This is a genomic window from Pseudaeromonas paramecii, from assembly GCF_039540575.1.
Classification (GTDB): domain Bacteria; phylum Pseudomonadota; class Gammaproteobacteria; order Enterobacterales; family Aeromonadaceae; genus Pseudaeromonas; species Pseudaeromonas paramecii.
The window spans coordinates 55,156-170,498 of record NZ_BAABFC010000003.1; the positions used below are offsets into that span (position 1 = coordinate 55,156).

Below are 115,343 nucleotides of genomic sequence, written 5' to 3' on the forward strand. Positions count from 1 at the left end.
TATGACCCCAGAACGCCTCGCCCGTATCCGTCAGATGCTGGCCATGCGCCAGCCCGATCTCACCGTCTGCCTGGAAGAGGTGCACAAGCCCCACAACCTGGCGGCCATCGTCCGCACCGCCGATGCGGTGGGGGTGCACCAGGTGCATGCGGTCTGGCCCCGCACCCGCATCGCCAAGCGCAAGGGCACGGCCCGGGGCAGTCAGAACTGGGTCGGCGTCAACCTGCATCCGGATATCGAGACGGCGGTGGGCGAGCTCAAGGCCCAGGGCATGCAGATCCTGGCCACCCACCTGTCCGACACGGCGGTGGATTTTCGCCGCATCGACTACACCCGCCCCACCGCCATCCTGCTGGGGCAGGAGAAACAGGGCATCACTCCCCAGGCCCTGGCCCTGGCGGATCAGCACATCATCATCCCCATGGTGGGCATGGTGCAGTCGTTGAACGTCTCGGTGGCCGCCGCCGCCATACTGTATGAGGCCCAGCGCCAACGGGAGCTGGCCGGTCTGTATGGCCGTGGCTGCCTGCTGAGTGCCGAAGAGCAGAACCGCATCCTGTTCGAGGGCGGTCATCCCATCTTCGCCAAGATCTGTCAGCGCAAGGGGCTGCCCTATCCCCAGCTGGGGGCGGATGGCGAGATACTGGCGGACGAAGAGTGGTGGCAGAAGGTACAGATGAGCAAGGACGCCTGGAGCCACCTGGACGATGAGGATGATGGGCTGCTGTAAAGCGGCACCATCTCACTGACGGACGGCCTGGATGACCCTATAATGTGGGTCTCTTTGACTCCTTGCGTGGCCGATCATGACCTCCAGAATCCTACTGGGCCTGCTGGCCCTGTGCTTCAGCCTGAGACTCTTTGCCGTGGACAATCCCTACCAGCTCACCACAGAGGCGCAGCTCCCCGCGTTGGCGCCGCAACTGGCCAGCTTCTGGCAACAGCATGCCCAGACCGGCCACCTCACCGGGGTGGACGGGGTGCAGCTGGCCTACGCCGTGCTGCGCCACCCCGACAGCAAGGGCAGCATACTGGTGGTGAACGGCCGCACCGAGAGCCTGATGAAGTACCAGGCCACCGCTTACGATCTCTACCAACAGGGCTACAGCGTCTACCTGTACGACCATCGCGGCCAGGGCCTCTCGGACCGCCTGCTGCAGGATCACGACAAGGGGCATGTGAACCGGTTCGATGACTATGTCCAGGACATGCGCACCCTGATGGAACAGCTGGTCTTGGCGGACAAGCCGGCTCACCTCAAGCTGCTGGCCCACTCCATGGGCGGCGCCATCTCCCTGCGCTACCTGGACCGCTGGCCGAACGACTTCGAGGCGGTGGCCCTGGTCTCCCCCATGCTGGGCATCCGCCTGGCCCCCCTGCCCGATTGGCTGGCCAACCTGCTGACCCGGTTGCTGGACTGGCTGTACGGCCTGTTCGGCGCCGAATCCCCCTACGCGCCGGGCACCGGCCCCTACACCCGGGTGCCCTTCCCCGGCAACGAGCTGAGCCAAAGCCCACTGCGCTACGGCCTGTTCCGCGATCTATATGATGCCCAGCCCCAGCTGCGGATCGGCGGGCCTACGGTGCGCTGGATTTACCAGTCCCTGGCCGCCGCCGAGCTGGCCACCGACAGCGGCAGTCGCTCCCAGGTGCCCCTGCTGCTGATCCAGGCCGGCGGCGACAGCGTGGTCACCCCGGCGCCGCAAGATCGCTTCTGCGCCCTGCGGCAAGCGGCCGGGCACCCCTGCGAAGGCGGACAGCCCCTGGTGATCCCCGGCGCCTGGCACGATCTGTTCAACGAGGCAGACACCTACCGGCTGCCCGCCCTCACCGCCGTACTGAATTTCTTTTCGAAATAAATTTCACTTTCGAACGAAGGCCGCGCTTCTCCAGCGCGGCCTTTTTGGTTATTATTTGCCCGCCGTCACATTTTCCGAGGTCTGAATGTTCAAAGTCGTTGTTTCCGATCTGGATGGAACCCTCCTCAACAAGCAGCACCAAGTCTCTGCCCGGACCCGCGAGACGCTGCACACCCTGGTCAAGCGTGGCATCAAGTTCATGGTGGCCACCGGCCGTCACCATGTGGATGTCCAAGGCATCCGCGATACCCTGGGACTGGATATATTCCTCATCACCGCCAATGGCGCCGTGGTGCATGACAAGCAGGACAACTGCATCTACAACCAGAGCCTGCCGGTGGCGCTGGCCCAACAGGTGGTGGAGCTGTCGCGTCACGAAGACATCCGCATCAACATCTATCAGGGTGACCGCTGGCTGGTGGCCCAGGAGAGCCCGGAGCTGCTGGTCTTCCATCAGGAGTCCGGCTTCGGCTACCAGGTGGTGGATCCCCTCACGGTGGACAAGCAGAACATCAACAAGATCTTCTTCACCGCCGAGAGCCACGAGGCCCTGCTGCCGCTGGAAGCCAGCCTGTTGCAGCGGTTCGGCGATGAGCTGGCCATCACCTTCGCCTCCGCCGACAGCCTGGAAGTGATGCCCAAGGGCGTCAACAAGGGCAATGCGGTGCAAGCCGTGCTGGCCCAGAACGGGTTTAGCCTGGACGAGACCATCGCCTTCGGCGACGGCATGAACGATCTGGAGATGCTGAGCCTGGTGGGCCGCGGCGTGGTGATGGGCAACGCCCATGACCGCCTGATGAAGGCATTGCCGGACCACGATCGCACCCATAGCTCGGATGAAGACGGGGTCGCCCGCTATCTGGAACGGCTGTTTGGCTGATTTTGCCGACTGAGGCCTGTCAATTGGTCTCAATCCAGTCTTAAACTAATGGGCAACTATGCAAATCAAGGAGTTGCCCATGCGTTTCCTGCCCCTGACCGGTTGTCTGGCCCTGCTGCTGGCCGCCTGCAGCCACCAAGCGACCGTCACGGCCCCCAGCCAGGCCAGCGAGTCTCGCGCTCCCGCCAACCCAGCCAGTGCCGCCCCAGGCGTGGCCCTGCTGCGTGGCACCCTCAGTGCACAAGGTGGCGAGGCCCGCTTCTCCCCCTGTGGCAGTCAGCAGACCTGGCAGTTGCAGCCCGACGGCAGCCTGACCCAGGCCTGGCAGGCCTTGGGCCAGCCAGCGACGGCCTATGTGGAGCTGTACGGTAATCTGACCCTGGGCGAGAGCCGCGACAGCCCCCTGCGCCTGACCAGCAAACGCCTCAACCGGCTCAGCGCAACCCATATCCAGCAGGCCTGCAGCGAAACGGCCGCGGATAGCCGCCTGCTGCTGGCGGGCGAAGAGCCCGCCCCTTGGGCCTTTCAACTCACCGGCAACCGCGGCGTCTTCACCACAGATGGCCTCAGCCGCACCCTGCAGCTGCAGGATCAGCAGGGCCAGACCTCGGGGGCCCAGCAGATGGAGCTGATGGCCGCCGACGGCCGGCAGGCCAAGCTGAGCCTCACCCCTGGCCTGTGCACCACGGACGGCGGCCAGCAGGCCTGGGGCTGGCAAGCCAGCCTGGCCATGGGCGGTGGTGAGCCGGCCTATCAGGGCTGTGCCCGCCAGGGCCACCTGCTGGCCGAATTGCAGCCCCCCCTGCAATGGCGCGGTCACTGGGATCTGATGCAGGCGGATTTGGCCCTGACCCTGGCGCCCAACTACCAGAGCACCCTGCTGCTGGTGCGCCAACAGGGTCCCGAGGTGCTGTATGAAGGAGCCTGGCAGCCCACCGCCGATGGTCTGACGGTGCTGTTCAACCGGCGCAACGGCATGGGTGTGCGGGAGGCCATTCCCTTCCGTCTGCAGAGCAATCGCCTCACCGCCGACTACCGGCTGCTCAACGGCGGCCAGGTGGACTTCGACAGCCCGTTAAGCCTGGTGCCCGGTACCCTGGGCAGCCGCCAGGCCGCCCAGCCCGTGCCGGACACACCGCCGGCGGCTGTGCTGCCGGTCAGCCTGAGCGCCGCCAGTACGGCAGATCCCCAGGTGGAACAGGCCCTGCGGGATTACTTCGTCATGAGCCGCAGCGATCCGCACCAGGCCAGCTACCGCTATGGTCTGCTGGATCTCAATGGCGATGGCCGCCCCGAGGCCCTGGTGCAGATGAACTGGTGCAGCGGCGGCCAGTGTGTCTGGCTCATCTTCCAGGGACAGGCCCAGGGTTACCGGTTTGCCGCCCGCATCGAGGCGCTGGCCGAGCCCTTCTACGTGGCCAGCCACACCCAGCGGGGCTGGCATGATCTGCTGGCCCCCGGCATGGCCGGTGCCTGGGTGCAGTTGAGTCATGACGGTATCAGCTACCCGGTACGCACCAACGGCGCGCCCCTGGCCTCCGCCAGCCTGTTGGAGGGGGCCACCAAGGTGGCCTTCGGGCAGGGGACCTGGCGCCACCTGCCCTGAGCCGGGTTAGTTACCGACGGCGTCCACCCGGATCTTGAGATCGGACTGGGGGGCGCCCCGGGTCAGCACCGCCACCCGCTCGGTATTGATGAAGCGCAGCTGGTTGCCGTCCTCGATGCGGGCCTGCAGGGCATAACTCATGCGTTCATCGATCCGCGCCGGATCATAGTGCAGCTCGAAGGCCAGGGGCGGCTGGTGCTCGGCGCTGAGGGTCTGGCTAGCCAGCAGGGTGGCCGGCGCATCGGCGCGGGACACATCCACCAGTTGCACCGTCACCACGGCACTGGGGGGGAGGGCGATGCGCTGCCGGTACCAGACCTCGCCACGGATCACCCCGGACAGGGTCGCCAGCGCCTCGGCGGGCTTGGCCTCCGGCGCCTGTGTCTCGGTGGCAGAGGAAGCTGCCGCCGGCGCGGCGGGTGCGGCAGACGGCGTCGCCGGTGTCTTACCATCTGGCTGGCAACCCAGCAGGCTCAGCAGGCAAACGGCCAACAGCACAGGGGAACGGGTCATGGTGTCTCCTTTAGTCGGGGGTCTCGAATCACTCACCACCATAGCACGAACAAACCGGCGCCACATGACGCCAAGCTGAACCACGCCATCATGGGGCCGTCACGGAACTGACAAGACAGCGTCACACCCAGAGGGCAGCCTGAATGCCGATCCTCGGCATATCTTGGAGCCTCACCATGATCAGCGTCGATTCCCTGCTGCACCAGTACCTGCCGGCGCAATCTCACTGGCAGTGGCTGCGGGCCCTGCTGCGCCGCCTGCTGTACGAAAATGACTTCCAGCAATTTGGCCGGGACTATCCCCACCTCAAGGGGCTGGATTTCATCGAACAGGTGCTCACCTACTTCGACTTCGGCTGCGACGTGTCGGAGAGCGAGCTGGAACATATCCCCAGCCAGGGCCCCCTGGTGCTGGTGGCCAATCACCCCATCGGCACCCTGGACGGCATGGCACTGCTCAAGGTGGTGGCCCGGGTGCGGCCGGATGTGAAGATCATGGCCAATCAGATGCTCAGCCACGTGGAGCCCATGACCTCCCTGCTGTTCCCGGTGGATGTGCTGGGCAGCGGCAGCAACCGCCAGCAGATCCTGGCGATGCAGGCGCACCTGGCGGCCGGCAAGGCACTGATCGTCTTCCCCGCCGGTGAGGTCTCCCGCCTGCGCCCCCATGGGGTACGGGATGGCCGCTGGCGCACCGGCTTCCTGCGCCTGGCAGACAAGGCCAAGGCCCCCATAGTGCCGCTGTTTATCCGGGGGCGGAACTCGCCGCTGTTTTATGTCAGCTCCATGGTGTTCAAGCCCCTCTCCACCCTGCTGCTAATCCGCGAGATGTTCGCCCACCGCTGCGGCCGCATCCGCCTGCGTATCGGCCCCTGCATCCCCTACGGCGCCTGGCAGCAAGACGCGCTGCCGCTGCCCAAGCTGGCGGGGCGCTTCCGCCAGCACCTCTACCGGTTGGGCAAGGGCAAGCCAGGGCTATTCCGCACCGAGGCCCCCATCGCCCTGGCCGAAGACCGTCAGCGGCTCAAGCAGGCCCTGGCCGCGTGCGAGCGCCTGGGCCAGACCCATGACGGCAAGCAGATCCTGCTCTACCGCCGCCAGGGGGAGGCCCATGCCCCCATACTGCGGGAGCTGGGTCGGCTGCGGGAGATCGCCTTTCGCGCCGTGGGGGAAGGCAGCGGTCGCCGCCGGGACCTGGATCAGTACGATGATGACTATTTCCACCTGGTGCTCTGGGATCCCGAGGCGCTGGAGATCGCCGGTGCCTACCGCTTCATTCCCACGGCCGGACAACTGGCCGGCAAGGGGGTGGGCGGCCTCTACAGCCACAGCCTGTTCGACTTCACGCCGGCCATGACCCAGGTGTTGGCCCAGGGTATCGAGCTGGGGCGCAGCTTCATTCAACCCGCCTACTGGGGCCGTCGCAGCCTGGATTACCTGTGGCAGGGCATAGGTGCCTTCCTGGCCCGTCACCCGGAATACCGCTACCTGTTCGGCCCTGTGTCGCTCTCCGCCAGCCTGCCGGAGCCGGCCCGCCAGCTGCTGCTGGCCTTCTACCGTCGCCACTTCCCGGCCCACAGGCCCATGGCCTACTCCCGCCGCCCCTGTCCGCCCTGCCCCGCCGCCCTGATGGCGCTGTTTAGCGGTGACTATCAGGCGGATCTGGCCCAGCTCAAGGCCCGGCTGGAGGAGATGGACTGCGCCATCCCCACCCTCTACAAGCAGTACTCCGAGCTGTGCCATCCAGGCGGGGTGCAATTCCTGGACTTTGGCGAGGATCCGGCCTTCGGCCACTGCATCGACGGCCTGGTGCTGGTGGACTTGGACGCCCTCAAGCCCAACAAGCAGCAGCGCTACATCGGCATGCACCTGAGCAAGCCGGCGGCCGCCTGATTAGGCGCTGGGGTAGTGGATGAGGTTGTGAAAGCGCGCCGGCATGGCGCTCATGTTGCGGTAGCCGTGGGGCTGATCGGCGGCAAAGCGTAGCGCCGTGCCGGGCGCCACCGGCTGCCAGGCACCCGCCAGCCAGACCTCCACCCCGGCACTCAGGGGCAGTATGTCCTCCACCACCCCGGCCAGGTGCGGCACCGAGCGGTACTCGCAGCCCACCGGCAACTCCACCAGCAGACACTCGCACCCCAGGGGACCGTCAAACGGCAGCAGGGTGGTGACCGCCACCCCCTCGCCCAGCCGCCGCACCTCGCCCGGCCCCGCCGGCTCGGGCAGATCCCCCAGCAGGCTGGAGAAGGAGCAGGCCAGCCCGGCGGCGATCTTCCACAGGGTGACGACTGTGGGGCTGGACTCCCCCCGCTCTATCTGCCCCAGCATGGCCTTGCTGACCCCGCAGGCGGCCGAGAGCCGATCCAGACTCCAGCCCTGGGCGGTGCGCAGCTGGCGCAGGCGATCGCCGATGCGCTGATTGAGTTCGGGCAGGGCAGCTTCGCTCATGGCGTCTCCTAAAAAACACATTGTGCGTAAAAAACACATTGCGCGTAAAAAACACATTGTGCGCTATAGCGCACAGTCGAGGTTTGCGCCTATTATGCGCTATAACGCACAACTGGCCCAAGCCCGGAGGCCGCCATGTTTTCCCTGTTACGTTCCTTGCGCCTGCATCATGTCAGCAGCGGCCTGGTGGCCGTGCTGGTGGGCTACACCAGCTCCGCCGCCCTCATCTTCCAGGCCGCCCAGCAGGCGGGCGCCAGCCCGGCCCAGCTGGGCTCCTGGCTCGGCGCCCTGGGACTGGGCACCGGCCTCACCACCCTGGGGCTGTCGCTGCGCTACCGCACCCCCATACTCACCGCCTGGTCCACCCCGGGGGCGGCCCTGCTCATCAGCAGCCTGGCGGGCCTCTCCCTGGCCGAGGCGGTGGGGGCCTTCATCGTCAGCTCCGCCCTCATCACCCTGGTGGGATTCAGCGGCCTGTTTGCCCGCCTGATGCATAGGCTGCCCCAGTCCCTGGCGGCGGCCATGCTGGGGGGGGTGCTGCTGGGCTTCTGTCTGGAGCTGTTCCGCGCCCTGCCCCAGGCCCCTTGGCTGGTGGGCAGCATGCTGCTGGGCTACTGGCTGCTCAAACCCCGCCTGCCACGCTACGCCATCGGCCTGGTGCTGCTCATCGGTCTGGCGGTGGCCCTGGGCCAGGGGGATCTGGCCGGCGCCCAGCTGACGCTGGGCGGCCTGCACCTGGAATGGGTCAGCCCGGCCTTCAGCTGGCACGCCTGCCTGGGGGTGGCCCTGCCGCTGTTTCTGGTGACCATGAGCTCGCAGAACCTGCCGGGGCTGGCCACCCTGCACGCCCACGGCTACCGGCCGCCGGTGTCGCCACTCATCGGCTGGACCGGGCTGGCGGGCCTGCTGCTGGCGCCCTTCGGCGGCTTCGCCCTCAACCTGGCGGCCATTACCGCCGCTTTGTGTATGGGCAAGGAGGCCGACCCCGAGCCGCACCGCCGCTATCTGGCCGCCTGCTGCGCCGGGGTCTTCTACCTGCTCACCGCCCTGCTGGGCAGCACTGTGGCCAGCCTGTTTGCCCTGCTGCCACGAGAGCTGATTGTGGCCATCGCCGGTCTGGCCCTGCTGGGCACGCTGGGGGGCAGCCTCAAGCAGGCGCTGGAGGTAGAATCCGAGCGTGAGGCAGCCCTCATCACCTTGCTGGTGACCGCCGCCGGGGTCAGTTTCTTTGGCATAGGCGCCCCCTTCTGGGGGCTGCTGGCCGGGGTGCTGACCGGCCTGTGCGCTCGTCGGGGCTGGCTGCCGTGGGGCCGCAAAGCGTTGCGGATGCCTGTGATGCCGAGCGCGGAATCCTGATGAGAAAGAAACAATACTGACGACACGGGAGGCACCCACCACAGATTAAGAGCATCGGCACCACCTTGCGCCCAACCACACAACGATAAAAACGAACAACGCAAGTGATAAGGTTTTGGCATGGAACGATGGAAACACTACAAATGGCTGTTGACGTTGGGCACCGCCCTGCTGGGCATAGGCCTGTCTCTTTACGTCTACCAGATGCAACTGGCCCGTGAACGGACAGAAACCCTGGCCCATTGGCAGCGGGATGCCAACGAACAGCATCTGCGGGCCGCCCTGCTGTTTAGCCGCGCCCCCCCAGTATTACGCGCCTTTGCGGCGCTGTTCGAAGTCTCAGACTCGGTGACCCGGGCCGAATTTCGCCAGTATGCCGATCGCCTGCTGCGGCAAGAGCCGGATATCGCCGCCATCCTCTGGACGCCCTATGTCCAGCCACCACAGCGCGCCGCCCTGGAACAGCAGTATCGATCCCTCAACGCCGCGCCATTCGGCCTGTTCGATGTGGATCCGCAAGAGAAGCGGCCCGTTCGCGCCCCCCTTCGCCCCTTTTATCTGCCCATACTGTTCGCCTACCCCGAGACAAATGTCACCCAACTGTTAGGACTGGATGTGCAGGGCCGGCCGCAAAATGCGGCCCTGCGTATGGGCCTGATGCAGACAGGCCAGATGGCCACCACCCCTGTGTTCCCGGATATCCTGATGCCGTCGGGCGCCCGCTCGGTGGCGGTCTACCACGCCATCCGCCACCAGACCGACCAAGGGGAGCAGGGGGACTTCATGGGCTTCCTCATCATGCTGCTGACACCGGAGACCCTGCTGCGCACCAAATTTGGCAGCCCGGCCCAGAGCCGTTTCTTTGTTCGCCTGCTGGATCAGGACGATGACCTGCGTCAGTTGGCCATCAACCGCCCCGATGAGGATCTGGGCCGCCCCGTCACCGCTTTGTTTCGCTACCCCCTGGCCATGCCCGGCAGAAACTGGCAGATGGAGATCTACAGCCGCGCCCCCCTGCCGGTCAGTCGGTCCAGCCTGCTGACCCTGGCCTGCATGCTGTTGCTGAGTGGCCTGGCCAGCTTCTATGTAGAAAGAGGATTGGCCCGCCAGATCCGCCTCAAGGCGCGAACCCTGACCCTGGAGGCCCAGCGGCAGGAACTCAGACGCATGGCCCATGTGGACAGCCTGACCGGGCTGCTCAACCGGCGGCGGCTGCACGACGAGCTGGTATTGCGGCTGGCCCAGGCGATACCGGGACGGGAACTGGCCCTCTGCATGCTGGATATCGACAACTTCAAGCAGGTCAACGACATCATGGGACATGCCTGCGGCGACCAGCTGCTGATCGCTATCGCCCAGCAGCTACGCCCGCTGATCCGGCCACAAGATCTCCTGGCGCGGCTGGGCGGCGATGAGTTTGTGATTGTCTTTCCCATCCGGCAGGCGCCGGATGAGATACTGCCGGTGGTGCATCAGATCCTGCGGCTCATCCCGAGGGTCGGTCAGCAGATCACCCAGGGCCAGGTGGCCATCAGCGGCAGCCTAGGCCTCAGCCTGTCCAGCCCGGATAACCGCGACTATGGCCGCCTGTTGCATCAGGCGGATCTGGCCATGTATCAGGCCAAGAAGCGGGGCAAAAACACCTATTGCCTCTATCAGGAAGGCGTCGACGAGCAACGAACGGATGAGGCCGATCCCCCCACGCAGGCGAACTGACCCTTGAGGGGCGTTACCGACGTAAATGCAAAGGGCGCACGGCGGATAACACCGCGCTGCCGGGCTGCACTATCGATCTCACCGGATACCGCAGGCCGTCGGCTCTTTTCATGCAAGGGGGCGCCCCGGCTCAGTCCGACGCGTCAGGCGCCTGCCGGCGGGCCAGGCGGGCCAGCGCCTCGGCCTCCACGGACTGGATCTCGTCCAGTACGGCGGCTAAGTCCACCGCCTGGGTGGGCTCGGCAAACTGGCCGGTCAACCGCACCTGTTCGGTGAGATCCCCTGCCTCATAGTGGGCCCAGATCTCCTGGGCGTAACGGCTGCCCCGTAACTCGGGAGCGAACTGGCCGTAAAATTGACTCAGGTTGTCCACATCCCGCACCAGCATGTCCTTGGCGTGGTTGTTGGCGGCGGCGTGCACCACCTGAGGCAGATCGATGATCACCGGGCCCACGGCATCCCGCAACACATTGAATTCCGACAGATCGCCATGCACCAGACCGGCACAGAGCATCCGCACCACGTAGTTCATCAGGGTGGCATGATCCTGACGGGCCTGCTCCGCCTCGAAGCTGAGATCGCTCAACCGGGGCGCGACCTGGCCGGCACCGTCGGTGATCAGCTCCATCAGCAGCACGCCGTCAAAGCAGCCGTAGGGCTGGGGCACCCGCACCCCCGCCGCCGCCAGCCGGTAGAGGGCATCCACCTCGGCGTGTTGCCAGTGGGATTCCTGCTGCTGCCGCCCAAACTTGGAGCCCTTCTCCATGGCCCGGGCGCTGCGACTGTTGCGCACCTTGCGCCCCTCCCGGTAATGCACCGCCTGCTTGAAACTGCGGGTGGTCACATCCTTGTAGACCTTGGCACAGCGCAGCTGCTCACCGCAGCGCACCACGTAAACGTCGGCCTCTTTGCCGCTCTTGAGGCGGCGCACCACCTCGTCCACCAAACCGTCGTCCATCAGGGGTTGTAGGGGTAAGGGTGTTTTCATGCCGCCCGATCACCTCGTCGTTGGCTATTAAAATCCGCTGAAGACCAAGTCACTTGGTTCATACAAACTGCCCTGCCACCCAGCCAGAGCTCCAGCACCACTGGAAGTTGAAGCCGCCCAGCCAGCCGGTGACGTCCATCACCTCACCGATGAAGTAGAGGCCGGGCACCGCCTTGGCCTCCATGGTCTTGGAGGAGAGGGCGTCGGTATCCACCCCGCCCAGGGTCACCTCGGCGGTACGATAACCTTCGGTGCCGTTGGGCAGCAGGCGCCAGTTGGTGAGCAGCTGCACCAGGCTGGCCAGCTCACCATGGCCATATTGCCGCATGGGCTTGTTGGCAAACCCGCTGCGCTCCAGCAGCTTCTCCACCAGCCGCTTGGGCAGCAGACGGCCCAGGCAGGTCTTGAGCTCGGCGGCGCCGTGCTGCAGTTGCCAGTTCACCAGCAGGGCGGGCACGTCCTGCCCCGGCAACCAGTTGATCCGCACCGCTTGCCCCGCCTGCCAGTAGGAGGAGATCTGCAGCACCGCCGGCCCGGAGATGCCGCGGTGGGTAAACAGCAGCGCCTCGGAGAACGTCTGGCCATCTTCGGCGGTGAGGGTCACCGGCAGGCTGATGCCCGACAGTTCGGCGAAGTCGTCCTTATCCTGGGTGTGCAGGGTGAAGGGCACCAGGCCCGCCCGGGTGGGCCGCACCGGCAGGCCGAACTGCTCCGCCAGCCGGTAGCCAAAGGGGGTGGCTCCCAGCTTGGGCAGCGACAGGCCGCCGGTGGCCACCACCAGCGACTGGCAGGCCAGCTCACCCCGGCTGGTGTGCAGCACGAACCGCTCCTCGTCCCCCGCCCCCTGGGCCACCGACAAGATCTCGGTGCGCAGCTGAAGGGTGACGCCGGCCCAATCGCACTCGGTCTGCAGCACCCGCACTATCTCCTTGGCGGAGTCGGTGCAGAACAGCTGGCCGTGATCCCGCTCCTCGTACTCCACGCCATGGCGCTCCACCAACTCGATGAAGTCCTGAGCCCGGTAGCGGGCCAGCGCGGACTTGGTGAAATGCGGATTGGCACACAGGTAGGCGTGGGGCCCGGCCAAGCGGTTGGTGAAGTTGCAGCGGCCACCACCGCTGATGAGGATCTTGCGGCCCGGCTGCTTGGCGTTATCCAGCACCAGCACCCGCCGGCCACGGTAGCCGGCCTGGGCCGCGCACATGAGGCCGGCCGCCCCCGCCCCGATAATGATCACATCCCACCGCATAGCCGCTCCTGCCGTATAAAAGGGCGCCATTGTACTGGCCCAGGCCGGCGGGATCACCCCGCGCGCAGACAAAACAAAGGGGAGCGGCTAGAGCGGCTCCCCAAAGGTGTTTAGCAAAGATGCTTTTTGAAATGGTGGGCGTCCTTGCAACACCCGAGACCAGCCTACCCAGAGCCGCAGCGGCAGACAACCCCTGGCGAGAAAAAAACCAATTTGGCCGGACCGCCAGCCTGACACCTGAGTCACAAGTCTGTCAGCGTACCCTGCTATAGTGGAGCAGATGTGACTCAACGGAGAACGACCATGTCTGACCTCTATCAACACATTCTTGTTGCCCTGGATCTGGATGAAGAACACACCCGCGTGCTGGACAAGGCCGTCGCCCTGGCCCGCTGTCACCATGCCAAGCTGTCGGTGATCCATGTCGACATCAAGCTGCAGGATCTCTATACCGAGATGATCGCCCTGGACATCGACAGCATGCAGGACAAGGTGCTGGCGGATGCCAACGAGCGGCTGGACCAGGTGCTCAAGGCTACCGACTACCCCATCGAGAAGCGGCTGGTGATCTGCGGTGACCTGTGCAGCAAAGTCAACGAGGCGGTGAGCGAATACGGCATCGATCTGCTGGTCTGTGGCCATCATCAGACCTTCTGGAGCCTGCTCACCTCCTCCGCCCGTCAGCTGATGAACAGCGTCTCCTGCGATCTGCTGGTGATGCCGTTGCCGGAGTAATCTCCCTGGCGAAAATGCCACCACCACTGGCTTGATCTGCCCACCATCTTGGGCTTAATTAGGAGCAGCCCACAGACGCAACAAGGAGATGCCGATGACAGGGTTCAACGCAGGTACGGACGACGAGGATTGGGACGAGGACGAGCTCGAAGAGCAAGAGGGCCTCGAGGATTGGGATGACGACGACGAGGACGACGACGACTTCTGGGAAGAGGACGAAGAGTTCGGCGGTGGTCTCGATTACGACGACGATGATGACGACGACGATGAGAACTGAGGTCGTCCCCATGGCGGGCATGCCCAACCGGCATGCCCGTTTTATTGGCTCATGACCCGCGCCAGCGACTTCTATGCCGGACTGGCCTGCGATCATGCCGGCCGCAGTCTGGCCTTTATCCTGGCCCAGAGCGACGCCTGGCTAGAGAGCCAGCACGACTACATTCAGTGGCTGTTTCCCCTGCCTGAGCCCAGCCCGGTCAACCCCCAGGCCCCCTTACTCGACCCGCAGGAGGCCGCCCGGTTTTGCGCCGACCACCAATTGCAGGCGCGGCTGCTCACCGCCCTGGATCGCATGCTGCACTGCTACGGCCTGCAGCGCCAGCACGACGGCCTGGTGGCGGATCCCCTGCACCTCGGGCTCATTCAACCCTGGTGTCACTGGCAGGATCATAATCAGCTGCGCCTGACCCGCATGCTGCGTTGCCTGCAAGCCTGCGGCCTCGTCCAGCCAGCCCACCAGCTGCAAGACTTCCTGCTGCGCGAGGGCACCGGCCGGGTCAACCCCACCACCCTGACCTACTGGCGACAGGCCCTCACCGCCTGAAAACCCTCTCAGGCCGAACACGGGATCCCCCCTCGGGGTATGAAAACGAATTCATTTTAAAATCAACCGTTTTCAGAAAAATAATGCTTGATCCACCTCACACTCTGGCTAATATCGAACGTGACAGAGGTCACATAAACCAACGAGGTGCATCATGAAAAATCTGTATAAGAACCTGAGCAGTCTGCTGGCCCGCAAGGAAGAAAACGCCCGTCTGGCCCCCGCCACCCGCGACTACTTCTTCAGCTACCAGCGCTAACTCCCCACCTCATCCGTCAGGATGCCAAGGGGATCTCCACCCCGCCCTGCCTTCGGGCAGACCCCAATCCCAGACCGGCCCCGGTAACGGGGCCCACTCTCCCGGCCCAACCCATGGTATAAGGGACGCCTGTCCCACCGTCCTGGTTCATTCCATGTCCACTGCCGATCGCCGCATTCCGGTCAGTCTCATCAGCGGCTTCCTGGGCGCAGGTAAGTCCACCCTGCTCAACCACTGGCTGCAACAGCCGCAGCTGGCGAAAGCCGCCGTGCTGATCAACGAATACGGCCCGGTGGGGGTGGATCATCACCTGGTGCGCCAGCTGGACCATCAGCCGGTGCTGTTGGCCTCCGGCTGCATCTGCTGCACCTTGCAGGGCTCCCTGGTGGACAGCCTGCAATCCCTGTTTTTGCAGGCGCTGCGCCGCCAGGTCCCGCCCTTTGACCGCCTCATCATAGAAACCACCGGCCTGGCGGATCCCGCCGGTGTCATGTTCACCCTGCGTCAATCGCCGTTTCTGGCTGAGCGCTACCGCTATGCCGGTCTGCTGACGGTGGTGGACGGCCAATATGGCCTGGCGCAGCTGGAGACAGAGCCCGAGGCCCTCAAGCAGGCGGCTCTGGCGGATGCCCTGCTGATCAGCAAGCCGGATCTGTGCACCGAGGATCAGTTGCAGGCACTGCAGCAACGGCTGGTCCAGATCAACCCGGGCGCAACCTGTCAGACCGTCGCCCATGGTCAGGCGGAGGTGGCGCTGTTGGCGCAGCTGTGCCCGGATCCCGCCAGCTCGCCCCGGCGCCTCAAACGCTGGCTGCAGCCTGCCACCACCATAGGTCTACACGGCGATGGGGCCCCCGCCCATGGCGTCACCAGCTTTTGCCTGACTCTGCCGCCTCAATGGGGCCTGGCGGATCTGCTGGCCGCTCTGGAGCGGGTGCAAAACCGGCATGGCGCAGCCTTGCTGCGCCTCAAGGGCCTGGTGCGTTTTCCCGGCGACACGGCCCCCCTGGTGCTGCAGGCGGTGCATGGCACCCTCTATCCCCTGGCCAGGCTGGCGGAGTACCCGCCTGAGCTGACGGACAACCAGCTGGTATTTCTGACTCGTAACCTCACCCAGGCGCAGCTGGCGGAGAGCTTCTTCGAATGCTGACACAGGTCTCTTTCGAGGCCATTTGCCACGGCGAGCCAGACACCAGCTGCTATATACAAGGGACGACTTGATCTAACCTGGCGCCGGATAGCCATGCCTGCGGTCAAAAACAAGAATCAATCGACACCCAATCGCGTCTGGTCAGGGCTCTTGCCCTGGCTATTACCCCTGGGTGCCGCACTGTTTGGCCTCGAATGGCTCATTGATCGCCTGGTGACCGACCCAATCTGGCACCTGTCATTGGTGACAGGTAAGGATCTTTTTCTCCTGCTGTTGTGCGCCCGCCTGCTGTTGCGCACCACGGCCAACCGAACAACCCCGCCATCCGGACCACTGGCCTGGTGGCTGCTGGCCGGCCTGTTGCTCTCCCTCTCCTTGCTGCTACCCCCCTGGCTCGCCGAACAGCAGGCTCGCCCCTTGCAACAGGCCGCCCGTCAACAGGCCGTCCGCGTTCAGGACTGGCTGACCGCACAGTGGCAGGCCGGTCGCCAGTTGAGTGAGGATCCGGCACTGCTGCGCCTGCTGTCGGCCTCGCCTAAGCCGCCGGTGCGCCGCTGGCAAGAACGGCTGGCCAGCCTGATCCGAGCCAGCGAACTTCACGGGGCCTGGCTGCTGGATCGGACAGGGAACCCCCTGCCACAACAAGCGGCACCTGGGCCCGGGCCCCTGCCCAGCCCGGCCTGGTTGGTCAGACAGCCAGTCAGTCCCCTGCTAGCCCCACCGGGGACACAGACACAATTTCTGGATTTGCTGTTACCCCTGGGCCCGCCGGACTCGCCGCAGGGCTGGCTGTTGCTGCGCCAGGATGTGGGGCGTCAGCTGCTGCCGAACCTCAATCGCGCCGACCAGCCGTGGCGCACGGATCTGCTACGCCTGCAGGCCGATGGCCTAGTGCCGCTGTCCCCCGACGCTGACTGGCTCGCGCCAAACGCCGCCGGGCAACTGCTGCAGGCGGTGCAACACAATCAGCGGACCCAGACCCAGCTACCCTGGCTGGCCTGGCAGCCCCTGGCCGTGCCCAGCTGGCTGCTGGTGGTGCATGCCGATCCCCTGACACTGAACGAGCGCCTCTGGCGCTGGCTCGGCCTGCTGCTGGCAAGTCTCGTCCTGCTGGGCGCGCTGGCCCGTCGTCTCTGGCCTCTGGGCCCGGCAGCCCACGGCCTCGGTCATCCCTCGCGCCACCCACCTGACGACGAGTCCCTGCTGGCCCACTTCTTCGACATGCCCTTCGTCGGTCTGGGGATAGGCACCCCCCAACGCCAGCATTGGGACAGATACAACCAGAAGCTGTGCGACATGCTGGGCTATGATGGCCCCAGCCTGGCCCGCCTCAGTTGGGGACAGGTCAGCCAGCCCGATGACTGGGCGCGGGAGGCCCCGCTACTGCAGCAGGTGTTGGAGGCGGGACTGGACAGTTACCGGCTGGAGAAGCGGCTGCTGCACAAGGACGGCCACCTGATCCACACCAGCTACGAGGTGCGTCCCATCCGGGATGAAAATGGTCAGGTCACCCACCTGATGACCCTGGTGGACGACATCAGTCAGCGGCGGCAAACCGAACAGGCGCTGTTGCGACAGAAGGGCCTCTACAACACCCTGTCCCACACCAGCCAGATCATAGTGCGCACCACCCGGCGGCAGGATCTGTTTGAGCAGATCTGCCGCATCCTGGTGGAACAGGGGGGCCTGCGTTTTGCCTGGATCGGGCTGTTCGGCCGTCCGGCTCAAGGCGTGCAGATCAGCGCCTGCCACGGACAAGGGCGCAGTTTTCTGGAAGAGCAGCCCTGCCTGCAATGCGAGCAGGGGCCGGTGCAACGGGTCCGCCAGAGTGGTCACCACTATCTGTGCAATGACTACCAGCAGGATCCCCTCACCCAGCGCTGCCATGAGCGGGCCCTGATGGCCCAATTCCGGGCGGCCGCCCTGTTGCCCATCTTCGAGGACAAACACCTGATCGGCGTCATCAGCCTGTATGCCGATCAAGTGGGCTTCTTCACCCATGAGATGATGCAGACCCTGGATCAGATGGCCAACGATGTCTCGTTCGCCCTGGACAACCTGCTGCGGGAGGCCGAACGCATGGAGGCCATCAGTGCCTTGCGCAGTGCCAACCGGGTGGTGGAGGCCAGTCAGGTGGTACTGCTCAGTCGCCGCGCCGAACCCCAGCTGCCCATCAGCTATGTCTCCGGCAACGTGCAGCGCTGGGGTTTCAGTCCACAGCAACTGCTGAGCCACAGCCTGGAATTCGAACACCTGATCCACCCGGACGACCGGCTGCGAGTCCGGGCCCAGCTGGCCCAGATACTGCGCACCCAGCCCAGCCACTTCCGTCTGGAATACCGGGTGCTGACCCGGGAGCAGGAGGTGCGCTGGGTGGAGGATCAGGGCCGGCTGCAGCAGGATGGTCTGGGCCGCCCCCTGGCCTACGAGAGCGTGCTGGGGGATATCACGGAGCGCAAGCACACAGAGCTGGCGCTGCAGGAGAGCGAGCGGCTGTTCCATACCCTGGCCACCATGGCTCCCGTGGGTATCTTCCGCAGCAATGCCCGCGGACGGCTGACCTATCTCAACGACCGGGCTGCCAGCCTGATCGGCCTGTCCACGCAGCAGATACTGAACAACCACTACTGGTCGGCGGTGCACCGGGATGACAAGCTGCGGGTGCTGCGCCACTGGCGGCGGGCCACCCACCATGCGGTGCCGGCCCACCAGGACTTTCGCTTCGTCCATCCCGATGGCCGGGTGCTGTGGGTCAGCGTGGCCACCGAACCGGAATTTGACGAACAACATCGGCTACAGGGCTTCATCGGCACCCTGACCAACATCACGGCCCTCAAGGAAAACGAGCTGCGCCTGAGCCAGGCCAACGTGGTGTTCGACAACAGTCACGAAGGCATCATGATCACCGATGCCCACGGCCGCATCCTGGCGGTCAACCCGGCCCTCACCGACCATCTGGGTTTCCCGGCCACCGAGCTGCTGGGCCGCACCCCCACCCTGTTTGGCGTACAGGGCCAGGGCCCGCAGTTTTTCGAACTGGTGGATCAGGCCAGAGTCAATCAGAACCACTGGCGTGGCGAAGTGTGGAGCCGCCGCAAGGATGGTGAGCTCAGGCCCCAGTTGCTGAGCATCACGCTGATCCGGGATGAACAGCAGCAGCTGATACAGAGCGTCTGCGTCTATACCGACATCTCCCAGCTCAAGGCCTCCGAGGCCAAGCTGGAATTCCTGGCGCACCATGATCCCCTCACCGGCCTGCCCAACCGCATCCTGATGCAGGATCGGCTGGAACAGGCACTCAAGCGCGCCCGGCGGGAGCAGGAGCGTTTCGCCCTGCTGATGCTGGACTTGGATCGCTTCAAGAACGTCAACGACAGCTATGGCCATCCCATGGGGGATGCCCTGCTCAAGGAAGTCGCCCTGCGGCTGAGCAGCCGCTTACGACAGAGTGATGTCATCTCCCGCCAGGGTGGCGATGAGTTTACCGTGCTGCTGGAGTCCAATCCCAGTCTCAATGAGGTCTCACGCATCGCCGAACAACTCATCGAACTGCTGCAGCAGCCGGTGCGCCTGCCCAACGACCAGGAGGTGGTGGTGGGCGCCAGCATCGGCATCAGTCTGTTCCCGGAATTTGGTCAGCATGCCGACGAGCTGCTGCGCCAGGCCGACAGCGCCCTGTACCGGGCCAAGGCCGAAGGCAAAGGCTGTTTCTGCTTCTTCTCCACCGAGCTGACCCAGGTGGCTCAGGAGCGGTTGGCCCTGGAGATGCGCCTGCGACGGGCCATAGAGCAAGAAGAGTTCTGCCTCTACTACCAACCCCAGCTGGAGATCCGCAGCCACCGGCTGGTGGGGGTCGAAGCCCTGATCCGCTGGCAGGATCCCCAAGGGGGTCTGATCTCACCGGCCCAGTTCATTCCCTTGGCCGAAGAGACGGGCCTCATCAACCGCATTGGCGAATGGGCCTTGTGGGAAGCCTGTCGCCAGGGCCAGCGCTGGCGTGAGGCGGGCCTTCCGCCCTTGACCATGGCGGTCAACCTGTCGGCACGCCAGTTGCGCCAACCCGGCCTGGGGGACAACATTCGCCACATACTGGCGGAGACCGGCTTCCCACCCCAGCAGCTGGAGCTGGAGCTGACCGAAAGCGCCCTGATCGAGCGAGAGAGCGAGTGCATCCAGCTGCTCAACGAGCTGCAGGCCCTGGGCATCCAACTGGCCATTGACGATTTCGGCACCGGCTACTCCTCCCTGGCCTATCTCAAGCGCCTGCCGCTAAACATGCTCAAGATCGACAAACAGTTTGTGGATGAGCTGCCCCATCAGCGGGACGACACCGAGATCGCCAGCGCCATTGTCGCCATGGGCCACGCCCTGGGGCTGAGGGTGCTGGCCGAAGGGGTGGAGACCCCGGAACAGCTGGCCTTCTTGCGCCAGCTGGGCTGTGACCGGCTGCAAGGTTATCTGCTCAGCCCCCCCCTGCCCCCCTGCGCCTTCGAAGAAAAAATGCGAAGCTGGATCCTGACCCCGGATACGGAACAGCTTTTGCGAGTGTAACCACATGCGATCCCCTTCCCTGCTCACCCTGGCCCTGGTGAGCACCCTGGCCCAGGCCGCCCCCGATATGGCCCATTGGCAGACCGCCTTCGGCCTCACCGCGAAACAGATCCAGCAGGGCCAATGGGCCGACCAAGCCAGACAGGCCTATGACGCCGCCCAGACGGCCAGTGGCCAAGCCCGGGGAACCCTGCTGCGCCAAGCCAGCGGCCTGAGCCTGCTGGCCGCCCACCCCAACCGCCGCACCCCGACCGACAATCAGCACTACGCCAATGCCGCGGCCTATTATCTGGCGGCCGCCCAGGCGCTGGGCTGGAAAACCAGCCTGCTGCCGTTGGTGGTGCAAGGTAAACGGGTTGAGGCACTGTTGCATCTGCCACCCCAGGCCCCCACCGCCTGGCTGCTACTGCTGGGCGACGAAGATCTGAGCGGGCTGGAGGCGGAGTCCTGGCGCCAGGCGGCACAGGCGGAAGGCTGGGGTCTGCTGAGTCTGGATCTGCCGGGCAATGGCGCGGCCAAGGAGCTGGATCTGGATGGTCAGCCGGATCTGGTGCTGGCCGCCAGCCAGGCGCTGCGCGAACAGGATAGCAAACTCCCCCAGCTGCTGGTGGCGCGGGGCTGGAGCCAGCCGTTGGCCCTCAATGCCCTGCTGGCCCAGGATGCGTTTGCCGCCACCCTGCTGTTGTGCCCGGCGGACTTTTCGCACCCTTCAGCATTGCTGCGCCTGCGCTTGGGCGCCCGCACCGGCCAGGCGGACGCCCTGAGCCAGCTGCAGCAGGCCATCAGCCTGGGCGAGCCCATCAGTACCCATCCCCTGCTGCTGGTGGCCGCACCCAAGCACCCGGCCATTCATCGGCTGATGCCCCTGAGCGAAGAGGCCGAGCTGCTGCCGCAAGCGCCCTGCCAACGGGATGACCCGCAGCACTGGCTCGACTGGCTGCGTCGGCAGCTGGCGCGCCCCGATCGTCCTTGAGGCGGTTGTGCCAGGAAACGGACTCCACCGACTCAAAAAATCGCTGCCAGCAAGGGAACAGGCCCATTGGCGCAGGGGCGTCTGTGACGAGATCGGTGGGACAAGAGTAATGCAGAAAACAAAAACCCCCGCCATAAGGCAGGGGTTTATAAATGGTCGGTGATAGAGGATTCGAACCTCTGACCCTCTGGTCCCAAACCAGATGCGCTACCGGACTGCGCTAATCACCGGGGGTTTGAGCAAGAGAGTGGTGCGAGAGGAGGGACTTGAACCCTCACGTCCGTGGGACACTAACACCTGAAGCTAGCGCGTCTACCAATTCCGCCACCCTCGCACGGGTGATATCTCTTTGAACTTGTTGACTTCGGCCAGAACGACCGCCGTCTGAATTTGGGGTGGCTGATGGGGCTCGAACCCACGACAACAGGAATCACAATCCTGGACTCTACCAACTGAGCTACAGCCACCATTGCTGTCTGATTGCCCGAAACTCACTGACCATTCATGGTCTCGCCAAAAATGGCGCGCCCGACAGGATTCGAACCTGTGGCCTCTGCCTCCGGAGGGCAGCGCTCTATCCAGCTGAGCTACGGGCGCTCGTCGTCGGACGGGGGCAGATACTAAGGGCCGACCTCTGCCTTGTCTAGTCTTTTTAGCAAAAAAACCACCGACTGGACAAATTTGTCACAGATGGGCGGCAAACTGTTCAAGCCGATGTGAAACCGTCACCAATCTGGGTACAGCTACGCTTGGAACCGCAGAGCAAGATGACTAGAATTGCACCACTATGTAAGGCAAGGTAAAGGCTAATCCTGTGCCACGATTAGGATTTGGTTAGGCTTTTGCTCCCTATGATGCAGCAGGGAAAATGGCCGAAGCCACTCCTGGTTTATCCCACCTCACCTGGTTGGGCAGGGTACCTTGACACAGAGACAGACGTCTCGAGCATGGAATTAGGCACCCCATTACCCTTGAGAACGACAGAGACAGGCTCGGGATACATACGAACACCAGATGCCCTGCCCGCCAGGGCTCTGAACAGTCACCGCGTTCGGCCGGCTTTTTTTCCTGGATGACGCTGATTTGCCGGCACCGGCCGCCAATAAACCGCAGCGGACGCCATGCACACTGGCGCGACACGCTAGCTCAAAACAATCTATATCGGGAGACAGTAATGAAAAAATGGATGGCCATCATGCTGGTGATCGCCCTGCTGATCTTTGGCAGCGTCATCGGCTACAACATCATCAACATCAAGGGCAAGATGGACGAAATGGCCAACCAGCCGGCGCCCACCTTCCCGGTCACCGCCCTGCAGGTCAAGGCATCCGAATGGCACCCCATCATCGATGCCATCGGCTTTATCGAGCCGAATCAGGGGGTGACCCTGAGCAACCAATCCGATGGCAAGGTGGTGGGCATCCGCTTCGAATCCGGCCAACAGGTGAAGGCGGGTCAGAAGCTGATCGAGCTGGATACCGCCGTCGAGAAGGCCAACCTGAAGGCTGCTCAGGGCCGCATGCCGGCCACCAAGGCCAATCTGGAGCGGATGCGCAGCCTCTATGCCAAGGGCTCGGTGGCCAAGGGCAACCTGGATGACGCCGAGGCCGAATACCTGGCACTGGCCGGCCAGATCGAATCGCTGCAAGCCACCATAGACAGACTGACCATCTCGGCCCCCTTCGCCGGTCAGGTAGGGATCCGGAACGTCTATCTGGGGGAATACCTCAAGTCCGGTACCGACATAGTGCGGCTGGAAGATACCAGCCTGATGAAGATCCGTTTCACCATTCCCCAGACCGACATCTCCAAGGTGAGTGTGGGCCAGTCCCTCAACATCTTCGTGGACGCCTACCCCAACCAGCCCTTCAAGGGCCAAATCAGCGCCATCGAGCCGGCGGTCAACGCCCAGTCCGGTGTGGTGGAGGTACAGGCCGCCATCCCCAATACCCACAACCTGCTGCGCTCCGGCATGTTCGCCAAGGTACAGGTGCTGCTGCCGGTGCTGACGGATCAGGTGGTGCTGCCGCAAAACGCCATCAACTTCACCCTGTACGGTGAAACCGTGTTTGTGCTGGAAGACGGCAAGACAGCCCAAGGCGAGCCGGTGAAGATCGCCAAGCAGGTGGTGGTCAAGGTGGGCGAGCGGGCCGGCAACGACGCCCATGTCATCAGCGGGCTCAAGCCTGGCGATCTGGTGGTCACCAGCGGCCAGATCCGACTGTCCAACGGCAGTCAGGCCAAGTTGGTGGAGGACAAGACCCTGGACGTTCCCGCCACTACCCCCATGCTGTAAGCGGAGCCGGCCATGAAATTTACCGATACCTTCATACGCCGCCCCATCCTGGCCATCTCCATCAGTCTGCTGATCGTACTGCTCGGTCTGCAGGCGCTGAAGGGGATGCAGGTGCGGGAATATCCCAAGATCACCAATACGGTGATCACGGTGACCACCAGCTATTACGGCGCCAGTGCCAACCTGATCCAGGGCTTCATCACCCAGCCCCTGGAGCAGGCCATCGCCCAGGCGGACAACATCGACTACATGACCTCCAGCAGCCAGTTGGGCCGCTCCACCATCACGGTGAACATGAAGCTCAACACCGACCCGAACGGCGCCCTGTCCGACATACTGGCCAAGGTGAATTCGGTGCGCTCCCAGCTGCCCCAGGAGGCGGAGGACCCGAGTCTGGACATGTCCACCGGCTCCAGCACCTCCATCATGTATATCTCCTTCTCCAGTGAGGAATTGAACGGCTCCCAGATCACCGACTACCTGGAGCGGGTGGTGAAGCCCCAGCTGTTCACCGTGCCCGGGGTGGCCAAGGTCAACCTGTATGGCGGTACCGAGTTTGCCCTGCGCATCTGGCTGGATCCGGATCGCATGGCGGCCTATAACCTCACCGCCTCCGAGGTGATCTCGGTGCTCAAGGCCAACAACTTCCAGTCTGCCCCAGGTCAGGCCACCGGCTACTTCATGCTGTACAACGCCGACGCCAAGACCCAGGTGGACAACGTGGCCGATCTGGAAAGCCTGGTGGTGGCCAGCCGTGACGGCGCCGTGATCCGCCTGCGGGACATCGCCAAGGTCAGCCTGGAGAAGAACCACGACACTTACCGCGCCATGGCCGACGGCAAGGATGCGGTGGTCATCGGCCTGGATCCCTCCCCCTCCGCCAACCCGCTGGACATCGCAGCCCTGGTGCGGGACATGATGCCGGAGCTGCAGCGCAACCTGCCCTCCACCATCAAGATGGAACTCTTGTATGACTCCACCGATGCCATCAACGAGTCCATCGATGAGGTGGTGAAGACCATAGTCGAAGCCGGCCTCATCGTGCTGGTGGTGATCACCCTGTTCCTCGGCTCCCTGCGGGCCGTGGTGATCCCCGTCATCACCATACCGCTGTCCCTCATCGGGGTGGTGATGTTGATGCAGCTGTTCGGCTTCACCATCAACCTGATGACCCTGCTGGCCATGGTACTGGCCATCGGCCTGGTGGTGGATGACGCCATCGTGGTGGTGGAAAACGTGGATCGACACATCAAGGCCGGGGAGGACCCCTTCCGCGCCGCCATCATAGGCACCCGGGAGATTGCGCTGCCGGTCATCTCCATGACCATCACGCTGGCGGCGGTCTACGCCCCCATCGCCTTGATGGGCGGGGTGACCGGCTCGCTGTTCAAGGAGTTCGCCCTGACCCTGGCGGGGTCGGTGTTCGTCTCCGGGGTGGTGGCCCTGACCCTGTCGCCCATGATGTGCTCCAAGATGCTCAAGGCCCACAGCAACCCCAACGCCTTCGAGCGTGGGGTGGAGAATACCCTGGGCCGGCTGACCGAGGCCTACCGCAACGCCCTGGACAAGGTGATGACCCGCCGCCCGGTGTTCATCGTGTTCGGCATCATCGTCTTCTTGTCCCTGCCGGTGCTGTTCAAGCTGATCCCCTCCGAGCTGGCGCCGTCTGAAGACAAGGGCGCCTACATGATGATGGCCCGGGCCCCCAACACCGCCAACCTGGACTACATCCAGAACAACATGCGTGAGATTGGGGATAAGCTGAAGCAGGATCCGGCCATGGCCACCAGCCTGGCGTTTGCCGGTGTCCCCAACTCCAACCAGGGCATGGGCATCGCCGTGCTCAAACCCTGGAGCGAGCGGGAAGACATCAAGACGGTGCTCCACCGCACCAATGCCAGCATGCAGGACATGCCGGCGGTGACCGTCAGTACCTTCCAGTTCCCCGAGTTGCCCGGTGCCGGCGGCGGTCTGCCGCTGCAGTTTGTCATCACCACCCCCAACAACTTCGAAAGCCTGTTCCAGGTGGCCATGGATGTGATGGAGAAGGTGAAGGCCCATCCGGCGTTCGTCTATTCGGAGCTGGATCTGACCTTCGACTCCGCCACCATGCGTATCCGGGTCAATCGGGACAAGGCCGGCGCCTACGGCATCACCATGCAGGATATCGGCGTGGCCATGGGCACCATGATGAGTGACGGCTACGTCAACCGGGTGGATCTGGATGGTCGCAGCTACGAGGTGATCCCCCAGGTGGAGCGCAAGTACCGCCTGAACCCAGAATCCATCAAACGCTACTATGTGCGGGCGGCGGACGGTCGCAGCGTGCCGCTGGCCAACCTGGTGGATATCGATCTGGTCACCGAGTTGCGGGCCCTGCCCAAGCTCAACCAGCAGAACGCCGCCACCATCGCCATCATGGCCATCGAGCCCATGGGCTCGGCGGTGAAATTCTTTGAAGACGAGGTGGTGCCCAGTCTGCCGGCGGGTTACCAGCATGACTACCTGGGGGAATCACGGCAGTTCGTCACCGAAGGCAACGCCCTGTTTGCCACCTTCGCCCTGGCGCTGTTCGTCATCTTCCTGGTGCTGGCTTCCCAATTTGAAAGCATCCGGGATCCCCTGGTGATCCTGGTGTCTGTGCCACTGGCCATCTGTGGCGCCCTGATCGCCATGGCCTGGGGCCTAGCCACCATGAACATCTACACCCAGGTGGGTCTCATCACCCTGGTCGGCTTGATTACCAAGCACGGCATCCTGATCTGTGAGGTGGCCAAGGAGGAGCAGCTCAAGCAGGGCCTGGATCGCATGGAAGCGGTGAAGCTGGCGGCCACCGTCCGTCTGCGCCCCATCCTGATGACCACGGCCGCCATGGTGGCAGGTCTGATCCCCCTGATGGGCGCCCAGGGTGCCGGGGCCATCAGCCGTTTCGGCATCGGTCTCGTCATCGTTGCCGGGCTGTCCATCGGTACCCTGTTCACCCTGTTCGTGCTGCCGGTGATCTACACCTATCTGGCGGAGCGCCACCAGCCCCTGGAGGTATTCGACGAAACCATACCGCCCAAGGCCGGCGGCCACCATTGATGACACACCGGCCAGCTCGTCTGGCCGGTTTCTTTTCTGTCATCATGCAATGCTCGCTATGTGACCGCGCTCTCATGCATAATTCGGCTGGCATACCTATCTACCCAACTGGAACCAGCCATGTCCGACATCCTCAATAGCGTCATCCTCGGCATCGTCGAGGGCATCACGGAATTCCTGCCCGTCTCCAGTACAGGGCACCTGATCGTCACCCAGGAACTGCTGCAGTTTAAGGGCAGTGACACCTTCGAGATCGTCATCCAGCTGGGTGGCGTGCTGGCGGTGCTCTGGTTCTACTTCCAGACCCTGTGGCAACAGGCGCGCCAGGTAAAAGACGATGCCGAGGTGCGTCGCTTCTGGATGGGGGTCATCCTCGCCTTCCTGCCCGCCGCCTTCGTCGGTCTGGCGCTGCACAGCTACATCACCCACTACCTGTTCAATGCCGTGACGGTGGCGGTGAGCCTGATCGTCGGCGGCATGGTGATGTGGTGGATCGAAGGCCGTCCCCAGCCGGCGGTGGCCACCACCAAGCTGGAGCACGTCACCCCCAAGCAGGCTCTGACCATAGGCCTGGCCCAGCTGTTCGCCCTGATCCCCGGCGTCAGCCGCAGCGCCTCCACCATCATGGGCGGCATGCTCACCGGCCTGGATCGACCCACGGCCACCGGCTTCAGCTTCTTCCTCTCCATCCCCACCCTGGGGGCGGCCAGCCTCTACTCCCTGATGAAGGATCTGGATGGGGTCAGTGACCATGGCCTGCTGAATATCAGCATCGGCCTGTTCACCTCCTTCATCGTCAGCCTGCTGGCCATCGGCTGGCTGCTGCGCTACGTCAGCAAGCACAGCTTCCGCGGCTTTGCCGTCTACCGCATCCTGGTGGGCATCGCCATCCTGGCGCTGAGCACCACCGGCATGCTGCAACTGGGCGCAGCCTAAGCGCCTGCGGCCCGGCAACGCCGGGCCCTCCTGACGAGGTGGCCGCACCAAGCGGCAACCTCGGGTGTATCTCCGACATCAGGTCGGCTTGCGATGGCCGCTATGCCTTGGCAGAAGCGGCTACACTAGAGGCAAGACACCCGAAGGAAGGTTCCATGGTTGCCACATCCTGGCTGTCCCCCGCCAACCAACATGCCTTCGGGCAATTGATCCGTCAGCTGCAGCAGGCACCCCTGCCGGATTTGGCGCACCCTGACCGGTTGGACGCCCTGCGTGACGCCATGGCACAGCTGTGTGATCTGCAGCGCTTCGGCATCCTCTACGGTGAGGGCAGCCACCTGCAGCTGTTCTCCCCCCTGGGCTGGCCTCCCCCCTGGCAGGATGGCGAGGTGGCCGACGAGCTGGGTCTGACCCGGCATCTGGCCCAGATGAGCCACACCTCCGGCTGGTGCCAGGTGGAAGTGGGTCAGGGCGAGATACGCCGCATCCTGGCCCTCACCCAACCCCAGCAACAACCCCTGCTGCAGCTGCTGCTGGAGAGCCTGGCCCTCAACTTCTCCCACCAGCAGGCCAGCCGTCGGCTGGAGCTGTGCCGCTCCCCCTTGCTGCACCGGGTGCCCCAGTGGCAAGAGAAGATGGAGAGCTTCATCCGCCTGATGCGCCTGGCCCAGAGCCTGCCGCCGACCCAACTGTGCGCACAATTCGAGTCCAGCCTGCGTTACTGGATGGGCACCCAGAGCCTGCAGGTGCTGCAGCGGGACAATCACCAGTTTCGGCTGCTCTATCCCAGCCAACCGGCCTTGCCCCTGGAGCAGCTGCAGACCTGGGCCAGCAAGTCGGGCTTCGCCGAATACGAGTTGGGCCTGCACCATTGGTATGGGCTGCCGCTGTTTGTCCACCGCAGCCATGCCGCCACCCTGTTGCTGTGCAACCAGCGCCCCCTGACCCAGGAAGACAAGCTACTGCTCACCCTGGTGACCGAGCAGCTGGGCGGCCTGCTGGAGCTGATGCAGCTGCGCCAGCGGCTGGATCGCAGCCGCCGCCTGATGGAGGGCCAGGATCCCCAGCAACAGCTGCGCCGGCACAACCATCTGCTGCTCAAGCAGCTGCGCCAGCGGGATGAGCTGGAGCGCCAGCTGCTGGAGGATGCCCAGCGGGATCCCCTCACCGGCCTGGGCAACCGCAGCCTGTTCCTGCATCACCTGCAGCAGGCGTTGCACCACTACCATCGCTACCCGGATGACGGCTTTGCCGTGCTGCTGCTGGATCTGGTCTCCCTGCGCCAGGTGAATCAGGAGTACGGCGAGGGCATGGGGGATCTTCTGCTCAAGACCATGGCCCGCCTGCTGCAAGAGTCGGTGCGGCAGAACGATCTGGTGGCGCGGCTCAGTGGCGACGAGTTCGTGCTGCTGCTGGATTACGCCTTCCACACCGAGACCATCACCCCGGTGATCAGCCGCATCCTGGACCGGTTGCAGGATCCGCTGCTGCTCAACGAGACCCCGCTGCAGATCCGCGCCAACATGGGAGTGGCCACCGTCTCGCCGGAGATCAAGGATGCTGGCCAGATGCTGCACCAGGCGGACATGGCGCTGTTTCAGGCCAAGCGCAGCAATCAGGGCCATGCGGTCTTCTATTCGGAGTTGTGTGACGTCACCGAGCGCCCCTCGCCGGAACAGGCCCTGGTGCAGGCACTGCAGGATCAGCGCATCCTGCCCTACTTTCAGCCCATCCATTACCTGGCCGACGGCGAGGTCCACAGCGTGGAGGTGCTGGCCCGCTGGTTGACCCAGGAGGGGGAGCTCAAGGACGCGGTGGAGTTTGTGCCCCTGGCGGAGCAGAGCGGCCTGATCCTGGAGATCGACCGCTTGATACTGCGCCATGTCTGCGGCCTGCTGCACGGCTGGCTGGCCCGCCTGCCCGAGCGTCACGGCCTGCGGCTGGCGGTGAACCTCTCCGGCAAGCACCTGCTGGCGCGGGAACGCATCGAGGCCCTGCTGGCCATCATCAACGACCAGCAGGTGTCGGCGCGGCGGCTGATCTTCGAATTCCGCGAACGGGATCTGGTGCGGCTAGACAGCCGCACCCTGGGGCTGCTGCACGAGCTGCGGGCCAAGGGCATCGAGATCGCGGTGGATGACTTCGGCACCGGCTACAGCTCCCTCAACGCCCTGTTTCATTACCCGGTGGACTACATCAAGGTGGATGACAGCTTCACCCACCGGCTCGACAAGTCGCCGCGGGATCGCACCCTGATCCGCACCATACGGGATCTGGGCCGCGACCTGGGCATGGGGGTGATCATCGAAGGGGTGGAGACCCCCCAGCAGCAGGCGATGCTGCTGGAGCTGGGCTGCGAGCTGGGTCAGGGCTACAAGCTCTCTCTGCCCATGCCCGCCGATGCCGTGCTGGCCCTGCTGATGCCGGGCCCCCGCGGCCTCTAGTTACTTGTCCTTGTTGAACATGGCGCGCAGGTTGGCGATGCCCTGCTGGCCCTTGTGCTGGCGCTCCTCGGCGGTCACCTTGCGCTCCGTGCCCTCCCAGTGCAGATCATGCTGCGGCAGCTCCAGCAGGAAGCGGCTGGGCTCGGGCCGCACCGACTCGCCGAACTGACGGCGCTCCTTGCACAGGATGAAGGTCAGCTCGGTCTGGGCCCGGGTGATGCCCACATAGGCCAGCCGCCGTTCCTCGTCCACATTGTCCTCGTCGATGCTGCTCTGGTGGGGCAGCAGCCCCTCCTCCATGCCGATGAGAAACACATAGGGAAACTCCAGCCCCTTGGAGGCGTGCAGCGTCATCAGCTGCACCTGATCCAGCTCGCCCTCTTCCTCGTTGCGCTCCAGCATGTCCCGCAGGGTCAGGCGACCCACCACCTCCGGCAGCGTCATGGGGGGCTCGTCGGCCTTGGCGTCCCCCTCCAGCATGTCGCCGATCCAGCGGTACAGGGTAGAGACGTTCTGCATGCGCATCTCCGCCGCCCGCGGGCTGGGCGAAGTCTCGTACAGCCACTCCTCGTAGTGGATGTCGCGGATCAGATCCCGCACCGCCTCTAGGGCATTGCCCCGGCTGGCATTGTCCCCCAGCCGCACCAGCCAGTCACAGAAGTGGCGCAGTGCCGTCAGGCCGCGGCCGGACAGGTGCTGCTCCAGCCCCAGCTCGAAGCTGGCGGCAAACAGGCTCTTGGCCCGCTCGTTGGCGTAGTGGCCCAGCTTCTCCAGGGTGGTGGGGCCTATCTCCCGCTTGGGCAGGTTCACCACCCGCAGGAAGGCGTTGTCGTCGTCCGGATTCACCAAGAGCCGCAGGTAGGCCATGATGTCCTTGATCTCGCTGCGGGCGAAGAAGGAGGTGCCGCCGCTGATGCGGTACGGGATGCGGTTTTGCATCAGCACCTTTTCCAGCAGCCGCGACTGGTGATTGCCGCGATAGAGGATGGCGTAATCCCCCCAGCGGGTGCGGTTCATAAAGCGGTGGCCCATGATCTCCGCCGCCACCCGTTCCGCCTCGTGCTCCTCGTTCTTGGCATACAGCACCCGCACCGGCTCGCCGTAGTCCAGCTCGGAGAACAGCTGCTTGTCGAACACATGGGGGTTGTTGGCGATGAGGATGTTGGCGCACTTCAGGATGCGGCCCTTGGAACGGTAGTTCTGCTCCAGCTTGATCACCCGCAGGCTGGGGAAGTCCTGCTGCAGCAGCACCAGGTTCTGCGGCCGGGCCCCGCGCCAGGAGTAGATGGACTGGTCGTCATCCCCCACCACGGTGAAGCGTGAACGCTCCCCCACCAGCAGCTTCACCAGCTCGTACTGACTGGTGTTGGTGTCCTGATACTCGTCCACCAGCAGGTAGCGGATCTTGCTCTGCCAGCGCAGCCGCACCGCCTCGTTGGTGCGCAGCAGCAGGGTGGGCATCAGGATGAGGTCGTCAAAGTCCAGGGCGTTGTAGGCGGTCATCTGCCGCTGGTAGCGCTCGTAGAGCAGCGCCAGCTTCTGTTCCTCGGCATCCCGGGCGCGTGCCAGGGCCGCCCCCGGCAGCACCAGATCGTTCTTCCAGTTGGAGATGGCACCGAGCAGCTGGTTCAGCTGCTCCTTGTCCCCCTGCAGCTCCGTCTCGGTCAGCTCCTTGAGCAGGGCCATCTGATCCTGATCGTCGAACAGGGTGAAGTTGGCCTTGAGCTTGAGGGTCTGATGCTCCTTGCGGATGATATCCAGCCCCAGGGAGTGAAAGGTGGAGACCATGAGGCCGCGCAGCAGCTTGCGATCCAGGGTCTGGCCCACCCGCTCCTTCATCTCCTTGGCCGCCTTGTTGGTGAAGGTCACGGCGCAGATGTGGCGGGCCTGGTAGCCGCATTGCTTGATCAAGTAGGCAATCTTGGTGGTGATGACCCGGGTCTTGCCCGACCCGGCCCCCGCCAGCACCAGACAGGGCCCGGAGACATATTCCACCGCCTCCATCTGCCGAGGATTTAATTTCATCCGACGTCGCTCCACACCAAAGATTCAGGCGGGGGATTGTAGCAAAAAACCGGCGTCGCACCGCCGCGTTAGCCGGCGTAAAGCCGGGAAAAGCTGGGTAAAACGACTCCGCGCTGGATAAAAAACTACCCATGATGGTGCCATGCCAGCCTCGGGAGTCCATCCATGTTGCGCCTCGACACCGCCAGTCTCTATGCCAACAGCGCCACCGCCAGCAGCACGGCCAGCGTGCCGACATCGGCCAACGATGACAGCCTGATCACGCCGACTGCCGACGACAGCCTGCCGCCACCGCCCCCCGGGGCCGATACCGTCACCCTCTCCGAGGAGGGACTGGCGCGGCTGCGGGATGATCCGCCGCCACCGCCGCCGCCCCGCCACGACAAGGAGGAGCTGCAGCAGACCGTCTCCTCCCTGGAGGCAGAACTGGACGAGGTACAGCAGCAGCTCAACGCCCTGGAGCAGGACGAAGATCCCCAGGCCCAGCAGGAGCAAGCCAGCCTGCAGCAGAAATTGGGTGAGCTGAACAGTGCCCTGGACGATGCCCAGCAGAAGCTGGATCAGCCACCGGAGGAGCCGCCGGGACGCAAGCCCCGTCACGGCCCCATCGCCGCCTATCTGGCCCACCAACCGGCACCTCACTCCTTCCAGGCCGTCCCGGCCTGACCGATCTGGCGCGGATTTGCCTTCCTGTGTCCTTTTGCCGATCATAACGGCCTGCACAGGAGAGACCCATGTCCGCCCATTTCGATGTACCGGCCCTGCGGGCGCAGTTCCCCGCCCTGCACCAGAGCGTTAATGGCCGCCCCCTGATCTACCTGGACAATGCCGCCACCAGTCATAAGCCGCTGGCGGTGCTGACGGCCATGGACGCCTTCTACCGCCGGGACAACGCCAACGTCCACCGCGCCGCCCATACCCTGAGCGCCCGGGCCACCGAAGCCTTCGAGGCGGCCCGCGGCACGGTGGCGCGTTTTGTGAATGCCGCCCGGCCCGAGGAGATCATCTGGACCCGGGGCACCACTGAGGCCATCAACCTGGTGGCCAACAGCTGGGGCGCCAGCCTGGGGCCCGGCGACGAAATCCTGCTCTCCACCCTGGAGCACCACGCCAACATAGTGCCCTGGCAGCTGCTGGCCCAGCGGCAGGGAGTGCAGATCAAGGTCATCCCCCTCACAACGACCGGCGAGCTGGACCTGGCGGCCGCCCTGGCCCTGCTGAGCCCACGCACCCGATTGCTGGCCGTCAGCCAGGTCTCCAACGTGCTGGGCACCGTCACCCCCTTGGCCCGGCTGATCGCCGCCGCCAAATCGGAGGGCGCCCTGACCCTGGTGGACGGCGCCCAGGCGGCGGGCCACCTGCCGGTGGATGTGCAGGCCCTGGGCTGCGACTTCTATGCTTTTTCGGGCCACAAGCTCTACGGCCCCACCGGCATCGGCGTGCTCTATGGCCGTCATGATCTACTGGAGCAGATGCCGCCCTGGCAGGGCGGCGGCGAGATGATCCGCAAGGTGAGCTTTGCCGGCACCCGCTTCAACGCGCCGCCATTTCGCTTCGAGGCCGGCACCCCGCCCATCGCCGAGGCCATCGGCCTGGCGGCGGCGCTGGACTTTCTGACCAATCTGCCCGACGGCTGGCGCCAACACGAGGCGGATCTGCTCGCCCAGCTGTGTGATGGCCTGGATGCCCTGCCCTTCGTGCGCCGGATCGGCCGCCCAAGTGAGCAGGTGGGGGTGGTGTCGGTCACCTTCGACGACTGGCATCCCCAGGATGCCGGCGAGCTGCTGGATCAGATGGGCATCGCCTGCCGGGTGGGGCACCACTGTGCCATGCCGCTGATGGAGGCCCTGGGGCTGGACGGCACCCTGCGCTTCGCCCCCGCCCTGTACAACACCCGCGAGGAGATCGCCGCCACCCTGGCGGCCCTGGCCCGCTTACCGGAGTTTTTCTGATGGATGCTGCGCAGATTAGTTTTCTCACCCGGCATCCCCTGGGGGACGGCGGCCTGGATGCAGCGACGGTGATCGCCGCCCTGGGGCAAGGGGCCTGGGAGGAGCGCTACCGCGCCCTGATCCAGCTGGGCAAACAGTTGCCGGCTGTGCCGCCGGAATGGCGCGGTGAGGAGCAGGAACTGCCCGGCTGCGAGAGCCAGGTCTGGCTGCTGAGCCATCAGGATGAGGCTGGGGTCTGGCACTTCGCCGCCGACAGCCAGGCCCGCATCGTGCGCGGCCTGCTGGCGGTGGTGCTGGCGGCCCTCAATCACCAGCGCACCGAGGCCATTCTGGCCACCGACATGGCCGGCTACTTCGAGACGCTGCAGCTGGCCAAGCACCTGAGCCCCTCCCGGGGCAATGGCCTGCGGGCCATGGTGGAGGCCATCCGCAACCAGGTGGCCTAAACCGGAAAGTGGGGCAAACCTAGGCAGGCTGCCGCAGGGCCCGGGCACCGCGCTCGGCGATCTTGGTGAGCACCCGGGAGGCGGCCACCAGGCCGAAGGTGCCGGTGACCACGGAGACGGCGCCAAAGCCCGAGGCACAGTCCATCTTGAGGTTGCCGTCGCTGGCGGCCTTGGCATGGCAGACACCGCCGGCGCCGTCGGGGTAGCGCAGCTGCTCGGTGGAGTAGACGCACTCCACGCCGAACTTGCGGTTGGGCTCCCGGGTGAAGCCGTGCAGCCGGCGCAGATCCGCCCGCACCTTGGATGCCAGGGGATCCATGGTGGTGCGGGCCAGGTCCGCCACCTGCACCAGGGTGGGATCCAGCTGACCGCCGGCCCCGCCGGCCACTATGATGGGCAGCTTGCGCCGCTTGCAGTAGGCGACGAGCGCCACCTTGGCCTTGAGGCTGTCGATGGCGTCCACCACATAGTCAAAGCCGTCGTGAATGTACTCGGCCAGGTTATCGGCGGTGACGAAGTCATCCACAATCGTCACCCGGCAGTCCGGGTTGATCTCGCGCACCCGCGCCGCCATCACCTCCACCTTCAGCTCGCCCACCGTGGACTGCAGGGCATGCAGCTGACGGTTGCTGTTGGTGATGCAGACATCATCCAGATCGATGAGGGTGAGGGCCCCGATGCCGGAACGGGCCAGGGCTTCCACCGCCCAGGAGCCCACGCCGCCGATGCCCACCACACAGACGTGGGCGGCAGCGAACTGGCTGAGGGCCGGCTGGCCATAGAGGCGGGCGATGCCGCCGAAGCGTTGCAGGTAGTCGGGGGTCATGATGGCTTGATGAGAACGCAAAAGGGGTCACATTATAGCAGCCGTCCCCAGGCCGCCAAGCCGATCCCGCTCCCGGCCATTTTTGCCTTGGTGCATTACACTCAACTCAGATAGGTGAGAAGGAACCATCTGGTAACCATGATGCATCTCGGGCTGCCTGCCATCCTCAACAAAACGGAGCTGCGCTTCATCGCCCAGCCCATCCTCGACCAACAGGGCGGCCTGTTCGGTCACGAGATCTTGCTGCGCTTCAAGCACTTCGAATCCCCCGCCGCCCTGCTGAAAATCGTCCGCCACCTGGACTTGCGTCCCGACCTGGATCTGGATGTCTGTCAGCAGGCCGCCGAGCTCATCCCCTTCCACAACCTGGAGGGGTGCTGGAATCTCAACCTGTTTGCCAACTCCCTGCTGCTGGACGAGGTGCGTCACCAGCTCATCGCCATGGCGGATCAGCTGGGCCCCCACCAGCTGCTGCTGGATCTGCTGGAGCTGGACAAGACCACCGACATGCCGCACCTGCGCAAGGCCATGGCCCTGCTGCACGATGCCGGCATCCAGTTCGCCCTGGATGTGGAGGACATGGAAAACCCCTGCAGCCAGCTGTTGCCCTTCCAGCTGCTGCGCATGGATGTGAGACGCACACCGCGCGCCCTATGGGAACACTGGCTGGAGGAGGCCCACACCCGGGATCTGCCGCTGCTGGCCTATCGGGTGGAGAGTGAACAGCAGCTGCTGACCCTCACCGAGCTGGGGGCCGACTACCTGCAAGGCTATGCGGTGCGCGAGTCAGTGCCGCTGGAGCCCGAGCTCTCCCGTTTTTAGGTCCGCTGACCGAATCATGCCCCAGAATTTACAGCGACCGCCGCCATCAGGCACAATAAGCGCCTGTTTTGCCTCAGGCACCTCTAGGAATCCCATCATGCACCCTACGGCCCAGGCTACTGCCCCCACCGTGTCCATCGTCATACCCGCCAAGAACGAAGTCGATAACCTCAGACCCCTGATCGAGGAGATCCGCGCCGCCATGACGGAGCGCTACGACTACGAGCTCATCTACGTGGACGATGGCAGCACGGACGACACCTTCACCACCCTGCAGGCCATCCATGCCGAAGGGCAGGTGCCCCTCAAGGTGATCCGCCACGCCCAGAGCGTGGGCCAGAGCCTGGCCATCCTGAGCGGGGCCTGGCAGGCCAGCGGTCAATGGCTGGTGGTGCTGGACGCCGATGGCCAGAACGATCCCGCCGACATCCCCGGCATGCTGGCCGCCGTGATGCAGGCCCATGACCAGGACGCCAAGGTATGGGGCGTCATCGGCCATCGGGTCAACCGGCGGGATGACTGGGTCAAGCGCCTCTCTTCCAAGCTGGCCAACGGTTTTCGTGATTTCATGCTCAAGGACGGCATCCCGGATACCGGTTGCGGCCTGAAGGCGGTGTTGCTGGCCCGCTACCTGCGGCTGCCGGCCTTCAATCACATGCACAGATACATCCCCACCCTGCTGCAAGCTCAGGGCGGCATCATGCTGGTGCACCCGGTCAATCACAGACCCCGTCTGGCGGGCAAGTCCAACTACGGGGTGTGGAACCGCCTCTGGGTGGGCCTGGTGGATGTGCTGGGGGTCTGGTGGCTCAAGCGCCGGGCCAAGGTGATCCTGGTGCAGGAGCAACTCTAAATGGAGTGGCTCAACGCCCCCATCGCGGCCCTGGATTGGACCGGCATCCACATCACCGGCTGGAAACTCATCGGCTACACCGGCGCCATCATGTTCGGCGGCCGCTGGCTGGTGCAGTTTGTCGCCGCCAAGCGCGCCGGCAAGCCCGTGATCCCGCGGGTCTTCTGGTACATGAGCGTCTGCGGCAGCCTGATGACCCTCAGCTACTTCGTCTTCTCCCCCAAGCAGGACTCGGTGGGCGTGCTGCAGAACCTGTTCCCCGCCTTCACCGCCCTGTACAACCTCTATCTGGATATCCGCCACCGCGGCTGGCGGCGCGACAAGGCCAGCCACTGACCTCGAGGTAAGCATGCTCACCGACACCCTGCTGCTGCACGGTTCCCGTTCCGCCCGCCAGGATCTGTTCTGGCTGCTGTTGCTGGCCCTGGTGGTGCTGGGTGCCGGCCTGGGGCTGCGGGATCCCTGGCCCGCCGATGAACCCCGCTTCGCCCTGGTGGCCAAGCAGATGGTGGAGTCGGGCCAATGGCTGTTCCCCATGCGCGGCGGCGAGCTCTACCCCGACAAGCCGCCCATGCTAATGTGGCTCATCGCCTTCTTCTACAGCCTGACCGGCAGCCTCAAGCTGAGCTTCCTGCTGCCCTCCCTGCTGGCCGGGCTGGGGTGCGTGGCGCTGGTGTATGACGCCGCCCGCCGCCTGTGGGATAACGCCACCGGCCTGCGGGCCGGCCTGCTGCTGCTGTTCACCGTGCAGTTCACCGTGCAGGCACACCTGGCGCAGATCGACGCCCTGCTCACCTTCTTCGTCACACTGGGGCTCTACGGCTTCCTGCGCTTCTTAGTCTGTCAGGACGGCTGGCGCTGGTACTACCTGGGCTGGTTTGCCGCTGGGCTGGGCATCATCACCAAGGGGGTGGGCATCATAGCCGCCCTGGTGCTGCTGCCGGCGCTGTGGACCCACTGGCAAGCCATCCGTCAGGCCAGCCTGCGCCAATGGCTCAAGGCCATGGCCGGCCCCCTGGTGATGCTGCTGGCCATCAGCCTCTGGCTGGTACCCATGGTGCTGGCCGTGGCCCACAGCGGTGATCCCCTGCACCTGGCCTATCGGGACAATATCCTGTTCCGCCAGACGGTGACTCGCTACGCCAACGCCTGGCATCACGTCAAACCCTTCTGGTACTACCTGACCAACGTGATCCCGCCCTTCTGGCTGCCCCTCTCCCTCCTGCTGCCCTGGCTCATCTGGCAGGGCGCCAAGGCGGTAAAGACCGGCAACCGGGCCGCCCTGCTGCTGATGGGCTACCTGCTGGCCGCCCTGCTGTTCTTCTCCTGCTCGCCGGGCAAGCGCGGCGTCTACATGACGCCCCTGACCCCGGCCCTGGCCCTGCTGGCCGCCCCCTGGCTGTCGCTGCTGCTGGCCCGCCGCTGGCCCGCCCGTCTGTTCACCGGCCTGGCCTGGCTGCTGCCTAGCCTGTTCCTGCTGCTGGTGCCCGCCCTGCTGCTGAGCCACCAGCTGGACAAGCTCACCGCCGAACTCTCCGGACCGGCCTGGCCCCTGGCCCTGAGCCTGGGTGTCACCGGCCTGCTGGCCAAGCTCTGGCTGCGCCGCCAACCCCTCACCGGCCTGCTGGCGGTGCTGACCCTGCTCTGGTTGCACTATGGGCTGTGGGCCTATCCGCTGCTTAACCCGGTACGCACCCCGGCGGACATCATGGCCCAGGTGGATGCGCGGGTGCCGGCCCAGGACGAGGTGCTGATCGTGGATTTTCGTGAGCAGCTGTTGCTGTTTGCCGGCCACCCGGTGCTGCATTACCCCTATGCCATGAACGACAAGCAGCAGGCGCCCAATGCCGCCGTCTGGCTCAAGGCCGCCCCCGGCCGCTGGGTGCTGGGGCAACAAGCCCGTCTGGCCGGCTGTTTCGATCCGGCCAAGGGTGAAGCCCTGGGTAACCGGCATGGCGATGAATGGCTACTGGTGCGCAGCGATGCCATCCTGGCCGACTGCCCGGCGCCGGAGGAGCAGGTCGCCCCCTATCGCTATACCCCAACACGCCATTACTAGCAGCGCGGGCCAATCCCCCGGCAAGGAGTCACCATGAAGTACCTGGTCACCGGCGCCGCCGGTTTTATCGGCTTTCATGTCAGCCAGCGGCTGCTGGCCGCCGGCCACCAGGTGGTGGGGCTGGACAACCTCAACGACTACTACGACGTGCGGTTAAAAGAGGCCCGCCTGGCCCTGCTGGCGCCGGAGGCGGGCTTTAGTTTCATCAAGGGGGAGCTGGCTGACCGGCCCGCCATGGCGGATCTGTTCGCCCAACAGCGCTTTGATCGGGTGGTGCATCTGGGCGCCCAGGCCGGGGTGCGCTACTCCCTGGACAACCCCCACGCCTATGCCGACGCCAACCTGGTGGGGCACCTGAACATCTTGGAGGGCTGCCGCCAGACCCAGGTCGGCCACCTGCTCTACGCCTCATCGAGCTCGGTCTACGGCCTCAACCGCAAGACGCCGTTTGCCACCAGCGACAGCGTGGATCACCCCGTCTCCTTGTACGCCGCCACCAAGAAGGCCAACGAGCTGATGAGCCACAGCTATGCCCATCTCTACGGCCTGCCCACCACAGGGCTGCGCTTCTTCACCGTCTATGGCCCCTGGGGCCGGCCGGACATGGCGCTGTTCAAGTTCACCAAGGCGATTCTGGCAGGGCAAGCCATCGACGTGTACAACCAGGGCGACATGCGCCGGGACTTCACCTACATAGACGACATCGCCGAGGCAGTGGTGCGGTTGACCGACGTCATCCCCCAGCCCAACCCGGCCTGGACGGTGGAGACCGGCTCAGCGGCGGACAGCTCGGCGCCCTATCGGGTGTACAACATAGGCAACAGCCAGCCGGTGGCCCTGACCCACTTCATCGGCGAGCTGGAGCGGGCCCTGGGGGTGAAGGCGCAGATGAACCTGCTGCCCATGCAGCCCGGCGACGTACTGGAAACCAGCGCCGACACCTCGGCCCTGGAAGCCGCCATCGGCTTCAAACCCCACACCGCACTGGCCGACGGCCTGGCGCGGTTTGTGGCCTGGTATAAGGATTTTTATCGGGTCTGATGGAATGAGCGTCGTCTCCTACACGGCGACGCTGAACACCTGGCCGGGGCGGGTGGCGGCTTCGCCGTAGCGGCTGGCCAGGGTATGGCGGGGGGTCGGTGCCGGGGTGTCGCCGGTGGCATCATCCAGCCAGTTATTCAGCTGGCGCTGCACCCGCGCCTCGCGATACCAGTCGTACAGATCCGGCCCCTGATTGTCATGCCGAGCCTGATCGCTGCCATCCAGATAGGCGTCGAACACCGCCTGCTGCTGATGGTGTTTGGCCCCGGCCACCAGCCACTGGCGCGTCTGGTCCCGGGTCTGCGGATCCTGGGTCTGCGCCTCTTGGTTGACCCGGGTCACCGGGGCCAGGGTACGGGTGTCGGACACTCCCTTGTCCATGGTGTAGGTGGCCGGCCAATCCTGCCGGGCCACGCTGGCGATACCATGGAACATGTCGATTCTCCTCAGCTTGGAGAACCAGGGTACAAGATTTGAGCAATGCCGGTTGACCTTTAGCCGGGTTGGTTAAGGCCGCATTAACCCTGCAGCGCCGATCCCTCGGCAATGGGACTCACAAGAACCTTTTTTTCCCAGCGCCGGCTCTTCCAACGCCAGTACATGGCCAGGCCCCGGGTCCATTCGTCGGCGGCAAACGCCAGCCAGATCCCAACCAGACCCCAGCCCAGATGCAGCCCCAGGAACCAGGCCAGCGGAATGGCCAGCCCCCACATGGAGAGGATGGCCATCATCAGCGGGAAGCGGGCATCGCCGGTGGCCCGCAGCGAGTTGATCACCACGATATTGAAGGTGCGCCCGGGTTCCAGGATCAGGCTGATGAAGAACAGCTGGGTGGCCATGGCCACGATTTCCTGATCATCCGTAAACAGGCTCATGAAGAAGTGGCCACCGCCGAAGGCCGCCGGCACCACCACGGCGGCGGTCACCAGCAGCCCCAGCTTGAGACTGCGCAGCAGCTGGTGATAGGCCTGCTCGAACTTGCCCGCCCCCACCAGATGGCCGATGAGGATCTCGGTGCCCAGGCCGATGGACAGGCCGAACAGCAGGATGAACAGGCAGATCTGGAAGAAGAACGACTGGGTAGCCAAGGCCTTGTCCCCCAGCAGGGCGACGAAGGAGGTCACCACCATGAACTGCAGCATCCAGGAGAGGTTCTCCCCGGCGGCCGGCAGACCGATATGCATGATCTTGCCCAGCACGGCCCGCGGCCAGTGGAAGAAGCGCAACGGATAGAGGCGGATGCCGGTGCGGGCCTGCAGCAGGTAGACCAGCAGGGCCACCGCCACCAGCCGGCCCACCACGGTACTCCAGGCCACCCCGGCCACCCCCAGCTGGGGCAGGCCGAACCAGCCGAACAGCAGCAGGGCATTGCCGACGAAGGTGATGAGGTTGGCCACCAGGGTCACGTACATGGCCTCCCGGGTGTGGCCATGGGCCCGCAGGGTGGCCGCCAGGCAGAGACTGGCCGCCTCCGGTACCAGCAAGAGGCCTATGATGGTCAGGTAGCTATGCCCATCCTGCATCAGGTTGTCCGGCATGTTCATCAGGTGCAGCAGGCCATCGGCGCCCAGCAGCACCACCAGCATGGCCACCAGGCCCACCAGCAGGTTGAAGCCGATGGCGGTGTGCACCACCTGGCGGGCCATGCGCCGGTTGCCGGATCCCAAATACTGGGCGATCACCACGCTGCAGCCGATGCCGATGAAGTTGAACAGGGTGATGCACAGATCCAGGATCTGGTTGCCCACCGCCAGGGCGGCCACCGCCTGGTAGGAGACGTGGCCCACCATGAAGGTGTTGAGGGCGCCGGTGAGAAAGTGAAACGCCAGATCGATGAACAGCGGCCAGGTCAGCTGAAACAGCGACCCGGGATTGTGTGAGGTAGAGGCCATGGATAAAAAACCTGAGCAGGCGGATAGAAAACGGCAGCAGGGATTAGACGCCAGAGTGTGATCCAGCGCAATCCCTACCTTGGGTGGAGACGGGGGGTGGAAGGCGCCATTTAGGCGCCACTTGGGTCGCTCACGAAGGCCAGCTTGGTGAGGCCGTGGCGGGAGGCCTGGGCCATCAGCTTGGCCACCTGCTCGTAGGGCACCTGCTTGTCCACCTTGAGCTGCAGCTCGGGTTGCGGCTGCTTGTCCGCCAGCTGGCCCATCTTGTCGTCCAGACAGGCACTGTCGCAGGGCTCGCCGTTCCAGAAGCTCTGCCCCTGGGCATCCAGCGCCAGGCTGATGTCATCCGGCTTGGGCTGATTCTCGGCACTGCTGGCCTCCGGCAGCTCCAGCTTCACCGCGTTGGTCAGCAGGGGCGCGGTGATCATGAAGACAATCAGCAGCACCAGCATCACATCGATCATGGGGATCATGTTGATGTCCGCCATCGGCTGCTCCTCCCCCTCCTCTCCCCCCAGGCGTCCGAAGGCCATCAGCGCACCTCCTGGCTCTGCCGGCCGCCCGTGGTGAGCAGGGCGTGCAAGTCATGGGCGAAGCCTTCCAGCGAGGCCATCTTCAGGCGGTTGAGCCGCACGAACAGGTTGTAGATCAGCACCGCCGGCAGGGCCACCGCCAGGCCGAAGCCCGTCATCACCAGGGCCTCGCCCACCGGGCCCGCCACCTTGTCCAGGCTGCTCTGGCCGCTGGCACCTATGGCCAGCAGGGCGTGATAGATGCCCCAGACGGTGCCGAACAGGCCGACAAAGGGGGCTGCCGAGCCCACCGAGGCCAGGAAGGTCAGCCCCGCCTCCAGCCGCAACCGCTCCCGGCTGATGGCGTGGCGCAGGGCCCGCAGCACAAACTCCTCGCCCGAGCCCAACAGCAGGCGCCCCTCCGCCTGCTGGGCCTGGCGGGCAGCCCCCAGGGCGGCGGCACACAGGCGGCCATAGGCTTCGTTGGCGCCGCTGGCCAGCTGGCCGGCCACCGCCTCCAGATCCGGGCACTGCCAGAAGCCCTTGAGGTAGGCGCGGCTGCGGCGCTTCTCCTGCCAGGCCACCCAGCACTTGAACAGCAGGTAATAGAGGGTACCCATGGACATCAGGATCAAGAGCACCAGGGGCACCAGCCCCAGGCCCGAGTTCTGGGTCAACAGCTGGGCCATGCCCATGGCGCCAGGCTCGACGTTTGGATTCATCCGATTAACTCCTCAATTGAAAAACGATGGGGACGCGCACCCAGGCTGCCACCTTCTGTTCGCCACGCCGCGCCGGCACGAAGCGCCAGCTCAGCACCGTCTTGCGGGCCGCCTCGTCCAGCCGCGGATGACCGCTGCCCTGGGCCAGCTCCACCGCCAGGGGCTGACCGTCGGCGGAGACTCTGACCCGTAGCATCACCTTGCCCTCCTCGCGAAACCGCCGGGACAGGGGCGGATAGGCGGGGGCCGGGTTGTTCAGGTAGGCGGCGTTGAATTGGGGGGACGACTGGCTGGGCCCAGGCTGCCCCTGCTTCTGTGTCTGCTGGGCCGGCGCACTGGCCACCGGCGCCGGCGCGGCCGCCTGAGGGGCGGCAGGCGACGCCTGGGGTGCCGGCGGCACCGGCTTGGCCCGTGCCACGGGCTTGGGTTTAGCCGTCGGCTTGGGCTTCGCCACAGGTGTTGGCTTGGGCTCAGGCTTGGGTTCCGGCTTGGGCGGTGGCGGCTGGACTGCCTGGGGGGCCGGCGGCGTCTGCGGAGCCGCCACCACAGGCGCCGGTGCCGCGACCCAGCGCACCGCCACCACGCCGGGCGGCGTAACCGGCACCTCAATGGCGGGCTGATGCCACAGGGCCCAGGCGGCGCCCAGGTGGGTCAGCAGCACCAGCAGGCCGCACACCAGCCGGCTACGCTGACCACCCAGAGGGCAGCTGCGCGGTGCCGCCACCTGGGGCAGCGGCCGGGCCGACGCCGGCCGCACTGGCCTGGGCCCTTGCCTGGCCCGGCGACTGTCTTGCCAAGCCAGTTGGCGATCTTGGCAAGCCAGCTGGCGCTCATTCCACGCCAGTTGGCTATGCAGGGCGGCAGTGGTCATAGAACTCCTCCTCTACGCGGCTTGCCGGCGTCATCAGGTGCGACGCCACAGACAACACAGGAAATAGAGACCGCCCAACAGGGAGGCCATCAGGCCGGCGGGCACCTGATCCGGAAACAGCCACAGCCGCCCCAACCAGTCCGCCAGCAGCATCACCAAGGCCCCCAGCAGGCTGGCACCCAGCAGCTGCTCCCGGGCACGGCACAGGCCCAACTGGCGGGCCAGATGGGGCGCCAGCAGACCGACGAAGCTGATGGGGCCCACCAGCAGGGTGGCGGCCGTGGTCAGCAGCGCCGCCAGGGCCAGCAATCCCAGGCGGCTGCGCTGCGGGCCGACGCCAAAGGCGCTGGCACTGGCGGTTCCCAGGGGCAGCAGCTCCAGCCAGCGACACAGGGGCCACAGCAGCAGGCCAGCGACCAGCGCCAGGGCCAGCAGCCCCAGGGCCAGGGGGCCGGTGACGTAGTAGGTGGAGCCCGACATCCAGCTCAGCAGCTGCAGGCCGCGGGGATCGCCGCTGCCCAGCACCAGGCTCTGGGCCGCCCCGTACAAGGTGGTGAGGGTCATGCCGCACAACAGCAACTTAAGCGGCGAGAAGTGGGAACGCCGGCTCCACCACAGCAGCAGGGCCAACAGGCCGAAGGCACTGCCCGCCCCCACCAGCAGCTGCAGGCCGCGACCGGCTTCCGGCAGCAAGAGCCCCAGCAGGATCAGCCCCAGACCGCAGCTGCTGCTGATCCCCAGCACTTCCGGGCTGGCCAGGGGATTGCCCGCCAGCCGCTGGACTATCACCCCCGCCTGGGCCAGCAACAGGCCGGCGGCCAGGGCCCCCAGCAAGCGCGGCAGACGCCACTCCAGCAGCAGATCCGCCTCGCCGCCCCACTGCCAGCCCGATGGACCCCGGGCCAGCATCAGCCCCAGCAGACCGGCCACCAGGCTCAACCCCAGCAAGCCACCCAGCAGCCGGGCCGGCTTGCCATGGCGGGCCGGACCGGCGGCCGCCGAGGCCGGCGCCTCCGGCAGACTCAGCCTGAGCACCAGGGCCCCCAGCAGGGGCGCCCCCAGCAGGGCAACCAGGCTGCCGGTGGGGGCATCCCCCTGCAGCGGCAGATAGCGCACCAGGGCGTCGGCCAACAGCAGCAGGGCGGCACCGAACAGGCTGGCGGCCAGCAGACGGGGCCCCAGGCGACGGGCGCCGCTGAGGCGGGCCAGCAGGGGGGCGGCCAGGGCCACCAGGCTCACCACCCCCACCTGACTCACCACCTGGGCACTCAGAAAGATGGCCAGTCCCAGGGCCAGCAGCCGCAGGCGACCCGGCGAGGCCCCCAGGCTGCGCACCCCCTGATCCGCCATGGCCAGCAGCCCCAGGGGTCGCACCAGCAAAGCCGCCAGGGCCGCGGCCACCGCCAGGGCCGGTGCCAGCTGCCGCACCGGCTGCCAGCCATCCTGGGCCAGGGAGCCGGCCAGGTGGCTGTGCAGCGCCAGCAGAGCGATGTCGTGTCGCAGCATCAGCAGGGTCAGCAGGGCGCTGCAGATCAGGCTCACCAGCAGACCCGCCAGCAGCAGGGCCAGGGGTGAATAGTGGCGGCGCGCCGCCAGTCCCAGCACCAGGGCCGCCGCCAGGGCGCCGCCCCCCATGGCCAGCCACTGGCCGCCCTGTTGCAGCCAGTGGGGCTGATAGAGGGTGCCCAGGGCCAGAGCCAGCAAAGCGCCACCCTGGATCCCCAGGGTCTCCGGCGCCGCCAGCGGGTTGCCCAGCCCCTGTTGCAACAAGGCGCCGGACAGGCCCAGGGCGCCACCGGCCAGCAGGCAGACCACCAGCCGTGGCAGCTGGGCGTAGCGCCACTCTAGGGCCGGCCAGCTCAGCTGGGCCGGGTCGGCGTGCCAGGCGCTGGCCCACTGGGCTAGGGGCCACAGCTGCTGCAACTGCCACAGGGCCAGGGTCAGGGCGGCCAGCAGGGCCAATCCCGCCCAGCCCAGGGCGCGGGAGGCCAGGGGCAGACGGTGGGGTAAGGTCAGGGTCTGGCTGCTCATCCGGCCTCCTGGGGATTGGGCCAGCGCTCGGCCAGCAGCTGGCTGAAGCGCAGCACGCTGGGCAGACCGTTACCCAGCCAGACCGCCGGCAGCCCCAGTACCCGACCGGCCTGCACCGCCGGCAACTGGCGCCACAACTGGTTGTCATCCAGCACCGACAGATCGGCAAACGGCAGGGGGTCGATGTAAAGGATCTGCGCCTCGGGCACCTTGGCCAAGTCGGTCAGGGGCAGGTTGCTGAAGCCCCAGGTGTTGGTGGCCTCCTGCATGGCCAGGGGCACCCCGGCCGCCGCCAGGGCGCCGCCGAACAGGCTCTGACGCCCCAGCACCCAGGCATGCCGCCGGTCGGCGAAGCGCAAAAGGTAAAGGGGCGGCGCACCGTGCAACTGCCGGCCCAGGCTGGCCAGGGCCGCGTCGCTTTGGGCAATTAGCGCCTCGGCCGCCGCGCTGCGACCCAGCCGGACCGCCAGCTCCCGGGTGGCCAGCTTGGCCTGCAGATAGCCATCGGGCTGCTGGGCGTCGTTGAAGGTCACCACCTGCACCGGGGCGATGCGGGCCAGTTGGGGCCTCAGGGTGGCCTGCAACGGAGCGATCAGGATGAGGTCCGGTCGCAGGGCGCGGATCAGCTCCAGATTGGGCTCCATGCGCAGGCCCACATCCACCACGGCGGCCGGCATGGGCATGTCGCCGCTCCAGATGCGGTAATCGGGGATCTGGGCAAAGCCCACCGGCACCACCCCCAGGGCCAGCGCCGTCTCGCCGGATGCCCAGTCCAGGGCCACCACCCTGGGGGTAGCGAACGCGGGGACGGCGATCAGGGCCAGCAGCAGACAGAGCCAGCGCATCAGAGCACCACGCTCACCGGCTGACCGGATACCGGGTGCGGCAGCACCGTCATGGGCAGGCCATAGATGTCCGCCAGGGCGGCGCCATTCATCAGCTGAGCCGGGGTGCCGCGGCACAATAGGCGACCCTCGCGCAGGGCCACCAGATGGTCGCAGTAGCGGGCGGCCATGTTGATGTCGTGCAGCACCATGATGACCCCCAGGTTCAGCTGATGGCTGAGCCGCCGGATCAGATCCAGCACCTCCACCTGATGGGCCACATCCAGCGCCGAGGTGGGTTCATCCAGCAGCAAAAATCGGGTCTGCTGAGCGATCAGGGTGGCGAGCCAGGCCCGCTGCCGCTCACCACCGGAGAGGGTGTCCACCAGGCGATGCCGGTAGGGCTGCATGCCGGTCAGGCTCAGGGCCTCCTCCACCGCCTGGCGGTCAGCCTCGCCAAAGCGGCCCAGCAAGCCATGCCAGGGCTGACGGCCAAAGCGCACCAGCTCCCCCACGGTCAACTGATCCGTGGCCGGCGGATGTTGCGGCAGGTAGGCCACCTGACGGGCGAACTCCCGGGTGGCGAAATCGGCCAAGGGAAGACCGTCCAGGGTCAACCGCCCCTGGCTGCAGGCCTGCTGGCGAGCCAGCAGCTTGAGCAGGGTGGACTTGCCAGAGCCGTTATGGCCGATGAGCCCCACCACTTCCCCCTGCACCAGGGTCAGATCCAGGGGGGCCAGCAAAAACCGTTCGCCGAGGGTGAACGCGGCCCCTTGCAGTTCAAACATGGCTCTCCTCCAAACCAGGCAGGGCCTGGGGGCAGCTGGGGCAGAGCCCCAGACCCGGCAGGCGATGGCGCTGACAGCAGATGCGACGCATGGGCTCGCTCACCCCGCCCCGGCAGCGCAGGCGCACCGGCTGGTAGAGGGGGTTGCGGCCGATAAGCCGGCTCACGGGATCGGCGGCGGCCACCGCGGGCCACTCCCGGGCCAGCACATAGGCCTGGGCGGCCTGGCGACGACACTCGGCCGGCTCCCGCTGGGCGGGAGTCAGCTCCGCCAGCGCCTGCGCCAGGGGCTCGGCCGACAGATACCAGTGCCAGTAGCAGGCGGCGTTGGACCAGAGCACCCGGGGCCGGCAGGCCGCCACCCGGCTCAGGGCGGCAAACCAGGGCCAGAGCCCGCAGGCCAGCAGGGGCCAGGGATCCGCACTCTGGCCAGTGGGCCCGCGGGTCTGAACGAGGGTGGCCCGCAAGGTCTCATCCAGTGCCAGATGCCAGTCACCCTGGTGGTGACCAGTCAGGATCCAGCCGTTGAGCTGACCCAGCAGCACCTGGAAACACAGGCCCCGAGACCACTCGGAGGCCAGGGCCTCCTGTTGCTCCTCCGGCCAGGCCGCAAGATCCGTCACCGCCGGCAGATCGGCAAAGTGGTGCCGACCATAGGCCAGCAGCACAGCCGCCAGGCGTGTATCCGCCTCGGATGCCAACCAGGGGTTGGCCGCCACTCCCATCAGGGGAGCGGCGGTCCGGGTCGGGCTAGGGGTGAAGCTCAGCCGCGCCACCTGGCTCACCTTAGAAGGTCAGGCCGGCGGTCAGGGCCAGGCTGCGGGGTGCCCCGTAGTAGCCCTGTTCCCAATACAGGCTGTTGATGTACTTCTCGTCGGTGACGTTGTTGATGTTCAGCGCCAGGTAGGCGTTGGGGGTGAACTGGTAACGGGCCATCAGATCCAGCAGGGCATACTGCTTCTGCCGGATTTCGGTGTTGATGCTGCTGGTGCGATAGATGTCACCCTGCCACTTGAGGGCCGCCCCCAGCTTGAGGTCGCGGATCTGGTAGCTGGTGGCCAGCTTGACCAGCTGACGGGGCACATAGGTCAGGGCCTTGTTGCCATCGGCATCTTCGATGGACAGCTGGGTGAAGCCGCCGGCCAGCTGCCAGTTGGGCAGCAGTTCGCCGCTAGCCTCCAGTTCGTAGCCCTGACTGGTCACGCCATCCACACCGCGGTAGTAGGTGTCGGAGGTGCCCGGCCGGGTACCGGCGGCCTCGGCCACGTTATCTTGCTGGGAGCGGAATACGGAGACTGTGGTGTTCAGGCGCCCCTGGTAGAACTCACCCTTGACGCCCCCCTCGTAGCTGGCGCCTTCCATGGGATCCAGGGGGTCACCGTTCTGGTCGGCATCGGTCTGCGGGGTGAAGATGGTGGCATAGCTGGCATAGAGTGACAGCTGCTCGGTCAGGTCATACACCAGGCCGGTGTAGGGCAGGAACTTGCCGCTGGTCTTGCTGGCGCGCGCCGCACCGTAGCTGACGCCTGTGCTCTCGTAACGAGCCAGGCGGCCACCCAGGGTCCAGTACAGGGCATCGGTCAGGCTGAAGCGACCGGCCAGGTAGGCGCTCATCTGCTCCCGATCCCAGTCGCTGGAGAGGGAGTAGGCATCGAAGTCCGGCTTGCTGTAGCTGCCGTCCCAGCTGTCGAGATCGGCGATCTCGGTGCCGATGTCACTGCCGTACCAGGAGAGCTCCTGCACCCGATCCCGGGCGTATTGCAGGCCCGCCACCAGCTGGTGCTCGCGACCGGCCAGTTGCAGCGGGCCGCTGGCATAGAGATCCACCACGTGCTGCTGGTAGTCCTGGCCGTACTGGCTGGGGTAGCTGTAGAGGCCGCTGCCGTTGCTGCTGTCCTGGTTGGGGGTGCCGTAGACGTAGAACAACTGGCTGTCTTGCTGGGTGGAGAAGAAGTTGTAGGCCAGCTTGCCCTGCCAGCCGTGGGCCAGGGCCTGGGTCAGCTCGATGAAGTAGTTCTGCTTCTCCACGTCCCAGTAGGCCCAGTCGGTGCTGGTGCTGGTGCTGCGGTCATAGTTAGTGGCGGAGCCGTCGCTGTAGTAGAGCGGCAGGGCCCCCCACAGCGGGCTGTCGGCATTGTTCTGCTGATAGTGGGCCCCCAGGGTCAGCAGGGTGCCGTCCGCCAGATCCGCCTCGACGATGCCATACAGGGTGGCCTTGTCCTTGGCGTAGCGATCCAGGTAGGACTCGCTGTCTTCCTTCACCAGCACCACGCGGCCACGCACCGTCTCGGAGGCGACCAGGGAGCCGGAGAGATCGGTCTCCACCCGACGCTGGTCCCAGGAGCCGCCGGTGAAGCTCATGGCCGCCTGGGTGTCGTGGGTCGGGCGCTTGCGCACCAGGTTGACGGTGGCGGAGGGGTTGCCGGCGCCGCTCATCAGGCCGTTGGCGCCGCGCAGTACCTCCACCCGATCGTAGATGGCAGTATCCAGATCCCCGTTGAGGTTGCCGTTGATCAGGGGCAGGCCCACCCCGTCCACCTGGAAGTTGGTGATGTCGAAGCCGCGGGAGGTGTAATAGGAACGGTCTGTCTCGATGCGCTCCACTGTCACGCCGGGCACGGCGTCCAGCACCCGGTTGATGTCGTGCTGGGCGAAGTCATCCATCTTGTCCCGGGTCACCACGGTCACCGCCTGGGGCGTCTGCCGCTGGGTCAGGGGCAGCTTGGTGGCCGTGCTGCTGGTGCCGCCGCTATAGGAACCGGCGCCCTGGGTCACGCCGTCATCACCCTGGCCGCTCACCACCACGGCGGGCAGCTGGGCCGCCTCTTCGGCCTGCAGGGGCGCCGCCAGCAGCAGACTCGGGGTCCACCAGAGGGCGCGCAGAATTCGGGTCAGGGGGGCAATGCGCAGGCGGTTGGCCGCCACAGCAAACTCAGACATACACCTTTCCTTGTCAATTTTTTGAGGGTTGGGCTCGCGGCCCTTTTATTGGAAGGCGTAGTATAGAAACAAATGGGAATTGTTATCAATGAAGATGATAACGATTATTAACAAGATTATCGTGCCTGTGCTGTGAGCTGGCGCCAACTGTCTCCGTTTGTGCCGCCCAGGCAGAAAAAAACCGCCTGGATAAGGCGGTTAATGGGACCCTTTTGGGGTGCTTTACGGGGCCCGCAGGCCCCTGAGGGAAAAATCGGTTGGCTTAGCCGCCGACGGCGATGCGCTTCATGTCCTTCATGTAGCCACGCAGTACCTTGCCCACCTGCTCGATGGGGTGGTTGCGGATGGTATCGTTGACCTGTACCAGCACCACGTTGTCCACGCCGTTGTCCTTGGTGGCCAGGCCCTTGCCGATCACATCCAGACCCACCTTGGGCATGATGTGCTCGCGCAGCAGGGGCACGGCAGCGTTGGCGAACAGGTAGTTACCGTATTCGGCGGTGTCGGAGATGACCACGTTCATCTCGTACAGGCGCTTACGGGCGATGGTGTTGGCGATCAGCGGCAGCTCGTGCAGCGACTCGTAGTAGGCAGACTCTTCGATGATGCCGGCGGCTACCATGGTTTCGAAGGCCAGTTCCACACCCGCCTTGACCATGGCCACCATCAGGATGCCGTGGTCGAAGTATTCCTGCTCGGCGATCTGGCCGGAGAAAGCCGGGGCGTTCTCGAAGGCACTCTTGCCGGTCTCTTCACGCCAGCCCAGCAGCTTGGCATCGTCGTTGGCCCAGTCGGCCATCATGCCGGAGGAGAAGGCGCCGCCGATGATGTCGTCCATGTGCTTCTCGAACAGCGGACGCAGCAGATCCTTCATGGCCTCGGCCAGTTCGAAGGCCTTCAGCTTGGCGGGGTTGGACAGGCGATCCATCATGGTGGTGATGCCGCCCTGCTTCAGGGCCTCGGTGACGGTTTCCCAGCCGAACTGCAGCAGCTTGCCGGCATAGCCCGGCTCGATGCCTTCGGCCACCATCTTCTCGTAGCAGACGATGGAACCGGCTTGCAGCATGCCGCACAGGATGGTCTGTTCGCCCATCAGGTCAGACTTCACTTCGGCGACGAAGGAGGACTCCAGCACGCCGGCGCGGTGACCACCGGTGGCGGCGGCCCAGGCCTTGGCGATGGCCATGCCTTCGCCCTTGGGATCGTTCTCCGGGTGCACGGCGATCAGGGTCGGTACGCCGAAGCCACGCTTGTACTCTTCACGCACCTCGGTGCCGGGGCACTTGGGCGCTACCATGACCACGGTCAGGTCCTTACGCACCTGGGTGCCTTCTTCCACGATGTTGAAACCGTGGGAGTAGCCCAGGGCGGCGCCTTCCTTCATCAGGGGCATAACGGCCTTGACCACGCTGGTGTGCTGCTTGTCCGGGGTCAGGTTCACCACCAGGTCGGCGGTGGGGATCAGCTCTTCATAGGTACCCACCTTGAAGCCGTTGGCGGAGGCCTGCTGGAAGGACTTGCGCTTCTCGGCGATGGCTTCGGCGCGCAGGGCGTAGGCGACGTCCAGGCCGGAGTCACGCATGTTCAGGCCCTGGTTCAGACCTTGAGCGCCGCAACCGACGATGACGACCTTCTTGCCCTTGAGGAATTCACACTCGTTGGCGAATTCGTCACGGCTCATGAAACGGCACTTGCCCAGTTGGGCCAGTTGTTGACGCAGGTTCAGGGTATTGAAGTAGTTGGCGCCCATGTCGGCAGCTCCCTCTGGCAATAAGTTGGAATTTTCGTGCCGGGGGTCTCCCGACAACAACCGCTACACTATAGCCCAGGCAAAACATTGCTTGAAATGATATATTCGGAACGGAATGTTGCATTTTAAGGAACGTGAGCCGCCATGGATCTGCGCAACCTCGAACTCTTCATGCACCTGGCCCACAGCCTGCACTTTGCCCGCACCGCCGACGCCATGGCGGTCAGCCCCTCCACCCTGAGCCGCGCCATCCAGCGCCTGGAGCAGGAGACCGGCTGCACCCTGCTGGAGCGGGACAACCGCAGCGTCGCCCTCACCCCGGCGGGCCGCCGTCTGCTGAGCTTCGCCGAACAGCTGAGCCACGACTGGGAGCAGCTGCGCCAGGATCTGCGCCATGGCGACGAACCCCTGCAGGGCCAGCTGCGGGTGTTCTGTTCGGTGACCGCCAGCTACTTCCTGCTGCCGGACATCCTCAGCCGCTTTCGCAGCCGCTATCCCCAGCTGGAAATCCGCCTGGAGACCGGCGACCCGGCGCTGGCCATGGAGAAGGTGCTGAACGAGGAGACGGATCTGGCCATCGCCGCCCGCCCCGACGCCCTGCCGGGCAAGCTGCACTTCACCAGCCTGGCCAAGATCCCATTGGTGTTCATCGCCCCCCGCGGCCCCAGCCCGGTGAGCCGCTTCCTGCCGGAGGGCGAGCCGGACTGGGAGCGGCTGCCGCTGATCCTGTCCAGCCAGGGTCTGGGGCGTAAGCGCTCCGAGCAGTGGTTTCGCAACAAGGGCATCAGCCCCAACCTGTACGCCGAGGTGGCGGGCAACGAGGCCATCGTCAGCATGGTGGCCCTGGGCTGCGGCGTCGGCCTGGTGCCCGAGGCGGTGCTGGATCACAGCCTGCTGGGGGACAAGGTCCGGGTGCTGCCGGTCTCCCCGGCCCTCAAGCCGTTCGACGTGGGGCTGTGTGTGCAGAAGCGCCGGCTGGACGAGCCCCTGATCCGCGCCTTCTGGGAGACGGCCCACCAGCAGGCGGAGAAATAAAGCCGATAAACAAGAAGCCTGACAAAGTTGTTAATCCTTGGTTAATCTTGGCAGTGCAGACTCACTTAGTCATCCCATCCCAAGGAGCCCTCATGAAGAAGACACTGCCCGCCCTGTGTGCCAGCCTGCTGCTGGCCGCCGGTTTGTTCAGCACCCCCGTCCTGGCCGATTCACCGGTGGAGATGGACATGCAAGCCATGGCCAAGGCGTTCAAGGCCGCCAACAACGCCGATGACGCCGCCCAGCTGCAAACCAGCCTGGAGCAGCTCAAGGCCGCCGCCACCCATGCCAAGGGCGAAGTGCCGAAGAAGTTCAAGGACGAGGCCGCCGACGGCCCCAACCGCCAGGCCTACCAGCAGGGGCTGGATGAGCTGATCGGCCAGGTGGACCAGGCCCTGGGCCTGCTCAAGGACGGCAAGCTGGACGAGGCCAAGGCCCTGCTGGAGGAGATCAACAGCACCAAGCGCACCTATCACAAGAAGCTGGACGCCTAAGGGCGTTGGCATAATCCACCGATGAAGACAGGCCCCCATGGGGCCTGTCTTGTTTTTGTCCCTCCCGCCGTCGCGGGGCCCTAGGAATGGCTCGGCACCCCATGCCACTCATCGGCGGCGGGCACCGCCTTGCGACCCAGGCCAGCCAGCAGCACCAGCAGGGCCGATCCCAGCAGCAGACAGTGACCCAGGGCGCTCGGGCTGTTGACCCCCAGGCTGACGAGCCAGGCGGTGCCCAGGGAGGCCACCAGCATCTGGCCGGCGCCGGCCAATGCGGTGGCGGTGCCGGCGGTCTTCTTGAAGGGAGCCAGCAGGCTGGAGAGGGCCGATGGGAAGGCCATGCCGTTGGCAAAGGCAAACAGTGCCTGACACCCCATCAGGCCCCAGGCCGACAGGGGCAGACCCACTAGCCCCAGCCCGGCGATGCCCTGCAGCAGGCAGGCCAGCAGCAGCTGCTGGGACTGGCTTAAGCGGTGGCGGCTCTTGCTGGCCGCCAAGCCCCCGGCAATCAACGCCAGGGCCGGCAGCAGGGTCCAGTGACCGTAGTCCGCCGCATCCATCCCCACGCCACGCTGCATCAAGAACGGCATCACACAGACGCACAGCACGTTGAGGCCGTACTGCACCCAGACGATGCCGGCGAAGCAGAGAAAGTGGCGGTTGTGCAGCAGATCCAGGTACTGCCAGGCCACATCCCGGATCCGCAGGCCCTGGGCCAGCGGCGGGTGACACTCGTCGAAGTAGCAGACGATCACCACCCACAGCAGCAGCAGGTAGCCGGCCATGCTGACAAACACGCTGAGCCAGCCGAACTGCTGGGCCAGCAGGCCGCCGAACAGGGGCGCTATGGTGGGCACGAAGGCCATGGTGGTGGCGAAGTAGGACATGGCCTGACGCAGGAAGGGGCCCTCGAAGCGATCCCGCAGCGACACCCGGGCGATGACGGAGGCACAGCCGGCACCCATGCCCTGCAGCAGGCGGCCCACCAGCAGGGCCGTCAGGCTGCCGTGGCCGGCCAGGGCCAGCAGTATGCCCGCCAGGGCCAGGCTCAGGCCGGCCAGCAGCACGGGGCGCCGACCATAGCGGTCGGACAGGGGGCCGAACAGCAGCTGGCTGGGGCCGAAGCCCAGCAGGTAGCCGGAAACCAGCCACTGGGCCTGCTGGGCCGACAGGCCCAGTTCATCCTGCAGCCCGGGCAGGGCCGGCAGCAGCAGTCCCATCCCGGATTGCCCCACGGCAATCATCAGACAGGCGAAGATCACCGGGAGCCAGCTCACATTGCTGACATTTTGTTCGATCTGGGCAGGCGCAGGCACGCGCCCGCCCTGGCTGGGGGCACCACTCATGGAATAAACACTCTTGCTCGACGATTTATTAGGGAATGACGCTGGATAGGAGGGAAAACACCGACGAAATAAACTGCCTTGTCGCCACTATCCGGTGTGTGTGAACATTATCCGGATGGGGCCGGATGCCTGTCTAACGACTAATTTGCATGGCCCGTGATAGGAAAAAGTATTCACTCGCTGGCCTGAAATTTGCTTGGCCTGCACCGCCCCCGGCCGGGGCTTGGAGCACCGCATGAACATCCGTTTTCTGGAGACCTTCTTATGGGTCGCCCGCCTCAAGAGCTTCCGTCTCACCGCCGAGAAGCTGTTCACCACCCAGGCGTCCATCTCCCACCGCATCGCCGGGCTGGAGGAGGAGCTGGGGGTCAAGCTGTTCGTGCGGGAGAGCCGCGGCGTGGTGCTGACCCCGGACGGCCAGCGGGTGCGGGAGTATGCCGAACGCATCGTCAGTCAGAGCCATGCCCTGCGTCAGGCCATGGGGGCGGCGCGGGACGGCCGCGGCAAGGTGCGGGTGGGGGTGATCGACTCGGTGATCTACACCTGGTTCACCCAGCTCATCGCCCGCATCTCGGAGCAGTTTCCGGATCTGGAGGTGGAGGTCACCGCCGACAGCGGTCGCAACCTGTGCAACCAGCTGCAAAAGGGCTACCTGGACATCGCCTTTCAGGTGGACCCCATCCGGCTGGAGTCGGTGAACAACCTGGAGCTGGTGCGCTATCCCCTGCAGTGGATCGTGGCCAGCGGCTCGCCGCTGCACCGCCACTACGACAATCTGGCCAGCCTGGCCCAGCACCGCATCATCACCTTCGTCGCCCACTCCCGGCCCCATCAGGACATCGTCAGCCTGCTGAACCTGCACGGCATAGACGCTCCGCGCATCAGCTGCGTCAACTCCTTCGCCGCCATGATCCGCATGATCGAGGAGGGCTTCGGCGTCGGCGTCATACCCCCGGCCCTGGTGACCGAGCAGCTGACCGCCGGCAAGCTGACCCTGCTTCAAATCCCGGATCTGACCGACAACTGCCTCTCCATGATCTCCCAGGTGGCCAGCTGGCGAACCGGCCCCGGCCTGGAGTGCTGCGCGACCATAGCCCAGCTGGCCCACCAGGTGGTGCAGGATTTTTGCCGCAAGATGGGGCCCGATTACGCCCAGCCGGCACGGCATTAGGCCACCGCGAGCGTCGTCATCCCGCGCCATTCGCGTTAGCATGAGGCGGTTTATCGTGCCCGGAGTCAGTCATGGAGTTCTTTCGCGCCCTCGGTCCCATCGCCGCCCTCAGTTTCGATCTGGATGACACCCTGTATGACAACGGGCCCGTCATCGAGCAGGCGGAGGCCTGGATGGTGGCCCACATGCGCGATGCCTACCTGCAGACCGCCATGTGCGATCGGGCCTGGTGGCAGGCCCAGAAACAGCAGTTGTGGCGCGAGCAACCGGCCCTCAAACACGACGTCTCCCTGTGCCGGCGACGCCTGCTGGCCCGCGGCCTGGAATGGGGCGGCATGGCTGCCGCCGAAGCGGCCCACGAGGCGGACAAGGTGTTCACCCAATTTCTGGAGATCCGCTCCCGGGTCGAAGTGCCCGACGCCACCCGCCAGGTGCTCGCCGCCCTGGCCGAGCGCTTCCCGCTGGTGGTGATCACCAACGGCAACGTGCTGCTGGAGCGGCTGGGGCTGGACCACCACTTCCAGCATGTGCTCAAGGCTGGCGGCGGCTTTGCCATGAAGCCGGCGCCGGATCTGTTTGCCCAGATGGCCGACCGGCTGGGCCTGCCGCCGGCCCGGATACTCCACGTGGGGGACGACGTCACCACAGACGTACTGGGCGCCCTGCACAACGGCTACCGCAGCGCCTGGCTCAACGACCGCGGCCGCTCCTTGCAGGCGTTGCGCCGCCTGCCGGATCTGATGCTCAACCGGCTGGACGAGCTGCTCAACCTGATCTAACCCAACCCCGTCTGCGCGCCCGAACGACATGGCCCTCCCCCGAGGTCGGTCGTCCCCCGCCCCGCCAATCCGTGTATAATCCCCACCACTGTACAAAATATCAGGAGTGGCGATGGAGATTGAAACCCTGCTGGACGGCCTCAACGACAAGCAGCGGGAGGCGGTGGCCGCCCCGCTGGAGAACCTGCTGGTGCTGGCCGGCGCCGGCTCGGGCAAGACCCGGGTGCTGGTGCACCGCATCGCCTGGCTGCTGGGGGTCGAGCGTGCCTCCCCTTACTCCATCCTGGCGGTGACCTTCACCAACAAGGCGGCGGCCGAGATGCGCGGGCGGATCGAAGCCCTGCTGGGCAGCGACCCAGGCAGCAACCACCGCGGCCTCTGGATGGGCACCTTCCACGGCATCGCCCACCGCCTGCTGCGCGCCCACCACCTGGACGCCAACCTGCCCGCCGATTTTCAGATCCTCGACAGCGACGATCAGCTGCGGCTCATCAAGCGGGTGATCCGCGGCCAGAACCTGGACGAGAAGCAGTGGCTGCCCCGCTCGGTGGCGGGCTTCATCAACGGCAAGAAGGACGACGGCCTGCGCCCCCGGGACATAGACCCATTGGGGGATCCGGTGGCCAAGACCTACCTGCGGCTCTACCAGATCTACCAGGAGACCTGCGATCGCGCCGGCCTCGTCGACTTCGCCGAGCTGCTGCTGCGGGCCCACGAGCTGTGGCTGCACAAGCCGCATATCCTGCAGCACTACCAGCAGCGCTTCGCCCATATCCTGGTGGACGAGTTCCAGGATACCAACGCCATCCAGTACGCCTGGATCCGCCTGCTGGCCGGCGATCGCAACCACGTGATGATCGTCGGCGACGACGACCAGTCCATCTACGGCTGGCGCGGCGCCAAGGTGGAGAACATCAGCCGCTTCCTGAGCGACTTTAAGGGCGCCCGCACCATCCGCCTGGAGCAGAACTACCGCAGCACCGCCACCATCTTGAGCGCCGCCAACCTGCTCATCGCCAACAACGCCGAGCGCCTGGGCAAGGAGCTGTGGACCGACGGCGCCGAGGGCGAGCCCATCTCGGTCTATGCCGCCTTCAACGAGCTGGACGAGGCCCGCTTCGTGGTGGGCCGCCTCAAGGCCTGGAAGGACGAGGGCGGCACCCTGGACGAGTGCGCCATCTTGTATCGCAACAACGCCCAGTCCCGGGTGCTGGAGGAGGCCCTGATGCAGGAGCGGCTGGCCTACCGCATCTACGGCGGCCTGCGCTTCTTCGAGCGCCAGGAGATCAAGGACGCCATGGCCTACCTGCGCCTGCTGGGCAACCGGGGGGACGACGCCTCCTTCGAGCGGGTGGTGAACACCCCGACCCGGGGCATAGGCGAGCGCACCGTCGGCCTCATCCGCGAGGCGGCCCGGGATCAGGGCCTCAACCTCTGGCAGGCCGCCATCGCACTGTGTGAGCGCAAGGTGCTGGCCGGCCGCGCCGCCAGCGCGGTGAGCCAGTTCATCAACCTGATCAACCTGCTGGAGCGGGATACCGACGAGCTGCCGCTGCACGTGCAGATCGACCGGGTGGTACGCCAGTCCGGCCTGTGGGGCCTGTACGAGGCGGAGAAGAGCGAGAAGGGCCAGTCGCGCATCGAGAACCTCGAAGAATTGGTCAACGCCGCCCGCACCTTCAGCCCAGACGAGGCCATGGCGGACTTGCCGCCCCTGACCGCCTTCGTCGCCCATGCCGCCCTGGAGGCGGGGGAATCCCAGGCCGACGAGTTTGAACCGGCGGTGCAGCTGATGACGCTGCACAGCGCCAAGGGGCTGGAGTTCCCCCTGGTGTTCATGGTGGGGGTGGAGGAGGGCATGTTCCCCAGCCAGATCTCCGCCGAAGAGAGCGGCCGGCTGGAGGAGGAGCGGCGCCTGTGTTACGTGGGCATGACCCGCGCCATGCGCAAGCTCTACATGACCCACGCCGAGAGCCGCCGCCTGTACGGCAAGGAGATGTACCACAGACCCAGCCGCTTCTTAAAAGAATTGCCCAGCGAGTGCCTGGAGGAGGTGCGGCTGCGCACCCAGGTGAGCTGGGCCCAGCCGGTGGCGGAGCAGAGCCGCTTCAACCCCCGGCTGACCCAGGAGAGCTTCAACGACACCGGCCTGCGCCTGGGGCAGCGGGTGCGCCATGCCAAGTTCGGCGAAGGGGTGGTGCTCAACTACGAAGGCAGCGGCCCCCAGTGCCGGGTGCAGGTGAATTTCGATGAGGCGGGGAGCAAGTGGTTGGTGGCCAGCTATGCGAGGTTGGAGGCGCTGTAGGCAGCGCGGCACCTGTGATGCCCGGAGCGGGCTGGTCCGCTTGACGGCTTCCCTCCCCTTGGCAAGGGGAGGGTCAGAGTGAGATGGCTTGGTGGCATTAGTGCCTTATTGGCCCGTTGCGCCCTAATCGGCATCCAGCCTTTCCAGCTTCCCGCTTGGCGGGGGCGCGGCAAGGGGGCTGGTGCCGCCCCCTTGGCGAACCCGGCACTCCCCAACTGTCTGGGCCTGCGGCTTTCCTCGTCGTCCTCGCCGGGCTTGGGGCTCGTCATCAACACGCCTCCATGCGTGATGATGACTGGCTCGGCCTCCCTGCCTCGCCGCCCCGCCCACCGCGAACTCCTCGGCCAGACAGAGGGGAGCCGGATCCAATTAGCCAGTCGGTGGGGATTGGTTGTTGAAGTGAGTTGTTTCTAATGCGAGCCATTGCTCCCTGCGGGCGTTTTTAATCATCCAGATAAGAAGACAAGCCATGCTACCTATCACCACATCGCGGTTGGTTATCCGGCCATATCAGGCGGACGACATTGCCGGGCAGGCGGAGGCCGTTGTTGAGTCGGTCGACACGGTCGGTCAGTGGCTGCATTGGTGCACTCCGGACTATTCGCTCACCGATGCGGTTGAATGGTTTGTGCTGTGTGAGAAAAGCCTTACGTTTTCTCGCTCCTACGATCTGGGGGTGTTCGATAAGCACTCGAATGCCCTGATCGGCAGCGTGTCCATCAACGAGGTGGATAAGCAAAACCGGCGGGGCAATATCGGCTATTGGATCCGGCAGTCCCAGCAGAATAAGGGCTATGCCACGGAGGCCGTCAGAGCCATGGTCCCCTTCGGCTTTCAGGTGTTGGATCTGCTCCGGTTGGAGTTGTTCGCCGCGGTCGAGAACGTGGCCAGCAGCACGGTGGCGGCAAAAGCCGGTGCCCGCTTTGAGGGGGTCGCGAAGAACCGGATTGTGCTGCGCGGCGTGGTGCATGACGCCAATGTGTATTCGTTTATTCCCGATATGAGGGTTGCGTAGCGGGCGGGGCAGCTTATGGAATTTTGTTTGTCCGTTGCGCCTTACTCGGCGCCCAGCCTTTACAGCTTCCCGCTTGGCGGAGGCGCGCAAAGGGGGATTGTGCCATCCCCCGTTACGACGTCATCCCTGACTAACGACCCGCTCCGGGCTCCTGCCTCTCTGCCCCGCCCATCGCCTCCTCCTTAGCCAGACAGAGGGGAGCCTGATCCCGTTAGCCGTCTCAATGCCGTCTGCCGCCAGATCGGTTTATCCGGCCTGATTTTGAAGGGCAAATGTGAACAACCTAGGTGCCATACGGGATAAAGGCAGATAGGATAGGACGCAGATCGAGTACAGTAGTTCGGGTTATTTATACGTGCGATTACGCTATCGCTAGTCGCACCTACGCGGGCTGCCTATTTATTCAAGGCGCGTTAATATACGCGCTAGCCGATGTTGCTTGTGTGATCGTTGGCCGGTTAAGTGCAGGGTGAAAACCGTCTTGCGTTTAAGTCAATGTCGGTATTCGCCACCTCTGTGTTCCGATCATGAACAGCACATGTGTCACTGATAAAATAACTAGACACATATTTCAGATAACTCTGGATTAAGGATAGGAAAGAAAATGAAAAAACGCTCATCATGGATATTTGCCTTTATTGCGGCATTTGCACTTTGGTGTCTATTTGGGGCAGTTCCATTCGTGATTGAACTTGTACACGTTGTTAACTCAGATGATGTTCAGAGAGTAGCTCCATTTAGTGGTATATTTGGTGCGGCTGAGGCCTTTTTCTCCGGTTTTGCCCTGATAGCTGTGATTATTAGCATTCAGCAGCAAAGAGAATCTTTACTTATGCAATCAGAGGAATTGAAGTTATCGAGGCAAGAGATGCAGGCTTCAACAGAGGCTCAACAAGATATGGCTGAACAGCAGAAAAAGGCAATCTGCCTTGAGATAATTATGCCGTTCATGTCAGAAATTTCCTCTTCGGAAATGAGGAAAGCACTAATTGTCATCTCAAAGTTTGGCAGGGAATTTGATTTTCAAGAAAAATATGCAGCACTAATTACAAAGAGAGACAATGATTTATTGTCAGATCAAGAATCGGAACAGTTTGAGTTGATAGATAACTCTAGGAGACAATTTGTCGGAATCTTTCACAAAATGTTCCGTCTCTATAAGACGGGGGTTGTGGACGATGACATCGTAAGAGTGGTTATCGGTCCTGATCATTGCCATATGCTGCTTAAAACAGTGGAGCCTCTTGAAGCCAAAATAAGGACTAACTATTCTAGAGATATTTTTGATTTCGCTAGGAAACTCTATTCTGATGCCACACTTGAAGAGCAAGGCTCACATAAGAGAGCTAGTTTAAATAAACAGATATAGGTGAAACCTCCTTGCCTGCTAAAAATCGCGCATCGTACGGAGTAATGGATAGTTGTCATTGTTGTACGTACGAGCGCGATATCTGTCACTTTTATTTCGAATGATCATCTTGATTAATTTAACTCCGTGATATGGGGGGTGTGATAATCAAGAATTAGCTCGCGTTGGTGTGATTAGCGTTGGCGTAATCGCACGAATAGCAAACAACTCTCCCAGCGACACAAACCTGCGAACTGGCTAATTGGCTCCGTCTCCCCTCCGTCTCCCCTCTGTCTGGCCGAGGAGGAGTCGGGGAACAGGCGACGAGGCAGGAGGCCGAGTCAGGCATCGCCGCGTCGGGAACGCGTCGATGGCGGGCCGTTGTGATCCGAGGACGACGAGGGTAGCCGCAGGCCCAGACAGCGGGGAGTGCCGGGGATTGCAAAGGGGGATGGCACAATCCCCCTTTGCGCGCCTCCGCCAAGCGGCAGGCTGGAAAGGAGCGATGCTGGTCAGGGCGCAACGGACCAGCAAACCCCGATACTTAACTCCACGGTTACCGCCCCGAGCGGAACGATCCAACCGTAACGAACAAAACCAGGCTAACCGCATCGCCAACGCCGGATGGGACAGCGGCTGATAATGCGCCTCCGCCAAGCGGCCGGGTTCCCCCAGGGGCGGCAAGCCCCTGTCCCCTACTGACGGGTCTGCAGATGGAAGTATTGTCGCCGGATCCCCAGCCCTTGGGGGCCGGCCAGCACCCGTTGCATGGCGAGGGTCAGTCGCTGGGCCCGCTCGGCATCAAAGGTGACCCGCGACCAGGCCATGAAGGAGGGCGAGCCGCGCAGGTGAAAGGGCGACTTGAGCAGCGGCAGTTGCAGCGAGTGGATCAACCAGTCGGCCTGGGCCTCGGGGAGAATCACCACGTCGCTGCGATCCCGCAGCAGGCGCTGCAGGCCTTGCTCATAGGTCTTGAGTTCGTGCTTATCCAGACTGCTGGCCCGGTCGATGTCCGGGTGATAGACGGCACCGGCCAGCACGTCGAGCCGCTTGTGTTGCAGGTCCGCCAGGTTGCGGATCAGATTGCCGGCATGGGCGACCACAAACACCTTGTCCTCGGCCGGAAAGGGCGCCTCCTGCAAAAACACCAGAAACGCCTCCCGCTCTGGCGTCCGGTTGGGACCCAGCAGCAGGTCCGCCTCCCCCAGCGCCAGCATCTGAAAGGCGCGCTTGAGCGGCACGCTGATAAATTCGACCTCCAGCCCGGCCTCGGCCGCCGCCAGTTTCAGCAGATCTATGTAGTAACCGGAAAAGTAAGGCGGCTCGACGATGCGGTAGGGCGGCGCGTGATTGACCACCACCCGCAACGGCGCGGCCTGGCAGACGGCACTCCAGCCCAGTAACAAACAGCACAACAGTATTACCGCGCGTAGCGCTCGCATCGACGCCCCCGAGGATAGGTGTTCCATGAACGGAGCATTTAGGTATCTTGGTAGCATATCACCAGACGGGCAAGGGCTCGCCCTCCCGGCACCAGGAGGCTATCATGCCGACACAAACAGTTCCGAACGAGCCGCAACCTGCCACTGACCGGAGTTCCCCCATGACGATTCAGATAGACCCGCTGCAGGATCAGGCCGTCGTTGACCTGCTTCGAGACCACCTGGCGGACATGCATGCCAACTCGCCGCCGGAGAGTGTCCATGCCCTGGATGTGGCGGCCCTGCGGGCGCCCAACATCACCTTCTGGAGCGCCCGGCAGGGCGGCGAGATCCAAGGCTGCATCGCCCTCAAGCAGCTGGATGCCCACAGCGGCGAGATCAAGTCCATGCGCACTCGGGCCCAGAGCCGGGGCCGCGGCATCGCCTCGGCCCTGCTGCAGACCCTGTTGGCCGAGGCCCGCCGACGCGGCTACCACCGCCTGTACCTGGAAACCGGCAGCCAGGCCTTCTTCGCCCCGGCCCACGGCCTGTACCGCAGGTTCGGCTTCGTGGCCTGCGGCCCGTTTGCCGACTACGGCCCCGATCCCCACAGCTGCTTTATGCGGTTGCCGCTACAGCCCGAACTCGTCCCGACGCAGGAGTCATGATGATCAGAGCCGTTACCCCGGACGATGCCGCCGCCATCATCCACATCTATAACCACTATGTGACCACGACCGCCATCAGCTTCGAGACAGCCCCCGTCAGCGAAGCAGAAATGCGCCAGCGGATCCTGAGTTACAGCGCCCAGTTTCCCTGGCTGGTGTACGAGGAGGCGGGCCAGGTGCTCGGCTATTGCTATGCCACCCCCTGGAAGGCGCGGGCCGCCTACGCCCACTCGGTGGAGTCCTCCGTGTATGTCGACAAGGCGTGCCATGCCAGAGGCATAGGCGCGGCACTCTATCGGGCTCTGCTCGCCGCCCTGGCGAGCCACCCCGTGCATCTGGTGGTCGCCGGCATCACGCTGCCCAACGAGAAGAGCCAGCGGTTGCACGAGAAGCTGGGGTTCCAGCAGGTGGCTCATTTTGCCGAGATAGGACGCAAACAGGATCAATGGCAGGATGTGGGCTACTGGGCATTACGCCTGCCCACGCCATGATCCCTTGCCGGCGGGGTTGTGGTGACCACCAGGTTTAACTTCCCTTTACACACCATGACTTGCCAGCTTACACCCGGATTTTTATAAAGGTCGAAACCGGAATGCCCGACGGGCATCCCTCCTGAGTTTCAGCCGTCTTGGGTGGTAAATGGGGTTATCTCGCCTGCTGGGCATCCGCTTGTGCCTGCTCTTGAGCCTGGTGGCGTCGGCCGTCCACGCGGATGAGACCGACTGCAAGACCAGTTTTATCCGCTGGATGCTGGTACAGCATGTACGCTTTGCCGACCGCAGCGCCAGCGTCCAGTCCCGCCGCCAGGCCGAGCGCAGCATAGACAAGGTCCGCGCCGCCTACGCCCAGGAGAACAGCTTCTGCGGCGCCATGGCGGTGGCCGCCCGCCAGCCCCCCGGCACGGGGGATCTCAGCGCCCGGCAAGGCGAGATTCAGGCCTTCAGCCAGGCCTTTCGTCGTTAGCTCCCTCGCCAAAAGCGTCGTGCCGCAGGGCCTGCCAACTATTTTTCATTGCCGGCCAGTGGTTTGACCACGACTAACAATTCGTCACTTGCACCACCTCCGCTGCTGCCGTATAACCGCGGCCGGCGCCGGTACCCGCTGTTCCAGTCGCCCTCACTTTTGCCTGCATTGCGATCCCGGACATGACTACCAGAGCCTTGTTATTGCTACTCCTCCTCGGCACCCAGCCCGGCCCTCTACTGGCGGCACATCAGCAGGACGAAGGAGGCTGCCGGCAGCAGTTTGTACAGTGGATGCTAGCCCAGCAGGCCAGCTTCTCCGATACCAGTGCCAATGCCCTGATTCGCCGAGAAGCCGAGCGACGCATCGATCAGGCCCGTCTGGCCTACGCGCGCCATGCCAGCTTCTGTGCCGCCATGGCCGTCGCCAGCCAGGCCGACGGCCAAACCACCACCCTGGCTGCCCGCTTTGGCGAGGTGCAATCCTTCGACCGGCCGCGCAAGGCGCATCACACCAGCAACGCCAGCCCCAGGGCGCGCCGCACCCGGGCCACCAGCTCTCCCGTCACGACCCGCGCCCTGTCGGTGCCCTGTTGCAGCACCCGGACCAGCTCGCCCTTGTCCGCCAGATAGGCCGCACGCCGCGCCCGGATCGGTGCCAATAACGTCTGCAGCTCGTCATTGAGCAGGCGTTTGAGCACCACATCCCCCAGGCCGCCGCGCTGGTAGTGGGCCTTGAGTTCGCTCACCCGCGCCTCGTCGGCACAGAAGGCATCCAGGTAGCTGAACACCACGTTGCCCGCCACCTGCCCCGGGTCCTTGACCCGCAAATGGTTGGGATCCGTGTACATCTTCATCACCGCCGCCTGCACCTCGTCCGCCGAGGCCCCCAGCGTGATGCCGTTGCCCAGTGACTTGGACATCTTGGCCTGGCCGTCGATGCCCGGCAGCCGGCTCACCTTGCCCAGCAGGGCCTGGCATTCGGTCAGTACCGGTGCGCCGACGATGCGGTTGAAGGCCCGCACTATCTCGTTGGTCTGCTCTATCATGGGCAGCTGGTCATCCCCCACCGGCACCAGGGTGGCGCTGAAGGCGGTGATGTCCGCCGCCTGGCTCACCGGGTAGGTGAGAAAGCCCGCCGGCAGCGAACGCTCGAAGCCCTTCTGGGCGATCTCGTTCTTCACCGTGGGGTTGCGCTCCAGGCGGGAGACGGTCACCAGGTTGAGGTAGTACAGGGTCAGCTCGGAGAGGGCCGGCAGGGCCGACTGCAGGCAGAGGGTGGTCTTGGCCGGATCGATACCCACCGCCAGGTAGTCCGCCACCACGTTGAGTATGTTCTCGCTGATCTTGGCCGGGTTGTGGCCGTTGTCGGTGAGGCCCTGCAGATCCGCCACCAGCACCGTCTGGTCGTGCAGCTCCTGCAGTTCGACCCGCTGGCGCAATGAGCCGACGTAGTGACCCAGATGCAGGGGGCCGGTGGGGCGATCCCCGGTGAGAATGGTCTGACGCATGACTGTCTCCTTGACAGTAACGGCGCCAATCCGAGCCCAAAAAAATGCCGCCCGGATTGGCGGCATGTGAGGAAAATCGGATGTGGTTTCTCCTGGCCGCCGCTAGAAGCGGCGCCACCACGCACAGGATGAGGAGAAACCCGGTTGCATTTGCATGGGCCCACGCTACACCCGCAACCTGCGCGGGATCAAGAAAGAATCCCGCCGAGGGTGAGCGGGGCCGCAGCATTGCGGATCCGGCGATAAAAACGTGTAAACTATCGCCGGTTTTCGCCCCGGGCGGGCCCGTGCCCGGGACAGCAGGTTTTAACCCTCGACTCTTAGGAACTTAAACCGATGAAAAACATCAATCCGACCCAGACCAAGGCCTGGAAAGCGCTGGAAGCGCACTTCGCCGCCAACCAGGATCGCCAGCTCAAGGATCTGTTCGCAGCCGATCCGGCCCGTTTCGACAAGTTCTCCACCACCTTCGGCTCCGACATCCTGGTGGACTACTCCAAGAACCTGATCAGCGAAGAGACCCTGGGTCTGCTCATCGATCTGGCCAAGGAAACCGATCTGGCCGCCGCCATCGACGCCATGTTCAACGGCGAGAAGATCAACAAAACCGAAGATCGTGCCGTGCTGCACGTGGCCCTGCGTAACCGCGCCGACCGGGAAATCCTGGTCGATGGCAAGGACGTGATGCCGGAAGTGAAGGCCGTGCTGGAAAAGATGAAGGGCTTCTGCGCCAAGATCATCTCCGGCGAGTGGAAGGGTTACACCGGCAAGACCATTCAGCACGTGGTCAACATCGGCATCGGCGGTTCCGACCTGGGCCCCGTGATGATCACCGAGGCCCTGCGCCCCTACAAGAACCACCTGGAGATGCACTTCGTCTCCAACGTGGACGGCACCCACATCGCCGAAACCCTGAAGAAGATCGATCCAGAAACCACCCTGTTCCTGGTGGCCTCCAAGACCTTCACCACCCAGGAGACCATGACCAACGCCCTGACCGCCCGGGATTGGTTCATCAAGACCGCCGGTGACAAGGCTCACGTGGCCAAGCACTTCGCCGCCCTGTCCACCAACGGCAAGGCCGTGGCCGAGTTCGGCATCGACACCGACAACATGTTCGAATTCTGGGACTGGGTGGGCGGTCGCTACTCCTCCTGGTCTGCCATCGGCATGCCCATCGCCCTGTCCGTCGGGTTCGACAACTTCGAAGCCCTGCTGCAAGGCGCCTTCGAGATGGACATGCACTTCGCCACCGCCGACTTCGCCCAGAACGTGCCGGTGCTGCTGGCCCTGATCGGCCTGTGGTACAACAACTTCTACGGCGCCGAGTCCGAAGCCATCCTGCCCTACGACCAGTACATGCACCGGTTCCCCGCCTACTTCCAGCAGGGCAACATGGAGTCCAACGGCAAGTACGTGGATCGCAACGGCAATCCGGTGGACTACCAGACCGGCCCCATCATCTGGGGTGAGCCGGGCACCAACGGCCAACACGCCTTCTACCAGCTGATCCACCAGGGCACCAAGCTGATCCCCTGTGACTTCCTGGCCCCGGCCGTGAGCCACAACCCGATTGGCGATCACCATCCCAAGCTGCTGGCCAACTTCTTCGCCCAGACCGAGGCCCTGGCCTTCGGCAAGAGCAAGGAACAGGTGGAAGCCGAGTTCATCGCCGCCGGCAAGACGCTCGAGCAGGTCAAGGATCTGGTGCCCTTCAAGGTGTTTGAGGGCAACCGTCCGACCAACTCAATCCTCTTCAAGAGCCTGACCCCCAAGGTGCTGGGTGCCCTGATCGCCATGTACGAACACAAGATCTTCGTACAAGGCGCCATCTGGAACATCTTCTCCTTCGACCAGTGGGGCGTGGAGCTGGGCAAGCAACTGGCCAACAAGATACTGCCGGAGCTGAACACCAGCGAGGCCGTCAGCAGCCACGACAGCTCCACCAACGGCCTGATCAACACCTGGAAGGCCTGGAAGTAAGCCGGACGACGCGCGGCCCGCGCCGCGCCCACAGTCCAACAACGGAGCCCTCGGGCTCCGTTTTTTTTCTGCCCGCCGTCGGCCAAACGCGCCGAATTGGATCCCACCCGGCTCTCGTGGTGCACCAAATTAGTTCAAGCTAAAGCTGCCCCAATTGAGTGCAGTTCACGGCCCTGCCTGTGACCATGGGGGTTTGGCGAAGCTGGCACAGCCCTTGTATGGCATCTCTCCTGAACGCCGGATTTCACCGGCCATCACGGAGGATACGCCATGACCCCAGCTCGTTGCCCGTCTGTTGTTCGCCCGTTGTTTACCCTGATCGCCGCCGCCTGCGCCGCCGGCCCCGCCTTCGCCCTGGACATGAGCAAGGGGGAAGGGGTGCTGGATATCATCGCCTGGCCCGGCTACATAGAGCGCGGCGAGACAGACAAGGCCTACGACTGGGTCACCGGCTTCGAACAGGCCACCGGCTGTGAGGTGCGGGTCAAGACCGCCGCCACCTCCGACGAGATGGTCTCCCTGATGGCCAAGGGTGGCTACGATCTGGTCACCGCCTCCGGCGACGCCTCCTTGCGCCTCATCTACGGCAAGCGGGTGCAGCCCATTGACCCTAGCCTGATCCCCAACTGGGACAAGGTGGATCCGCGCCTCAAGGACGCCCCCTGGCACACGGTGGCCGGCCAGCACTACGGCACCCCCTACCAGTGGGGCCCCAACGTGCTGATGTACAGCACAGCCGTGTTCAAGGAGGCCCCCACCAGCTGGGCCGTGCTGTTCGAGCCCCAGACCCTGCCGGACGGCAAGCCCAACCAGGGCCGGGTGCAGGCCTATGACGGCGCCATCTACCTGGCGGACGCCGCCCTCTACCTCAAGCACGCCAAGCCCGAGCTGGGAATCCAGGATCCCTACGAGCTGACCGAGCCCCAATACCAGGCGGTACTGGATCTGGTGCGCAAACAGCATCCGCTCATTCACCGCTACTGGCACGACTACAACGTGCAGATGAGCGACTTCAAGAATGAAGGGGTGGTGGCCTCCGGCTCCTGGCCCTTCCAGGTAAACACCCTGCTGGCCGAGAACCAGGCCATCGCCTCCACCATTCCGGTGGAAGGGGCCACCGGCTGGGCCGACACCACCATGCTGCATGCCGAGGCGGCCCACCCGGTGTGCGCCTACAAGTGGCTGAACTGGTCACTGGAGCCCAAGGTGCAGGGTGACGTGGCCGCCTGGTTCGGCTCTGTGCCCTCGGTGCCCGCCGCCTGCACGGCGTCGAGCCTGCTGGGCGAAGGGGGTTGTCAGACCAACGGTTACGACAACTTCGACAAGATCGCCTTCTGGAAGACGCCCCAGGCCAAGTGTGAACAGGGAACCTGCGTGCCCTACAGCCGCTGGGTGCAGGACTACATCGCCATCATGGGTGGTCGCTAAGCGCGAGGGGGTACCCATGACATGGGCCGTCGAGTTTTCCGCCGTTAGCCGGCACTACGGCAAGGTCAAGGCCGTGGACAAGGTGAGCCTGCAGATCGAGCAGGGAGAGTTCTTCTCCATGCTGGGGCCTTCCGGCTCCGGCAAGACCACCTGCCTGCGGCTGATGGCCGGCTTCGAGCAACCGGATCTGGGGGCGGTTAGGCTGTCCGGCATCAATGCCGTGGGCCTGCCACCCTACCAGCGGGACGTGAATACGGTATTTCAGGACTATGCCCTGTTCCCCCACCTCAAGGTGTGGGAGAACGTGGCCTACGGCCTGAAGATCCGCGGCATGGGCCGGGGGGATCGCATGGCCCGGGCCGAGGAGGCGCTGGCCATGGTGGCGCTGGACGGCTATGGCGATCGCAAGCCTGCCGCCCTGTCCGGCGGTCAGCGGCAACGGGTCGCCCTGGCCCGCGCCCTGGTGAACCGCCCCAAGGTGCTGCTGCTGGATGAGCCCCTGGGGGCCCTGGACCTCAAGCTGCGGGAGCAGATGCAGTCCGAGCTCAAGCGGCTGCATCGCCAGCTGGGCATCACCTTCGTCTACGTCACCCATGATCAGGGGGAGGCCCTCTCCATGTCCGATCGGGTGGCGGTGTTCAACCGCGGGCGTATCGAGCAGCTGGACACCCCCCAGCAGCTCTACACCCAGCCCCAGACCCCCTTCGTGGCCCGCTTCGTCGGCGGCGCCAACGTCATAGCGGCGCCGCTGGCCGAACGGCTGACCGGCGAGGCGCGCCCCTTCGCCCTGCGGCCGGAGCACGTCCACCTGGTGCATGACTGGCAGAGCCAGCCGCTGCAGGTGGAAGGCGTGTTGCGCCAGGTGCACTACCACGGCGCCTACAGCCGGCTGGAGCTGGACCTGGGCAAGGAGCAGACCCTGGCGGTGCAGTTGCCCCACGGCGAGGGCGAGACCGTCACCCTGCCGGAGCCCGGCACCCGCTTGACCTGCGGCTGGTCCCGCCAGGCCATGGTGCCCCTGCGGGAGGACGGGCAGGAGGATGGACAAGGGGGTGCGCCATGAGCGCCGCCCCCCTCGCCCCGGCCCCAACTGGCCTGACGGCCTGGCAGCGGCTGGGCCGCTGGCTCTACCTGCACCCCACCGCCCTGCTCTGGCTCTGCCTCATACTGCCACTGCTGTGGTTTGCCGGCCTCTACCTGGGTTCCCTGTTGAGCCTGCTGTGGCAGAGCGTCTTCACCTTCGACGACTTCACCATGACGGTGCTGCCGGATCTGACCCTGGACAACTACCGCCAGCTGTTCACCCCGGGCAACCTGGACATCGTCATCCGCACCGTCACCATGGCCCTGGTGGTGAGCGTCGCGGACGCCCTGCTGGCCTTCCCCATCGCCCTCTACATGGCGCTGTACGCCAGCCCGCGCATCAAGGCCTGCTTCTACATCGGCGTCATGCTGCCCATGTGGGCCAGCTACATCGTCAAGGCCTACGCCTGGACCGCCATCCTGGCCAAGGACGGTCTGCTGCAGTGGATCCTGAGCCACCTGGGGCTCGAACCTGCCCTGCTGTGGCTGCTGCAGACCCCCATCGGCGGCAACACGCTAGCCACCTCGCACCTGGGCCGCTTCCTGGTGTTCAGCTACATCTGGCTGCCCTTCATGATACTGCCCATCCAGGCGGCGCTGGAGCGCATCCCGCCCAGCCTGCTGCAGGCGGCCAGCGATCTGGGAGCCAAGCCCCGCCAGGTGCTGACCACAGTGCTGCTGCCCCTGGCCCTGCCCGGGGTGATGGCCGGCTCCATCTTCACCTTCTGCCTCACCCTGGGGGATTACATCATCCCCACCCTGGTGGGGCCGTCCGGGCTGTTTATCGGCACCATGGTCTACACCCAGCAGGGCGCGGTGGGCAACATGCCGCTGGCCGCCGCCTTCACCCTGGTGCCCCTGCTGCTGATTGCCATCTACCTGTGGTTTGCCAAACGACTGGGGGCCTTCGATGCACTCTGACCGCACCGCCTCTCCCCTGCTCAAGGTGCTGGCCTGGGGAGGCCTGATACTGCTGCACCTGCCCCTGGTGGTGATCGCCCTGTACGCCTTCAACACCGAGAGCGCCGCCTTCAGCTTCCCGCTGCAGGGCTTCACCCTCCAGTGGTTCGGCAAGGCCCTCTCCCGGCCGGATGTACTGGAGGCGGTCTGGCTGTCGGTGAAGCTGGCGGCCATGGCCACCGTGCTGGCCCTGGTGCTGGGCACGCTAGCGGCCCTGGCCATGTGGCGGCACCAGTTTGTCGGCAAGGATGCCTTCAACATGCTGCTGGTGCTGCCCATCGCCCTGCCCGGCATCATCACGGGTCTGGCGCTGCTCAGCAGCTTCAAGGCATTGGGCATCAGCCCCGGCATGCTGACCCTGGTGGTGAGCCACGCCACCTTCTGCGTGGTCATCGTCTTCAACAACGTGCTGGCACGCTTTCGCCGTACCAGCCAGAGCCTGATCGAGGCCTCCATGGACCTGGGGGCCGACGGCTGGCAGACCTTCCGCTACGTGGTGCTGCCCAACCTGGCCACCGCCCTGCTGGCGGGCGGCCTGTTGGCCTTTGCACTATCGTTTGACGAGATCATCGTCACCACCTTCACCGCCGGGCACGAGAAGACACTGCCCATCTGGCTGCTGGGGCAACTGACCCGGCCGCGGGACGTGCCGGTGACCAATGTGGTGGCGCTCCTGGTGATGTTGGCCACGGTCGTGCCCATCCTCGCCGCTTACTATCTAACCAAAGACACAGAGACGGTGGCCGGCAGCAGCAAGTAGCCGCCACCCCCCATTCATGTTCAGGGAGAACCTTTATGCAGATCCAACTGCTCATCAACGGTCAAGTCGTCGCCGGTCAAGGCCCGGCCCTGCCGGTGTTCAACCCCTCCACCGGGGAGGCCATCGTCTCCATCCCCGAAGCGGAGCCGGCACAGGTGCTGGCCGCGGTGGCCGCCGCTGACGCCGCCTTCCCCGCCTGGGCCGCCCTGCCGCCCCGGGAGCGTTCCACCCGCCTGCTGGCCATCGCCGACGCCATCGAGCGCAACGGCGCCGAACTGGCGCGCCTGGAATCCCTCAACTGCGGCAAGCCCTACCACGCCATGCTCAACGACGAGATCCCGGCGGTGGTGGACTGCTTCCGCTTCTTCGCCGGCGCCGCCCGCTGCCTGAACGGCTCCTCCGCCGGGGAGTACATCCCGGGTTTCACCTCCATGATCCGCCGCGACCCCATCGGCGTGGTGGCCAGTATCGCCCCCTGGAACTACCCGCTGCAGATGGCCGCCTGGAAGCTGGCCCCGGCCCTGGCCGCCGGTAACACCGTCATCATCAAGCCCTCCGAGGTGACCCCGCTGACCACGCTGGCCCTGGTGCCCATCCTGGCCGAATGCCTGCCGGCCGGCGTGGTGAACGTGGTACACGGCCGCGGTGCCGAGGTCGGTGCGCCCCTGGTGAGCCATCCCAAGGTGCGCATGGTCTCCCTGACCGGTTCCATCCCCACCGGCAAGCGACTGGTAGAAAGCGCCGCACAGACCCTCAAACGCACCCATATGGAGCTGGGTGGCAAGGCGCCGGTGATAGTGCTGGATGACGCCAACCTGGCCGAGGTGGTGGACGGCATCCGCGCCTTCGGTTTCTACAACGCCGGCCAGGACTGCACCGCCGCCTGCCGCATCTATGCCCAGAAGGGCATCTACGACAAGCTGGTCGCGGATCTGGGCAGTGCCATCGGCTCCCTGAAGATGGGCCTGCAGGATGACCCCAGCACAGAGCTGGGCCCGCTCATCTACGCCGCCCACCGTGACCGTGTGGTGGGCTTCGTGGATCGCGCCCGCGAACAGAAGCACATCGAGATCGTCACCGGCGGCGCCAAGGGCGAGGGCCCGGGCTACTTCTACCAGCCGACTCTGGTGGCCGGCGCCCTGCAGACCGACGAAATCGTGCAGAAGGAGGTGTTCGGTCCCGTGGTCTCCGTCACCGCCATCGACGATCTGGATCAGGGGATCGCCTTCGCCAACGACTCCGAGTACGGCCTGGCCTCCTCGGTGTGGACCCAGGACGTGGGCAAGGCCATGTCCGCCGCCGCCGTGCTGCAGTACGGCTGCACCTGGATCAACACCCACTTCATGATCACCAACGAGATGCCCCACGGCGGTCTCAAGCAATCCGGCTACGGCAAGGACATGTCCATGTACGCCCTGGAGGAGTACACCTGTGCCCGCCATGTGATGGTGAAGTGGTAACCCTGCCCCTGAGCGGCTCTTGGTATGAGAGGCCAGACGCAACGACGCCCCGGCTCTTGTAACCTCCCTTCCGTCTGGCCGAGCCGCAAACAAAGGCCGGGGGGCGAGGCTAGGACGCCGAGCCAGTTATCGTCGTGCCGGGAGCACGTCGATAACGCCCCCAGTGCCCGAGTGAGTGGCGAGGGAACCCGCAGGGCCTGACGGCAGGGAGTGCCAGGGATTGCCAAGGGGGACGGCATGGTCCCCCTTGGCTCGCCCCCGCCCAGCGGCTGGCGGATCTGAAACGGCTGCCGACAAAGGGCGAAACGGGCGAGTCGTTACCGAACGACACCCCCATCAGTTACTCAGGCGAGGTGACGGCAAGGCCGTCGCCTCGCTTCGCCGCATCCGCGGAAACGTTTTTATCCCATTGATTTAAAACATATTTATTCTTGACTGCCGCCTACCAACTACCGTAATGTCATCTGGCTTTTGCTGATTTTTAGTCACTTGGCAGCCCGGCCCCGGCCAAGCTGCTGCCAAGGGGAACACCCCGCCTGACGATGACGCCCCTCCCGCCTGCGCCATCAAAAATCAGACGTTGATACGTCATAACGCTGATTTAGGAATTTCACCGATGAAAAGGATGTTTCTTGTTCTGCTGAGCCTGCTCAGCCTGGGAGCCTGCATGTCTGTAACCGCCCAACCCCACGCCTATCGCGGCAGCCTGCTGCACTTCACCGACGACCCGACCCGGGATCCGGCCGCCCAGCACTATCTGGACGATGGCCTGCTGATCATCGCGGACGGCAAAGTCGTCGGTGCCAAGCCGTTTGCCGAGGCCAGCGCCGCCGAGCTGGCGCTGCCCCGCACCGACTACCGCGGCAAGCTGCTGCTGCCGGGCTTTATCGACACCCATATCCACTTCCCGCAGACCGAGATGGTGGCCGCCTACGGCGAGCAGCTGCTGGAGTGGCTCAACACCTACACCTTCCCCACCGAACGCAAGTTTGCCGATCCGGACTATGCCGCCCGGCGCGCCAGCTTCTTCATCGACGAGCTGCTGCGCAACGGCACCACCACGGCCCTGGTGTTCGCCACCGTGCATCCGGCCTCGGTGGATGCCTTGTTCGCCGCGGCGGATGCCAAGCGGATGCGGCTCATCGCCGGCAAGGTGCTGATGGATCGCAACGCGCCGGACTACCTCACCGACACCGCCGAGTCCGGCTACCGCCAGAGCCAGGCCCTGATCGCCAAGTGGCATCACCACAACCGCCTGCTGTACGCAGTGACGCCGCGCTTCGCCCCCACCTCCAGCCCGGACCAGCTGGCGGCCGCCGGCAAGCTGTTCCACGAGACGCCGGAACTCTACCTGCACACCCACCTGAGCGAGAACCAGAACGAGATCGCCTGGGTCAAGTCGCTGTTTCCCGAGCGGGAGGGCTACCTGGATGTGTATGACCATTACGGCCTGACCGGCCCGCGGGCGGTGTTTGCCCACGGCATCCACCTGGAAGCCAAGGAGCAGCAGACCCTGGCCGACAGCGGCTCTGCGGTGGCCTTCTGTCCCACCTCCAACCTGTTTCTGGGCAGTGGCCTGTTCCGCCTGCACCCGCTCAAGACCGCCGGTGTGCGGGTGGGGCTGGGCACCGATATCGGCGCCGGCACCAGCTTCTCCCTGCTGCAGACGCTGAACGAGGGCTACAAGGTGCAGCAGCTGCAGGGCGAGAAGCTCTCCGCCGCCGAAGGCCTCTATCAGGCCACCCTGGGCGGCGCCCGGGCCCTCTACCTGGAGGACAAGCTGGGCAACTTCCTGCCGGGCAAGGAGGCGGACTTCGTGGTGCTTGACTGGGCCGCCACCCCATTGCAGCAGCTGCGGCAGGAGAACAGCCGGGATCTGGCGGATCGCCTGTTCGCCCTCATGATGCTGGGGGATGAGCGCAACGTGGCCGCCACCTATGTGGATGGCCGTCAGGTGTTCGGCCCGGCCCCGCGCTGATCCCACGGCCGCCGGGGCGGCACACCACCAGACGAGGGCGCGGCGGGCGCCCTTTTTTATTGTCAGAAAAGTGCCTGGCCCTCTGCCCTTGGCCGGCGCCGGGGGCTATAACTAGTTTTTGGGCCAATCGAGACCAACAGGAGCACGCCATGGGCAAGAAACACAAAAACGCCGCCGCCGAGCCGCCGGCCGACATCCCGAACAAGAAGCTCAGCGAGAAGGCATATCAGAAGGAGCTGCGCAAGCTGCACGAGGAGCTGGTGACCCTGCAACGCTGGGTGGTGGCCAAGGGCCTCAAGGTCTGCATCCTGTTCGAGGGCCGCGACGGCGCCGGCAAGGGCGGCACCATCAAGGCCATCACGGAGCGGGTCAGCCCGCGGGTATTTAGGGTCATCGCCCTGCCCACCCCCAACGAGCGGGAGAAGACCCAGCTCTATTTTCAGCGCTACATCAAGCACCTGCCCGCCGCCGGCGAGATCGTCATCTTCGACCGCAGCTGGTACAACCGGGCCGGGGTGGAGAAGGTGATGGGCTTTTGCACCCCGGAGCAGACCGAGCGGTTTCTCGAGGGGGTGCCCATGGTGGAGCGAGCCCTGGTGGAGTCCGGCATCATACTGCTCAAGTACTGGCTGGAGGTGAGCCCGGAGGAGCAGGAGCGCCGGCTACTGGATCGCATCGACGATGGGCGCAAGATCTGGAAGCTCTCCCCCATGGACATTCAATCCTTCGACCGCTGGGATGACTACACGGTGGCGCGGGATGCCATGTTTGCCGCCAGCGACACCGCCTGGGCGCCCTGGTTCGTGGCCCGCTCGGAAGACAAGAAACGGGTACGCCTGAACGTCATCCATCACCTGCTCTCCAAGATCCCCTACGAGGCCCTACCGGTGGACAACGTCAAGCTGCCCAAGCGCAAGATCAAGATACGGCACGACGACACCAGCAGCTTCCGCTACATCCCCGAGCTGTTCTGACTCGGTGCCGGGCAAATTTCCGCAAAACGGGATTTGCCCGGCGAACGTTTTGGCCTAGAGTAAGAGCCGTCGTATCAACTCTCCTGCTTCCTCACATCATGCAACTGCAAGGCACACTCTCTTTGTGGAATGACAAGCGCGGCTTCGGCTTCGTGGATCCCGACGGCGGCGGCGTGCGCGCCTTCGTCCATATCACCGCCTTCGACTCGCCAGGGCTGCGCCCGGAGCAGGGGGATCGCATCAGCTACCGCCTGGGCCGCGACGAGCTGGGACGGGCGGTGGCGCGCCATGTGCGCCTCACCGAGGCCCAGGCCCAAGAGCGCGCCCCCCGTGGCCGCCCCAACGCCTGGGCTCAGGCCCTGCTGCTGGGGCTGGCCGGCCTGCTGAGTACCGGCCTGCTGCTGGGTCGCTTCCCCCTCTGGCTGCCCATGGCCTACCTGCTGGTCAGCCTCATCACCTACCTGTGCTACGCCCGGGACAAGTGGGCGGCCCGCACCGGCCACTGGCGCACCCGGGAGCGCACCCTGCACCTGCTGAGCCTGTTGGGCGGCTGGCCCGGCGCCCTGCTGGCCCAGCAGCGGCTGCGCCACAAGACCCGCAAGCGCAGCTTCCTGCTGCCCTTCTCCCTGAGCGTCGCCACCCATCTGGGCGGCCTGTTCTATTTGCTGGTCAACCCCCAGAGCCAATATTGGTTGCGCCGCCTGCTGGCCGGCTGATCCCGCCGCGGCACCTGTGCCTCGTTGCACCGGTGCCGCGCACCACGTCAGGAGTCTGCCATGTCCCTCAGCCTGCGTCCCGCTACCCCGGCCGATCTGCCCTTCCTGCTGGCGCTGCGCCGCCAGACCATGACCCCCTATCTGCAGGCGGCCGGCATGCCCTGTGACGAGGCCAGTCATCTGGCGCGGATCCAGTACCACTTCGAGGCGGCGCGCATCGTCCACTGGCAGGGCCAGCCGGTGGGGCTGTTCAAGGCCGTCTGGCTGGCCGAGCCGCAATACTGGTACCTCATCCAGATCCAGCTAGCGCCCCAGGCTCAGGGCCAGGGGCTGGGGGCCCGGCTGATCGGCGATCTGCTGCACCAGGCCGCCGGTCAGCGGGTGGTGCTGAGCGTCATTCACAGCAACCCGGCCCGCCACCTGTATCAGCGGCTGGGCTTTGTCCCCTTCGCCGAGGATGATAAGGAGCTCTGGCTGGAAAACCGCCCAGCCGGTTGAGAGACCGGCCAGATTAGCGACCGGCCGGCCTCAGCCTTGGTGGGTGAGGGAAAGCAGGGTGTTGGCCACCCCCTTGGTGCGCTCGGCATTCTCGGCCGTCAGGGTACTCACCTGCTCCAGGGAGCCCAGCATGGAGGTCAACTCGCTCACCGCGGTGGATTGCCCCTCGATCTCCTGGGCCACCCGGCGGATCTCCTCGGCCAGCGTGAAGATGTCGCTGCCGATTTCCCCGGCGCTCTGGCGTGACTTCTCCGCCAGGTTGCGCACCTCGTCGGCCACCACCGCAAAGCCCCGCCCCAGCTCGCCGGCCCGCGCCGCCTCGATGGCGGCATTCAAGGCCAACAGATTGGTCTGATCCGACAGCTGCTGGATCACCTGCACCACGCTCTGGATGCGCTCGCTGGATTGGGCCAGCTGCCGGGCGCTGCCGGCCACCGACTGCGCCTGCTGAGCCATGCTGTTGATGGTCACGCCGGCCTGCTCCACCGCCGCCACCTGGGTCTGAACATGGTCGGTCAGCTCATCCACCGACTGGTGCAGATGGGTGGCGCACTGGGACAGCTCGGCGGCGATGTTCTCCCGCTCCGCTTCGGCATGGTGCAACAGGTTGCCCAGCTGGCTCAGCCCGGCAAAGATGGGCCGCAAGGCGGCATCCAGCTGGCCGGCATCAAACAGGGCGTTGTAGTCGTGCTGCTTGAAGCGATCGATCTGCTGGACCACCACCTGGTTGAGCCCCACCAGCTTCTTCAGCTGCCGCTGCAGGAAGAAGGCCTTGAACTCGCCATAGCGACAGGCAAAGCGATCGATGAAGTCGTCATGAAACGCCTCCTTGGCCCCCCGGGTGTCGAACCAGAACAGGGCGGTGAGGGTCTGGTTGAGGTTGAGGCCGAGGATCTCGCCGAAGGTGGAGAAGCCCACTAGGGGGGTGGTGCCGAACACCCCTGTCATGCTGGCCAGCTCGGGGCCGTTGTTCAGCCGCCGCAGGATGCAGTCGTTGAGCAGCCCCGCCACCGGCCTGGGCTTGTGCTCCAGGAATCGTGCGAAGTCCCGCCGGGTCGCCTCCACCAGGGGGGTGCGGCGCACCAGCACCAGCTCCTCACCGGGTGCCACATCGCAGTACAGATAGGTGAGACCACTGGCCAGATCGATGCGCTGCACCGAGCGCACGAACAGCTCCTCCCCCACCCGGATGGCGAAGGAGTAGTCCGCCAGCTTGGCCTCCAGCTGCGCCGGGGCACAGGTGAAGTGCCGGCACAGCAGATCCACCATGCTGAGGATGTTGCCCTGCCGATCGATCACCTCGCTGATGGCCCGCTGCTCCAGGGAGGCGGTGAGCACGTTGAAGGCAAAGTCGGAGGGCTGGAAGTTCTGGCTCTTGAACACGCCAAAGCGAATATGGGGCGGCATCTTCATGAAGACGATCAGGGCGTGATGCTCCAGGGCCTGCTGACCGTCATGCAGGTAGGTGTGCTGGAAATCCAGCTTGCCGCCGGCTGAGCCGCCGACAAACAGGCAGGGGAAACGGCCAGACTCGTACAGGGCCTCCATGAAGAAGGACTCGGAGCGCGACAGACCATCGAACAGCACATAGGCCAGGGTGTCCTTGGCATCGATGTCCATCTTGACCTTGAGACCGGCGATGGACTGGGTCAGACGCGCCAGACGCCGGGCCAGGGGTTCCTGGCTCTGCCCCTGGCTCAGATCCGCCGAGCCCAGCGGCACCTTGACCACCTCCACCCCGGCCAGCAGATCCGGGCCGAAGCATTCCAGCACAGTATCCTGCCAATGGCCCTCGGTGCCGCAATAGAGCCGCTGGGCCTCGCCGCCACACAAGGCGCCGGCGCTGGTGGAGAGCACCAGGGCCGTCCCCGGGAAACGGGCCTTGATGGCCGAGGCAATGGGCTCCATAGGCACATGGGGTGACACGAACCCCATGATCAAGACGGGGGTGAAGGGCACGGTCGCCAGATCACCGGCCAATGACGCCCCCTGGATATGCAAGGTGTGCACCCCAGATGTCTTGCGCCCCATCCAACCGCCGAATCGCTGCCACCATGTCGTCATATTCTGCTCCTGTTACTTGCCAGTGGGCTGGCTTACCATCCCTGTAGTGTAGGTAAGGATACCCGAATGTTGTCGCGCCCTTGAAAACAGTTTCAACGATGAGCCCGTCTCGCGGCAGGGCACCCGTCGCGGCAGCAAGCCAGGTGGCGCCAATCACAACCAAAACATAACATCTTGATTTATAACGCCTGTCATAAGAGTGACGGCAAACTGGCGTGCCGCAGGTGAGGCCGAATGCCGTAGCCTGGGCGCAGCACAACTTCAGGAGGAACGAAGCATGGTGCGCACACTGAGACTGCAACGGGGCTGGTCCCAGGAACAGCTGGCCCAGATCGCTGGCCTCAGCATCCGGACCATACAGCGGATCGAAGGCGGGCAGAATCCCGGCCTCGACAGCCTCAAGGCCCTGGCAGCCGTCTTTGAATTACCCATTTCTGCACTACAGGGGGAAACCAAGATGTCCGCCACCACCCACACCGTCTCCGACGAGGAGCAGCAGCTACTGGATCAGATCCGCGCCCAAAAGGGCTTCTACCAGCACGCCGTGCGCTACACCTTGGTGATCGGCCTGCTATTTGCCATCAACCTGCTCAGCGGTTCAGCTTACCTCTGGGCTGTCTGGCCCATGCTGGGCTGGGGCATAGGTCTGCTGTGCCACGGGCTGAATGTCTTTGTCCGCACGCCGGCCCTGTTCGGCGAGGCCTGGGAGCGCCGCCAGCTGGCCAAACGCCTGGGCCGGCCAGACCAACCGAAGGATTGACTCGATTGGAGCTCAGTACTAGGCTGGACGGGACCATCCATTCATGGGAGAACACCATGTCCAAGCGATCCTGGCTGCTGATGCTGCCCCTGGCCCTGCTGCTGGGCTGCCAATCCGACACTCAGCCCACCGAGACCAAGGTGGGCGCCGATCGGGATGCCCATGGCTGCATCCCCTCGGCCGGCTACCTCTGGTGTGAGCTGCAGCAGCAATGCGTCCGCCCCTGGGAGCTGACCAAGACCGATGATGACCTCACTCCGGAGCAAAACTTTGAGGCCCAGTGTCAGCCACACTAAGCCGCGCGCCTAAACGCAACAGGGCCAGCATCATCGCTGGCCCTGGGTTTTTCTGGCGCGACCTTAGCCGGCGTAGGCGTAGCAGCGCTTGAGCTCGGTGAAGTCGTAGAAGAAGCTGCCGGCGCTGACCGGCTCGCAGCCTTCTTTGAAGGCCACCTCCTTCTCGTTGTAGAGCATCTTCACCAGCACCTGCTTATCGGCGTTCTCGTAGACGTCCCACTGGATGTTGGCCGCGTAGGGGGAGACCCAGCCACCGCGCCACTCGTTGTTCTCCTGGGTCATCAGGGTGCCCACCTCGGCGCCCTGGCGGCTGCCTTCCAGCTGCATCAGGGCCACCAGGGGGATGATGGTCTCGGCGTGGGCGAAGCGCAGCTTGGCCACCCGGGCCCCTTCGCCCTCCACCACCTGGGTCTGCACCTCGTTGAACAGGCCATCCAGCAGCGCCTGGGCGATGTCGTAGGTGACAGTGCTGCCGGCGAAGCTCGGGCCCTTCTCGTAGAAGTCTTCGGCATCGGACAGATAGGAGAACCAGGCGGACTCCTCGGGAGTCAGGTACTGCTCCAGGTTCCAGGCCTCGCCTTCGGCCTCGGCCTCCCGCACCATGCCGGGGCCTATGATGAAGAGGTTGTAGAGCATCAGGGCCGCATCCACCTCGTCGTGGACATAGGTCTTGCCGCCGTCCTCCGGGTTCACCGCCACGAACTCCACACCATTGGCCAGATAGTCGACAAACGCCTTGGAGTAGATGCGCTCAAGCATCTGCCGCGCCATTACCTTGGTCTGGGGCAGGGCCTTCAGGGCCTCCAGAGCCTCGGTCAGCTCGGGCGCCGGATCCACGCCGTTGTCCTCGTCGCCGATGAAGGTCTGATAGGCCTCGAAGGCCGGCAGATACTGGGCGTAGTCGCCCTTGGGCTCGGTCTTGTGGAAGTAGAGTTCGTACTTGTTGGCCAGGGCCTTGGTGATCTCGGAGGGGTCGTCCTGGGTCACGTAGCAGCTGTCGCTGTCGCTCACGTAATCCACCTTGGCGGCCAGGCTCTGCATGAAGTAGTAGGCGCTCTCGTTGGCGCGGTCCTTGCCGGAGGTCTCCACCTTGATGCAGTGGCTGCCGCTGTTCTCCAGCAGGCCGGGCAGGCGATCCGCCAGGCGGGTGGCCAGGTTGGCGTGTTCTTCCTTGCCCAGCTGGCTCAGCAGGCCATAGCCCAGAGCCTCGTTGGCGGCGGTCACCAGATCCACCTTGTGACCCAGGGTCTGGCCCAGTTCGGTGAGGGCACCCTGGGCGGCGGCGGCTTCCCACACCAGCTTGGTCAGCACGTCATACTTGGGGCTGGAGAGGGCGCGGGAGCCGTGCCGGGCCACCAGCTCGGTATAGACAGGTTCAAACCCCGCCGGCGCCGCCTGGTAGGTGGCCGCCTCCTGCTGCGGGCTGTAGACGGCCTTGGTGCTGTACTGGTACTCGGTGATGGTGCTGTCGCTGCTGGTGCTGTCGTCGGAAGAGTTGCAGCCAGCCAGCAGGGCCAGAGTCACGGCGGCGGACAGGGTGGTGATGCGGTTCATGGTCATCCTTGCACTCGTGTTCAATGAAAGTCGGGCGCAGGTTAAGCCAGCTAAATGACAGGCAAGTGTCAGCCAGATGACATCTTGCACAGCCGTGCAAGGGGCGACACGCTCAGGGGGTGGCGGCCGCCTCCTCCCCCAGCCAGGCCAGGAAGGCCCGCACCCGCGGCAGCTCGCCGAACTCCTTGCGGGTCACCAGGTGATAGCCCAACCCCTGGTCATAGGCGGTGTCGAACGGGAAGACCAGCTCCCCCCGCGCCACCAGCTCCCGGGCCAGCTGGTAGCGGCCCATGGCCACCCCCAGACCGCTGCGGGCGCCTATGATGGCGGCATCATAGTGGGTGAAGCTGTAGTGCTGGCGGGCCAGATCCGCCGGCAGGCCGGCGGCGGCCAGCCAGCCGCGCCACTCGCTGCGGGGGTCGCTCTGACGGATGGACTCCACGTCGTGCAGCAGCAGGCAGTCCGCCAGACGAGTGGGATCCGTCAGCAACCCCATATGCCGGGCATAGGCCGGGCTGCACACCGGCATCAGCACCTCGTCCAGCAGCCGCTGGCTGTCCAGCCCCGGATAGTGGCCGTCACCGTAATCGATCCACAGATCCGCTGGATGCAGGGCGAAGTCCACCCGGCTGCCCTTGGATCTCAGGTGCAGGCTCAGCTCGGGATGGCGCTGGTAGAAGCGGCGCAGGCGGGGCACCAGCCAGTGCTGGGCGAAGGTGGGGGTGCTGCCCACCTCCAGGCTGCCCCGTAGGGCCTGATGGCGGATGTCGTCAATCTCGTGGCAGACGGCGGCGAAGTGGCGGCTGACCTGGCGATAGAGTCGCTCCCCCTCCGCCGTCAGGGCGATGCGCCGGGTCTGCCGCACGAACAGCTGAAAGCCCAGCTCCTGCTCCAGCTTGCGGATGCGGTGGGACAAGGCGCTCTGGGTCAGGTGCAGCGCCTCCGCCGCCTCCTTGAAGCTCAGGCAGCCGGCGATCTGGGCGAACACCTGCAGGCTGGTAAAGTTGGCGAAGGTCATGCCGGGCCTCATGGTTGAATTTTTCTCAAGCATGAGGCCGGAAAGGTCATTTGTTAAGCCAAATCTGGCGCTTCATGCTGTGGATGTCGCAAACAAATTCATCCATCGCAGGAGCACCTCATGCAACGCTATCACCTGACCATCGCCGGCGGCGGCGCCACCTACACCCCGGGCATCGTCAACTCCATCCTCAACGCCAGCGACGTGCTGCCCCTGCGCAAGCTGGTGCTGCTGGATACCGACGCCGAGCGGGTCGCCACCATGGGCGGCTTCATCCGCCTGCTGCTGAAAGAGAAGGCCCCGACGGTGGAGCTGCTGGTAACCACGGATCGCCGACAAGCCTTCACCGGCATGGACTTCCTGTTCGCCCAGATCCGCTCCGGCGGCCTGCCGATGCGGGCGCTGGACGAGCAGATCCCCCTGCGCCACGGCGTGGTGGGCCAAGAGACCTGCGGCCCCGGCGGCTTCGCCTTCGCCCTGCGCTCCATCCCCGACATGCTGGCCATCGGTGAGGACGTGCGCCGCTACGCCCCCAACGCCTGGATCCTCAACTACTCCAATCCCGCCGCCATCCTGGCCGACGCCTGGCATAAGCGCTTCCCCGAGCTCAAAAGCCTGTTCATCTGCGACATGCCCATCGTCATCGAGCTGCTGGTGGCCGCCACCCTGGGCCAGCGCCACGGCGAGCTGGCCTTCGAGTATGTAGGGCTCAACCACTTCGGCTGGTGGCGCCATATCTGGGATCCCCAGGGCCAGGATCTGCTGCCCCAGCTGCGGGCGCACCTGCTCTCCGATAAGCCCCTGACCCTGTTTGAAGACGAGCACGTCAACGCCGACTGGATCCCCACCTTCGAGCGGTTGCGCAAGAGCATGGGCCTGTTCCCCGAGTTCCTGTCCAACACCTACCTGCAGTACTACCTGTTCGGCGAGGAGATGGTGGGCCACGAAGACCCCCACTACACCCGGGCCAACCGGGTGATGGACACCCGGGAGAAGGAGGTATTTGCCGAGTGCCGCCGCTGCATCGCCGCCGGCAGCGTCGCCGACAGCTTCCTCAGCGCCGGGGTGCATGGCGACTTCATCGTCGATCACGCCCGGGCCATCCTCACCAACCGGCCCTTCCGCACCACGGTCAACGTGCCCAACCGCGGCCTGGTGGCGGGCCTGCCGGAGGATGCCATCGTCGAGGTACACGGTCAGGTGACGGCCCACGGCGTGGAAGCCTTCGGCGTCGGCCCCCTGCCCCACTTCCAGCGGGCCCTGATGGTGCAGCAGAACGCCTATGAACAGCTCACCGTGGAGGCGGCGCTGGAAGGCTCCTACGCCAAGGCCCTGCAGGCCCTGACCCTCAACCGCACCGTGCCCTCCGCCGATGTGGCCAAGGCACTGCTGGACGATCTGCTGGAGGCCAACCGGGACTACTGGCCGCCGCTGCGCTGAGGTGGGCGCGGCGCTAAGGCGGGCTCGGCGCAGTGGCGGCCGGCCAGATCGGCTTGGCTTCCACTAATGCCCGATGGCCTGGGCCGTTCCGCCCTTTGTCAGCAATGGCTCCTTTAGCAACACCCGCTGCACGGGGGCGTGCCAAGGGGGCTAGTGCCGCCCCCTTGGCGAACCCGGCACTCCCCGCTGTCCGGGCCTGCGGCTTCCCTCGTCGTTCACGCCGGGCTTGGGGAACGTCATCAACACGCATCCATGCGTGATGATGACTGGCTCGGCATCCCAGCCTCGCCTCCCCGCCCGCCGCTTCCTCCTCGGCCAGACAGAGGGGAGACGGATCCCGTTAGCCAGCGCCAAAGATGCCGCCAATCAATCGGATTGCTCAAGTCCAGGAACAAGCGGGTTTATACCTCAGGTCTGATGACGCCGTGTCCAGATAAGGGCGTCTACTCGCCACCTCCGCACCCCTTGGCCGCTCCGGCAGTGGCGGCTAGTATGGTGACTCACTCATAGCCACTCGGAGCCGCCATGACCCACGCCGATACCTTCCGCCGTTACCTCCAGCTGTATGCCGCCCGGGATCTGGACGCCATCGCCGACCTGTTTGCCGACCAGATACGGCTGCGGGACTGGAAGATTTCCGTGGCGGGCAAGGCCGCGGCGCTGGCCGAGACCCGCCACAACTTCGAGCGCGTCGACAGCCTGCAGATCGAGGTGCTGAGCCTGTTCGAAGCGGCCGATGGCGTGGCCGGCGAGCTGCGCATCCTGATCGATGGCCGGGATGAACTCCATGTGCTGGATGTGCTGCGCTTCGATGCCGACGGCAAGATAGCTGAGATCCACGCCTACGTCGGTCGCGGTGACTGAGGCCAGCTAGCGGTAGAAGAGGCTGGGGGGCACCCCCAGCTCGCGCTTGAACATGGCGCTGAAGGCGCTGGGGCTGGCGTAGCCCAGGGCCAGGGCCACCTCCAGCACCGACTGGCCGAGGGCCAGCCGTTCACAGGCCTGCCGCAACCGCGCCTGGCGGCGCCACTGGCCCACCGACAGGCCGGTCTCGGCGGCGAAACGCCGCTGCAGGGTGCGCACGTCCATGGCCAGCAGGCGGGCCCACTCCTTGAGCGGGCGGGGATCATCCGGCTGCTGGCGCAAGGCCTGACACAGGCGCTGCAAGGGCGGCGAGCTGGCATCGGGCAGGGAGAGGGCCAGGCTGGGCATACGCTGGATTTCGTCCAGCAGCAGCTGCACCAGGCGGCCATCGCGACCGGCCTCGTCGTAATCCAGCGGCAAACTGATGGCGGCCAGGATCAGCTCCCGCAACAGGGGCGACACCCCCACCACGCAGCACTCCTCCGGCAGGCCGGCCAGCAACTCAGGCCGGATATAGACGGTGCGCATCTGCACCTCCCCCAGCATGCGGGTGCTGTGCCAGACCCCGATGGGCACCCAGATGGCCCGGGTGGGCGGCACTATCCAGTGGCCCTGATCGCTCTCCACCAGCATGACCCCCTTCACCGCGTAGAGCAGCTGAGCGGTGGGATGCCGGTGCCAGGGCGATTCGGTGCCCGGCGCTCGGTCGAAGGCGCGGGCCACCAGGGGGGCCAGACCGGCGTCCTGGCGATGCTCTATGCCAGAGGGCAGCATAAGTTGTCCTTTTCGCGACGATACTTGACACATGGTAGCACGAAGGTCAGCGACAACACTGATAACATGAGCCTGGTCACCGTTTATCCCGAGGTATCCATGTCATCCACCCTTGCCGCCACCGCGGCGTCCCAAGGCGACACCCGCTACAAGGTGCTCGGCGCCATCAGCGTCTCCCACTTCCTCAACGATCTGCTGCAGTCGCTGATCATCGCCCTCTATCCGCTGTTCAAGAGCAACTACGAGCTCAGCTTCACCCAGATCGGCCTGCTGAGCCTGACCTACCAGATCACCGCCTCCTTGCTGCAGCCTGTGGTGGGCTTCTACACCGACAAGCGGCCCCAGCCCTACTCCCTGGTGCTGGGCATGGGCTGTACCCTGAGCGGCCTGCTGCTGCTGGCCAATGCCGCCAGCTTCCCCCTGCTGCTGCTGGGGGCCATGGTGGTGGGGCTGGGTTCCTCCATCTTCCACCCTGAGTCCTCCCGGGTGGCGCGCATGGCCTCCGGCGGTCGCCACGGCCTGGCCCAGTCCATCTTCCAGGTGGGCGGTAACGGCGGCACCGCCCTGGGACCCCTGCTGGCGGCCCTCATCATCATCCCCCACGGTCAGGGCAGCCTGGCCTGGTTCGCCGTGCTGGCCCTGCTGGCCATGGCGGTGCTGCTCAAGGTGGGTCAGTGGTACCGCCTGCAACAGCGCCGGCAGGCGGGCCGCCCCAAGCCCCAGGGCCCGGCCCTCTCCCGCCGCCGCATCGCCGTCACCCTGGGGGTGCTGCTGCTGCTCATCACCTCCAAGTACTTCTACCTGGCGAGCCTGACCAACTACTACACCTTCTACCTGATGGATCACTTCGGTCTGGGGATGCAGGCGGCCCAGTACCACCTGTTCATCTTCCTGTTCGCCGTGGCCGCCGGCACAGTGCTGGGCGGGCCCATCGGCGACCGCATCGGCCGCAAGCAGGTGATCTGGTTCTCCATCCTGGGGGTGGCGCCCTTCACCCTGATACTGCCCCACGTGGGGCTGACCGCCACCACGGCGCTGTCGTTCGTCATCGGCTTCATCCTGGCGTCGGCCTTCTCGGCCATCATAGTCTACGCCCAGGAGCTGCTGCCGGGCCGGGTGGGCACCATCGCCGGCCTGTTCTTCGGCTTTGCCTTCGGCATGGCCGGGGTGGGCGCCGCCGTGCTGGGGCACCTGGCCGACAGCCACGGCATCGAGTATGTCTACCGCTTGTGTGCCTACCTGCCGCTGATGGGGGTGATTACCGTCTTGCTGCCGAACCTGCACACGCCGCGCCAGCGCTAATCGAGCCGCGTTGACTCCCTCCCCTGCCAAGGGGAGGGTTGGGGTGGGGTCGCTTTGGAGTGGCTCAACGCCGTTAATGTGATTCATCCAGCACTGTTTTGCCCGTTACGCCCTGATCGCGCATCGAGCCTTTCTTTAACTCCGCTGGCGCGGGGGCGCCAAGGGGCGGTCATGCCACCGCCCCTTAACCCCGGGCACTCCCCGCTGTCTGGGCCTGCGGCTTCCCTCGTCGTTCACGCCGGGCTTGGGGAACGTCATCAACGTCCGCTGCGCCCTCCCTGGCTGCGCATTCCACTCGGGCTATCCCTGCCCTCGCGCCAAACCGGGCCGGGATACTCAATCCCGTCCCTTTCCGGTTTGGCCCCAGCGTGATGATGACTGGCTCGGCATCCCAGCCTCGCCTCCCCGCCCGCCGCGTCCTCCTCGGCCAGACAGAGGGGAGCCCGCTCCCGTTAGCCAGCCCGTGCCAGATGGCAGGTTTCAGGGCCTCACCGGCAACCCAGCGGTTAGAAAAATGCACCCGGGTGTCGAACAAGACGCCGAGATGGCAAAAGCGGAACGGACTAACCCATTCCAAACAGTCTGTTTGACAGATGCCCAAATGTGACCTACGCGAATGTCAAAGCACGCAAAGGACGGTTAGGATAGGACTCAAAATAGGTAGGGACACCGGCAGCAGGTTGGGGGCTGAAGACCCAGGGGCGGTAGCCTGGGTGTTAGGCCAAAGACCAAGCCCAATCCAAGCGCTGATCCACAGTGCAAATGATCAAGAACAACACGATCAGGTCCCACCGCGGGATAGGTGGCCAATTTGCCGCCTAGCCACACAGGGCAAGCAAGGGGCATGTTTTTTGCTGCCCGGACAATGGGTTGCAAGGCACACCCGCGTTGCATCACGGAACTAGGCGGCATGTGCCCCGTGGATAGGTGGCAAAATGCCGCTTAATAAACTGTTCGGCCTATTCCAGCAAAGGAGCACTTAATTGATCGAGAAGGTTAGTCACGTAAAGAATCCTCTTACGGTCATAGCCATATTTGCCGGTCTCGCTGAGGTTAGTGGCACCGTGGTTCTGCCGTTTCTGGAAAAGGATACTCAGCAGACCTACGTCTGGTTTCTCATGGCATTTCCGTGCCTCTTGGTACTGCTGTTCTTCATAACGCTCCTCGTAAAACATTACGTGCTCTATGCGCCGTCTGACTTCAGAGACGACAAGCTCTTTGCTGATCTATTCGTTCGAGGTTCTGGCGCTGTCCGTGTCCAAAAACTGGAAGAGGAAATTGCGGCCGAAGCCGTATCCGAAGCATCACCTCAGCAAGACACACCCGAAACTATCTTGGCCAAGGATGTCCTTAAACGTGATGTCCGTGCTACAGCTCTGCTAGCCGAAGAATTGGTATTGGCAAAATTGAGCAAAGATCTTGGTGTGCAGTTTGATCGAAACGTAACGCCTCGTGGTCAGCCCAATATCATGTTCGATGCTGTCGCAATAGCTCCCGGTAGAACCTTGGCAATTGAAGTCAAATTCACTCGTCAAGGCATGTACCCACGCGAGTTTCTGGCCCGGACTTTTGATCGTGTGCAGTCTTTCATCGCAACACTCCCGGAGGAGCTTCGTCGCAACTTTCAGTTTGTATTCGCAGTTGCTGCCGATACGGAGGTTCCTGAACGCCTAGACATGCTCAAGTCGCGCATCACGCGAGTTGCAGCCGATTACCCATTCAACACTCGAGTAGAGATATATAACTTCTCCGAGCTAGAGAAAGAGTTCAATGTCAAATAGGCCGAATCCATCATTCCACCGGACCTGCGCGAAAAGCCGCGCAGGCCGGTGAATTCAGACGTTACAAGCCACGAGTAAAAAATGAAATATTGCATTCAAATACTTGCTCTGGGAAAGCATCCTGAGATAGAACTATCAGAGAATGATTTTCAAGAATTAAAGAGCGCAAGAGAAAAGCTATCTGCGAGCTTAGGGATCACTGAGAAATTTGAGCTAATGCTGCAGAATTTTATCGAACTAGAAAAAGAATTACTTATTAACTCAGCCGATTTAATTGTGTCTCCATTTAGTCATTATTCACAAGCCTTTGATTCAAAGCTTACTCTAAATAGACGGATCGTAAACCTATTAACGTCAACAAAGATTTACGTCGATCAAGCAACTAAGCACATTCGACCTTTCTTTGAAGACAAAGGTGAAGTAAAAAAAGAAGTAAAGTCATATTTCTGTGAAGAACACGATAATTCCGAACATTACCGTTTTATGGAAGCTCTACGCAACCATGTTCAGCATGATGGTTTAGCCGTCCATAATTTATCTTATCCATATAGATGGATAGGTGAAGAACCAAACAAACTAATGGAGTGCAGAACTGAAATATTCTCCAGAAAAGATCTCCTTGAGGAAGATAAGGATTTCAAACGAGCAGTTCTTTCTGAAATGGATGAAAAAGTAGATATTAATGTCTCTGCAAGAGAATATGTAGGGTGTTTAAAGCGCATTCATTTAAAACTACAAGACCTCATAGGTAATCAGACAACTCAAGCCCGAGAGCTGTTTGAGAAATATATAAGCGAGTATGAGCATATTAATAATGGGCAAGTTATTGGCTTGTATGCCCTATCAAAAGAAGAAGGTGAGCCAATCGATAAGATTGTTGATAAATTCAGCATATTACTTGATTGGGATGATATTCGCGTAAAGCTTAATAACAAACATAAATCTCTGGGTAAAATAGAAAAGATGTTTGTCTCAGGTGCGCTTATAACAAGTAAATCCAGGTGATGCCTGCGGCGCACCTGATTTAGGCGTTAGCCAGCAATCTGGAAAATAGGAAGAATTAATGCAAACTACGTATGAGCAAGCGGAAATTAAAGTTCTTGAATATGTCGAAGGCGAAACTGTTAACGCTTTTGAATTGGGTTATTTCCTGTATTTTTTTAGGTCTGCATATGTTGCATGCGTAAACGCCACACGAGATAAAGAGATTGACCTAAACGAGTTAGGTAATATCACCAAGGAAGAATTAAAAGTAATATTGGACGATAAAGCATCAAATTTATGGATGGTAGATTTAGAGCAAGAGTTGGATTTAGAGTTCATTGAAATATCTAAAAACAGTCCTTTAAAATTTGTAGCGAAAACAGCAGGTGGCTGTCTCGTAGCTTTAACCCTTGCAGTTATTCTCTCCGGTGGAAAGGCAAATGTTTACGCTGGGGAATTCGAGGGCCGTAGGGGCGATTAGCGCAGCGTAATCGCCCAAACCAATAAGATCCCAGGCCAAACCGGATAAAATAAAACCCAAAGCTCACCCACTGAGATGTCAATCTGCTGGGCTTATTGCCATCGCCGACTTAATGATTGCTTTGCACATTATTAAATATGGGGCAGGCCTGCGGTAAACGTTGGGCTTCGCAGGCTCAGCCCAACCTACGCACTCGTTAGGAACAATTCATCAACCAACACCCAAACCACATCTAAAGGAGCACTTTGTGGTAGACGAAAATCAATCATCAAATGACAAAACAAACGAAGAGAAAGATTCCGTGAAAACAAATAAAAGGGGTGGTTTCTTCTCCTCTTTTATGACATTTTCAATATGGCTTGTAATTGGCTCAACCTTGTTATGGAATTGGGATGGATTCTGGCAAACAGATATAAAATTTCTGAACGAAACTCAGAAAGGCTTTTTTCCTTCTAAATATAGTGAAGAACAGTTGAAGGTTTCCAGGATTTCCAGGAACAACAAACTAATTGATGATATTAATGACCGTTTGGAAAGGGCAGAGAAGCGCTCTGAAAGTGAGGTTGTTAAAGCGTTACAAGAAAGAGACATTGCACTTTCTGAACTTGATAAAGCAAAGACAGAGCTCAACAGTTACCTTGAAAGAGAAAATACAAAATGCAGGTATTACGACTCTGCGCTTAGAATGATCGATCATCTTACCAAAAAATATTCTGAGGATGAGCTTGGACGGGTTTTGAGCTGCACTAGCTTTGAGTGTGAAAAAATTCTTTACTATCGAAAAGAAGCAACAGCAATCTGCAATTGATCGCCAAACAAGCGCATTGTGGTGGGACTGATAAAGGACCGTAGGGGCGATTAGCGCAGCGTAATCGCCCACATAGAAAACAAACCAAGCACCTGAGAATCATGGACAATAAGTTAATCAACCATTTAAGATCATTTAACTCAAAAGAGCGGTTTTATCTGATTGGCGAAATATTAGGAAACCCCTCGTTCAAATTGTCTGCCACTTTTTGCAATAAGTTATCATAACAAATAGGGGTAACTGTTCCACAAAATTCATTTGCCGCGCTTGATTACCATCTGGACTGGTTGTATGCGAGCTTGATTCTAGCTCAAGAAGAAGATGTCAGCACTGTTCATTTGAATAATAATGATATTATCAAGGGTCACCAAGAAGATATGGACTTCATTATCGCCTTTGAAAAGGACGGTGTGACACATATTGTTCTTATAGAGGCGAAAGGAGTTACAAGTTGGGGAAATAAACAGATGAACTCAAAAGTCAGCCGCCTAAAGCTAATATTTGAAGATAACCACTGCCACAACGTCAAACCACACTTGGTTTTTCTCTCACCAAGCAAACCCCAAAAACTAGAAATGCAGACTTGGTCGGCCTGGATGAAGAAAGACGGCTCAGATAATGACTTTAAATTTATCCCGCTATCGCTACCTTGCGGACTAATGTTTGTCACTCGACATAAAGAACCGGATTCGAATGGGAAAGAGATAACCAAATGGACAACAAAAGCCCGACGGTACGTATGCAAAAACAGCTAAATTCAGTCTTGCACTTAGATTAAGGATGCATCGTGACGCCAATTGAATTGTTAAGCCTGCTTGATAAAGACAATGTAATCATCCAACTCGTATTACCTGCCATAGTAATAATCTGGTTGATGATACAAGCGTTCAGCTGGCTTAAAATTGGCGAGATGCTCAGCCTCTATGAGCGAGTAAAGCGCTGGCGGCTACAACAGATCGAATCATATCTTGCTAATCCATCAAGCGATAAGACGTTACACGCCACCCTTTCAGATGTTCGCGATGCCATCTATTTTAAGACGGCCACCGAAATCTATGCTGAGGGTGAGCGTCGAGCCGCGCTATTGCGGCTTTTTCAAAACTTGGGTGGTTGTATCGCATGGGAACATATTCGTCGTTCACTTTATTATGCCGAGTTTGAGAGAAATGAATACATTTACAAACCCTTCACCAAGGTTAACTGGGCTGGATACGTCTTTCATTACTCTATGGCCTTCGTTTCAATAGGCTTCTCATTCTTCATAATGATATTTATCGCGATACTATTCGCCACAGGGTATCGCGACTATGGCGAACTATTGCAACTTGCTGCCCAGATGCTACTGGCATTTCTATCTGGCCTGAGTTACCTCGCCAATAACTGGGGTTTTAATGCAGCTAAGCGCATAAAGAAAGAACTAGAACTCCGAGGCATAAATGCATCAGGCATAAAAAATGACTCCCCATCCCAAAGCCCGTAGAGCAGTTAACGGGATCCACCGTCCCCCTGTTTGACCAAATAGGCGAGGCAGGATGCCGAGCCAGTTATAGTCACACTGGGGCCAAACCGGAAAAGGACGGACAAATATTCCGGCCGCAGCGCCAAGATCGGCGCCATTCGACCCTTATTTGTCAGGCGACCGCGCTGCTCTGAGCGCCTGCCGGCTGGCGAGGCGAGCGACTCGCTGGATAAATGCTGGCCAGCGCTCATCACCACCTTGCCGACGGCTGGGTCGTGCCGCTTAGAGTATGATTAAGCATGGCTCATCGCTCCTGCGGCTCTGGGGCATCACCTTATCGCTGAGGATGAAAGATTGGATAAATCAGGCACATCATGTCGGCAATGCCTCGAATCGGTGGATCTTGGCTTTGATTTCACCATGGCATTTCAGCCAATCATTCAATGCTCGTCTAGAACCATTTTTGGCTATGAAGCCCTGGTGCGCGGCCTGCACAACGAATCGGCCCATTCCATCATCTCTCGGGTTAACGAGGACAATCGCTACAGATTCGATCAGTTGTGCCGAATCAAGGCCATTGCCTTGGCGGCAAAATTGAACATCAAGACCATGGTCAGCATTAATTTTCTGCCCAATGCCGTCTATCGACCAGAACGCTGCATCCGCACCACATTAGAGGCCGCCAAAGAATATGACTTCCCCATCGAGCAGATCATGTTCGAATTTACGGAAGTCGAGCAGGTCAAAGATCATCAACACATCAAAGGCATAGTCGACTACTACAGGCGCCTTGGATTCAAGACGGCGATTGATGATTTTGGCTCAGGCTATTCCGGCCTCAACCTGCTGGCCGATTTTCAGACCGACATCGCCAAACTGGATATGGAACTGATCCGCAACATAGATCAGGATCCCGTCCGGCAGATCATTGTCAGAAACCTGGTCGCCATGTTCCAGGAGCTGCAAATCACCCCGCTGGCGGAGGGCATAGAGACAACCGCTGAGCTGGGTTTTTTACGCGCGGTGGGGATAGATCTAGTGCAGGGCTATCTCTTCGCCAAGCCGGGGTTTGAATCCTTACCCGAGGTGGACTTTTCGATTCTGTGATATGGCCAACCCCCCAGCAGATACCATAGACGCGCGCCATCAGGCCGCAGCCCGTCGCCATACACCCCGAGGACGCCCCATGCCCCCCTACCCCAGGCTCAATAAGATCTATGCCGGCTTTATCTTAGGTGCCGGGCTGACGGCCGCGGCCGTGGCGGGTTACAGCGCCCTGTTCAATGCCGAAGATGAGCAGACCGCCTGGCTGGTCGGCGGGATGGCGGGGCTGATATTGCTGGGTGCCTGTCTGCTGGTGCGTTCGGCGGCCCGCCTGCGCCTCACGGCCGAGGGGGTAAGCCGCGGTAACCGCACACTGCGCTGGGACGCCATCACAGGCGTGGCGCTGATCGGTGCCGGCATCCAGCTGACCGATGGCCGACACAAGCTCACCCTGGCCCCCTGGGCCTATCAGGAGCCGGAGGCCGTGCGGGCCTTCATTCAGGCTCACCTGCCCCGCCCTCAGAGATAACCCTATGCTGCCCAGCCTGGAAACCCCCCGCCTGCAGATCCGGCCCTTCACCCTGACGGATGCCGACTTTATCCTGACCCTGCTGAACGAGCCGTCGTTTCTGCGCTACATAGGTGACAAGCAGGTGCGCAACCTGGCCCAGGCGCGGGACTATCTGGCGCAGGGGCCGCTGACCAGCTATCAACGCCACGGCTTGGGCCTGTGCCTGGTGAGCCTGCGGGCGGGCCTGACGCCCATCGGCATGTGCGGTCTCATCCGCCGGGTCGAGCTGGACGCGCCGGATCTGGGCTATGCCTTCCTGCCCGCCTACTGGCAGGCCGGTTACGCCGCCGAGGCGGCAGGCGCCGTGCTGGCCCAGGGCGTGGCGGAGCTGGGGTTGACCCGGGTGCTGGGCGTGACCCTGCCGGACAATGCGGCCTCCCAGAAGCTGCTGCAACGGCTGGGCTTTGCCCTCATCGGCACCCAGCCGCTGTACGGCCAGCAGAACCAGCTCTACGAATACCGGCCGTGAGACGGTAAGCCCAGGACAGACAGAAACAACAACGCCCTGCCATGCAGGGCGTTGTGCTTGGTACTCGTCACCAGGGCGAGCCGTGAGGCCAGACTTAGTCGCGATCGATGGCGAAGGCCGACCAGGCCTGACGGGTGGGCATGACTTCCACCCGGTTGATGCAGATATGATCCGGCAGGGTGGCGATGTAGAACATCTGCTCGGCGATGTCTTCGGCGGAGAGCGCCGTGGTGCCGCGATAGAGGCGGTCGGAGGCGGCCTGATCGCCCTTGGTGCGCACCAGGGTGAACTCGGTCTCGGCGATGCCGGGGGCCAGGTCGGTCACCCGCACACCTGTGCCCAGCAGGTCACAGCGCAGGTTGTAGCTGAACTGTTTGACGAAGGCCTTGGTGCCGCCGTAGACGTGGCTGCCCGGGTAGGGCCACTGGCCGGCGATGGAGCCGACGTTGATGATGCTGGCACCGGCGCCCACCTCAATCAGGGTGTGCAGCAGGGCGTGGGTGACGTTCACCAGCCCCTTGACGTTGGTGTCGATCATGGTGTGCCAGTCTTCCAGCTCCACGCTCTGGGCGGGGTTGGGCGACAGGGCCAGACCGGCGTTGTTCAGCAGGCATTTGACCTGCTTGAAGCCTTCCGGCAGGGCGGCCACCACCGCCTTCACCTCATCGGCATTGCGCACGTCCAGGGTGGCGTAGTGCACCGGCACCTTGGCGGAGAGCTCGTCGGCCAGCGCCTTGAGGCGATCGGCCCGGCGACCGGTGATCACCAGGCTCCAGCCGGCGTCAGCAAAACGGCGGGCGGCGGCCCGGCCAAAGCCGGAGGTAGCCCCGGTAATGAAAACAACATCTGCCATTGTTCGACTCCTTATCCTTGTCACGCAAAAAGGGTGCTGCGGGGCTTATTTGAGTATCACCCACAGCGACATCAAGATCAGTAGCGGGGCGACCCCGCGGCGATAGTCCAGCCCAGGGTAGCGCCGAAACAGGCTCTGGCCCAGCTGATTCCCCAGCAACGAGGGGATCAGCATCCAGGCACCCAGGGTCAGCACCTGGCGATCCAGCAGCCCGGAGAGGGCCAGCCCCACCAGGGTGGCGGCACTGCACAGGGCGAAGAACAGGATGGCGGTGGCCCGCTGGGCGCTGGCCTCGATGGGCTGATTGAGCAGGTAGACCATCAGGGGCGGCCCGCCGGCGGAGGCCGTGGTCATGGCCAGCCCGGAGGCGATCCCGGCGCCCACCGCGAAGCGCTGGGCCAGGGGACGCAGGGGCACCTGAAACAGCAGCAGCAGGCCACCCGCCAAGGAGAGGCCCCCCACCAGCAGGCTCATGCTACCGGCCGGCAACCAGTTCACCGCCCAGATCCCCAGGGGCAGGGCCAACAACATGCCCAGCAGCAGGCGCCCCAGCAGGGGCCGGTGACAGTGCACCAGCGCCTGAGGCAGCAGGCCGACGCAGCAGGCCAGATCCAGCAGTATGGCGGTGGCCAGCGCCTGCTGGGCCGGCAGCAACAGGTTGAGCCCCAGCACCACCATGACCGCATAGCCGAAACCGGCAAACCCCCGCACCAGGCCGGCCAGGCCGGCGATACACAATGCCGTCACCATGACGCCTCCCGGCCGCTTGTTATCCTGGCCTCACAATACGAACAAAGCGCGCCGGCCAATAGGGCCAGATGCCGCCGGCGGCCGGGACACCCGCCCGCCGCTGGCCCAACTGACTCAAGCATCGCCGGAAACTGGCTCTACCCCCCGGGCCAGCAGCTTCATAGTCTGGCTGCAAGGACGTCGGCCAGGGGGCCGCCCCATTTTCAGTGAAGAATACGAGAGGTACAGCATGAATCAGGTACTGAGTTGCGAACTGGCCGTCACCAACGGCGATGTCTACGATCTGGACCGGGCCTATGTGTTTCACTCCTGGTCGGTGCAATCCGCCCTCAAGCCATTGGTGATCGCCGGCGGCGAAGGCTGCCGCCTGTGGGATTACGATGGCAAGGAGTACCTGGACTTCAGCAGCCAGCTGGTAAACACCAACATCGGCCACCAGCATCCCAAGGTGATTGCCGCCATCGTCGAGCAGGCCAATCAGCTGGCCACAATCGCCCCCGCCACCGCCAACCTGGCCCGTGGCGAGGCGGCCAAGCGCATCGTCAACCTGGCACCGGAAGGCTTCAACAAGGTGTTCTTCACCAATGCCGGCGCCGATGCCAACGAGAACGCCATCCGCATGGCCCGCCTGGTGACCGGCCGTGACAAGATCCTCTCCGGCTACCGCTCCTATCACGGCAACACGGGCGCCGCCATCGTCGCCACCGGCGATGCCCGTCGCGTGCCGAACGAATATGCCCGTGGTCATGTGCACTTCTTCAACCCCTATCTGTACCGCAGCGAGTTCGCGGCCACCACGGAGGCCGAAGAGAGCGAACGCGCCCTGACCCACCTGCGCCGCATCATCGAATGCGAAGGCCCCACCTCCATCGCCGCCATCCTGATGGAGAGCATCCCCGGCACCGCCGGTGTGCTGGTGCAACCCGCCGGCTACATGCAGGGGGTGCGCGCCCTGTGCGACGAGTTCGGCATACTGCTGATCCTGGATGAGGTGATGGCGGGCTTTGGCCGCACCGGTCGCTGGTTCGCCTTCGAACACTTCGGCATCCAGCCGGATCTCATCACCTTCGCCAAGGGGGTCAACTCCGGCTATGTGCCCGCCGGTGGCGTCATCCTGTCCGACCAGGTGGCCGACTTCTTCCAGGATCGTTACTTTCCGGGCGGCCTGACCTACTCGGGTCACCCCCTGGCCATGGCGGCCATCGTTGCGACCCTGGATGCCATGGCCGAGGAGCAGGTGGTGGAGAACGCCGAAATGATAGGCAACGAGGTGCTGGGCCCGGGCCTGGCCGCCCTGGCCGCCAAGTACCCGTTGATCGGCGAGGTGCGCGGTCTGGGGGTCTTCTGGGCGGTGGAGCTGGTGAGCGATGCCGCCAAGCGCACCCCCCTGGCCGCCGAGGTGATGGGCAAGATCAAGACGGCGCTGATCGCCGCCGGTCTGCTGCCCTTCGTGGTGGACAACCGCATCCACGTGGTGCCGCCCTGCACCGTCACCGTCGACGAAGCCAAGGCCGGTCTGGCCATCATCGACCAGGTGCTGGCCCAGTTCGCCTGAGCCCTGGCTCAACCAAGAAAAAACCGGCCAATGGCCGGTTTTTTTGTGCCCTCAACGGCCCTGCTGTAGCGCCACCTCTACATTCACCCCCAGCACCAGCACGCCGCGCAACCGCCCGGCCTGCCAGAGGGGATAACTGATGTGGCTGATAAACTGGTGGCTGGAGTCGTCATACAGGATCACCGGAGCCGCCTGCTGCCCCCGCTCCAGCCAGGGCTCGCCCCCCGGCCCCTGCGCCCGTGCCTGACTCACCAGGGCGGACACCTTCTCCTCATCTCCCTGCCAGTAGTCCGATGTGGGCAGGGCACTGGCAATCAGCCGACCGCGCACGTCCGTGACAAACAGCTCTGCCAACCGCCCCTGTTGCGCCTGCTGCCAATCGGCCAGCTGACGAGAGAGCGGTGAAGCCAACAGGCGGGTAACCCAGTCCGGCGGGGACCCACCGTCCCGCTGCCAGGCCAGCCACTGGTCATCCAGGCGGCTGGTCGCCAGGGCATCCCAGGGCGTCACCTTGGCCAGAGCCTGCCACAGCGCGAGTTGCGCCAGCCAATGGTCCCGATCCCGGGCCGTCTGCTGGCGGAGTATCTGCTGCTCCGCGTCATTGAGCTGGCCACCGGGCACGCTGCAATCGGGCAGCTGGGCGTTGAAGCGGGACAGGAAACCGGGATGCTGATCGAGGAAGTGGTGCGCCCAGTTGACGCCGAGGGCGGTGTAGCGCTCGAAGCGGCGGGCCAGTTGGCGACGGACGGGTGCCGTCGCAGCGGCCAGGGTGCGCTCATCCGCCAACACCAGATCGATGCGGCCAATCTGCAACAGCCGCAACAGGCTCTCCTGCTGGTTGACCAGTACGAAGGGGGGCCAGCCCTGCTCCTGCAACCAGTTGGCCTGGTTGCTGCCCCGCAGGGCGCCGATGCGCAGCCCCACCGGAAAGTCCGCCGTCTGCAACACGGCGGGGGTCAGGGCATACCAGTACCACTTCTCCAGCACCAGGGGGGCAGACAGGGTGGCGAAGGCGCTTTGGGCCGGATCGGCCATCACGCTGAAATAGCCGTCGGATCGCTGCTGCTGGACATTGACCTGGGCCCGCTTCCAGGGCACCAGATCCACCTGATAGGCCAGCTGCAGCCGGGACAGGGCGCAATCGAGCACCTGCACCGCCTCGCCGCTGAGCCGACCGTCCACCACCACCTGGTAGGGTGGCGCCGGATGTGAGTCCAGCTGCAGGGTGGCGCCCGCCAGGCAACCACTCCACCACAGCCCCATCCACCATACCTTGCGCACCTTGCTCTCCTGGCCATGATTCTGGGGCAAGTATGGCTCAACCGGCGCGCTGCGCCGCTGACGATGGCTCGCCTGCCCAGATAAAAGGTGCAAAAAGTCCACAGGTTAGGCAGTGCCGCGAGGAACCATGGCCCAGCGCCCAACATCCGGGAATGACAACAAAAAGGGCTCCTCCTGAAGCGGTATCCGTGTTAATCAAACCACCACGCGACGGTGTCATCATGGTCTGCTGGCCGGGGCCCTCGCCCACCGAGACGTCGGACGCCAGCACCTCGCCATGCACGAACCGCCAACCACCGACAATAACGAGAGAAGATGATGAAGCTTGCTGTTGTGTTGCGCCGCCACCCGCGCCTGGCGCTGGCGGCCGCCCTGCTGTTGGGGCTGGCCGCCACGGGCGCCGCCCTGACCCGGAGCCCGACTCCCGCCCCCGCCCCTGCCGCCACGCCACCGGCCGCCGCCCTGACCGTCAGCGTGACCAGACCGCGTACTCAGCACTGGCCCATGACCATCAGTGCCAACGGCAGCATCACCGCCTGGCAGGAGGCGGTGGTGGGCGCCGAGATCGGTGGCCTGCGGCTGACCGAGCTGCGGGTGGAGATCGGCGATCGGGTCAGCAAGGGCGAGATCCTGGCTCGCCTGCAGGATGATACGGTGCGTGCCGAACTGGCCCAGACGGCCGCCAGCCTGGAGGAGGCACAAGCCGCCTTGCAGGAAGCCACCGCCAATGCCGACCGGGCACGCCGGGTACAGGGCAAAGGCACCCTGAGCGAGCAGCAGGCCACCGCCTACCTGGTGGCGGAGAAGGCCGCCAAGGCCCGGGTGGCCGGCCTGCAGGCGGCGGTACAAAACGCCCGGTTGCGCCCGGCACAGACCCGCATCGCGGCCCCGGATGACGGCACCATCACCCACCGGCTGGCCACCCTGGGCGCCGTGGTGCAGACCGGTGACGAACTGTTTCGCCTCAATCGCGGCGATCGCCTGGAATGGCGCGCCGAGCTGCCCGCCGCCGAGCTGGCGCAGATCCGCCCCGGCATGCCGGTCCGCCTCACCACCAACGCCGAGCAGATCCTCGACGGCACGGTGCGCCGCATCGCCCCGACGCTGGATGCGGCCAGCCGCACCGGCCTGGTCTATGTGGATCTGGCGGCCCACCCGGATATCCGCGCCGGCATGTTCGCCCATGGTGACATAGCGCTGGGCCAGGCGGCGGTGGTGACTGTGCCCCAGCGCGCCCTGCTGCTGCGGGACGGCTTCCACTATCTGTTTCTGCTGGCGGACGACCAGAGCCTGACCCAGCTCAAGGTGACCACGGGGGCGCGGCGCGGTGACGAGATCGCCATCCTGAGCCCGCTGCCCAGCGATGCCCGGGTGGTGGACAGCGGCGTGGGCTTCCTCAACGACGGGGATCGGGTACGGGTCAGTACCCTGGGCACCTCCGCCGCCGTCGGCACGGGGGCTTAGTCATGGCACACCTTAACGTATCGGCCTGGTCCATCCGCAATCCCATCCCCAGCGTGCTGGGCTTCCTGCTGCTGACCCTGATCGGCCTGCTGGGTTTTCATCGGATGGGCATCCAGAACATGCCGGACATCGATCTGCCCATGGTGGTGGTCAGCGTCGCCCTGCCCGGCGCCGCGCCGTCCCAGATGGAGACGGAGATCGCCCGCAAGATCGAGAACTCGGTGGCCTCGGTGCAGGGGGTCAAACACATCTACACCCAGACCACCGATGGCTCGGCCACCATCACCATAGAGTTCCGGCTGGAGAAACCGACCCAGGAGGCCCTGGACGATGTGCGGGATGCCGTCAGCCGCATCCGCTCGGATCTGCCGGGAGACATGCGGGATCCGGTGATCAGCAAGTCCGATCTGGCCGGCACCCCCATCCTCACCTACACGGTGGCCTCCAGCCGCATGGATGACGAGGCCCTCTCCTGGTTTGTGGACAACCAGCTGACCCGCGCCCTGCTGAGCCTGCCGGGGGTCGGCGCCGTGAACCGGGTCGGCGGTGTGTCCCGGCAGATCCGGGTCGAGCTGGATCCGGATCGCATGCAGGCCCTGGGGGTCACCGCCGCCGACCTGTCGCGCCGGGTGCGCCAGATCCAGCAGGAGGCCTCCGGTGGCCGAGCCGATGTGGGGGGCGCCGAACAGTCGGTTCGCACCATAGCGACGGTGCAGACCGCCGAGCAGCTGGCGAGGCTGGAGCTACCGCTGGCCGATGGCCGCGCCATTCGCCTGGATCGCATCGCCTCGGTGCGCGACACCATCGCCGAGCCCCGCTCCCTGGCCCTGCTGGACGGCAAGCCGGTGGTGGCGGTGGAGATAGTGCGCAGCAAGGGCGGCAGCGAGGTGAACATAATGCACGCGGTGCGCCAGGCGCTGGATGAGGTGCGGCAGCAGCACCCGGACATCCGCATCGACGAGGCCTTCAACTTCGTCACCCCTGTGGTGGAGAACTACGACAGCTCGATGCAACTGCTGTATGAAGGTGCCCTGCTGGCCATCCTGGTGGTCTGGCTGTTCCTGCGGGACTGGCGCGCCACCCTGGTGTCCGCCGCCGCCCTGCCGCTGTCCATCATCCCGACCTTCGGTGTCATTCACCTGCTGGGGTTCAGCATCAATGCCGTCACCCTGCTCTCCCTGTCCCTGGTGGTGGGCATACTGGTGGACGATGCCATCGTCGAAATCGAGAACATCATGCGTCACCTGCGGATGGGCAAGCGGCCCTACCAGGCGGCGATGGAGGCCGCCGACGAGATAGGCCTGGCGGTGATCGCCACCACCTTCACCCTGATCGCCGTCTTCCTGCCCACCGCCTTCATGACCGGCATCGTCGGCAAGTTCTTCGTCGAGTTCGGCTGGACCGCCGCCATCTCGGTGTTCTTCTCCCTGGTGGTGGCGCGCCTGCTGACCCCCATGATGGCCGCCTACCTGCTCAAGCCCCAGGCCACGATGGAAGCGGAGCCCCGCTGGCACCGGCACTACATGGCGCTGGCCCACTGGTGCCTGCACCACAAGGGGCGCACCGCCGCCCTCACGACGCTGTTTTTCGGCGGCGTGCTGTTCGGTCTGGCGCCCCGGCTGCCCACCGGCTTCATCCCGCCGGATGATCTCTCGCAAACCCAGATCCAGCTGACCCTGCCACCGGGCAGCACATTGGCGCAAACACGCCACAGCGTGCAGCTGGCCGAGCAGCTGGCCGCCGGCAATCCCCATGTACGGACTATCTACACCACCATAGGCGGGGGCGCCTCCGGCAGTGATCCCTTTGCCGGCGGAGGCAGCAGCGAGGTGCGCGAGGCGACCCTGACCCTGAACCTCACCCCGCGGGAGGAGCGTGCCGGCCTGAGCAAGCAGGCCATAGAGCGGGATCTGCGTGAACGCATGAGTCAGGTGCCCGGGGTGCGGGTCAAGGTGGGCCTCGGCGGCTCCGGCGAGAAATACCAGCTGGTGCTCTCCGGGGACGAGGGGGAAACCCTGGCCCGCTTCGCCCAGCAGGTGGAACGGGAGATGCGCGCCATTCCCGGGGTTGGCAACATCACCTCCAGCGCCAGCCTGGTGCGCCCCGAGCTGGTGATCCGCCCGGACTTTGCCCGCGCCGCCGATCTGGGGGTCACCGCCGAGGCCATCGCCGATACCCTGCGCATCGCCACCATGGGCGACTACGACCAGAACATTCCCAAGCTGAATCTGGCCCAGCGTCAGGTGCCGGTGCTGGTGAAGTTCAAGGATGCCAGCCGCGAGGAACTCAGCCGCTTCGCGCGCATGCTGGTACCTGGCAGCCACGGTCCTGTGATGCTGGCCAATATAGCCGACATCCGCCTGGAGAGCGGGCCGGCGCAGATCGACCGCTTCGATCGCTCCCGCAACATCACCCTGGATGCCGAGCTCAATGGCATTGCCCTGGGGGAGATGGAGGCGGCGGTCAGCGCCCTGCCCAGCCTGCAGCAGCTGCCGGCCGGCATCCACCAGGCAGCGCTGGGGGACGCCGAGGCCATGGCCGAGCTGTTCGAGGGCTTCAGCCTGGCCATGTCCACCGGCATCCTCTGCATCTATGTTGTGCTGGTGCTGCTGTTCAAGGATTTCGTGCAGCCGGTGACCATACTGGCGGCCCTGATCCTGTCGGTTCCCGGCGCCATACTGGCCTTGTTCCTCACCCATACCGCCCTGTCGATGCCGGCGATGATCGGCCTCATCATGCTGATGGGGGTGGCCACCAAGAACGCCATCTTGCTGGTGGAATACGCCATAGTGGCGCGCCAGCAGCGGGGGCTGGATCGGTTGGCCGCCCTGCTGGATGCCTGCAGCAAGCGGGCGCGCCCCATCATCATGACCACGGTGGCCATGGGGGCCGGCATGTTGCCCATCGCCCTGGGCCTGGGCACGGATCCCAGCTTTCGCGCCCCCATGGCCATCGTCATCATCGGCGGTCTCATCACCTCCACCTTTCTGAGCCTGCTGGTGGTGCCCGTGGTGTTCGTCTTCATCGACGATCTGCGGCTGCGCCTGCTGGGACTGTGGGGAAAAGGCACGCCCCGCCAGGCGACGGACGCCTGAGCCGGGCGGGTTTGGCGGGGCCAGACGGCCCCGCCGTGACTCAGAACTGATACTGGTAGGTGAGGGCGGCGGCCACCGCATCGGCGCGGTAGTTGCCCACATTCAGCAGATAGAGGCGCTTGTTGTAACGCTTGTCGATGAGGCCCAGCAGGTTGTAGCCGTTGAGGCTCACCTTGCCGTAGCCCTGGGTGTCGTAGTGCAGCCCCAGATCCAGGAACATGGCCCGACCGACGGAGTCGAAGTTGCCGGGATCCGTCAGGTTGGTGGCGGAGGAGTTGGGATTATTCTCCCGGGCGTCATTGGTGCTCTGGATCTGATCCTCGGCGCCGTCATAGTGCCAGAAGACCCGCAGGTTGCCGGTGAGCTGCCAGGCGGGATCCCACTGCCAGGCGCCGTACAGCTTGGTGATGTGATTGCTCCAGTTGTTCAGATCGTTGCCATAGCCGATGTGGGACGCCGTGATGCGGGTGGAGCCGCCCGGCGCCAGATCGAAGTCGTCCAGCTTGCTCCAGCCATGGGAGAAACCCAGGCTCAGCCCCTCGAAGCGATAGCCCAGCTCCAGCTCGGCGCCGCCGTACTTGAGATCCCCCACCGGCTGGGTGTGCAGGGTGGTGAAGTTAAAGCCCAGCAGCTCGGCCTTACTGTAGAAGCCGGTGAGGGTCAGGTTGGCATGCAGCCCCAGATCCCGGCTGTAGATCAGCTCGGCGCTGTCCAGCCGCTCGGACTGGGGATCATCGCCGGCCAGGTATTGAGCCCGCAGCTCTTCGGCGTTGTTCTTGCGCAATGAGCGGCTCAGGATGGCCTTCAAGGTATCCCGCTCCGACAGGGCCGCCACCCAGGCCAGGCGGGGTGACCACATCCAGCCGGTGTAGCGATCCTTGTCCGCCCGCAGGCCGACAAACTGGGTGAGCCAGGGCTGCAGCTGCCACTGATGTTCGCCAAACAGGCCGATGGCATAGGTGGCCCAGGGATCCATCTCCCCCAGGGCGGACGAATAGGCCTCATCGAAGCTCCAGCCAGACAGGCCCCAGCGGGAATAGATAAACTCGCTGCCCAGGGCGCTGGCGTGGCGGGGGCTGTGGTTCCAGTTGAGGGTGCCCCGCAGCAGGTACTCCTCCTCCCTGTGGTTCTCCGGGCTGTTGCCGTCCCAGAAGCTGTTCCACAGCTCCCGGCTATAGACGGTGGTGTCGTAGCCGCCCTTGAGCTCCAGCCAGAGGCGATCGCTCAGCACATAGAGCTGGCTCATATCCAGCGCCAGCTGACGATACCCCACCCCCTGGGTGCCATAGGCCGACTCCGGTGTGCCCTCGGTACCGTAGCCGTTGGGGGCGCTGTAGACCACCTTGTGCTCCCAGGTGAGCTGCTCACCGCCCTGGGAAAAACGCAACCAGGCGTTGAAATCCTGCCTCTGATAGTGGGCGTGCAGCTTCACCTTGGGCCGGTTGTGGAAGCTGGCATGGTTGCCCGGCACCGAGAAGGGTACCGCCTCGCCGCCGGTGACCTCGTCGCCCCAGACGGTGCTGTCGCTCAGGCCATACACCAGAGGGGCGCTGCCATTGCCGGCCCCCCGGTAGTCGCTGATGCCGCCATACAACCAGAGGCCGTGATCGGCGCCGTCGAACGGCACCGTCTGCCGCCACTCCAGGGCGGTGAAGTCATCCCCTACCCCCCACTTGAGGCTGACCCCATCCGGGGCATGCTGGGCAAAGCTGTCGGTCTGGATGTTGATCACCATGGAGACGGCACCCGGACCGTAGATCACCGAGCCCGGCCCACGCACCACGTCTATCTTGCGGATGTCCCCCAGCAGGGGCAGATCCCGCTCGGCGAGGGCGCCATAGTGGGTCTTCTCGTTGAGCACCCGGCCGTTGAGCACCAGCAGGTACTTGTCGTCTCTATCGCCAATGATGCCCCGCATGCCCATGTGGGAGGCTTCCCAGTGGTGAGGCAGGTAGTGGAAGCTGGGGACATAGATCTCCAGCAGATCGAACAGGCTGCGGGCGCCGGACTGGGCGATCATCTGCCGGTCGATGCTGGTGATGGACGCCGGCATCTGCCGCAGGGCCGTCGGGGTCAGGGTGGCGGAGCCGTCCAGCTGGATCTGCATCAGCTGCTCCAGGCTGAGATCCAGCAGGGCGTCCTCCTGCTCCTGCGCCTGAACCGCTCCCATCAACAGCAGCCCGGTCAGCAGGGCCCCACAGCGTGCTACATCCATACCCACCCAATCCCGTCGACAATCCCTGTCTTTATTGATAGCCAACAGTAACCAGCCTCGGAGGCTTTGGGCATGAGTAACCACTCAGGCTGTGATCCGCATTGAGGTTCCAGGCCTGACCAGGGCGGACGAGTTTGACCTGGCTCGCGCTCTGTTACCATGGCAGCAGCACGGCCCCTGTCTTACGGGTAGAGTGCAACAAGAGGATGTTTTCTTATCGCGGGCATTACATTGTCTCCAGCACTTCGCCTCGTTTGGCCTCGGCCCTCCTGGCTGACCCGCTGCCGCGCCCTGCTCGTCAGGCAGGGTTGGCTGGCGCTGCTGTTGTGCTGCCTTCCCGCCCTGGCCGACAAGCCGCTGACCCTGGAGAGACTCAAAGTGGCCTATGTGTTCAACTTCCTCAAATTTACCCAGTGGCCGCAAGACAGGCGCCCCGACAGCCCGCTGCACCTGTGCCTGGGCAATGCCGATGACGATCTCCACACCGCCTTCACCGCCCTGGAGGGCAAGCAGGTGGACGGCCACCCCATCTACCTGCATCGACTGGGCCCCAAGCAAGCCACCACGGGTTGCCACATCTACTACCTGCGCCAAGGCGGCATCCCGGTCAACCTGAGCCAGCTACGCACCGCCCAACCCGATCTCTTGACCATAGGGGACAGCGACAGCTTCGTGGCGGACGGCGGCCACATCGGCCTCAAGGCGCGAGCCGGTCACCTGCAGTTTGAAGTCAACTTTCCCAGCCTGAAACAGGCACAATTCCAGATCAGTGCCCAGCTGCTGAAGCTGGCCCTTAACGCACGGACGCTTTCATGAGATTTATCCTGTTCTGGCACCATCTCACCCTGGCCAAGAAGACCAGCGCCCTGGTGGTGGGGGTCTGCGCCCTGACCCTGGCCCTGTTCACCGCCGCCTTCCTGACCCAGCAATACGCCATGCTGCGCAACCAGGCCCAAGCCGGGCTGGAGGCCTTGTCCGAGAGCACCGCCTTCAACAGCGCCGCGGCCGTGGCCTTCGAGGATGCCGCCAGCGCCCACCAGACACTGCAATCCCTGCGGGCCGCCCCCGCCGTCACCCGGGCGGTAATCACCCTGCCCTCAGGCCAGGTGCTGGCCAGTTACGAACAGCTCAACTCGGCCCAGGGCAATGACGAGCTCAAGATCAACACCCCCATCAACCTGCAGGGCGAACGACTGGCCACCCTGGAGATCCGGGCCAGCCTGGGTGAGCTGCGTGGCCTCACCCGCCAGAGCCTCATCATGGTGCTGCTGCTGGGGGTGCTGGCGCTGCTGCTGGCCGGCTGGCTGGCACGGCTGGCCGGCCAGATACTCACCCGTCCCCTCACTCGGCTGGCGGAGCTGGCGGATGCGGTGGCCCAGCAACAGAACTACAGCCTGCGGGCCACCGAAGGCATGGGCCAGGACGAGGCCCGCCAGCTGGCGCACCGCTTCAACGAGATGCTGGCCCAGATAGAGCGCCGCAACCGGGCCCTGGCGGCGCACCGGGAGCAGCTGGAGCAGGAGGTTAGCCTGCGCACCCAGGATCTGGTGCAGGCGCGGGATGCCGCCGAGTCGGCCAACCGGGCCAAGAGTGAATTCCTGGCCATGATGAGCCACGAGATCCGCACCCCCCTCAACGGCGTCATCGGCATGACGGATCTGCTGGGGGGCACGGCCCTGGATGACAAGCAGCGCCGCTTCCTGCGGGTGATCCGCCGCTCGGGCGAAGATCTGCTGACCATCATCAACGACATACTGGACTTCTCCAAGATAGAGGCCGGCAAGCTGGAGCTGGAGTGCAGCAGCTTCAACCTCAACCTGCTGCTGGAGGATCTGGTGGAACGCTTCGCCCCGGTGGCCCACGGCAAGGGGCTGGAGATCCTCTGCGCCCCACCGCCCCACACCCTGCACCTGCGGGGCGACAGCAAGCGGCTGAGCCAGGTGCTCACCAACCTGGTGGGCAACGCCATCAAGTTCACCGAACACGGTCAGGTGGTGCTCAAGGTGCAGCTGAACGAGCTGGATGAGGAGCAGGTCAGCTGCCGGTTCAGCGTGACCGACTCCGGCATCGGCATCCCCAAGGATCGGCAGGCCAAGCTGTTCAAGGCCTTCTCCCAGGCCGACAGCTCCACCACCCGACGCTTCGGCGGCACCGGCCTTGGGCTGGTGATCTCCCAACGGCTGGTGCAGCTGATGGGCGGCCAGATCCAGCTGGACAGCGAGCCGGGCCGCGGCAGCGACTTCTACTTCACCCTGACCCTGCCCCAGGAAAAAACCCTGCGCAGCCTCCCCAGCCAACAGCGGCTCAGCAGCCTCAAGGTGTTGCTGGTGGACGACAACCCCACCAACCTGGAGATACTCCAGCACCAGCTCACCGCCTGGCACTGTGACATCGTCAGCACCCAGAGCGTGGCCCAGGCCATGCAGAAGCTGGAACAGGGGCTGCAGCTGGGCAGCCCCATCAACCTGGTGATCACCGACATGATGATGCCGGATGAAGATGGGGTGGATCTGATCCGGCAACTGCAACAACATCCGCAGCTGATGTCACTGCCGGTGATCATCCTCAGCTCCGCCGGCCGCCTGCCGGTGCAACAGGCCTGCCAGGACGCCGTCAATTGCCAGATGCTCAGCAAGCCGGTGCGCCAGTCCGAGCTGTACGATGCCATGACCCACGCCTTGCAACGGCCCCTGCCGGCCCACGCCCCCCAGGCCGCCAGCCAGCCGCTGGCACCCATCCGCCTGCGGGGCCGGGTGCTGCTGGCCGAAGACAATTTGGTCAACCAGGAGGTGGCGCTGGCCATGTTGCAGAACCTGGGGCTGGCCTTCGAGACGGTGACCAATGGCGCCGATGCCCTGGAGCTGCTGGCCCGGGAGCCCGGCACCTTCGATCTTATCCTGATGGACTGCCAGATGCCGGTGATGGACGGCTTCGAGGCCACCGCCCGCCTGCGCCAGCAGGAGTTGTTCCGTGGCAACCACATGCCCATAGTGGCCCTCACCGCCAACGCCGTGTCCGGCGACCGGGAGCGCTGCCTGGCGGCCGGCATGGACGACTACCTCTCCAAGCCCTTCACCCAGGACCAGCTCAGCAACCTGCTAAGCAAGTGGCTGCCCGCCGCCCCCCTGCAGCCGCCCAGCCCACCGGATCGTCCCTCGGCACCCGTGCTGCGGGGCCAGTTGCTGGACAAACGGGCGCTGGACAGCCTGCGCAGCCTGCGGGCCGGTCTGCTGGTGAAGGTGCTAGACTCCTGGCTACAGGAGTCACCTCAGTTGCTCAGTCAACTGGAGCAGGCCCTGGCGGAACAGGATCTGGCCCGCCTGCACCGCGCCGCCCACTCCCTGAAGAACAGCGCCGCCACCTTGGGCGCCAACCAGCTCTCCGCCGTCTGCCTGCAGGTTGAGCAGTTGGCCCGCCAGGAGCAACTGGCCACCATCCCGGCCCTGCTGAAAGAGCTGCAAGATCACTTCGCTGCCGCCCATGCGGAGATCCAATGGTTACGCCAGGAGGAAGAGGCATGAGCCAGGTCAGTCCGCATCAGCCCCCCCTGATACTGGTGGTGGATGACGAAGCCAGTGCCCGGCTCATCATGACCGCCACCCTGGAGGAGGCAGGCTTTGCCGTCATCGAGGCGGACAGCGTGGCCAGCGCCCGCGCCCAGTTTGAGCAGCACGGGCCCGATCTGGTGATCCTGGATGTGATATTGCCGGACGGTAACGGCATCGCCCTGTGCGCCGAGCTGCGCCAGCTGCCCAAGGGCCGCTCCCTGCCCATCGCCATGGCCACCGGCCTGGATGATGTGCCCTCGATTCAGCAGGCCTTTCAGTCTGGCGCCACCGACTTCATCACCAAGCCCATCAGCTGGGGCACATTAGGCCATCGGGTGCGTTATCTGCTGCGCGCCCATCACGCCTTCGAGGAGCTGACCCGCAGCGAACACAAGAACCGCGCCCTGCTCTCCGCCCTGCCGGATCTGCTGTTCAGCCTGGATGGCCAGGGCGTCATCCTGGAGCGGCTGGCCGGCGCCCAGTCACCCCATTGGGGCCAGTGGGATCTCCATGCCGGCGACCTGCTGGCCGATCGCCTGCCCGCGCCCCTGCTGGCGCAGCTGCAACCGGCCCTGCAGCAAACCTTAAGCAGCCAGCATCCCCAGAGCCTGGAGCTGACCCTGCCCCAGAGCGAGGCCGGGGTCTACTGGGAGGTGCGTCTGCTGCCTCGCAATCAGCAGGAGCTGCTGCTGGTGGTGCGGGACATCTCCCGTCGCAAGCGGCTGGAGCATGAGTTGTGGCTTTCGGCCCGGGTGTTCGAGGCCAGCAACGAGGCCATACTGATCACCGACCGGGAGAACCGCATCATCTCGGTCAATCCCATGTTCGAGCAGCTCACCGGCTTCAAGGCCCGGGAGGTGCTGGGCCAGAGCCCGCGGCTGTTGGGCGCGGGCCAGGAACACCGTAGCCTCTATCGCAACCTGTGGGCCCGGCTGCAGGAGCAGGGCGCCTGGCAGGGGGAACTGCAGGACAGGCGCAAGGATGGCCGCGAGTATCCGGTATGGCTCTCCATCAACCTGCTGCGGGACGCGGGCGGCCAGATCGAGTACCACATCGCCAGCTTCGCCGACATCTCGGAACGCAAACGCCAGGAGGCGCAGATCGCCCACCTGGCGTTTCATGATCTGCTCACCGGCCTGCCCAACCGCCGCCTGCTCACCGATCGCATCCAGGTGGCCATGGCCCAGGCGGAACGGGACAGGAACGGCCTGGCGGTGCTGCTCATCGATCTGGATCGCTTCAAGACCATCAACGACTCCCTGGGTCACGACAGTGGCGACCAGCTGCTCAAGCAGGTGGGCGAACGGCTGTTGGCACGGGTACGCCACAGCGATACCGTCAGCCGGATCGGCGGTGACGAATTTGTGGTGCTGAGCCCGGAGTGCAACGAGCCGGCCACCGCCGCCGCCCTGGCCACGGCCCTGTTGCGCGCCCTGGAAGAACCCTTCGATCTGGCCGGCACGCCGCTCATCATCCGCGCCAGCATCGGCATCGCCCTCTATCCGGACAACGGCCAGCGCCCCGACACCCTGCTGGCCAATGCCGATGCCGCCATGTACCAGGCCAAGGCCAACGACGGCAACAACTACCAGTTCTACTCCCCGGAGCTCAACGAGCGCAACCTGGCCCGGTTGCGCATGGAGCTGCGGCTGCGCCAGGCCCTGGAGCGGCAGGAGTTCGTGCTCTACTTCCAGCCCCAGGTGGACGCCGGCAGCGGCCGCCTGGTGGGCGCCGAGGCCCTGATCCGCTGGCAGGATCCCCAGCTAGGCCTGATACCGCCGGGCCATTTCATCCCCCTGGCCGAAGAGACGGGCCTGATCCAACCCATAGGCGACTGGGTCATCCAGGAAGTGTGCCGGCAGCAGCAACGCTGGCGTGCCCAGGGGCTGGAGCTGCCCATCGCCGTGAACCTGTCGGCCCGCCAGTTCCGCCAGAGTGGCTTCATCGACGGCATCAGCCTGGCCCTGGCCCAGACCGGCATCCCCCCCCACCTGGTAGAGCTGGAGCTGACCGAGAGCATGTTGATGCAGGATGTGCAGCAGGCGGCGGCCAAGCTGCACCGCCTCAAGGCCCTGGGCTTTCGCATCGCGGTGGATGACTTCGGCACCGGCTTCTCCAGCCTCAACTACCTGCGCCACTTCCCCATCGATGTGCTGAAGATCGATCAGTCCTTCGTGCGGGAGCTGCTGGAGGATCAGGCCGCCCTGGCCATCATCGACTCCATCATCGCCCTGGCAGGCGCCTTAGGCATGAACACGGTGGCCGAAGGGGTGGAGACCCAGGGGCAAAGAGAGCTGCTGCAACGACACGGCTGCCGCACCATCCAAGGCTACCTCATCGCCAAACCCATGCCGGCGGCCGCCTTCGTGGACTGGCTGGCCAGCTACCAGGCCAACGCCGACCCGGCGTGAGTCGCCCATAAAAAAAGAGCCGTCAGGCTCTTTTTTCTTTTCCCTGTGATGTGCCGGGCTAATCGCCTTCCACCACCCGGGTGGGCCAGCCCATCAGGCTCTGACGTTCGGCCTCGGCCTGCAGCTCGGAGGCCCGCAGGTAGTGCACCGTCTGCCAACCGGCCGGCAGATGCAGCACCAGGGTGTCCCCCTCCAGGCTCATGCGAAAATGCGGCACAGTGCCTTCGGTGCGGCGCATGCACAGGATGATGGCCAGGCGCAGCAGGCGCGCCAGCCGCGTGGCCTGACCGGCAGACACCACACTCTGCCGCTCCAGTGTCTCGGGCTTGAACTCATCCCGCTGGTTGAGCAACAGGGCGGAGAGCAGCTGTTTCTGGGCCGGAGTGAAGCCGGGCATGTCGATGTGGTCGATGATGTAGGCGGCGTGCTGGGGGGCCTTCTTGTACTCGATGCACAGGCCGATCTCGTGCAGCATGGCCGCCCAGCGCAGAATCGGACGACCGTGTTGTTCGCTTAAGTGCCAGCCCGCCTGCAGCTGGGCGAAGCTGTCCAGCACCACATCCCGCACCCGCTCGGCCTGGTTCCGATCCAGCTGATAGCGGGTGATCAGGCTGTCCACGGTGCGCTCCCGGGCATCACACACCTTCTTGCGCCCCATCATGCCGTAGATCAGCCCCTCGCGCAGGGCGCCACCGGCCAGGGTCATGTGGTCAATCTGCAGGGTCTGGAACAGGGCGATGAGGATGGCGAGGCCGGAAGGAAATACGGTGAGCCGCTCCGGCGCCAGCCCTTCCAGCGCCAGGTTGTCCAGGCGGCCGCAGGCGATGGCCTGATCCTTGAGGGTCAAGAGCTTCTCCAGGGTCACCCGCTCGCTGCGCCCCTGGGCAATCATGATCTCCTGCAGCGCCTGTACCGTACCGGAGGCCCCGACACAGGTCTGCCAGCCCAGGGCATGGTAGGCCGCCTGAATGGGGGCCAGCACCTGCTGGGCGCCCTGGATGGCGGCGGCAAAGTTCAGCTCGTTGAGCAGACCATCGGCGAAGAAGCGCTTGAGCCAGGTGACGCAGCCCATGTGCAGGCTGTTGAGCAGGGAGGCCTCGTCCTGTTCGCCGATCACCAGTTCCGTGCTGGCGCCGCCGATGTCGATCACCAACCGCCGCCCCTCACCGCTGGAGGTCCAGGAGACCCCCTGGTAGATGGTGCTGGCCTCTTCCTCGCCGCTGATCACCTCCACCGGCTGGCCCAGAATGCGCTCGGCTTCCACCAGGAACTGATCCACGTTGGCCGCCAGCCGCAGGGTGGCGGTGCCGACGATGCGGGTGTTGGCCTTGGGCACGTCCTGCAGCTGTTCGGCAAACAGCCGCAGACAATCCCAACCCCGGGCCATGGCCTCAGGACTCAGGTTGTAGTCACCGTCCAGACCCGCGGCCAAGCGCACCTTGCGTTTGACCTTGGCCACGGTGCGCACGGCACCGGCCACCTCTCGGACCACCAGCATATGGAAGCTGTTGGAGCCCAGGTCGATGGCCGCATACAGGGGAGATGGATTCACTCTGACATCCTGTCGAAAGCTTACCCTCGGCGGGGCGGACGACGGCGGCTATTTCCGCCGGGCTGGCGTTCGCGCTGATTGCGGTTCACCGCCGGCCGGTAACGGGTGATGCGCTTGGGCGGCGTCACGTCCTCCAGCAGGGCGGTGCGATCGTACTTGCTCACCGGAATGGGGTGATGAATGTACTCTTCGATGGCCGGCAGGTTGAAGGCGTAGTCCTCACAGGCGAAGCTGATGGAGTTGCCGCTCTTGCCCGCCCGACCGGTGCGGCCGATACGGTGCACATAGTCTTCGCAATCATCCGGCAGATCGTAGTTGAACACGTGGGTCACATCCGGGATGTGCAGGCCACGGGCCGCCACGTCGGTGGCCACCAGGATATCCAGCTTACCGGCGGTGAAGTCTTCCAGTATCTTCAACCGCTTCTTCTGCGGTACATCGCCGGTGAGCAGGCCGACGCGATGACCGTCGGCTTCCAGCCAACCGTGGATGTCCTCACAGCAGTGCTTGGTGTTGGCAAAGACGATGGCCTTGTCCGGCCAGTCTTCCTCGATGAGGGAGAGCAGCAGCAGCATCTTGTCGTCGTTGGAGGGGTAGAACAGCTCCTCCTTGATGCGCTGGCCCGTCATCTGCTCCGGCTCCACCTCCACGTGTTCCGGCTCGTTCATGTGCTCGTAGGCCAGCTCCTTGACCCGCAGGGACAAGGTGGCGGAGAACAGCATGTTGATGCGCTGGGTCACGGGCGGCATGCGACGGAACAGGTAACGGATATCCTTGATGAAGCCCAGATCGAACATGCGATCCGCTTCATCCAGCACCACCGCCTGAATGGCCCCC

General features: G+C 64.2%; 94 protein-coding genes, 4 tRNA genes and 2 pseudogenes (1 of these 100 running past the window's edge). 65 read left to right on the plus strand and 35 right to left on the minus strand.

What is annotated here, in order from left to right:
• The first annotated feature begins 1 nt into the window (after position 1).
• The 4 genes from trmH (at position 2) to ABD847_RS02885 (ending at position 4,345) form a co-directional block, all read left to right on the plus strand.
• A complete protein-coding gene (gene trmH, locus ABD847_RS02870; protein ID WP_345009860.1) occupies positions 2–730 on the plus strand; it encodes a tRNA (guanosine(18)-2'-O)-methyltransferase TrmH in 729 nt (242 codons plus the stop codon).
• 76 nt (positions 731–806) lie between these two features.
• The gene (locus ABD847_RS02875; protein WP_345009862.1) at positions 807–1,859 is read left to right on the plus strand and encodes an alpha/beta fold hydrolase; all 1,053 of its coding nucleotides are present in this window, start codon (positions 807–809) and stop codon (positions 1,857–1,859) included.
• 85 nt (positions 1,860–1,944) lie between these two features.
• Positions 1,945–2,739 carry a Cof-type HAD-IIB family hydrolase gene (locus tag ABD847_RS02880; protein ID WP_345009864.1) on the plus strand — a complete coding sequence of 265 codons (795 nt, stop codon included), beginning with the start codon at positions 1,945–1,947 and terminating at the stop codon, positions 2,737–2,739.
• A 79-nt stretch (positions 2,740–2,818) separates the two neighbouring features.
• Positions 2,819–4,345: a hypothetical protein gene (locus tag ABD847_RS02885; protein WP_345009866.1), complete on the plus strand. Its 1,527-nt coding sequence runs from the start codon at positions 2,819–2,821 to the stop codon at positions 4,343–4,345.
• A 6-nt stretch (positions 4,346–4,351) separates the two neighbouring features.
• On the opposite strand, the gene ABD847_RS02890 is transcribed toward ABD847_RS02885, so the two are convergent.
• The gene (locus tag ABD847_RS02890) at positions 4,352–4,858 is read right to left on the minus strand and encodes a YbaY family lipoprotein (protein ID WP_345009868.1); all 507 of its coding nucleotides are present in this window, start codon (positions 4,856–4,858) and stop codon (positions 4,352–4,354) included.
• Positions 4,859–5,034: 176 nt separating this feature from the next.
• Here ABD847_RS02890 and olsF point away from each other — a divergent pair, with 176 nt between their 5' ends.
• Positions 5,035–6,750 (plus strand): bifunctional ornithine lipid synthase OlsF, encoded by a 1,716-nt coding sequence (gene olsF / locus ABD847_RS02895; RefSeq protein ID WP_345009870.1) that lies wholly within the window; start codon positions 5,035–5,037, stop codon positions 6,748–6,750.
• Here the strand turns inward: olsF and ABD847_RS02900 are convergent, their stop codons facing one another.
• The gene (locus ABD847_RS02900) at positions 6,751–7,305 is read right to left on the minus strand and encodes a helix-turn-helix domain-containing protein (protein ID WP_345009872.1); all 555 of its coding nucleotides are present in this window, start codon (positions 7,303–7,305) and stop codon (positions 6,751–6,753) included.
• A gap of 135 nt (positions 7,306–7,440) precedes the next feature.
• On the opposite strand from ABD847_RS02900, the gene ABD847_RS02905 reads away from it, so the two are divergent.
• Together ABD847_RS02905 and ABD847_RS02910 are read left to right on the plus strand one after the other, a co-directional pair.
• Positions 7,441–8,661, plus strand: coding sequence for a benzoate/H(+) symporter BenE family transporter (locus ABD847_RS02905; RefSeq protein ID WP_345009874.1), 1,221 nt, complete (start codon positions 7,441–7,443; stop codon positions 8,659–8,661).
• A 120-nt stretch (positions 8,662–8,781) separates the two neighbouring features.
• The gene (locus ABD847_RS02910; protein ID WP_345009876.1) at positions 8,782–10,377 is read left to right on the plus strand and encodes a diguanylate cyclase domain-containing protein; all 1,596 of its coding nucleotides are present in this window, start codon (positions 8,782–8,784) and stop codon (positions 10,375–10,377) included.
• A gap of 130 nt (positions 10,378–10,507) precedes the next feature.
• Here ABD847_RS02910 and ABD847_RS02915 read toward each other — a convergent pair whose 3' ends face one another.
• Both ABD847_RS02915 and ABD847_RS02920 read right to left on the minus strand, forming a co-directional pair.
• Entirely contained in the window at positions 10,508–11,365 is an 858-nt protein-coding gene (locus ABD847_RS02915) for a PA4780 family RIO1-like protein kinase (protein ID WP_345009878.1), read from the minus strand.
• A 58-nt stretch (positions 11,366–11,423) separates the two neighbouring features.
• Positions 11,424–12,614, minus strand: a complete 1,191-nt coding sequence (locus tag ABD847_RS02920; RefSeq protein ID WP_345009880.1) for a BaiN/RdsA family NAD(P)/FAD-dependent oxidoreductase — start codon at positions 12,612–12,614, stop codon at positions 11,424–11,426.
• A gap of 303 nt (positions 12,615–12,917) precedes the next feature.
• Here ABD847_RS02920 and ABD847_RS02925 point away from each other — a divergent pair, with 303 nt between their 5' ends.
• The 6 genes from ABD847_RS02925 to ABD847_RS02950 all read left to right on the plus strand — a co-directional run bounded on the left by ABD847_RS02925 (position 12,918) and on the right by ABD847_RS02950 (position 21,105).
• The gene (locus tag ABD847_RS02925; RefSeq protein ID WP_345009882.1) at positions 12,918–13,349 is read left to right on the plus strand and encodes a universal stress protein; all 432 of its coding nucleotides are present in this window, start codon (positions 12,918–12,920) and stop codon (positions 13,347–13,349) included.
• A 94-nt stretch (positions 13,350–13,443) separates the two neighbouring features.
• Entirely contained in the window at positions 13,444–13,626 is a 183-nt protein-coding gene (locus ABD847_RS02930; protein WP_345009884.1) for a hypothetical protein, read from the plus strand.
• 51 nt (positions 13,627–13,677) lie between these two features.
• Positions 13,678–14,172: an opioid growth factor receptor-related protein gene (locus ABD847_RS02935; protein WP_345009886.1), complete on the plus strand. Its 495-nt coding sequence runs from the start codon at positions 13,678–13,680 to the stop codon at positions 14,170–14,172.
• 413 nt (positions 14,173–14,585) lie between these two features.
• Complete coding sequence (locus ABD847_RS02940; RefSeq protein ID WP_345009888.1) at positions 14,586–15,581, plus strand: CobW family GTP-binding protein; 996 nt, start codon at positions 14,586–14,588, stop codon at positions 15,579–15,581.
• A gap of 93 nt (positions 15,582–15,674) precedes the next feature.
• Entirely contained in the window at positions 15,675–20,132 is a 4,458-nt protein-coding gene (locus ABD847_RS02945) for an EAL domain-containing protein (RefSeq protein ID WP_345009890.1), read from the plus strand.
• Between the two features lie 4 nt (positions 20,133–20,136).
• Positions 20,137–21,105, plus strand: coding sequence for a hypothetical protein (locus tag ABD847_RS02950; RefSeq protein WP_345009892.1), 969 nt, complete (start codon positions 20,137–20,139; stop codon positions 21,103–21,105).
• Positions 21,106–21,258: 153 nt separating this feature from the next.
• On the opposite strand, the gene ABD847_RS02955 is transcribed toward ABD847_RS02950, so the two are convergent.
• The 4 genes from ABD847_RS02955 to ABD847_RS02970 form a co-directional block, all read right to left on the minus strand.
• A tRNA-Pro gene (locus ABD847_RS02955) sits at positions 21,259–21,335 on the minus strand.
• A gap of 18 nt (positions 21,336–21,353) precedes the next feature.
• Positions 21,354–21,439: transfer RNA gene (locus ABD847_RS02960), tRNA-Leu, on the minus strand.
• A gap of 57 nt (positions 21,440–21,496) precedes the next feature.
• Positions 21,497–21,572: transfer RNA gene (locus tag ABD847_RS02965), tRNA-His, on the minus strand.
• Between the two features lie 53 nt (positions 21,573–21,625).
• Positions 21,626–21,702: transfer RNA gene (locus ABD847_RS02970), tRNA-Arg, on the minus strand.
• 577 nt (positions 21,703–22,279) lie between these two features.
• Here ABD847_RS02970 and ABD847_RS02975 point away from each other — a divergent pair.
• The 4 genes from ABD847_RS02975 to ABD847_RS02990 all read left to right on the plus strand — a co-directional run bounded on the left by ABD847_RS02975 (position 22,280) and on the right by ABD847_RS02990 (position 29,865).
• Complete coding sequence (locus ABD847_RS02975; protein WP_345009894.1) at positions 22,280–23,401, plus strand: efflux RND transporter periplasmic adaptor subunit; 1,122 nt, start codon at positions 22,280–22,282, stop codon at positions 23,399–23,401.
• Between the two features lie 12 nt (positions 23,402–23,413).
• Positions 23,414–26,485 (plus strand): multidrug efflux RND transporter permease subunit, encoded by a 3,072-nt coding sequence (locus ABD847_RS02980; RefSeq protein WP_345009896.1) that lies wholly within the window; start codon positions 23,414–23,416, stop codon positions 26,483–26,485.
• A gap of 120 nt (positions 26,486–26,605) precedes the next feature.
• Positions 26,606–27,421 (plus strand): undecaprenyl-diphosphate phosphatase, encoded by an 816-nt coding sequence (locus ABD847_RS02985; protein WP_345009898.1) that lies wholly within the window; start codon positions 26,606–26,608, stop codon positions 27,419–27,421.
• A 155-nt stretch (positions 27,422–27,576) separates the two neighbouring features.
• A complete protein-coding gene (locus ABD847_RS02990; protein ID WP_345009900.1) occupies positions 27,577–29,865 on the plus strand; it encodes a putative bifunctional diguanylate cyclase/phosphodiesterase in 2,289 nt (762 codons plus the stop codon).
• Here the strand turns inward: ABD847_RS02990 and rep are convergent, their stop codons facing one another.
• Complete coding sequence (rep, locus tag ABD847_RS02995; protein WP_345009902.1) at positions 29,866–31,890, minus strand: DNA helicase Rep; 2,025 nt, start codon at positions 31,888–31,890, stop codon at positions 29,866–29,868.
• A gap of 165 nt (positions 31,891–32,055) precedes the next feature.
• Between rep and ABD847_RS03000 the strand changes: the two genes are divergently transcribed.
• The 3 genes from ABD847_RS03000 to ABD847_RS03010 all read left to right on the plus strand — a co-directional run bounded on the left by ABD847_RS03000 (position 32,056) and on the right by ABD847_RS03010 (position 34,288).
• The gene (locus ABD847_RS03000; protein ID WP_345009904.1) at positions 32,056–32,556 is read left to right on the plus strand and encodes a hypothetical protein; all 501 of its coding nucleotides are present in this window, start codon (positions 32,056–32,058) and stop codon (positions 32,554–32,556) included.
• Positions 32,557–32,624: 68 nt separating this feature from the next.
• Positions 32,625–33,842 carry an aminotransferase class V-fold PLP-dependent enzyme gene (locus ABD847_RS03005; protein WP_345009906.1) on the plus strand — a complete coding sequence of 406 codons (1,218 nt, stop codon included), beginning with the start codon at positions 32,625–32,627 and terminating at the stop codon, positions 33,840–33,842.
• Positions 33,842–34,288: a SufE family protein gene (locus tag ABD847_RS03010; RefSeq protein WP_345009908.1), complete on the plus strand. Its 447-nt coding sequence runs from the start codon at positions 33,842–33,844 to the stop codon at positions 34,286–34,288. Before ABD847_RS03005 ends, ABD847_RS03010 begins: the two co-directional genes overlap by 1 nt.
• Positions 34,289–34,307: 19 nt before the next feature.
• On the opposite strand, the gene tcdA is transcribed toward ABD847_RS03010, so the two are convergent.
• Positions 34,308–35,114, minus strand: a complete 807-nt coding sequence (gene tcdA, locus ABD847_RS03015; RefSeq protein ID WP_345010166.1) for a tRNA cyclic N6-threonylcarbamoyladenosine(37) synthase TcdA — start codon at positions 35,112–35,114, stop codon at positions 34,308–34,310.
• A gap of 138 nt (positions 35,115–35,252) precedes the next feature.
• Between tcdA and ABD847_RS03020 the strand changes: the two genes are divergently transcribed.
• The 5 genes from ABD847_RS03020 to ABD847_RS03040 all read left to right on the plus strand — a co-directional run bounded on the left by ABD847_RS03020 (position 35,253) and on the right by ABD847_RS03040 (position 39,889).
• Complete coding sequence (locus ABD847_RS03020) at positions 35,253–35,936, plus strand: EAL domain-containing protein (RefSeq protein WP_345009911.1); 684 nt, start codon at positions 35,253–35,255, stop codon at positions 35,934–35,936.
• A gap of 97 nt (positions 35,937–36,033) precedes the next feature.
• A complete protein-coding gene (locus ABD847_RS03025; protein ID WP_345009913.1) occupies positions 36,034–36,789 on the plus strand; it encodes a glycosyltransferase family 2 protein in 756 nt (251 codons plus the stop codon).
• Complete coding sequence (locus ABD847_RS03030; protein ID WP_345009915.1) at positions 36,790–37,125, plus strand: lipid-A-disaccharide synthase N-terminal domain-containing protein; 336 nt, start codon at positions 36,790–36,792, stop codon at positions 37,123–37,125.
• A 13-nt stretch (positions 37,126–37,138) separates the two neighbouring features.
• Complete coding sequence (locus ABD847_RS03035) at positions 37,139–38,848, plus strand: ArnT family glycosyltransferase (protein ID WP_345009917.1); 1,710 nt, start codon at positions 37,139–37,141, stop codon at positions 38,846–38,848.
• 33 nt (positions 38,849–38,881) lie between these two features.
• The gene (locus ABD847_RS03040; protein WP_345009919.1) at positions 38,882–39,889 is read left to right on the plus strand and encodes an NAD-dependent epimerase; all 1,008 of its coding nucleotides are present in this window, start codon (positions 38,882–38,884) and stop codon (positions 39,887–39,889) included.
• Positions 39,890–39,907: 18 nt separating this feature from the next.
• Here the strand turns inward: ABD847_RS03040 and ABD847_RS03045 are convergent, their stop codons facing one another.
• The 11 genes from ABD847_RS03045 to ilvC all read right to left on the minus strand — a co-directional run bounded on the left by ABD847_RS03045 (position 39,908) and on the right by ilvC (position 52,218).
• A complete protein-coding gene (locus ABD847_RS03045) occupies positions 39,908–40,324 on the minus strand; it encodes a hypothetical protein (RefSeq protein WP_345009921.1) in 417 nt (138 codons plus the stop codon).
• Positions 40,325–40,407: 83 nt separating this feature from the next.
• A complete protein-coding gene (locus tag ABD847_RS03050) occupies positions 40,408–41,781 on the minus strand; it encodes an MATE family efflux transporter (protein WP_345009922.1) in 1,374 nt (457 codons plus the stop codon).
• 110 nt (positions 41,782–41,891) lie between these two features.
• Entirely contained in the window at positions 41,892–42,314 is a 423-nt protein-coding gene (locus ABD847_RS03055) for an ExbD/TolR family protein (protein WP_345009924.1), read from the minus strand.
• A complete protein-coding gene (locus tag ABD847_RS03060) occupies positions 42,314–43,015 on the minus strand; it encodes a MotA/TolQ/ExbB proton channel family protein (protein WP_345009926.1) in 702 nt (233 codons plus the stop codon). The genes ABD847_RS03055 and ABD847_RS03060 overlap by 1 nt, the downstream gene beginning before the upstream one ends.
• A 4-nt stretch (positions 43,016–43,019) precedes the next feature.
• Positions 43,020–43,886 carry an energy transducer TonB gene (locus ABD847_RS03065; RefSeq protein WP_345009928.1) on the minus strand — a complete coding sequence of 289 codons (867 nt, stop codon included), beginning with the start codon at positions 43,884–43,886 and terminating at the stop codon, positions 43,020–43,022.
• A gap of 33 nt (positions 43,887–43,919) precedes the next feature.
• Positions 43,920–45,917 (minus strand): Fe(3+)-hydroxamate ABC transporter permease FhuB, encoded by a 1,998-nt coding sequence (fhuB, locus tag ABD847_RS03070; RefSeq protein ID WP_345009929.1) that lies wholly within the window; start codon positions 45,915–45,917, stop codon positions 43,920–43,922.
• Complete coding sequence (locus ABD847_RS03075) at positions 45,914–46,762, minus strand: ABC transporter substrate-binding protein (RefSeq protein ID WP_345009931.1); 849 nt, start codon at positions 46,760–46,762, stop codon at positions 45,914–45,916. The genes fhuB and ABD847_RS03075 overlap by 4 nt, the downstream gene beginning before the upstream one ends.
• Positions 46,762–47,529 carry an ATP-binding cassette domain-containing protein gene (locus ABD847_RS03080; RefSeq protein ID WP_345009933.1) on the minus strand — a complete coding sequence of 256 codons (768 nt, stop codon included), beginning with the start codon at positions 47,527–47,529 and terminating at the stop codon, positions 46,762–46,764. The genes ABD847_RS03075 and ABD847_RS03080 overlap by 1 nt, the downstream gene beginning before the upstream one ends.
• Positions 47,522–48,304 carry a (2Fe-2S)-binding protein gene (locus ABD847_RS03085; protein ID WP_345009934.1) on the minus strand — a complete coding sequence of 261 codons (783 nt, stop codon included), beginning with the start codon at positions 48,302–48,304 and terminating at the stop codon, positions 47,522–47,524. Before ABD847_RS03085 ends, ABD847_RS03080 begins: the two co-directional genes overlap by 8 nt.
• Before the next feature lie 10 nt (positions 48,305–48,314).
• Complete coding sequence (locus ABD847_RS03090; protein ID WP_345009935.1) at positions 48,315–50,468, minus strand: TonB-dependent siderophore receptor; 2,154 nt, start codon at positions 50,466–50,468, stop codon at positions 48,315–48,317.
• Positions 50,469–50,730: 262 nt separating this feature from the next.
• Positions 50,731–52,218 carry a ketol-acid reductoisomerase gene (gene ilvC, locus ABD847_RS03095; protein WP_345009937.1) on the minus strand — a complete coding sequence of 496 codons (1,488 nt, stop codon included), beginning with the start codon at positions 52,216–52,218 and terminating at the stop codon, positions 50,731–50,733.
• Positions 52,219–52,362: 144 nt separating this feature from the next.
• Between ilvC and ilvY the strand changes: the two genes are divergently transcribed.
• On the plus strand, positions 52,363–53,253 hold the full coding sequence (gene ilvY / locus ABD847_RS03100) for an HTH-type transcriptional activator IlvY (RefSeq protein WP_345009938.1): 891 nt from the start codon (positions 52,363–52,365) through the stop codon (positions 53,251–53,253).
• A gap of 92 nt (positions 53,254–53,345) precedes the next feature.
• Positions 53,346–53,747 carry a cytochrome b562 gene (locus tag ABD847_RS03105; protein ID WP_345009939.1) on the plus strand — a complete coding sequence of 134 codons (402 nt, stop codon included), beginning with the start codon at positions 53,346–53,348 and terminating at the stop codon, positions 53,745–53,747.
• 80 nt (positions 53,748–53,827) lie between these two features.
• Here ABD847_RS03105 and ABD847_RS03110 read toward each other — a convergent pair whose 3' ends face one another.
• Positions 53,828–55,093, minus strand: a complete 1,266-nt coding sequence (locus ABD847_RS03110; RefSeq protein ID WP_345009940.1) for an MFS transporter — start codon at positions 55,091–55,093, stop codon at positions 53,828–53,830.
• Positions 55,094–55,328: 235 nt separating this feature from the next.
• Here ABD847_RS03110 and ABD847_RS03115 point away from each other — a divergent pair, with 235 nt between their 5' ends.
• The 5 genes from ABD847_RS03115 to ABD847_RS03135 all read left to right on the plus strand — a co-directional run bounded on the left by ABD847_RS03115 (position 55,329) and on the right by ABD847_RS03135 (position 61,732).
• Positions 55,329–56,264 carry a LysR family transcriptional regulator gene (locus ABD847_RS03115; RefSeq protein WP_345009941.1) on the plus strand — a complete coding sequence of 312 codons (936 nt, stop codon included), beginning with the start codon at positions 55,329–55,331 and terminating at the stop codon, positions 56,262–56,264.
• Positions 56,265–56,335: 71 nt separating this feature from the next.
• Positions 56,336–57,043, plus strand: a complete 708-nt coding sequence (locus ABD847_RS03120; protein WP_345009943.1) for an HAD-IA family hydrolase — start codon at positions 56,336–56,338, stop codon at positions 57,041–57,043.
• Positions 57,044–57,155: 112 nt separating this feature from the next.
• Positions 57,156–59,348 (plus strand): DNA helicase II, encoded by a 2,193-nt coding sequence (gene uvrD, locus ABD847_RS03125; RefSeq protein ID WP_345009944.1) that lies wholly within the window; start codon positions 57,156–57,158, stop codon positions 59,346–59,348.
• Between the two features lie 469 nt (positions 59,349–59,817).
• Positions 59,818–60,363: a GNAT family N-acetyltransferase gene (locus tag ABD847_RS03130; protein ID WP_345009946.1), complete on the plus strand. Its 546-nt coding sequence runs from the start codon at positions 59,818–59,820 to the stop codon at positions 60,361–60,363.
• A 604-nt stretch (positions 60,364–60,967) separates the two neighbouring features.
• Positions 60,968–61,732 carry a hypothetical protein gene (locus ABD847_RS03135; protein WP_345009948.1) on the plus strand — a complete coding sequence of 255 codons (765 nt, stop codon included), beginning with the start codon at positions 60,968–60,970 and terminating at the stop codon, positions 61,730–61,732.
• 674 nt (positions 61,733–62,406) lie between these two features.
• Here the strand turns inward: ABD847_RS03135 and ABD847_RS03140 are convergent.
• Complete coding sequence (locus ABD847_RS03140; RefSeq protein ID WP_345009950.1) at positions 62,407–63,153, minus strand: substrate-binding periplasmic protein; 747 nt, start codon at positions 63,151–63,153, stop codon at positions 62,407–62,409.
• Between the two features lie 161 nt (positions 63,154–63,314).
• Between ABD847_RS03140 and ABD847_RS03145 the strand changes: the two genes are divergently transcribed.
• The 3 genes from ABD847_RS03145 (at position 63,315) to ABD847_RS03155 (ending at position 64,763) form a co-directional block, all read left to right on the plus strand.
• Positions 63,315–63,800 (plus strand): GNAT family N-acetyltransferase, encoded by a 486-nt coding sequence (locus ABD847_RS03145; RefSeq protein ID WP_345009952.1) that lies wholly within the window; start codon positions 63,315–63,317, stop codon positions 63,798–63,800.
• On the plus strand, positions 63,800–64,291 hold the full coding sequence (locus tag ABD847_RS03150; RefSeq protein ID WP_345009954.1) for an arsinothricin resistance N-acetyltransferase ArsN1 family B: 492 nt from the start codon (positions 63,800–63,802) through the stop codon (positions 64,289–64,291). Before ABD847_RS03145 ends, ABD847_RS03150 begins: the two co-directional genes overlap by 1 nt.
• A gap of 148 nt (positions 64,292–64,439) precedes the next feature.
• Positions 64,440–64,763: a hypothetical protein gene (locus ABD847_RS03155; protein WP_345009956.1), complete on the plus strand. Its 324-nt coding sequence runs from the start codon at positions 64,440–64,442 to the stop codon at positions 64,761–64,763.
• A 508-nt stretch (positions 64,764–65,271) separates the two neighbouring features.
• Here the strand turns inward: ABD847_RS03155 and trpS are convergent.
• Complete coding sequence (gene trpS / locus ABD847_RS03160) at positions 65,272–66,273, minus strand: tryptophan--tRNA ligase (protein ID WP_345009958.1); 1,002 nt, start codon at positions 66,271–66,273, stop codon at positions 65,272–65,274.
• 336 nt (positions 66,274–66,609) lie between these two features.
• Between trpS and pgi the strand changes: the two genes are divergently transcribed.
• From pgi to ABD847_RS03210, 10 genes are all read left to right on the plus strand, one after another.
• Positions 66,610–68,256: a glucose-6-phosphate isomerase gene (pgi, locus tag ABD847_RS03165; protein ID WP_345009960.1), complete on the plus strand. Its 1,647-nt coding sequence runs from the start codon at positions 66,610–66,612 to the stop codon at positions 68,254–68,256.
• Positions 68,257–68,526: 270 nt separating this feature from the next.
• Positions 68,527–69,684, plus strand: coding sequence for an ABC transporter substrate-binding protein (locus ABD847_RS03170; RefSeq protein WP_425568367.1), 1,158 nt, complete (start codon positions 68,527–68,529; stop codon positions 69,682–69,684).
• A gap of 16 nt (positions 69,685–69,700) precedes the next feature.
• Complete coding sequence (locus tag ABD847_RS03175) at positions 69,701–70,747, plus strand: ABC transporter ATP-binding protein (protein WP_345009962.1); 1,047 nt, start codon at positions 69,701–69,703, stop codon at positions 70,745–70,747.
• Entirely contained in the window at positions 70,744–71,688 is a 945-nt protein-coding gene (locus ABD847_RS03180) for an ABC transporter permease (protein WP_345009964.1), read from the plus strand. The genes ABD847_RS03175 and ABD847_RS03180 overlap by 4 nt, the downstream gene beginning before the upstream one ends.
• Positions 71,678–72,487 (plus strand): ABC transporter permease, encoded by an 810-nt coding sequence (locus ABD847_RS03185; RefSeq protein WP_345009966.1) that lies wholly within the window; start codon positions 71,678–71,680, stop codon positions 72,485–72,487. Before ABD847_RS03180 ends, ABD847_RS03185 begins: the two co-directional genes overlap by 11 nt.
• A 35-nt stretch (positions 72,488–72,522) precedes the next feature.
• Positions 72,523–73,947 (plus strand): gamma-aminobutyraldehyde dehydrogenase, encoded by a 1,425-nt coding sequence (locus ABD847_RS03190; protein WP_345009968.1) that lies wholly within the window; start codon positions 72,523–72,525, stop codon positions 73,945–73,947.
• Positions 73,948–74,614: 667 nt separating this feature from the next.
• Complete coding sequence (gene guaD, locus ABD847_RS03195) at positions 74,615–75,925, plus strand: guanine deaminase (RefSeq protein WP_345009970.1); 1,311 nt, start codon at positions 74,615–74,617, stop codon at positions 75,923–75,925.
• 149 nt (positions 75,926–76,074) lie between these two features.
• Positions 76,075–76,899: a polyphosphate kinase 2 gene (gene ppk2, locus ABD847_RS03200; protein WP_345009972.1), complete on the plus strand. Its 825-nt coding sequence runs from the start codon at positions 76,075–76,077 to the stop codon at positions 76,897–76,899.
• 98 nt (positions 76,900–76,997) lie between these two features.
• Positions 76,998–77,615, plus strand: coding sequence for a DUF1294 domain-containing protein (locus ABD847_RS03205; protein ID WP_345009974.1), 618 nt, complete (start codon positions 76,998–77,000; stop codon positions 77,613–77,615).
• A gap of 60 nt (positions 77,616–77,675) precedes the next feature.
• The gene (locus ABD847_RS03210; protein ID WP_345009976.1) at positions 77,676–78,113 is read left to right on the plus strand and encodes a GNAT family N-acetyltransferase; all 438 of its coding nucleotides are present in this window, start codon (positions 77,676–77,678) and stop codon (positions 78,111–78,113) included.
• A gap of 30 nt (positions 78,114–78,143) precedes the next feature.
• Here ABD847_RS03210 and ABD847_RS16835 read toward each other — a convergent pair.
• A pseudogene (locus ABD847_RS16835) lies at positions 78,144–78,515 on the minus strand (methyl-accepting chemotaxis protein); the annotation flags it as partial.
• Between the two features lie 501 nt (positions 78,516–79,016).
• Positions 79,017–80,177 (minus strand): annotated as a pseudogene (locus tag ABD847_RS16840) (FIST signal transduction protein); the annotation flags it as partial.
• A gap of 277 nt (positions 80,178–80,454) precedes the next feature.
• On the opposite strand from ABD847_RS16840, the gene ABD847_RS03220 reads away from it, so the two are divergent.
• Both ABD847_RS03220 and ABD847_RS03225 read left to right on the plus strand, forming a co-directional pair.
• Positions 80,455–80,937, plus strand: coding sequence for a 2TM domain-containing protein (locus tag ABD847_RS03220; RefSeq protein ID WP_345009980.1), 483 nt, complete (start codon positions 80,455–80,457; stop codon positions 80,935–80,937).
• A 56-nt stretch (positions 80,938–80,993) separates the two neighbouring features.
• Positions 80,994–81,233 (plus strand): hypothetical protein, encoded by a 240-nt coding sequence (locus ABD847_RS03225; protein ID WP_345009982.1) that lies wholly within the window; start codon positions 80,994–80,996, stop codon positions 81,231–81,233.
• 63 nt (positions 81,234–81,296) lie between these two features.
• On the opposite strand, the gene ABD847_RS03230 is transcribed toward ABD847_RS03225, so the two are convergent.
• Both ABD847_RS03230 and ABD847_RS03235 read right to left on the minus strand, forming a co-directional pair.
• The gene (locus tag ABD847_RS03230) at positions 81,297–82,787 is read right to left on the minus strand and encodes a histidine-type phosphatase (protein WP_425568368.1); all 1,491 of its coding nucleotides are present in this window, start codon (positions 82,785–82,787) and stop codon (positions 81,297–81,299) included.
• A 112-nt stretch (positions 82,788–82,899) separates the two neighbouring features.
• Positions 82,900–83,805, minus strand: coding sequence for a LysR substrate-binding domain-containing protein (locus tag ABD847_RS03235; RefSeq protein WP_345009986.1), 906 nt, complete (start codon positions 83,803–83,805; stop codon positions 82,900–82,902).
• Positions 83,806–83,925: 120 nt separating this feature from the next.
• On the opposite strand from ABD847_RS03235, the gene ABD847_RS03240 reads away from it, so the two are divergent.
• Together ABD847_RS03240 and ABD847_RS03245 are read left to right on the plus strand one after the other, a co-directional pair.
• A complete protein-coding gene (locus ABD847_RS03240; protein WP_345009988.1) occupies positions 83,926–85,245 on the plus strand; it encodes a family 4 glycosyl hydrolase in 1,320 nt (439 codons plus the stop codon).
• A gap of 525 nt (positions 85,246–85,770) precedes the next feature.
• The gene (locus ABD847_RS03245) at positions 85,771–86,109 is read left to right on the plus strand and encodes a nuclear transport factor 2 family protein (RefSeq protein WP_345009990.1); all 339 of its coding nucleotides are present in this window, start codon (positions 85,771–85,773) and stop codon (positions 86,107–86,109) included.
• A gap of 6 nt (positions 86,110–86,115) precedes the next feature.
• Here the strand turns inward: ABD847_RS03245 and ABD847_RS03250 are convergent, their stop codons facing one another.
• A complete protein-coding gene (locus tag ABD847_RS03250) occupies positions 86,116–86,883 on the minus strand; it encodes an AraC family transcriptional regulator (protein WP_345009992.1) in 768 nt (255 codons plus the stop codon).
• A gap of 99 nt (positions 86,884–86,982) precedes the next feature.
• Here ABD847_RS03250 and ABD847_RS03255 point away from each other — a divergent pair, with 99 nt between their 5' ends.
• The 10 genes from ABD847_RS03255 to ABD847_RS03300 all read left to right on the plus strand — a co-directional run bounded on the left by ABD847_RS03255 (position 86,983) and on the right by ABD847_RS03300 (position 95,782).
• A complete protein-coding gene (locus tag ABD847_RS03255) occupies positions 86,983–88,185 on the plus strand; it encodes an MFS transporter (protein WP_345009994.1) in 1,203 nt (400 codons plus the stop codon).
• A 983-nt stretch (positions 88,186–89,168) separates the two neighbouring features.
• The gene (locus ABD847_RS03260; protein WP_345009996.1) at positions 89,169–89,966 is read left to right on the plus strand and encodes a hypothetical protein; all 798 of its coding nucleotides are present in this window, start codon (positions 89,169–89,171) and stop codon (positions 89,964–89,966) included.
• A gap of 81 nt (positions 89,967–90,047) precedes the next feature.
• The gene (locus tag ABD847_RS03265) at positions 90,048–90,971 is read left to right on the plus strand and encodes a hypothetical protein (RefSeq protein ID WP_345009998.1); all 924 of its coding nucleotides are present in this window, start codon (positions 90,048–90,050) and stop codon (positions 90,969–90,971) included.
• Between the two features lie 58 nt (positions 90,972–91,029).
• Entirely contained in the window at positions 91,030–91,431 is a 402-nt protein-coding gene (locus ABD847_RS03270; RefSeq protein WP_345010001.1) for a hypothetical protein, read from the plus strand.
• Between the two features lie 247 nt (positions 91,432–91,678).
• A complete protein-coding gene (locus tag ABD847_RS03275; RefSeq protein ID WP_345010003.1) occupies positions 91,679–92,239 on the plus strand; it encodes a hypothetical protein in 561 nt (186 codons plus the stop codon).
• Positions 92,240–92,538: 299 nt separating this feature from the next.
• Positions 92,539–92,994 carry a hypothetical protein gene (locus tag ABD847_RS03280; protein WP_345010005.1) on the plus strand — a complete coding sequence of 152 codons (456 nt, stop codon included), beginning with the start codon at positions 92,539–92,541 and terminating at the stop codon, positions 92,992–92,994.
• A 32-nt stretch (positions 92,995–93,026) separates the two neighbouring features.
• Positions 93,027–93,719, plus strand: a complete 693-nt coding sequence (locus tag ABD847_RS03285) for a hypothetical protein (protein WP_345010007.1) — start codon at positions 93,027–93,029, stop codon at positions 93,717–93,719.
• Between the two features lie 333 nt (positions 93,720–94,052).
• Complete coding sequence (locus tag ABD847_RS03290; protein ID WP_425568370.1) at positions 94,053–94,805, plus strand: EAL domain-containing protein; 753 nt, start codon at positions 94,053–94,055, stop codon at positions 94,803–94,805.
• Positions 94,806–94,884: 79 nt separating this feature from the next.
• Positions 94,885–95,271, plus strand: coding sequence for a hypothetical protein (locus ABD847_RS03295; RefSeq protein WP_345010009.1), 387 nt, complete (start codon positions 94,885–94,887; stop codon positions 95,269–95,271).
• A gap of 4 nt (positions 95,272–95,275) precedes the next feature.
• Positions 95,276–95,782: a GNAT family N-acetyltransferase gene (locus tag ABD847_RS03300; protein ID WP_345010012.1), complete on the plus strand. Its 507-nt coding sequence runs from the start codon at positions 95,276–95,278 to the stop codon at positions 95,780–95,782.
• 94 nt (positions 95,783–95,876) lie between these two features.
• Here ABD847_RS03300 and ABD847_RS03305 read toward each other — a convergent pair whose 3' ends face one another.
• On the minus strand, positions 95,877–96,635 hold the full coding sequence (locus ABD847_RS03305; protein WP_345010014.1) for an SDR family NAD(P)-dependent oxidoreductase: 759 nt from the start codon (positions 96,633–96,635) through the stop codon (positions 95,877–95,879).
• Between the two features lie 45 nt (positions 96,636–96,680).
• Positions 96,681–97,385 (minus strand): TSUP family transporter, encoded by a 705-nt coding sequence (locus tag ABD847_RS03310; protein WP_345010016.1) that lies wholly within the window; start codon positions 97,383–97,385, stop codon positions 96,681–96,683.
• A 229-nt stretch (positions 97,386–97,614) separates the two neighbouring features.
• Here ABD847_RS03310 and ABD847_RS03315 point away from each other — a divergent pair, with 229 nt between their 5' ends.
• Positions 97,615–98,940: an aspartate aminotransferase family protein gene (locus ABD847_RS03315; protein ID WP_345010018.1), complete on the plus strand. Its 1,326-nt coding sequence runs from the start codon at positions 97,615–97,617 to the stop codon at positions 98,938–98,940.
• Between the two features lie 51 nt (positions 98,941–98,991).
• On the opposite strand, the gene ABD847_RS03320 is transcribed toward ABD847_RS03315, so the two are convergent.
• Positions 98,992–100,221, minus strand: coding sequence for a transporter substrate-binding domain-containing protein (locus tag ABD847_RS03320; protein WP_345010020.1), 1,230 nt, complete (start codon positions 100,219–100,221; stop codon positions 98,992–98,994).
• 315 nt (positions 100,222–100,536) lie between these two features.
• On the opposite strand from ABD847_RS03320, the gene ABD847_RS03325 reads away from it, so the two are divergent.
• Both ABD847_RS03325 and ABD847_RS03330 read left to right on the plus strand, forming a co-directional pair.
• The gene (locus tag ABD847_RS03325) at positions 100,537–101,685 is read left to right on the plus strand and encodes an efflux RND transporter periplasmic adaptor subunit (RefSeq protein WP_345010022.1); all 1,149 of its coding nucleotides are present in this window, start codon (positions 100,537–100,539) and stop codon (positions 101,683–101,685) included.
• A gap of 2 nt (positions 101,686–101,687) precedes the next feature.
• Complete coding sequence (locus ABD847_RS03330; protein ID WP_345010024.1) at positions 101,688–104,780, plus strand: efflux RND transporter permease subunit; 3,093 nt, start codon at positions 101,688–101,690, stop codon at positions 104,778–104,780.
• Positions 104,781–104,820: 40 nt separating this feature from the next.
• Here the strand turns inward: ABD847_RS03330 and ABD847_RS03335 are convergent, their stop codons facing one another.
• Positions 104,821–106,995, minus strand: a complete 2,175-nt coding sequence (locus ABD847_RS03335) for a TonB-dependent receptor plug domain-containing protein (protein WP_345010026.1) — start codon at positions 106,993–106,995, stop codon at positions 104,821–104,823.
• A gap of 231 nt (positions 106,996–107,226) precedes the next feature.
• Here ABD847_RS03335 and ABD847_RS03340 point away from each other — a divergent pair, with 231 nt between their 5' ends.
• The 3 genes from ABD847_RS03340 to ABD847_RS03350 are packed head-to-tail and all read left to right on the plus strand — an operon-like array spanning position 107,227 to position 112,954.
• Positions 107,227–107,811, plus strand: coding sequence for a YfiR family protein (locus tag ABD847_RS03340; RefSeq protein ID WP_345010027.1), 585 nt, complete (start codon positions 107,227–107,229; stop codon positions 107,809–107,811).
• Entirely contained in the window at positions 107,808–110,516 is a 2,709-nt protein-coding gene (locus tag ABD847_RS03345) for a response regulator (RefSeq protein ID WP_345010029.1), read from the plus strand. Before ABD847_RS03340 ends, ABD847_RS03345 begins: the two co-directional genes overlap by 4 nt.
• Positions 110,513–112,954, plus strand: coding sequence for a two-component system response regulator (locus ABD847_RS03350; RefSeq protein ID WP_345010031.1), 2,442 nt, complete (start codon positions 110,513–110,515; stop codon positions 112,952–112,954). Before ABD847_RS03345 ends, ABD847_RS03350 begins: the two co-directional genes overlap by 4 nt.
• A gap of 58 nt (positions 112,955–113,012) precedes the next feature.
• Here the strand turns inward: ABD847_RS03350 and gppA are convergent, their stop codons facing one another.
• Positions 113,013–114,506 (minus strand): guanosine-5'-triphosphate,3'-diphosphate diphosphatase, encoded by a 1,494-nt coding sequence (gppA, locus tag ABD847_RS03355; protein WP_345010033.1) that lies wholly within the window; start codon positions 114,504–114,506, stop codon positions 113,013–113,015.
• Positions 114,507–114,526: 20 nt separating this feature from the next.
• Positions 114,527–115,343: the 3' portion of an ATP-dependent RNA helicase RhlB gene (rhlB, locus tag ABD847_RS03360; protein WP_345010035.1), read on the minus strand. It continues 467 nt past the right edge of the window; the window shows 817 of its 1,284 coding nt (coding positions 468–1,284); the start codon falls outside the window, past its right edge; the stop codon is at positions 114,527–114,529.

Bases quoted from the DNA above. Each gene is read 5' to 3' on its own strand.
- trmH (WP_345009860.1), top strand. From the start codon at position 2: ATGACCCCAGAACGCCTCGCCCGTATCCGTCAGATGCTGGCCATGCGC.
- ABD847_RS02875 (WP_345009862.1), top strand. From the start codon at position 807: ATGACCTCCAGAATCCTACTGGGCCTGCTGGCCCTGTGCTTCAGCCTG.
- ABD847_RS02880 (WP_345009864.1), top strand. From the start codon at position 1,945: ATGTTCAAAGTCGTTGTTTCCGATCTGGATGGAACCCTCCTCAACAAG.
- ABD847_RS02885 (WP_345009866.1), top strand. From the start codon at position 2,819: ATGCGTTTCCTGCCCCTGACCGGTTGTCTGGCCCTGCTGCTGGCCGCC.
- ABD847_RS02890 (WP_345009868.1), bottom strand. From the start codon at position 4,858: ATGACCCGTTCCCCTGTGCTGTTGGCCGTTTGCCTGCTGAGCCTGCTG.
- olsF (WP_345009870.1), top strand. From the start codon at position 5,035: ATGATCAGCGTCGATTCCCTGCTGCACCAGTACCTGCCGGCGCAATCT.
- ABD847_RS02900 (WP_345009872.1), bottom strand. From the start codon at position 7,305: ATGAGCGAAGCTGCCCTGCCCGAACTCAATCAGCGCATCGGCGATCGC.
- ABD847_RS02905 (WP_345009874.1), top strand. From the start codon at position 7,441: ATGTTTTCCCTGTTACGTTCCTTGCGCCTGCATCATGTCAGCAGCGGC.
- ABD847_RS02910 (WP_345009876.1), top strand. From the start codon at position 8,782: ATGGAACGATGGAAACACTACAAATGGCTGTTGACGTTGGGCACCGCC.
- ABD847_RS02915 (WP_345009878.1), bottom strand. From the start codon at position 11,365: ATGAAAACACCCTTACCCCTACAACCCCTGATGGACGACGGTTTGGTG.
- ABD847_RS02920 (WP_345009880.1), bottom strand. From the start codon at position 12,614: ATGCGGTGGGATGTGATCATTATCGGGGCGGGGGCGGCCGGCCTCATG.
- ABD847_RS02925 (WP_345009882.1), top strand. From the start codon at position 12,918: ATGTCTGACCTCTATCAACACATTCTTGTTGCCCTGGATCTGGATGAA.
- ABD847_RS02930 (WP_345009884.1), top strand. From the start codon at position 13,444: ATGACAGGGTTCAACGCAGGTACGGACGACGAGGATTGGGACGAGGAC.
- ABD847_RS02935 (WP_345009886.1), top strand. From the start codon at position 13,678: ATGACCCGCGCCAGCGACTTCTATGCCGGACTGGCCTGCGATCATGCC.
- ABD847_RS02940 (WP_345009888.1), top strand. From the start codon at position 14,586: ATGTCCACTGCCGATCGCCGCATTCCGGTCAGTCTCATCAGCGGCTTC.
- ABD847_RS02945 (WP_345009890.1), top strand. From the start codon at position 15,675: ATGCCTGCGGTCAAAAACAAGAATCAATCGACACCCAATCGCGTCTGG.
- ABD847_RS02950 (WP_345009892.1), top strand. From the start codon at position 20,137: ATGCGATCCCCTTCCCTGCTCACCCTGGCCCTGGTGAGCACCCTGGCC.
- ABD847_RS02975 (WP_345009894.1), top strand. From the start codon at position 22,280: ATGAAAAAATGGATGGCCATCATGCTGGTGATCGCCCTGCTGATCTTT.
- ABD847_RS02980 (WP_345009896.1), top strand. From the start codon at position 23,414: ATGAAATTTACCGATACCTTCATACGCCGCCCCATCCTGGCCATCTCC.
- ABD847_RS02985 (WP_345009898.1), top strand. From the start codon at position 26,606: ATGTCCGACATCCTCAATAGCGTCATCCTCGGCATCGTCGAGGGCATC.
- ABD847_RS02990 (WP_345009900.1), top strand. From the start codon at position 27,577: ATGGTTGCCACATCCTGGCTGTCCCCCGCCAACCAACATGCCTTCGGG.
- rep (WP_345009902.1), bottom strand. From the start codon at position 31,890: ATGAAATTAAATCCTCGGCAGATGGAGGCGGTGGAATATGTCTCCGGG.
- ABD847_RS03000 (WP_345009904.1), top strand. From the start codon at position 32,056: ATGTTGCGCCTCGACACCGCCAGTCTCTATGCCAACAGCGCCACCGCC.
- ABD847_RS03005 (WP_345009906.1), top strand. From the start codon at position 32,625: ATGTCCGCCCATTTCGATGTACCGGCCCTGCGGGCGCAGTTCCCCGCC.
- ABD847_RS03010 (WP_345009908.1), top strand. From the start codon at position 33,842: ATGGATGCTGCGCAGATTAGTTTTCTCACCCGGCATCCCCTGGGGGAC.
- tcdA (WP_345010166.1), bottom strand. From the start codon at position 35,114: ATGACCCCCGACTACCTGCAACGCTTCGGCGGCATCGCCCGCCTCTAT.
- ABD847_RS03020 (WP_345009911.1), top strand. From the start codon at position 35,253: ATGATGCATCTCGGGCTGCCTGCCATCCTCAACAAAACGGAGCTGCGC.
- ABD847_RS03025 (WP_345009913.1), top strand. From the start codon at position 36,034: ATGCACCCTACGGCCCAGGCTACTGCCCCCACCGTGTCCATCGTCATA.
- ABD847_RS03030 (WP_345009915.1), top strand. From the start codon at position 36,790: ATGGAGTGGCTCAACGCCCCCATCGCGGCCCTGGATTGGACCGGCATC.
- ABD847_RS03035 (WP_345009917.1), top strand. From the start codon at position 37,139: ATGCTCACCGACACCCTGCTGCTGCACGGTTCCCGTTCCGCCCGCCAG.
- ABD847_RS03040 (WP_345009919.1), top strand. From the start codon at position 38,882: ATGAAGTACCTGGTCACCGGCGCCGCCGGTTTTATCGGCTTTCATGTC.
- ABD847_RS03045 (WP_345009921.1), bottom strand. From the start codon at position 40,324: ATGTTCCATGGTATCGCCAGCGTGGCCCGGCAGGATTGGCCGGCCACC.
- ABD847_RS03050 (WP_345009922.1), bottom strand. From the start codon at position 41,781: ATGGCCTCTACCTCACACAATCCCGGGTCGCTGTTTCAGCTGACCTGG.
- ABD847_RS03055 (WP_345009924.1), bottom strand. From the start codon at position 42,314: ATGGCCTTCGGACGCCTGGGGGGAGAGGAGGGGGAGGAGCAGCCGATG.
- ABD847_RS03060 (WP_345009926.1), bottom strand. From the start codon at position 43,015: ATGAATCCAAACGTCGAGCCTGGCGCCATGGGCATGGCCCAGCTGTTG.
- ABD847_RS03065 (WP_345009928.1), bottom strand. From the start codon at position 43,886: ATGACCACTGCCGCCCTGCATAGCCAACTGGCGTGGAATGAGCGCCAG.
- fhuB (WP_345009929.1), bottom strand. From the start codon at position 45,917: ATGAGCAGCCAGACCCTGACCTTACCCCACCGTCTGCCCCTGGCCTCC.
- ABD847_RS03075 (WP_345009931.1), bottom strand. From the start codon at position 46,762: ATGCGCTGGCTCTGTCTGCTGCTGGCCCTGATCGCCGTCCCCGCGTTC.
- ABD847_RS03080 (WP_345009933.1), bottom strand. From the start codon at position 47,529: ATGTTTGAACTGCAAGGGGCCGCGTTCACCCTCGGCGAACGGTTTTTG.
- ABD847_RS03090 (WP_345009935.1), bottom strand. From the start codon at position 50,468: ATGTCTGAGTTTGCTGTGGCGGCCAACCGCCTGCGCATTGCCCCCCTG.
- ilvC (WP_345009937.1), bottom strand. From the start codon at position 52,218: ATGGGCGCCAACTACTTCAATACCCTGAACCTGCGTCAACAACTGGCC.
- ilvY (WP_345009938.1), top strand. From the start codon at position 52,363: ATGGATCTGCGCAACCTCGAACTCTTCATGCACCTGGCCCACAGCCTG.
- ABD847_RS03105 (WP_345009939.1), top strand. From the start codon at position 53,346: ATGAAGAAGACACTGCCCGCCCTGTGTGCCAGCCTGCTGCTGGCCGCC.
- ABD847_RS03110 (WP_345009940.1), bottom strand. From the start codon at position 55,093: ATGAGTGGTGCCCCCAGCCAGGGCGGGCGCGTGCCTGCGCCTGCCCAG.
- ABD847_RS03115 (WP_345009941.1), top strand. From the start codon at position 55,329: ATGAACATCCGTTTTCTGGAGACCTTCTTATGGGTCGCCCGCCTCAAG.
- ABD847_RS03120 (WP_345009943.1), top strand. From the start codon at position 56,336: ATGGAGTTCTTTCGCGCCCTCGGTCCCATCGCCGCCCTCAGTTTCGAT.
- uvrD (WP_345009944.1), top strand. From the start codon at position 57,156: ATGGAGATTGAAACCCTGCTGGACGGCCTCAACGACAAGCAGCGGGAG.
- ABD847_RS03130 (WP_345009946.1), top strand. From the start codon at position 59,818: ATGCTACCTATCACCACATCGCGGTTGGTTATCCGGCCATATCAGGCG.
- ABD847_RS03135 (WP_345009948.1), top strand. From the start codon at position 60,968: ATGAAAAAACGCTCATCATGGATATTTGCCTTTATTGCGGCATTTGCA.
- ABD847_RS03140 (WP_345009950.1), bottom strand. From the start codon at position 63,153: ATGCGAGCGCTACGCGCGGTAATACTGTTGTGCTGTTTGTTACTGGGC.
- ABD847_RS03145 (WP_345009952.1), top strand. From the start codon at position 63,315: ATGACGATTCAGATAGACCCGCTGCAGGATCAGGCCGTCGTTGACCTG.
- ABD847_RS03150 (WP_345009954.1), top strand. From the start codon at position 63,800: ATGATCAGAGCCGTTACCCCGGACGATGCCGCCGCCATCATCCACATC.
- ABD847_RS03155 (WP_345009956.1), top strand. From the start codon at position 64,440: ATGGGGTTATCTCGCCTGCTGGGCATCCGCTTGTGCCTGCTCTTGAGC.
- trpS (WP_345009958.1), bottom strand. From the start codon at position 66,273: ATGCGTCAGACCATTCTCACCGGGGATCGCCCCACCGGCCCCCTGCAT.
- pgi (WP_345009960.1), top strand. From the start codon at position 66,610: ATGAAAAACATCAATCCGACCCAGACCAAGGCCTGGAAAGCGCTGGAA.
- ABD847_RS03170 (WP_425568367.1), top strand. From the start codon at position 68,527: ATGACCCCAGCTCGTTGCCCGTCTGTTGTTCGCCCGTTGTTTACCCTG.
- ABD847_RS03175 (WP_345009962.1), top strand. From the start codon at position 69,701: ATGACATGGGCCGTCGAGTTTTCCGCCGTTAGCCGGCACTACGGCAAG.
- ABD847_RS03180 (WP_345009964.1), top strand. From the start codon at position 70,744: ATGAGCGCCGCCCCCCTCGCCCCGGCCCCAACTGGCCTGACGGCCTGG.
- ABD847_RS03185 (WP_345009966.1), top strand. From the start codon at position 71,678: ATGCACTCTGACCGCACCGCCTCTCCCCTGCTCAAGGTGCTGGCCTGG.
- ABD847_RS03190 (WP_345009968.1), top strand. From the start codon at position 72,523: ATGCAGATCCAACTGCTCATCAACGGTCAAGTCGTCGCCGGTCAAGGC.
- guaD (WP_345009970.1), top strand. From the start codon at position 74,615: ATGTCTGTAACCGCCCAACCCCACGCCTATCGCGGCAGCCTGCTGCAC.
- ppk2 (WP_345009972.1), top strand. From the start codon at position 76,075: ATGGGCAAGAAACACAAAAACGCCGCCGCCGAGCCGCCGGCCGACATC.
- ABD847_RS03205 (WP_345009974.1), top strand. From the start codon at position 76,998: ATGCAACTGCAAGGCACACTCTCTTTGTGGAATGACAAGCGCGGCTTC.
- ABD847_RS03210 (WP_345009976.1), top strand. From the start codon at position 77,676: ATGTCCCTCAGCCTGCGTCCCGCTACCCCGGCCGATCTGCCCTTCCTG.
- ABD847_RS03220 (WP_345009980.1), top strand. From the start codon at position 80,455: ATGGTGCGCACACTGAGACTGCAACGGGGCTGGTCCCAGGAACAGCTG.
- ABD847_RS03225 (WP_345009982.1), top strand. From the start codon at position 80,994: ATGTCCAAGCGATCCTGGCTGCTGATGCTGCCCCTGGCCCTGCTGCTG.
- ABD847_RS03230 (WP_425568368.1), bottom strand. From the start codon at position 82,787: ATGAACCGCATCACCACCCTGTCCGCCGCCGTGACTCTGGCCCTGCTG.
- ABD847_RS03235 (WP_345009986.1), bottom strand. From the start codon at position 83,805: ATGACCTTCGCCAACTTTACCAGCCTGCAGGTGTTCGCCCAGATCGCC.
- ABD847_RS03240 (WP_345009988.1), top strand. From the start codon at position 83,926: ATGCAACGCTATCACCTGACCATCGCCGGCGGCGGCGCCACCTACACC.
- ABD847_RS03245 (WP_345009990.1), top strand. From the start codon at position 85,771: ATGACCCACGCCGATACCTTCCGCCGTTACCTCCAGCTGTATGCCGCC.
- ABD847_RS03250 (WP_345009992.1), bottom strand. From the start codon at position 86,883: ATGCTGCCCTCTGGCATAGAGCATCGCCAGGACGCCGGTCTGGCCCCC.
- ABD847_RS03255 (WP_345009994.1), top strand. From the start codon at position 86,983: ATGTCATCCACCCTTGCCGCCACCGCGGCGTCCCAAGGCGACACCCGC.
- ABD847_RS03265 (WP_345009998.1), top strand. From the start codon at position 90,048: ATGAAATATTGCATTCAAATACTTGCTCTGGGAAAGCATCCTGAGATA.
- ABD847_RS03270 (WP_345010001.1), top strand. From the start codon at position 91,030: ATGCAAACTACGTATGAGCAAGCGGAAATTAAAGTTCTTGAATATGTC.
- ABD847_RS03295 (WP_345010009.1), top strand. From the start codon at position 94,885: ATGCCCCCCTACCCCAGGCTCAATAAGATCTATGCCGGCTTTATCTTA.
- ABD847_RS03300 (WP_345010012.1), top strand. From the start codon at position 95,276: ATGCTGCCCAGCCTGGAAACCCCCCGCCTGCAGATCCGGCCCTTCACC.
- ABD847_RS03305 (WP_345010014.1), bottom strand. From the start codon at position 96,635: ATGGCAGATGTTGTTTTCATTACCGGGGCTACCTCCGGCTTTGGCCGG.
- ABD847_RS03310 (WP_345010016.1), bottom strand. From the start codon at position 97,385: ATGGTGACGGCATTGTGTATCGCCGGCCTGGCCGGCCTGGTGCGGGGG.
- ABD847_RS03315 (WP_345010018.1), top strand. From the start codon at position 97,615: ATGAATCAGGTACTGAGTTGCGAACTGGCCGTCACCAACGGCGATGTC.
- ABD847_RS03325 (WP_345010022.1), top strand. From the start codon at position 100,537: ATGATGAAGCTTGCTGTTGTGTTGCGCCGCCACCCGCGCCTGGCGCTG.
- ABD847_RS03330 (WP_345010024.1), top strand. From the start codon at position 101,688: ATGGCACACCTTAACGTATCGGCCTGGTCCATCCGCAATCCCATCCCC.
- ABD847_RS03335 (WP_345010026.1), bottom strand. From the start codon at position 106,995: ATGGATGTAGCACGCTGTGGGGCCCTGCTGACCGGGCTGCTGTTGATG.
- ABD847_RS03345 (WP_345010029.1), top strand. From the start codon at position 107,808: ATGAGATTTATCCTGTTCTGGCACCATCTCACCCTGGCCAAGAAGACC.
- ABD847_RS03350 (WP_345010031.1), top strand. From the start codon at position 110,513: ATGAGCCAGGTCAGTCCGCATCAGCCCCCCCTGATACTGGTGGTGGAT.